The sequence below is a fragment of the Pseudonocardia ailaonensis genome, assembly GCF_039531635.1.
GTDB lineage: Bacteria > Actinomycetota > Actinomycetes > Mycobacteriales > Pseudonocardiaceae > Pseudonocardia > Pseudonocardia ailaonensis.
On record NZ_BAAAQK010000025.1, the window covers coordinates 112989 to 224262 of the forward strand.

115 protein-coding genes and 1 tRNA gene (2 of these 116 only partly in view) are annotated in these 111274 nt (G+C 72.9%); 56 read left to right on the forward strand and 60 right to left on the reverse strand.

All coding sequences use genetic code 11. From position 1 onward, the window contains the following. The 7 genes from ABD324_RS29710 to ABD324_RS29740 all read right to left on the reverse strand — a co-directional run. A protein-coding gene (locus ABD324_RS29710; RefSeq protein ID WP_344424531.1) for a replication initiator crosses the window boundary here: on the reverse strand, positions 1-1131 show its 5' portion. 561 nt of this gene lie to the left of the window's left edge; the window shows 1131 of its 1692 coding nt (coding positions 1-1131); it begins with the start codon at positions 1129-1131; its stop codon lies beyond the left edge, outside the window. Beyond that, positions 1128-1436 (reverse strand): hypothetical protein, encoded by a 309-nt coding sequence (locus ABD324_RS29715; protein WP_344424533.1) that lies wholly within the window; start codon positions 1434-1436, stop codon positions 1128-1130. The genes ABD324_RS29710 and ABD324_RS29715 overlap by 4 nt, the downstream gene beginning before the upstream one ends. Beyond that, complete coding sequence (locus ABD324_RS29720; RefSeq protein WP_344424536.1) at positions 1433-2899, reverse strand: FtsK/SpoIIIE domain-containing protein; 1467 nt, start codon at positions 2897-2899, stop codon at positions 1433-1435. The genes ABD324_RS29715 and ABD324_RS29720 overlap by 4 nt, the downstream gene beginning before the upstream one ends. Then, positions 2896-3072: a hypothetical protein gene (locus ABD324_RS29725; protein WP_344424539.1), complete on the reverse strand. Its 177-nt coding sequence runs from the start codon at positions 3070-3072 to the stop codon at positions 2896-2898. Before ABD324_RS29725 ends, ABD324_RS29720 begins: the two co-directional genes overlap by 4 nt. After that, positions 3069-3347, reverse strand: a complete 279-nt coding sequence (locus ABD324_RS29730) for a WhiB family transcriptional regulator (protein ID WP_344424542.1) — start codon at positions 3345-3347, stop codon at positions 3069-3071. The genes ABD324_RS29725 and ABD324_RS29730 overlap by 4 nt, the downstream gene beginning before the upstream one ends. After that, on the reverse strand, positions 3347-3754 hold the full coding sequence (locus tag ABD324_RS29735) for a hypothetical protein (protein WP_344424544.1): 408 nt from the start codon (positions 3752-3754) through the stop codon (positions 3347-3349). The genes ABD324_RS29730 and ABD324_RS29735 overlap by 1 nt, the downstream gene beginning before the upstream one ends. Before the next feature lie 115 nt (positions 3755-3869). Continuing rightward, entirely contained in the window at positions 3870-4301 is a 432-nt protein-coding gene (locus ABD324_RS29740) for a plasmid replication, integration and excision activator (protein WP_344424546.1), read from the reverse strand. A gap of 173 nt (positions 4302-4474) precedes the next feature. Here ABD324_RS29740 and ABD324_RS29745 point away from each other — a divergent pair, with 173 nt between their 5' ends. From ABD324_RS29745 to ABD324_RS29755, 3 genes are all read left to right on the forward strand, one after another. Then, a complete protein-coding gene (locus tag ABD324_RS29745; RefSeq protein WP_344425506.1) occupies positions 4475-5236 on the forward strand; it encodes a GntR family transcriptional regulator in 762 nt (253 codons plus the stop codon). A 12-nt stretch (positions 5237-5248) separates the two neighbouring features. After that, positions 5249-5914, forward strand: a complete 666-nt coding sequence (locus ABD324_RS29750; RefSeq protein ID WP_344424549.1) for a YdcF family protein — start codon at positions 5249-5251, stop codon at positions 5912-5914. Positions 5915-6092: 178 nt separating this feature from the next. Then, positions 6093-6572 (forward strand): hypothetical protein, encoded by a 480-nt coding sequence (locus tag ABD324_RS29755; RefSeq protein ID WP_344424552.1) that lies wholly within the window; start codon positions 6093-6095, stop codon positions 6570-6572. A 577-nt stretch (positions 6573-7149) separates the two neighbouring features. Here the strand turns inward: ABD324_RS29755 and ABD324_RS29760 are convergent. Next, positions 7150-7680 (reverse strand): hypothetical protein, encoded by a 531-nt coding sequence (locus ABD324_RS29760; protein ID WP_344424554.1) that lies wholly within the window; start codon positions 7678-7680, stop codon positions 7150-7152. Next, a complete protein-coding gene (locus tag ABD324_RS29765) occupies positions 7677-7991 on the reverse strand; it encodes a hypothetical protein (protein ID WP_344424557.1) in 315 nt (104 codons plus the stop codon). The genes ABD324_RS29760 and ABD324_RS29765 overlap by 4 nt, the downstream gene beginning before the upstream one ends. A gap of 1223 nt (positions 7992-9214) precedes the next feature. Between ABD324_RS29765 and ABD324_RS29770 the strand changes: the two genes are divergently transcribed. Then, a complete protein-coding gene (locus ABD324_RS29770; protein ID WP_344424560.1) occupies positions 9215-9625 on the forward strand; it encodes a TIGR03667 family PPOX class F420-dependent oxidoreductase in 411 nt (136 codons plus the stop codon). A gap of 38 nt (positions 9626-9663) precedes the next feature. On the opposite strand, the gene ABD324_RS29775 is transcribed toward ABD324_RS29770, so the two are convergent. From ABD324_RS29775 to ABD324_RS29785, 3 genes are all read right to left on the reverse strand, one after another. Next, a tRNA-Ser gene (locus ABD324_RS29775) sits at positions 9664-9751 on the reverse strand. 23 nt (positions 9752-9774) lie between these two features. Then, positions 9775-10245, reverse strand: a complete 471-nt coding sequence (locus tag ABD324_RS29780; protein WP_344424563.1) for a nucleoside deaminase — start codon at positions 10243-10245, stop codon at positions 9775-9777. Between the two features lie 154 nt (positions 10246-10399). Continuing rightward, complete coding sequence (locus ABD324_RS29785; protein WP_344424566.1) at positions 10400-10918, reverse strand: tRNA adenosine deaminase-associated protein; 519 nt, start codon at positions 10916-10918, stop codon at positions 10400-10402. Positions 10919-11007: 89 nt separating this feature from the next. Between ABD324_RS29785 and ABD324_RS29790 the strand changes: the two genes are divergently transcribed. Genes ABD324_RS29790 through ABD324_RS29800 form a run of 3 tightly spaced genes read left to right on the forward strand, consistent with a single transcriptional unit; the run spans position 11008 to position 14523 of the window. Next, positions 11008-12225 (forward strand): M20 metallopeptidase family protein, encoded by a 1218-nt coding sequence (locus ABD324_RS29790; RefSeq protein WP_344424569.1) that lies wholly within the window; start codon positions 11008-11010, stop codon positions 12223-12225. Between the two features lie 26 nt (positions 12226-12251). After that, positions 12252-13562, forward strand: coding sequence for an amidase (locus ABD324_RS29795; protein ID WP_344424571.1), 1311 nt, complete (start codon positions 12252-12254; stop codon positions 13560-13562). A 19-nt stretch (positions 13563-13581) separates the two neighbouring features. Then, positions 13582-14523: a prephenate dehydrogenase gene (locus tag ABD324_RS29800; RefSeq protein WP_344424574.1), complete on the forward strand. Its 942-nt coding sequence runs from the start codon at positions 13582-13584 to the stop codon at positions 14521-14523. Here ABD324_RS29800 and ABD324_RS29805 read toward each other — a convergent pair. Continuing rightward, positions 14507-15289 (reverse strand): SDR family NAD(P)-dependent oxidoreductase, encoded by a 783-nt coding sequence (locus ABD324_RS29805; RefSeq protein WP_344424576.1) that lies wholly within the window; start codon positions 15287-15289, stop codon positions 14507-14509. The two genes, ABD324_RS29800 and ABD324_RS29805, sit on opposite strands and share 17 nt — an antisense overlap. Before the next feature lie 65 nt (positions 15290-15354). Between ABD324_RS29805 and ABD324_RS29810 the strand changes: the two genes are divergently transcribed. Next, positions 15355-15933 carry a TetR/AcrR family transcriptional regulator gene (locus tag ABD324_RS29810; protein ID WP_344424579.1) on the forward strand — a complete coding sequence of 193 codons (579 nt, stop codon included), beginning with the start codon at positions 15355-15357 and terminating at the stop codon, positions 15931-15933. A 31-nt stretch (positions 15934-15964) separates the two neighbouring features. Here ABD324_RS29810 and ABD324_RS29815 read toward each other — a convergent pair whose 3' ends face one another. The 3 genes from ABD324_RS29815 to ABD324_RS29825 form a co-directional block, all read right to left on the reverse strand. Continuing rightward, entirely contained in the window at positions 15965-16366 is a 402-nt protein-coding gene (locus ABD324_RS29815; protein WP_344424582.1) for a VOC family protein, read from the reverse strand. A 33-nt stretch (positions 16367-16399) separates the two neighbouring features. Further along, the gene (locus ABD324_RS29820) at positions 16400-17011 is read right to left on the reverse strand and encodes a putative glycolipid-binding domain-containing protein (RefSeq protein ID WP_344424585.1); all 612 of its coding nucleotides are present in this window, start codon (positions 17009-17011) and stop codon (positions 16400-16402) included. Between the two features lie 99 nt (positions 17012-17110). Continuing rightward, positions 17111-18016, reverse strand: a complete 906-nt coding sequence (locus ABD324_RS29825) for an ATP-dependent DNA ligase (protein WP_344424588.1) — start codon at positions 18014-18016, stop codon at positions 17111-17113. Between the two features lie 26 nt (positions 18017-18042). On the opposite strand from ABD324_RS29825, the gene ku reads away from it, so the two are divergent. Next, positions 18043-18978: a non-homologous end joining protein Ku gene (gene ku / locus ABD324_RS29830; protein WP_344424591.1), complete on the forward strand. Its 936-nt coding sequence runs from the start codon at positions 18043-18045 to the stop codon at positions 18976-18978. 50 nt (positions 18979-19028) lie between these two features. Here the strand turns inward: ku and ABD324_RS29835 are convergent, their stop codons facing one another. Both ABD324_RS29835 and ABD324_RS29840 read right to left on the reverse strand, forming a co-directional pair. Next, a complete protein-coding gene (locus ABD324_RS29835; protein ID WP_344424594.1) occupies positions 19029-20057 on the reverse strand; it encodes an LCP family protein in 1029 nt (342 codons plus the stop codon). A 261-nt stretch (positions 20058-20318) separates the two neighbouring features. Continuing rightward, on the reverse strand, positions 20319-20837 hold the full coding sequence (locus ABD324_RS29840) for a VOC family protein (RefSeq protein ID WP_344424597.1): 519 nt from the start codon (positions 20835-20837) through the stop codon (positions 20319-20321). A gap of 61 nt (positions 20838-20898) precedes the next feature. Here ABD324_RS29840 and ABD324_RS29845 point away from each other — a divergent pair, with 61 nt between their 5' ends. Next, the gene (locus tag ABD324_RS29845) at positions 20899-21645 is read left to right on the forward strand and encodes a nucleoside phosphorylase (protein WP_344424599.1); all 747 of its coding nucleotides are present in this window, start codon (positions 20899-20901) and stop codon (positions 21643-21645) included. A 10-nt stretch (positions 21646-21655) separates the two neighbouring features. Further along, positions 21656-22483, forward strand: a complete 828-nt coding sequence (locus ABD324_RS29850; protein WP_344424601.1) for a CBS domain-containing protein — start codon at positions 21656-21658, stop codon at positions 22481-22483. Positions 22484-22496: 13 nt separating this feature from the next. Here the strand turns inward: ABD324_RS29850 and ABD324_RS29855 are convergent, their stop codons facing one another. After that, entirely contained in the window at positions 22497-23486 is a 990-nt protein-coding gene (locus ABD324_RS29855) for a TIGR03617 family F420-dependent LLM class oxidoreductase (protein ID WP_344424604.1), read from the reverse strand. Positions 23487-23557: 71 nt separating this feature from the next. On the opposite strand from ABD324_RS29855, the gene ABD324_RS29860 reads away from it, so the two are divergent. After that, positions 23558-23842 carry a putative quinol monooxygenase gene (locus ABD324_RS29860; RefSeq protein WP_344424607.1) on the forward strand — a complete coding sequence of 95 codons (285 nt, stop codon included), beginning with the start codon at positions 23558-23560 and terminating at the stop codon, positions 23840-23842. A 137-nt stretch (positions 23843-23979) separates the two neighbouring features. Here the strand turns inward: ABD324_RS29860 and ABD324_RS29865 are convergent, their stop codons facing one another. Together ABD324_RS29865 and ABD324_RS29870 are read right to left on the reverse strand one after the other, a co-directional pair. Next, positions 23980-24615: a DUF937 domain-containing protein gene (locus tag ABD324_RS29865; RefSeq protein WP_344424610.1), complete on the reverse strand. Its 636-nt coding sequence runs from the start codon at positions 24613-24615 to the stop codon at positions 23980-23982. Positions 24616-24644: 29 nt separating this feature from the next. Then, a complete protein-coding gene (locus tag ABD324_RS29870) occupies positions 24645-25139 on the reverse strand; it encodes a pyridoxamine 5'-phosphate oxidase family protein (RefSeq protein ID WP_344424612.1) in 495 nt (164 codons plus the stop codon). 49 nt (positions 25140-25188) lie between these two features. Here ABD324_RS29870 and ABD324_RS29875 point away from each other — a divergent pair, with 49 nt between their 5' ends. Continuing rightward, on the forward strand, positions 25189-25626 hold the full coding sequence (locus ABD324_RS29875) for a DnaJ family domain-containing protein (protein ID WP_344424615.1): 438 nt from the start codon (positions 25189-25191) through the stop codon (positions 25624-25626). A 38-nt stretch (positions 25627-25664) separates the two neighbouring features. Here ABD324_RS29875 and ABD324_RS29880 read toward each other — a convergent pair whose 3' ends face one another. Then, positions 25665-26237 (reverse strand): TetR/AcrR family transcriptional regulator, encoded by a 573-nt coding sequence (locus tag ABD324_RS29880; RefSeq protein ID WP_344424618.1) that lies wholly within the window; start codon positions 26235-26237, stop codon positions 25665-25667. A gap of 130 nt (positions 26238-26367) precedes the next feature. Here ABD324_RS29880 and ABD324_RS29885 point away from each other — a divergent pair, with 130 nt between their 5' ends. Next, the gene (locus ABD324_RS29885; protein WP_344424621.1) at positions 26368-27333 is read left to right on the forward strand and encodes an SDR family NAD(P)-dependent oxidoreductase; all 966 of its coding nucleotides are present in this window, start codon (positions 26368-26370) and stop codon (positions 27331-27333) included. Here the strand turns inward: ABD324_RS29885 and ABD324_RS29890 are convergent. Continuing rightward, positions 27323-27997 carry a GntR family transcriptional regulator gene (locus ABD324_RS29890; protein ID WP_344424624.1) on the reverse strand — a complete coding sequence of 225 codons (675 nt, stop codon included), beginning with the start codon at positions 27995-27997 and terminating at the stop codon, positions 27323-27325. The two genes, ABD324_RS29885 and ABD324_RS29890, sit on opposite strands and share 11 nt — an antisense overlap. Positions 27998-28101: 104 nt before the next feature. On the opposite strand from ABD324_RS29890, the gene ABD324_RS29895 reads away from it, so the two are divergent. Both ABD324_RS29895 and ABD324_RS29900 read left to right on the forward strand, forming a co-directional pair. Next, on the forward strand, positions 28102-30129 hold the full coding sequence (locus ABD324_RS29895; RefSeq protein ID WP_344424627.1) for an NAD(+) synthase: 2028 nt from the start codon (positions 28102-28104) through the stop codon (positions 30127-30129). A 135-nt stretch (positions 30130-30264) separates the two neighbouring features. After that, positions 30265-30435: a hypothetical protein gene (locus ABD324_RS29900; RefSeq protein WP_344424629.1), complete on the forward strand. Its 171-nt coding sequence runs from the start codon at positions 30265-30267 to the stop codon at positions 30433-30435. A gap of 203 nt (positions 30436-30638) precedes the next feature. On the opposite strand, the gene ABD324_RS29905 is transcribed toward ABD324_RS29900, so the two are convergent. After that, positions 30639-31301: a TetR/AcrR family transcriptional regulator gene (locus tag ABD324_RS29905; protein WP_344424631.1), complete on the reverse strand. Its 663-nt coding sequence runs from the start codon at positions 31299-31301 to the stop codon at positions 30639-30641. A gap of 94 nt (positions 31302-31395) precedes the next feature. Between ABD324_RS29905 and ABD324_RS29910 the strand changes: the two genes are divergently transcribed. After that, a complete protein-coding gene (locus tag ABD324_RS29910) occupies positions 31396-32307 on the forward strand; it encodes an SDR family oxidoreductase (protein WP_344424633.1) in 912 nt (303 codons plus the stop codon). A 199-nt stretch (positions 32308-32506) separates the two neighbouring features. Here ABD324_RS29910 and ABD324_RS29915 read toward each other — a convergent pair whose 3' ends face one another. Continuing rightward, a complete protein-coding gene (locus tag ABD324_RS29915; protein ID WP_344424635.1) occupies positions 32507-33916 on the reverse strand; it encodes an amidohydrolase family protein in 1410 nt (469 codons plus the stop codon). A gap of 93 nt (positions 33917-34009) precedes the next feature. Here ABD324_RS29915 and ABD324_RS29920 point away from each other — a divergent pair, with 93 nt between their 5' ends. The 5 genes from ABD324_RS29920 to ABD324_RS29940 all read left to right on the forward strand — a co-directional run bounded on the left by ABD324_RS29920 (position 34010) and on the right by ABD324_RS29940 (position 38779). Then, a complete protein-coding gene (locus tag ABD324_RS29920) occupies positions 34010-34813 on the forward strand; it encodes an IclR family transcriptional regulator domain-containing protein (RefSeq protein WP_344424638.1) in 804 nt (267 codons plus the stop codon). A 175-nt stretch (positions 34814-34988) separates the two neighbouring features. Next, positions 34989-36116, forward strand: coding sequence for a CaiB/BaiF CoA transferase family protein (locus tag ABD324_RS29925; protein WP_344424641.1), 1128 nt, complete (start codon positions 34989-34991; stop codon positions 36114-36116). Then, complete coding sequence (locus ABD324_RS29930; RefSeq protein WP_344424643.1) at positions 36113-36874, forward strand: citryl-CoA lyase; 762 nt, start codon at positions 36113-36115, stop codon at positions 36872-36874. The genes ABD324_RS29925 and ABD324_RS29930 overlap by 4 nt, the downstream gene beginning before the upstream one ends. Positions 36875-36884: 10 nt before the next feature. Then, positions 36885-37745 (forward strand): dioxygenase family protein, encoded by an 861-nt coding sequence (locus ABD324_RS29935; RefSeq protein ID WP_344424646.1) that lies wholly within the window; start codon positions 36885-36887, stop codon positions 37743-37745. After that, positions 37745-38779 (forward strand): 5-methyltetrahydropteroyltriglutamate--homocysteine methyltransferase, encoded by a 1035-nt coding sequence (locus ABD324_RS29940; protein WP_344424649.1) that lies wholly within the window; start codon positions 37745-37747, stop codon positions 38777-38779. Before ABD324_RS29935 ends, ABD324_RS29940 begins: the two co-directional genes overlap by 1 nt. A gap of 101 nt (positions 38780-38880) precedes the next feature. On the opposite strand, the gene ABD324_RS29945 is transcribed toward ABD324_RS29940, so the two are convergent. After that, complete coding sequence (locus tag ABD324_RS29945) at positions 38881-39648, reverse strand: LLM class F420-dependent oxidoreductase (protein ID WP_344424652.1); 768 nt, start codon at positions 39646-39648, stop codon at positions 38881-38883. Positions 39649-39842: 194 nt separating this feature from the next. Here ABD324_RS29945 and ABD324_RS29950 point away from each other — a divergent pair, with 194 nt between their 5' ends. Then, positions 39843-40493 carry a hemerythrin domain-containing protein gene (locus ABD324_RS29950; RefSeq protein WP_344424655.1) on the forward strand — a complete coding sequence of 217 codons (651 nt, stop codon included), beginning with the start codon at positions 39843-39845 and terminating at the stop codon, positions 40491-40493. 48 nt (positions 40494-40541) lie between these two features. Here the strand turns inward: ABD324_RS29950 and ABD324_RS29955 are convergent, their stop codons facing one another. Continuing rightward, complete coding sequence (locus tag ABD324_RS29955) at positions 40542-43784, reverse strand: ATP-binding protein (protein WP_344424658.1); 3243 nt, start codon at positions 43782-43784, stop codon at positions 40542-40544. A 93-nt stretch (positions 43785-43877) separates the two neighbouring features. Between ABD324_RS29955 and ABD324_RS29960 the strand changes: the two genes are divergently transcribed. Together ABD324_RS29960 and ABD324_RS29965 are read left to right on the forward strand one after the other, a co-directional pair. Further along, entirely contained in the window at positions 43878-44489 is a 612-nt protein-coding gene (locus ABD324_RS29960) for a TetR/AcrR family transcriptional regulator (protein ID WP_344424661.1), read from the forward strand. Positions 44490-44500: 11 nt separating this feature from the next. Beyond that, complete coding sequence (locus ABD324_RS29965; RefSeq protein ID WP_344424664.1) at positions 44501-45307, forward strand: crotonase/enoyl-CoA hydratase family protein; 807 nt, start codon at positions 44501-44503, stop codon at positions 45305-45307. 12 nt (positions 45308-45319) lie between these two features. On the opposite strand, the gene boxB is transcribed toward ABD324_RS29965, so the two are convergent. The 3 genes from boxB to ABD324_RS29980 are packed head-to-tail and all read right to left on the reverse strand — an operon-like array spanning position 45320 to position 48762. Then, positions 45320-46732 (reverse strand): benzoyl-CoA 2,3-epoxidase subunit BoxB, encoded by a 1413-nt coding sequence (gene boxB / locus ABD324_RS29970; RefSeq protein WP_344424667.1) that lies wholly within the window; start codon positions 46730-46732, stop codon positions 45320-45322. Position 46733: 1 nt separating this feature from the next. Next, positions 46734-48389, reverse strand: a complete 1656-nt coding sequence (gene boxC / locus ABD324_RS29975) for a 2,3-epoxybenzoyl-CoA dihydrolase (RefSeq protein WP_344424670.1) — start codon at positions 48387-48389, stop codon at positions 46734-46736. 16 nt (positions 48390-48405) lie between these two features. After that, on the reverse strand, positions 48406-48762 hold the full coding sequence (locus tag ABD324_RS29980) for a hypothetical protein (RefSeq protein WP_344424673.1): 357 nt from the start codon (positions 48760-48762) through the stop codon (positions 48406-48408). Between the two features lie 78 nt (positions 48763-48840). Here ABD324_RS29980 and ABD324_RS29985 point away from each other — a divergent pair, with 78 nt between their 5' ends. Further along, positions 48841-49845: a helix-turn-helix transcriptional regulator gene (locus tag ABD324_RS29985; protein ID WP_344424676.1), complete on the forward strand. Its 1005-nt coding sequence runs from the start codon at positions 48841-48843 to the stop codon at positions 49843-49845. Between the two features lie 99 nt (positions 49846-49944). Here the strand turns inward: ABD324_RS29985 and ABD324_RS29990 are convergent, their stop codons facing one another. Next, positions 49945-50796, reverse strand: coding sequence for an LLM class flavin-dependent oxidoreductase (locus tag ABD324_RS29990; RefSeq protein ID WP_344424679.1), 852 nt, complete (start codon positions 50794-50796; stop codon positions 49945-49947). A 78-nt stretch (positions 50797-50874) separates the two neighbouring features. On the opposite strand from ABD324_RS29990, the gene ABD324_RS29995 reads away from it, so the two are divergent. Further along, positions 50875-51435 carry a TetR/AcrR family transcriptional regulator gene (locus tag ABD324_RS29995; RefSeq protein ID WP_344424682.1) on the forward strand — a complete coding sequence of 187 codons (561 nt, stop codon included), beginning with the start codon at positions 50875-50877 and terminating at the stop codon, positions 51433-51435. A gap of 60 nt (positions 51436-51495) precedes the next feature. Here the strand turns inward: ABD324_RS29995 and ABD324_RS30000 are convergent, their stop codons facing one another. After that, positions 51496-52359 carry a sigma-70 family RNA polymerase sigma factor gene (locus ABD324_RS30000; RefSeq protein WP_344424685.1) on the reverse strand — a complete coding sequence of 288 codons (864 nt, stop codon included), beginning with the start codon at positions 52357-52359 and terminating at the stop codon, positions 51496-51498. 235 nt (positions 52360-52594) lie between these two features. Here ABD324_RS30000 and ABD324_RS30005 point away from each other — a divergent pair, with 235 nt between their 5' ends. The 3 genes from ABD324_RS30005 to ABD324_RS30015 all read left to right on the forward strand — a co-directional run bounded on the left by ABD324_RS30005 (position 52595) and on the right by ABD324_RS30015 (position 55026). Next, complete coding sequence (locus ABD324_RS30005) at positions 52595-53956, forward strand: ammonium transporter (RefSeq protein ID WP_344424688.1); 1362 nt, start codon at positions 52595-52597, stop codon at positions 53954-53956. Continuing rightward, the gene (locus tag ABD324_RS30010; RefSeq protein WP_344424690.1) at positions 53953-54291 is read left to right on the forward strand and encodes a P-II family nitrogen regulator; all 339 of its coding nucleotides are present in this window, start codon (positions 53953-53955) and stop codon (positions 54289-54291) included. Before ABD324_RS30005 ends, ABD324_RS30010 begins: the two co-directional genes overlap by 4 nt. Positions 54292-54390: 99 nt before the next feature. Next, positions 54391-55026 carry an isochorismatase family protein gene (locus ABD324_RS30015; RefSeq protein ID WP_344424693.1) on the forward strand — a complete coding sequence of 212 codons (636 nt, stop codon included), beginning with the start codon at positions 54391-54393 and terminating at the stop codon, positions 55024-55026. Here the strand turns inward: ABD324_RS30015 and ABD324_RS30020 are convergent. Beyond that, a complete protein-coding gene (locus ABD324_RS30020) occupies positions 55013-55621 on the reverse strand; it encodes a 2'-5' RNA ligase family protein (protein WP_344424695.1) in 609 nt (202 codons plus the stop codon). The two genes, ABD324_RS30015 and ABD324_RS30020, sit on opposite strands and share 14 nt — an antisense overlap. Before the next feature lie 109 nt (positions 55622-55730). On the opposite strand from ABD324_RS30020, the gene ABD324_RS30025 reads away from it, so the two are divergent. The 3 genes from ABD324_RS30025 (at position 55731) to ABD324_RS30035 (ending at position 59067) form a co-directional block, all read left to right on the forward strand. Then, positions 55731-57071, forward strand: a complete 1341-nt coding sequence (locus ABD324_RS30025) for a hypothetical protein (protein ID WP_344424696.1) — start codon at positions 55731-55733, stop codon at positions 57069-57071. 116 nt (positions 57072-57187) lie between these two features. Beyond that, positions 57188-57871, forward strand: coding sequence for a VC0807 family protein (locus tag ABD324_RS30030; RefSeq protein WP_344424697.1), 684 nt, complete (start codon positions 57188-57190; stop codon positions 57869-57871). Then, complete coding sequence (locus ABD324_RS30035) at positions 57871-59067, forward strand: cytochrome P450 (RefSeq protein ID WP_344424699.1); 1197 nt, start codon at positions 57871-57873, stop codon at positions 59065-59067. Before ABD324_RS30030 ends, ABD324_RS30035 begins: the two co-directional genes overlap by 1 nt. Positions 59068-59174: 107 nt before the next feature. On the opposite strand, the gene ABD324_RS30040 is transcribed toward ABD324_RS30035, so the two are convergent. Further along, positions 59175-60023 (reverse strand): sigma-70 family RNA polymerase sigma factor, encoded by an 849-nt coding sequence (locus ABD324_RS30040; RefSeq protein WP_344424702.1) that lies wholly within the window; start codon positions 60021-60023, stop codon positions 59175-59177. Between the two features lie 75 nt (positions 60024-60098). On the opposite strand from ABD324_RS30040, the gene ABD324_RS30045 reads away from it, so the two are divergent. Then, a complete protein-coding gene (locus tag ABD324_RS30045; protein WP_344424705.1) occupies positions 60099-60551 on the forward strand; it encodes a carboxymuconolactone decarboxylase family protein in 453 nt (150 codons plus the stop codon). A 90-nt stretch (positions 60552-60641) separates the two neighbouring features. On the opposite strand, the gene ABD324_RS30050 is transcribed toward ABD324_RS30045, so the two are convergent. Continuing rightward, complete coding sequence (locus tag ABD324_RS30050) at positions 60642-61094, reverse strand: ATP-binding protein (RefSeq protein WP_344424708.1); 453 nt, start codon at positions 61092-61094, stop codon at positions 60642-60644. Positions 61095-61223: 129 nt separating this feature from the next. On the opposite strand from ABD324_RS30050, the gene ABD324_RS30055 reads away from it, so the two are divergent. Next, positions 61224-62426: a cation:proton antiporter domain-containing protein gene (locus ABD324_RS30055; RefSeq protein WP_344424711.1), complete on the forward strand. Its 1203-nt coding sequence runs from the start codon at positions 61224-61226 to the stop codon at positions 62424-62426. On the opposite strand, the gene ABD324_RS30060 is transcribed toward ABD324_RS30055, so the two are convergent. From ABD324_RS30060 to ABD324_RS30085, 6 genes are all read right to left on the reverse strand, one after another. Next, positions 62423-62968, reverse strand: a complete 546-nt coding sequence (locus ABD324_RS30060; protein WP_344424714.1) for a hypothetical protein — start codon at positions 62966-62968, stop codon at positions 62423-62425. The two genes, ABD324_RS30055 and ABD324_RS30060, sit on opposite strands and share 4 nt — an antisense overlap. Then, the gene (locus ABD324_RS30065) at positions 62965-63264 is read right to left on the reverse strand and encodes a hypothetical protein (protein WP_344424717.1); all 300 of its coding nucleotides are present in this window, start codon (positions 63262-63264) and stop codon (positions 62965-62967) included. Before ABD324_RS30065 ends, ABD324_RS30060 begins: the two co-directional genes overlap by 4 nt. Positions 63265-63318: 54 nt before the next feature. Next, positions 63319-66126, reverse strand: a complete 2808-nt coding sequence (locus tag ABD324_RS30070) for a helix-turn-helix transcriptional regulator (protein WP_344424720.1) — start codon at positions 66124-66126, stop codon at positions 63319-63321. Between the two features lie 114 nt (positions 66127-66240). Beyond that, entirely contained in the window at positions 66241-67350 is a 1110-nt protein-coding gene (locus tag ABD324_RS30075; RefSeq protein ID WP_344424723.1) for a winged helix DNA-binding domain-containing protein, read from the reverse strand. A 40-nt stretch (positions 67351-67390) separates the two neighbouring features. Then, positions 67391-68287, reverse strand: a complete 897-nt coding sequence (locus tag ABD324_RS30080; protein WP_344424726.1) for an RNA polymerase sigma-70 factor — start codon at positions 68285-68287, stop codon at positions 67391-67393. Beyond that, positions 68284-69408, reverse strand: a complete 1125-nt coding sequence (locus ABD324_RS30085) for an NAD(P)/FAD-dependent oxidoreductase (RefSeq protein WP_344424729.1) — start codon at positions 69406-69408, stop codon at positions 68284-68286. The genes ABD324_RS30080 and ABD324_RS30085 overlap by 4 nt, the downstream gene beginning before the upstream one ends. 119 nt (positions 69409-69527) lie before the next feature. On the opposite strand from ABD324_RS30085, the gene ABD324_RS30090 reads away from it, so the two are divergent. Genes ABD324_RS30090 through ABD324_RS30110 form a run of 5 tightly spaced genes read left to right on the forward strand, consistent with a single transcriptional unit; the run spans position 69528 to position 73330 of the window. Beyond that, positions 69528-71288 carry a TIGR03767 family metallophosphoesterase gene (locus ABD324_RS30090; protein ID WP_344424731.1) on the forward strand — a complete coding sequence of 587 codons (1761 nt, stop codon included), beginning with the start codon at positions 69528-69530 and terminating at the stop codon, positions 71286-71288. A 29-nt stretch (positions 71289-71317) separates the two neighbouring features. Then, positions 71318-71659, forward strand: a complete 342-nt coding sequence (locus tag ABD324_RS30095) for a hypothetical protein (RefSeq protein WP_344424734.1) — start codon at positions 71318-71320, stop codon at positions 71657-71659. Next, the gene (locus ABD324_RS30100; RefSeq protein ID WP_344424738.1) at positions 71656-72153 is read left to right on the forward strand and encodes a hypothetical protein; all 498 of its coding nucleotides are present in this window, start codon (positions 71656-71658) and stop codon (positions 72151-72153) included. The genes ABD324_RS30095 and ABD324_RS30100 overlap by 4 nt, the downstream gene beginning before the upstream one ends. A gap of 5 nt (positions 72154-72158) precedes the next feature. Beyond that, positions 72159-72530 (forward strand): DUF1801 domain-containing protein, encoded by a 372-nt coding sequence (locus ABD324_RS30105; protein WP_344424741.1) that lies wholly within the window; start codon positions 72159-72161, stop codon positions 72528-72530. A gap of 2 nt (positions 72531-72532) precedes the next feature. After that, on the forward strand, positions 72533-73330 hold the full coding sequence (locus ABD324_RS30110) for an MOSC domain-containing protein (RefSeq protein ID WP_344424743.1): 798 nt from the start codon (positions 72533-72535) through the stop codon (positions 73328-73330). On the opposite strand, the gene ABD324_RS30115 is transcribed toward ABD324_RS30110, so the two are convergent. Beyond that, positions 73320-74180 (reverse strand): NmrA family NAD(P)-binding protein, encoded by an 861-nt coding sequence (locus ABD324_RS30115; RefSeq protein ID WP_344424745.1) that lies wholly within the window; start codon positions 74178-74180, stop codon positions 73320-73322. The genes ABD324_RS30110 and ABD324_RS30115 overlap by 11 nt on opposite strands. Positions 74181-74252: 72 nt before the next feature. Between ABD324_RS30115 and ABD324_RS30120 the strand changes: the two genes are divergently transcribed. The 4 genes from ABD324_RS30120 (at position 74253) to ABD324_RS30135 (ending at position 78679) form a co-directional block, all read left to right on the forward strand. Beyond that, positions 74253-74921, forward strand: coding sequence for a TetR/AcrR family transcriptional regulator (locus ABD324_RS30120; RefSeq protein ID WP_344424748.1), 669 nt, complete (start codon positions 74253-74255; stop codon positions 74919-74921). 173 nt (positions 74922-75094) lie between these two features. After that, on the forward strand, positions 75095-77233 hold the full coding sequence (locus ABD324_RS30125) for a molybdopterin-containing oxidoreductase family protein (protein ID WP_344424750.1): 2139 nt from the start codon (positions 75095-75097) through the stop codon (positions 77231-77233). Between the two features lie 11 nt (positions 77234-77244). Then, positions 77245-77655: a CBS domain-containing protein gene (locus ABD324_RS30130; protein ID WP_344424752.1), complete on the forward strand. Its 411-nt coding sequence runs from the start codon at positions 77245-77247 to the stop codon at positions 77653-77655. Between the two features lie 22 nt (positions 77656-77677). Further along, on the forward strand, positions 77678-78679 hold the full coding sequence (locus ABD324_RS30135) for an AraC-like ligand-binding domain-containing protein (RefSeq protein WP_344424755.1): 1002 nt from the start codon (positions 77678-77680) through the stop codon (positions 78677-78679). Here the strand turns inward: ABD324_RS30135 and ABD324_RS30140 are convergent. The 5 genes from ABD324_RS30140 to ABD324_RS30160 form a co-directional block, all read right to left on the reverse strand. Further along, complete coding sequence (locus tag ABD324_RS30140; RefSeq protein ID WP_344424757.1) at positions 78607-79065, reverse strand: GyrI-like domain-containing protein; 459 nt, start codon at positions 79063-79065, stop codon at positions 78607-78609. The two genes, ABD324_RS30135 and ABD324_RS30140, sit on opposite strands and share 73 nt — an antisense overlap. Before the next feature lie 31 nt (positions 79066-79096). Next, entirely contained in the window at positions 79097-79609 is a 513-nt protein-coding gene (locus ABD324_RS30145; protein ID WP_344424760.1) for a nuclear transport factor 2 family protein, read from the reverse strand. After that, positions 79609-81963, reverse strand: coding sequence for a xanthine dehydrogenase family protein molybdopterin-binding subunit (locus ABD324_RS30150; protein WP_344424763.1), 2355 nt, complete (start codon positions 81961-81963; stop codon positions 79609-79611). The genes ABD324_RS30145 and ABD324_RS30150 overlap by 1 nt, the downstream gene beginning before the upstream one ends. A gap of 70 nt (positions 81964-82033) precedes the next feature. After that, complete coding sequence (locus ABD324_RS30155; RefSeq protein ID WP_344424766.1) at positions 82034-82525, reverse strand: (2Fe-2S)-binding protein; 492 nt, start codon at positions 82523-82525, stop codon at positions 82034-82036. Then, entirely contained in the window at positions 82522-83400 is an 879-nt protein-coding gene (locus ABD324_RS30160) for an FAD binding domain-containing protein (protein ID WP_344424771.1), read from the reverse strand. Before ABD324_RS30160 ends, ABD324_RS30155 begins: the two co-directional genes overlap by 4 nt. A 201-nt stretch (positions 83401-83601) precedes the next feature. Here ABD324_RS30160 and ABD324_RS30165 point away from each other — a divergent pair, with 201 nt between their 5' ends. From ABD324_RS30165 to ABD324_RS30180, 4 genes are all read left to right on the forward strand, one after another. Then, entirely contained in the window at positions 83602-86265 is a 2664-nt protein-coding gene (locus ABD324_RS30165; RefSeq protein ID WP_344424774.1) for a winged helix-turn-helix domain-containing protein, read from the forward strand. Between the two features lie 151 nt (positions 86266-86416). After that, positions 86417-86641, forward strand: coding sequence for a hypothetical protein (locus tag ABD324_RS30170; protein WP_344424776.1), 225 nt, complete (start codon positions 86417-86419; stop codon positions 86639-86641). Next, positions 86638-87354, forward strand: coding sequence for a DUF4386 domain-containing protein (locus ABD324_RS30175; RefSeq protein WP_344424779.1), 717 nt, complete (start codon positions 86638-86640; stop codon positions 87352-87354). Before ABD324_RS30170 ends, ABD324_RS30175 begins: the two co-directional genes overlap by 4 nt. Positions 87355-87392: 38 nt before the next feature. Further along, complete coding sequence (locus ABD324_RS30180; RefSeq protein ID WP_344424781.1) at positions 87393-88871, forward strand: AMP-binding protein; 1479 nt, start codon at positions 87393-87395, stop codon at positions 88869-88871. A 52-nt stretch (positions 88872-88923) separates the two neighbouring features. Here ABD324_RS30180 and ABD324_RS30185 read toward each other — a convergent pair whose 3' ends face one another. After that, positions 88924-89973: a zinc-binding dehydrogenase gene (locus ABD324_RS30185; RefSeq protein WP_344424784.1), complete on the reverse strand. Its 1050-nt coding sequence runs from the start codon at positions 89971-89973 to the stop codon at positions 88924-88926. Further along, positions 89973-91034: an alpha/beta fold hydrolase gene (locus ABD324_RS30190; RefSeq protein ID WP_344424786.1), complete on the reverse strand. Its 1062-nt coding sequence runs from the start codon at positions 91032-91034 to the stop codon at positions 89973-89975. The genes ABD324_RS30185 and ABD324_RS30190 overlap by 1 nt, the downstream gene beginning before the upstream one ends. 128 nt (positions 91035-91162) lie before the next feature. Here ABD324_RS30190 and ABD324_RS30195 point away from each other — a divergent pair, with 128 nt between their 5' ends. Both ABD324_RS30195 and ABD324_RS30200 read left to right on the forward strand, forming a co-directional pair. Then, complete coding sequence (locus ABD324_RS30195; protein WP_344424788.1) at positions 91163-92890, forward strand: sigma-54-dependent Fis family transcriptional regulator; 1728 nt, start codon at positions 91163-91165, stop codon at positions 92888-92890. Positions 92891-92969: 79 nt separating this feature from the next. After that, a complete protein-coding gene (locus tag ABD324_RS30200) occupies positions 92970-94583 on the forward strand; it encodes a flavin-containing monooxygenase (RefSeq protein WP_344424791.1) in 1614 nt (537 codons plus the stop codon). 39 nt (positions 94584-94622) lie between these two features. Here the strand turns inward: ABD324_RS30200 and ABD324_RS30205 are convergent, their stop codons facing one another. After that, the gene (locus ABD324_RS30205; RefSeq protein ID WP_344424794.1) at positions 94623-95555 is read right to left on the reverse strand and encodes an endonuclease/exonuclease/phosphatase family protein; all 933 of its coding nucleotides are present in this window, start codon (positions 95553-95555) and stop codon (positions 94623-94625) included. 87 nt (positions 95556-95642) lie between these two features. On the opposite strand from ABD324_RS30205, the gene ABD324_RS30210 reads away from it, so the two are divergent. From ABD324_RS30210 to ABD324_RS30220, 3 genes are all read left to right on the forward strand, one after another. Then, positions 95643-96302 carry a response regulator transcription factor gene (locus tag ABD324_RS30210; RefSeq protein ID WP_344424796.1) on the forward strand — a complete coding sequence of 220 codons (660 nt, stop codon included), beginning with the start codon at positions 95643-95645 and terminating at the stop codon, positions 96300-96302. Then, positions 96299-97390, forward strand: coding sequence for a sensor histidine kinase (locus tag ABD324_RS30215; RefSeq protein ID WP_344424799.1), 1092 nt, complete (start codon positions 96299-96301; stop codon positions 97388-97390). Before ABD324_RS30210 ends, ABD324_RS30215 begins: the two co-directional genes overlap by 4 nt. A gap of 74 nt (positions 97391-97464) precedes the next feature. Beyond that, positions 97465-98382 (forward strand): class I SAM-dependent methyltransferase, encoded by a 918-nt coding sequence (locus tag ABD324_RS30220; RefSeq protein WP_344424802.1) that lies wholly within the window; start codon positions 97465-97467, stop codon positions 98380-98382. Between the two features lie 19 nt (positions 98383-98401). Here the strand turns inward: ABD324_RS30220 and ABD324_RS30225 are convergent, their stop codons facing one another. The 3 genes from ABD324_RS30225 to ABD324_RS30235 form a co-directional block, all read right to left on the reverse strand. Next, complete coding sequence (locus tag ABD324_RS30225) at positions 98402-99796, reverse strand: M14 family zinc carboxypeptidase (RefSeq protein WP_344424805.1); 1395 nt, start codon at positions 99794-99796, stop codon at positions 98402-98404. 119 nt (positions 99797-99915) lie between these two features. Next, positions 99916-101493, reverse strand: a complete 1578-nt coding sequence (locus ABD324_RS30230) for a Na+/H+ antiporter (protein WP_344424808.1) — start codon at positions 101491-101493, stop codon at positions 99916-99918. A gap of 45 nt (positions 101494-101538) precedes the next feature. Then, positions 101539-101997 carry a MarR family winged helix-turn-helix transcriptional regulator gene (locus ABD324_RS30235; RefSeq protein WP_344424810.1) on the reverse strand — a complete coding sequence of 153 codons (459 nt, stop codon included), beginning with the start codon at positions 101995-101997 and terminating at the stop codon, positions 101539-101541. Between the two features lie 61 nt (positions 101998-102058). Here ABD324_RS30235 and ABD324_RS30240 point away from each other — a divergent pair, with 61 nt between their 5' ends. After that, the gene (locus ABD324_RS30240; protein WP_344424813.1) at positions 102059-102427 is read left to right on the forward strand and encodes a VOC family protein; all 369 of its coding nucleotides are present in this window, start codon (positions 102059-102061) and stop codon (positions 102425-102427) included. Between the two features lie 82 nt (positions 102428-102509). Continuing rightward, the gene (locus tag ABD324_RS30245) at positions 102510-103322 is read left to right on the forward strand and encodes an alpha/beta fold hydrolase (protein WP_344424816.1); all 813 of its coding nucleotides are present in this window, start codon (positions 102510-102512) and stop codon (positions 103320-103322) included. Positions 103323-103348: 26 nt separating this feature from the next. On the opposite strand, the gene ABD324_RS30250 is transcribed toward ABD324_RS30245, so the two are convergent. From ABD324_RS30250 to ABD324_RS30265, 4 genes are all read right to left on the reverse strand, one after another. Beyond that, positions 103349-104317, reverse strand: coding sequence for an LLM class flavin-dependent oxidoreductase (locus ABD324_RS30250; RefSeq protein WP_344424819.1), 969 nt, complete (start codon positions 104315-104317; stop codon positions 103349-103351). An 11-nt stretch (positions 104318-104328) separates the two neighbouring features. Next, on the reverse strand, positions 104329-105066 hold the full coding sequence (locus tag ABD324_RS30255; protein WP_344424822.1) for a hypothetical protein: 738 nt from the start codon (positions 105064-105066) through the stop codon (positions 104329-104331). A 351-nt stretch (positions 105067-105417) separates the two neighbouring features. Then, on the reverse strand, positions 105418-106068 hold the full coding sequence (locus ABD324_RS30260; RefSeq protein WP_344424825.1) for an RraA family protein: 651 nt from the start codon (positions 106066-106068) through the stop codon (positions 105418-105420). A gap of 17 nt (positions 106069-106085) precedes the next feature. Further along, complete coding sequence (locus ABD324_RS30265) at positions 106086-107072, reverse strand: hydroxyacid dehydrogenase (RefSeq protein ID WP_344424828.1); 987 nt, start codon at positions 107070-107072, stop codon at positions 106086-106088. 330 nt (positions 107073-107402) lie between these two features. On the opposite strand from ABD324_RS30265, the gene ABD324_RS30270 reads away from it, so the two are divergent. Continuing rightward, entirely contained in the window at positions 107403-108959 is a 1557-nt protein-coding gene (locus ABD324_RS30270) for an IclR family transcriptional regulator (RefSeq protein ID WP_344424830.1), read from the forward strand. Positions 108960-108995: 36 nt separating this feature from the next. On the opposite strand, the gene ABD324_RS30275 is transcribed toward ABD324_RS30270, so the two are convergent. The 3 genes from ABD324_RS30275 to ABD324_RS30285 form a co-directional block, all read right to left on the reverse strand. Further along, positions 108996-109811, reverse strand: a complete 816-nt coding sequence (locus ABD324_RS30275; protein WP_344424833.1) for an SDR family oxidoreductase — start codon at positions 109809-109811, stop codon at positions 108996-108998. Next, positions 109802-110902: a substrate-binding domain-containing protein gene (locus ABD324_RS30280; protein WP_344424836.1), complete on the reverse strand. Its 1101-nt coding sequence runs from the start codon at positions 110900-110902 to the stop codon at positions 109802-109804. Before ABD324_RS30280 ends, ABD324_RS30275 begins: the two co-directional genes overlap by 10 nt. Positions 110903-111043: 141 nt before the next feature. Beyond that, positions 111044-111274, reverse strand: the 3' end of a protein-coding gene (locus tag ABD324_RS30285) for an SDR family NAD(P)-dependent oxidoreductase (protein ID WP_344424839.1). It continues 555 nt past the right edge of the window; the window shows 231 of its 786 coding nt (coding positions 556-786); its start codon lies off the right edge, out of view; it ends in the stop codon at positions 111044-111046.

Below are 111274 nucleotides of genomic sequence, written 5' to 3' on the forward strand. Positions count from 1 at the left end.
TTCCTCGGTGCCGCCGAGGATCCCCTTCACGTGGACCTGCGCGCCGAAGGTCACGACGTGCGTGGGCTCGGTCAGGACGTCGGGGTCGGTGGCCTCGTCGAAGGTGGGCAGCGGCTCGCGGGTGGTGGGGTCCACGAAGCCCTTGTGTCGGTCGTCCCAGCGCGGGAGCTGGTCCCCGCTGTGGGTGATCTCGTCGTGGGCGGGCCAGAACACCTGGTGGTACGTGGCGGCGGCGATGGCCCGGAGTTCGGCGCGGGGGATGGCGCCGCGGATGGCGGCGTGGAAGTGCGGGGCGCCGCGCTTCTGCGGCTCGACGGTGCCGAAGTACTGGACCTCCCACCCGACACATCGCCGCGTGTTCTGCCAGAACCGATCCAGCAGCCGCGGGAAGTGGATCGCGTCCCGAGCCGCCCGGCGGTAGTCATAGGTGTCGGGGTCGAGCGCGGCCCCGTGCTTGTCCACCCGCCCGTAGGTGTCGAGGGTGAGCGTGAGGAAGGTCGACGGCCGGTACTTCCCGCCGAACACCTCCCCCAGCGTGCGGTTCTCCACCGGGCGTCGGGGGAGGTCGGGGGCGTCCTGGCGGCGCCGGGTGGAGCGCTTCACCAGCTTCGGGGCGGGATCGAGCGGCGCCAGCCGGCCGCGGACACCAGCCGCGCGGATCTCGGCGTCCAGCTCGGCGACGATCTCGCGGATCTCCTCGCACTCGTAGTCAAGGCCGTCGGTGCGGGCGCAGGTGTAGGCGGCGTGCAGATCCGACCGCATCGCCAGGAGCCGCTTCTGGTGCTCGTTCGGAGTGGCCGGTTTCTCGAACGGTTCGTGCTCGAGGTGCCATCCCTCGCGGGCCTGGACCATCCGTTCGCGGCGTGCCTTCTCCGCGCAGGGCCGGCACTTGTCCTCCTGGGTCGACTTGCACGGCACAGGCACGACGTCGACGCGGCCGGTGCTCATGTCGATGCGACGCATGGCCATCGGGCGGACGCAGACGCCGTTGTCCTCGGCGAGCTGGCGGGCAACGTCATCGGAGAGCGCGAGGAGCGCCTTCTGCGCCCGGGTGAGCGTGTCCTGGTCCACCCGCCCGGCCGGATCGGTCGGGACACCCGCAGCGGTCTGGGAGCCGGTGTCGGTACTCATGCGGCGTCCTCCCACACCTGAGCGTCGGGACCGCGTCGGCGGGTCTGCGCCGTACCAGGGACAGGCTCGTTGCGGATGGCGGCGAGGCGGCGGCGGATCCGCAGCTCCCGGCGGACGAGCTTCACGGCGAGGGTGAGCACGCCGGCGGCGATGAGGGTGCCGATCGCGGCGCCGTACCAGTCCTCGAATCCGGGGACGATGGCCGTGGCGGCGGCGCCGAGGGTGAGCACGGTCATCGCGAGGTGGATCAGGCCGGTGTCACGGCTGCGACCGAACTCGATGCGTCCGCTGGTGGGGGTGTTCACGCGGCCACCTCCGGTCGGGCGGGGACGGGCAGGACGCGAGGGCCGGCGCCGCTCTGGGCGTAGGCGTCGAGCTGGGCGAGGTGGGCGTCGTCGGTGTGGAAGGCGCGGACCCGGTCGATCTGGCGCCGGCCGTCGGTGATCGTCCACGCGACACCCGGTGTGGTCTCCGGGATCTCGTGCGCGGTCGCGCCCCGGGCTCGCGCGCCGTCACCGAAGGCGAGGTCGACCTGGTCGGCCTCGTCCAGCCGGAGCGCGATCTTGGTGGGGAACAGGTGGCGGAAGTCCAGGACCGACTTGCGCGGGTCCTGCACCTGTCCGAGGACCGCGACGCCGGGAGCGCGGCCCTGCGAGCAGATGGTCTGCAGGGCGGCGTTCGCGCGCATCTTCAGGTTCCGGTCGGTTTGGTAGGCGACGACGTCGGCGAGCTCGTCGACAACCAGCAGCAGGAACGGCATCCCGGACTCGGGTGTCCAGGCCTTGGCGTTGGCGTCGCGCAGCATCGCGGCGCGCTGGCGGGTGAGCGCGGCGACGTGCTCCAGGAGGTCGACGGCGTCGGGGCCGTTGTCGTTGACGAGGCGAGTGAACAGGTGCGGTGCGCGCCCGAGTTCCATGCCGCCCTTGGGATCCACCCCGAACACCTGCACGTTCCCGTCGCGGATCGCGGGGGCGAGCGCCCAGAGCAGCGACCACATAACCGACGACTTCCCGGCTCCGGTGGAGCCGACGACGAGGATGTGGTTGCCGAGCAGCCGCAGCACGAACTCCCGCCCGGTCTCCACCATCCCGACGACGAGCCGGCGCAGATCCACGGCCGCCGCAGCGAGGGCCGGCGGTGCGATGGGGGTCGCGAGGGTGTCGCGGTGGATGAGGTCGAGCCAGATCCGGCGGGGGCCGGCGACCCGGACGCGGCAGGAGGTGGCGCCGAAGGAGTGCGCGAGCGCGCCGGCGTGGGCCTCGAACGCGGCCGGGTCCTGGCCGTGGAGCAGCCCGACCAACACGCGGTCACGCCAGCCGTCAGCCCGGACCCGGCGGACGCGGGGGTAGTGCCAGGTGCGGCCGACGCGGTGGGCGATCCCGGCGATGCGCATGGTGCGCCGCCACACGAGCGCGTAGATCCGCAGCCGGCGCCACTCCGAACGCACCTGCCGATCAGCGATGCGGCCGAACGACTCTCGCCAGCGCCACCACCACACGCCGGCCCCAGCGGCGAGGGTCAGGGCGGCGGCGAGGGACCACCACCAGCCAGCCCAGAACCCGACACCGGTGAGGGTGGCGGTGGTGGTGATCGTGACGGGGTAGCGGTAGCAGCGGCGCACCATCTGGTTGACCGACACGGCGAGCAGCCAGGCGGCGATGATCGGGGAGACGACCCAGAGGACCTTGCGGGGCAACATCGTCCACCAGGGCAGACGCGGGCGCTCGATCTCCAACGGTGCGGGTGCGGTCCAGTCCTTGCGGCTCATCGACGGGGCTCCTTGCGGGCGCGGCGGCCGGGGACCGCCGTGAGCGGGAACAGCACGGCCTGGGCGAGGTGATCGGCGCAGCGCCGCCGGCGGCGATCGGGCCGGTCGGCGGAGTCGGGCAGCGGGAAGCGGCAGACCTCGCAGCGGTCGCGGGGGTCGGGCTTGGCGCTCATGCCGCCCGCCCGATCTCCGGAGAGACGGCCGGGGTGGCGAGGTGGTCGCGTTCCTCGGCGGTGGTGCCCCCGATGACGCCCCAGCGCCGGCCGGGCTGCTCGCGGCCCAGGACGTCGGCCAGGCACTCGGCACGGACCGGGCAGGCCGCACAGACCCGCTTGGCCGCGGCGACCCGGACCGGGTAGGTGAGGGCGGTGTCGTCGGGGAAGAACAGCTCCGGATCAGTCCCCGGGCGGGCGCACAACGCGTCGGCGTGCCAGCCGGTGATGCGCATCAGGCCACCCCCAGCTCAGCCCAGTTCGACAGCGCGCCGGCCGCGTCCGAGGTCGGGCGCTGCTCGGCACGGGCACGCCAATCCGACGCGGTCTCCCGCCAGAACCGGGCCTGCTCGCGCTGGTCATCCGCCGCACGACCCGCAGCACGGACGTAGAGAAACGGGACCGCGGACGAGGTGTGGCGGTAGAGGACCTCCCACCACCGAGCGGCCCGGTCGTGGAGAACGGCAAGCCGATCGGCCCGGGCAGCGCGATCGAGCGGGGCGACGGGAGGCCAGTCGCGGGCGGCGTTGAGCTGCACGCGCAGCCGGTAGAACGCCGCGTCCACGATCGCCGGAACCGAACCGGGAACCGCGCGGGGATCGGGAACGAACGGGCGGGGCGGGGTGGTGCGGGTGAGAGTCATCTAGCCTCGGTGTCCTTCCAAGTCTCTGTGTGGCCTGCTCAGGGCGTCATGAGGTGAGGGAGAACGGAGGGGAGTCCGCCGGAATCGGGCTCCCCTCCACCCCGAGAAACGCGGGTCAGGCCGCCTCCGAGTTCTGCCCGGACCGCGGGGACGGCTTCGCACCCACCGCCGGGGCACGCATCCCCGAGGCCCGGAAGCTGTAGGCCACGCGGGGCCGGCCACCGTTCTCCATCACGTACGGGGTCACGGTCAGCCCGTCGAACTCCACCGGGCGGAACGGCATCCCCGCCAGGGTCTCCGGCGGCACCGGCTGATGCGTGGCGGCGATCTTCACGACCACTGTCTTGTCCTGCCGACGCGCGTCGGGGTCCGCGTCGAGGACCGACACCGACCACACCGGCAGCCCCGACTCCTTGTCCAGCTGCTGCACCGGACGACCCGGCGCGGACTTGTCGAAGTCCCGCACCGCCTCGACCTCCGACACCACGTAGGCGCCGTGCGGGAAGACGTCTCCCATCGACACCGCGAACTTGTTCTTGATCGCCACAGTGGGCTCCTCTGCGCTCGGTCCCCGCTGGAAGCCAGCGGTGTTAGAACCAGCTCTATTGGAGCAAGCGCGAAGCGTGCTGTCAATAGAGGGGGTTCTATCGACGCGGCGGGGGAAGATCGCGTGGTACAGCTACCGTTATCAGAGACGACCAGGGAGGACCATTGAGCACCGTGGGGTACCGCGAGCTGGCTGCGATCCTGCGGGACGCGATCCAGCAGGGCGCCTACGCGCCCGGCGACACCCTCCCCAAGCAGGACGAGCTGGCCGAGCAGCACGGCGTCAACGTCAAGACCGTCCGCAACGCTGTCGCCATGCTCGAAGCCGAGGGCCTCGTTACCCCGATCCGGCGTCGAGGGACCGTCGTTCGCACCCCGCCGCCGATGCGTCGCCTGGGCGTGGAGCGCTACAGCAAGAAGAAATGGAAGTACGGCGACGTGGTTGCGTTCGCCGCAGACCGCGAGGCCTCAGGCCGCGAGTGGAAGCCCAGCGACCAGACCCAGACCGTCTCTCTCGTCGACGCCGACGCCGAGATCGCGCAGGCCTACAACATCGACCCCGGCGCACCGGTCTACGCGCGAGCGCGGCTCGTGAAGGACGGCGAGCAGCCCACCCACACGCTCACGAGCTTCTACCTGCCCGCCCACGTCGAAGGCACCCCGCTCGTCGACCCGACACCTGGCCCGGCCGGGCGCGGGGGAGGGTTCGCCGTCCTCACCATGCAGGGCCTCGAACCCGACCACATGACCGAGTCGTTCTACGCGCGAATGCCCACCCCGAACGAGGTCGACCAGCTCGACCTCCCCGCCGGCGAGCCCGTGATGATCCTCAACCGCCGCACCTACACCGCCGACGGCACACTCGTCGAAGTCGCACGAGGCGTCCACGCAGCCTCACGCTTCTCCTGGACCTACTCCTTCGACATCCCCGAGTAGAAGGACCCAGCGATGCCGAACACCACCATCCCCGCCGAGCTCCGCGCCGACGTGGAGACCCTGTGGGAGTTCAACCAGATGCACCACGAACTACGCCCCGTCGACCTCGGCATCGGACTCGGCAGCCACGACCTCGGCGTCGCCACCTACACCGCCGACCTGTACCACCAGGGCTACTTCCCCCGCATCGTCTTCACCGGCGCCAACGCACCCACCACCATCGAACGCTTCCCCCGCGGCGAAGCCGTCCACTACCGCGAACACGCCCTCACCCTCGGCGTCCCCGACGAAGCCATCCTCGTCGAACCCAACGCCACCAACACCGGCGAAAACATCGACTTCACCCGTGGCCTGGTCGAGGAAGACGACCCACCAGTTCGCTCGGTCATGCTGATCTCACGGCCATATCAGCAGCGCCGCGCCTTCGCTATTTGCCGCCTACGCTGGCCGAGCGTAAATATTCTTTGCGCCTCGGAGCCCGTTGATATTGATGCATACATGATTGAGATTGGCGACACCAACCGAGTGATTAATATGCTGGTCGGCGATACTCAACGCCTCTGGCTCTACGCAGCCAAGGGTTGGGCGATTGAACAGAACATCCCGAATTCGGTCAATTTCGCTTGCCGGCGACTAGTCGAGCGCGGCTTCACAAGCCGAGCTATATCTTCACCCTAGAAGCGCATGTGACCACGTGGACATTCGTCGATACGCCGACTCCCGAAGCTAGCCCCGACGCAGCCCTCCTGAAATGCCAGGATTGAAAGCCCATAGCCACGGCATTCAGTGGCCGCCAGGGCCGATCCAGACTAGGGCTGCACACCCGGCGCCACACGGGACGCGCTATACTTTTGTAATGAACGAACAGGTCGAAGTGCATATTCGGCGAGGAGTCCCCGGCCTGTCACTTCCGGATCTGCCGCCGGGGTCGCATCCGTATCCTGACACTGCAGTTGACTTCGCCAAGATCGCGCGCGAGGCTGGCTTGACCGTTACTTTTCAGGATGCAGATCGAAAAGACCGAGTCTATCTGACGCACAACGCTGCCGACTGCTGGCTACCTTCGATTGTAATCGGAGCAGAGTCCTTAATTGCGATCGGGAGCGGTCTTGCAACGCATCTAGTAATTCAATACCTGCGAGGTATTTCAGATCGCCAGGTCTTCCTGCATCTCGAATGTACAGTTACTCACGCTGACGGCTCAACGGAGACTACCCTCCTAGAAGGACCGCGCGAGACAGTCCTAGAATCCTTACGAGAGTTCGAGGTGCGAAACATTGAGCAGGCGCGGGGCGGATCTGCTGAAGCAGGGCATCCGGACGAACAATCAGGTTGAAACAATCGTCGCTATCGAGGGCCCCACCCGGGAGGCCGGAGCGAAGTTGCGCCGAAATATGCAAACACTTCGATCGGCCATGAACCACCTCGAGGACACCGCCACATTTGAGGACGCGCATACGGAACTTGATCGGGCAGGCCGCTTAGCTCGACAGAAATTCGCGGAAGGATGTCACCTAGACCTGGACGAGGACCTTACTTACCATCAGTCGTGCCCAGTCGCTCTGGCGCACAACCGAGTTGGACTGAGCCCAGGCATGATTGTCCGCGAATCGCAGTGCTCCATATGCGAATCCGATCCCGAGGATTGCATCCATATTACAGGCCGCACATACGACGGAGAACGCTGTGTCCGGATTATCAAGGAAGCTGACATACTAGAGGTCTCATTCGTTGCTCGTCCAAACCAACCTGATGCGCGGATAAATCGCGTCAGCGTCGACATCGGGCGTCTTAAAAGAGGTCTCGGATCAGACTTCCACCCAGGCGTGCCCGTGCTATGCGACAATTGTCTGACGCCCTGCGGTGGCGTCTACGATGGTTTCAACAAGTACGCCAACCTGTGACCGACACCCCTAATTGATCCCAGTGCTTCGGGCGGCTTGGATCTTCTTAAGAAGTGCTGCCGCCTCGGTCTTCGCAGGCGCGACGCTCTGCCGCTCGTACTCGTCGCCATGGACAATCGCGTTACGCACTTTAAAGATTCGATCCAGGCGCTTAACATCGTCGGAATCGAGTATGCCGGTATCGATGAGATCGCGACGAATACTGAAGAGTCCGCGACTCTCCCGTCTCTGAGATCCAAGTCTCTCGGTCAGAACAGTGTTTGCTGCACCTTCAATGTCGGCAATCATGCGGACTAATTCGAAGTCATCACCTCGCCTCGCCGTCACGATTCCAATGATTTCATTAACGGTTGCTTCAACATCGTCGCGGCGGCCATCTACTGACACTTCGATCCGAATTCCAGACTGCGGATCGCGGACAGACATCTCAACCTTCCGGCTACGCCTAGCAGATATCGCTGCGATAGCAATAGCCGTCGCGGCGCCAATGAGAGCCGGAATTGCCCCCAGGAGGACCGTCCAGAGGCTGAAGTCGATCACAGCAGCCTCCGCTTCAAGAGAAGAACGATCGTGAAGACAAACGCCGCCATGGAAAGTGCGAAGCACGCCACCACTAGGGGCGACGTCAAGTAGCTGCCCAGGACGCCGGTTGACGCACCCAAGATGGGTGACGCGCCTAGAAGAACGCGGTCCAGCGTGCCGACCTTTGTGCGCGTGCCATACCGCTCTCCGACCTGCTTCGCCCTCACAACGGACCCTGCGGTGATCTCCAGATGCGTCGCGCCATCGGGGCGCGCGTCGATCTCCTGACGCTGACTCTCCTGCGCGAGAAAGTTGGCGTAAGCCTGCACAGCGTCAGCGAACTCAGCTCTCGCGGCAGGTGTCGCGTCATGGAGAGTCACCGTGACACTCGCCGAGACATCCGGCGACGCTCCCGGGCCAGGCCCCGGGGCGGGACCGGGTAGTGACATGCCAACTCCGTTGATCTCGGCGAGCGGCAAGTCTAGCGATCCTTGCCGAATCCACCTCTAGGGGATCAAGGCGCCGCCTCCGGCGGCGCGGGCCGGCCACGCCGGCCCCGCTCGGCTCGCTCGCTCCTGCCTCCGGCCCGCTCGCGGCCGGCGGAGCCAACTACCCGGCCCTCGACAGCCAGGCTCGGCGCACTGAGACACGCCGACGGCGGTCACCCGAACTGCGCTCGGAACCGAATAGCGTCTACGCCAGCGCTTCGGGCAGATCTATCCCGAAGTCGCGATGCGTCCTGCCCGGGGACGTGATGACAAGGAACGGAGCCAGCTTGGACACCCCCAACAGCGACAAGGAACCGGAGCCTGACGGCCCGCGCTACATGAGGCGAGTCCGCCAGGCTGTCCCGTTCGTTCAGATCACCGCTGCTGTCGTGAGCATCATCCTGAACGTACTTCCACTGCTGCACCTGTAGGAGGCGATACTCGCAGGTGGGGGTGTTCCCGCATCCCCGCCTGCGACCTCTTATAGGTACGGTTTCACGGTACAGGCACGGTGTTTACAACCCTAGATTTTCAGTGCCGTGGCGTGTCGCACAGGCGCTACGCGCTACACCCATGCGGGCTCCGCCCACACCCGACACCGCTCAGAGACCAGGGGAGCGTGCCGGCCTCCTCACGGCGCGCCGAGACGGCTACCGGACCGAGGGGCGGGGCACAAGGCGGGACAGCGTGCCTTGCACCCCACCCCTCGCCCCGGCAGGGTGGGACCCGCGCCGCGAGGAGACCAGCACGAGGGCACCTGTGACGTGGAAGAACCACGTCGCAGTGGATCACCCGGGCAGTCTCAGTTTCAGTCTCATTCGCCCGCGTCCGGCTCGGTCCGCCAGGTGCAGCGAGCGGCGCCGGCCCGCTGGTCACGATCTCCACGACCGGCCCTGAACAGTCGTCCACAGACTTGGAAAGCGTGTTGGGAGCAATCCCTCAGGGGTTCGAATCCCCTATCCTCCGCGCTCACGAGCAGCGACAACGCCGGGCGGCCCTCACGGGTCGGCCCGGCGTTGTGGCGTTCGGGGAATGACCTCCGGGCGACGCACGTTCTCCGCCCCATGAGTACCCCCACCCTGGCCCCGGGGCAGGCCCAGCGGCTCGCGGACGAGACCATCGCCTGGCTCACCACGGTCAACGCCGAGGGCGCGCCGGCACCGACCCCCGTCTGGTTCCTGTGGACGGGCGCCGAGTTCCTTGTGTTCAGCAAGCCGCGCACCGCGAAGCTCGCGGGCATCGGGCGGAACCCCCTCGTGGCGCTCCACCTCAACTCCGACGCGCACGGCGGCGACGTCCTGGTCGTCACCGGCACCGCGCGGGTGGACGAGGCGGGGGTGAGCGAGCAGGAGTGGGGCTCCTACGCGGAGAAGTACGGCAGGGGTTTCCGGAGCCTGGGCGTGACGCCTGAGGCCTTCGCGGACGACTACTCGGTGCTGCTGCGCATCACGCCGGAGAGGGTGCGCGGCTGGTGAGACGCCGAACGCCGGGTCCGATCCGGACCCGGCGTTCGTGGCGGTAGCGGTGGGATTTGAACCCACGGATGCTTGCACATCACGCGCTTTCGAGGCGCGCTCCTTCGGCCGCTCGGACACGCTACCGCCGACAAGGTTACAAGCCGGGGTCACGGCCGGTGCAGGCCCCCTGCGAAGAACTCCTTCAGCAGGTCAGCCGCCTCGTCGGCGCGCACGCCGCCCAGCACCTCGGGACGGTGCGTGAGCCTGCGGTCACGCAGGACGTCCCACAGCGAGCCGGCCGCACCCGTCTTCGGCTCCCACGCCCCGAACACCACACGCGAGACGCGGGCCAGCCCGATCGCGCCGGCGCACATGGTGCAGGGCTCGACCGTGACGGCGAGCGTGCAGCCCTCCAGCCGCCACTCGCCGCGCACCGCAGCCGCCGCGCGCAGGGCCAGGACCTCGGCGTGCGCGGTCGGGTCCCCGAGGGCCTCGCGGGCGTTCGCCGCCGCGGCCAGCTCCCGGCCGTCGGGATCGACGACGACGGCGCCGATCGGGACGTCACCCGTGGTCAGGGCCTCGGCCGCGATCTCCAGGGCGCGGCCCAGTAGCGCGTGGTCGGCGGGAGTGGGCAGCATCGGGCCATCATGCCGGGCGTCGCGGATGTGTGTTTCGGCCTACCGGCTCCGCCCGATGGCGGGCTGACGCCCGACGGGCCGACTCGCGGGTAGTGACAGCCCGACTCGCGCGGCGCCACACCCCGACTCGCGGGGTTGGGGGGACTCGCGGGGCTCAGTCGTCGACGGCCTCGGCGAGCTCGTCGGCGAAGCCGCAGCGGCGGCCGATCGCGGCGAGCTGCTCGTCCGGGTACAGCTCCACCTCGCCCGCGAGGACGTTCAGCTCCTCGGCGGGCAGGCCCAGGTCGGCGAGGATCCCCAGGTCCCCCTCGGGCCACGGGTCGTCGTCGAGGGCGTCCTCGTCCGGGGGCAGCTCGACGCGGAGCAGGTCCAGGACGTCCGCCGCGACGTCGTAGTCCAGGGCCGCGGCGGCGTCGGACACCATCAGGGCCACCCCGCCCGGGGTGGGGCGCAGGAGGACGAAGAACTCGTCGTCCACATCGAGGAGGCCGACCACCGCGCCCGTGGAACGCAGCGCCCGCAGTTCGGTGATCGCGGCGCTGAGGTCGACCAGGGCGTCCGGCGCGAGGCGCACGCAGCGCCAGCGGCCCTCCTCCCGGATGGCCGCGATGGCGAACCCGGGCAGGGAAGAACCCTTGACCTCGGTCGGAGCCACCACCGCATGCGTCGGCATGGACCCACGGTAGGCCGATTCGGACTGTGGTACAAACCACAATCCGGTGGACATCCGCGGAACGGCCTCCGCGATGCCAGGATCGGTGTGTGACCGATCTCGTCCCTGGCCTCGCCACCGGCACCGCCGCGTTGCTGGGGGCGGCCCGGTCGCTCCAGCCGCGGACCGTCGCGCTGCGCCGGGCGCTGCACCGCGCGCCCGAGATCGGGCTGGCCACCCCGGCCACCCGCGACGCCGTCCTGGCCGAGCTCGCCGATCTCCCGCTGCGCGTCCATCAGGGCCGTGACCTGGGGTCCGTCGTCGCCGTGCTCGACGGCGGACGCCCCGGGAAGACCGTGCTGCTGCGCGCGGACATGGATGCCCTGCCCCTCAACGAGCCGGACGACGCGCCGCACCGATCGCAGACCCCGGGGGTGATGCACGCCTGCGGCCACGATCTCCACGTCGCGATGCTGTGCTCGGCCGCGCGCCTGCTGTGCCAGCGCCGGGACCAGGTGCCCGGACGGGTGATCTTCGCCTTCCAGCCCGGCGAGGAGGGCTTCCACGGCGCCCGGCACATGATCGACGAGGGGCTGCTCGACCGGCACGGCCCCGGGGGACGGCCCGATGTGGCGTTCGCCCTGCACGTCAGCGCGACGATGCCCAGCGGCGAGCTGCACACCCGCCCGGGCCCGATCATGGCGGCCGCCGACGTCCTGCGGGTGACGGTCACCGGCCGCGGCGGGCACGCGTCCGCCCCGCACCACGCGCTGGATCCCGTGCCGGCGGCCGCGGCGATGGTCGGCGCGCTGCAGACGATGCTCACCCGCCGCGTCGACACGCACGACCCGACGGTGCTCACCGTCAGCCGGATCACCGCCGGGACCACCGACAACGTCATCCCCGAGACGGCCGAGCTCGAGGGCACCCTGCGCACGATGTCGGAGGCCGTGCGCCGCGCCGTCCACACCGAGATCGAGCGCGTCTGCACCCACACCGCACTCGCCCACGGCTGCACCGCGACGGTCCGGATCGAGTCCGGCTACCCCGTCACGATCAACGACCCGGCGGCGGCCGGCCGGCTCACCGACCTGGGCCGACGGCTGCTCGGCGACGCCCGGAGCAGCCGGATGGCCGCGCCGATCATGGGCGCCGAGGACTTCGCCTACGTGCTGGCGCGGGTTCCGGGCGCGCTCGGGTTCCTGGGCGCCTGCCCGCCCGGCGTCTCCCCCGCGCAGGCGGCCCCGAACCACTCGAACCGGGTCCGGTTCGACGAGGGCGTCCTGCCCGCGGGAGCCGCGCTGTACGCCGCCCTCGCCCTGCTCTGAGGGGCCTCTGTAAAGCTGGGCGCGTGATGAGGTTGCGCGATCTGTCCCTGGCCCTGCGGTCCGGCGAGCTCTCCCCCGTCGAGCACGTCCGCGAGGTCCTGGAGAACCTGCGTGGCGACGACCTGAACGCCGTCGTGGAGATCGACGAGCGGGCGATCGCCGTCGCGGAGGAGCGGGCCGCCGAGCTGGCCCGCCACGAGTGGCGCGGCCCCCTGCACGGGGTGGCGGTCGGCGTGAAGGACCTGTTCGACGTCGAGGGCCTGCCCACCCGCGCCGGCTCCGCACTGCTCGCCGACGCCCCGCCCGCCGGCACGGACTCGCCGGTCGTGGCGCGGTTGCGCGAGGCCGGCGCGGTGATCGTCGGCAAGCTGGCGACGCACGAGTTCGCCTACGGCCCCACCGGCGACGTCTCGGCGACCGGCCCCGCGCGCAACCCGCACGACCGGGAGCGGATCACGGGAGGCTCGTCGTCCGGCTCGGCGGCGGCCGTCGCCGCCGGGTACCTGCCGCTCGCGCTCGGCACGGACACCGGCGCCAGCGTCCGGACGCCGGCCGCGCTGTGCGGGATCGTCGGGCTCAAGCCGGAGTTCGGCACCCTGTCTACGGACGGCGTGTTCCCGCTGGCCGAGACGCTGGACACGGTGGGGATCCTGGCCGCGGACGCGCACTCGGCGTCCGTCGCGTGGGACGTGGTGTCGCGCCCGGACGGGACCGGCGGCGGCATCCAGCCGCCCGGGATCTCCGGCGCGCACGTCGGCGTGCTGGTCGACGACTACTGGCAGGCCGCCGATCCGGTGCTCGCCGAGGGCGTGCGCGAGGCCGTCCGGATGCTGGAGAAGGCGGGCGCGGAGATCTTCGAGATCCGCACCCCGTTCACCGGCGAGATGGCGGAGACCTACGGCGAGATCGTCGGCGGCGAGGCGTACGCCACCCACCGGGAGTGGCTCGCGACGCGCCGCGGCGAGTACCAGCCCGAGACGGCCGAGCGGCTCGGCGCCGTGGCCGACCGTCCGGCGCACGCGTACGTCGACGCACAGCGCGCCCGGCGGCGGCTGACGGCCGAGTTCGCCGCCGCGACCGCCGACATGGACGTCCTGATATGCGCCACGACCCGGCTGCGGGCGACCCCGATCGGCGAGCGCACCACGCCCGACGGGCACCCCGTCCGGACGTCGATGCTGGCCCTGACCAGCCCGTTCAATCTCACCCGCTGGCCCGCCGTGTCCGTCCCGGCACCCCTGGCCGAGGGGGAGCTGCCCGGCGGGGTGCAGCTGATCGGCCGCCGGTTGGAGGAGCGCGGGATCCTGCGGGTGGCGGGCGTCCTGGCCCGGGACTGACCTCGTACCCTGCTCCGTCATGCGGGCGCTGTGCGTGGTCGGGACCGGGCTGATCGGCGGGTCGCTGCTGCGCGCCGCCACGACCGCGGGGCGGGAGTGCTGGGGCGTGGCCGGGTCCGACCCGACCGCGGCCGCCGCGCGGGCCGACGGGTTCGACGTCACCACCGACCTCGATGCCGCCCTCCACCACGCCGCCGAGGCGGACGCGCTCGTGGTGGTCGCCGTGCCGCTGCCGGCCGTCGAGGGTGTGCTCACCCGGGTCGACGCGGTGGCGCCCACCGTCCGGCTGACGGATGCGGTGAGCGTGAAGGTGGCCGTCCAGGACCTGGTGACGACGTACGCGCCGCACGCGCGGTACGTCGGCGGGCACCCGATGGCGGGCACCGCCGAGTCCGGCTGGGCGGCCGGCGACGGCGAGCTCTTCCGCGGCGCCGCCTGGGTGGTCGTCGCCGACGACGGCGTGGACCTCGCGGTCTGGCGCGACGTCGCCGAGCTGGCCTGGGCCTGCGGTTCCCGGGTCGTGCCCGCCGCGAGCGACGAGCACGACCTCGCCGTCGCGCGGATCTCGCACCTGCCCCACCTGCTGGCCGCGGTGCTGGCCACCGTCGGCGCCGGCGCGCCGGACGACGACCTGGCCCTCGCCCTGTCCGCGAGTTCCTTCGCGGACGGCACCCGGGTCGCGGGCACCCGCCCGGAGCTGACCCTGGCGATGTGCGAGGGCAACCGCCCGGCCCTGCTCGCCGCGGTCGACGAGGCACTCGGCCGGCTCGGTGTGATGCGCGGCGCGCTCGCCTCCACCGGCGGGCTGAAGGCGACCGTGGAGTCCGGCTACCTCGCCCGGCAGCGCTGGGCCTCGACCCGCGAGCCGCTGGGCCTGCAGGTCTCCCTCGAGGGCCCGGACGTCCTCGCCGAGCTGCGCGAGCTCGGCCGCCGGGGCGACGTCGTCAGCGGCTGGAAGTAGCCCGGGCCGTCAGCTCGACCGTGGTGCGGCGCGGCAGCAACCGGTTCAGGCCGGAAGTCAGCCGGTTCATCCCGCCGGACACCACGCTCGGCGGCCCGTCGCGGCGGTCGAGCGCCTTGAGCGCGGTCGCGACCACCTGCTCGACCGTCTGCTTCCGACCCGACGTGCCCGCCCCCGCCCCGGCCACGTCGAAGAACTCGGTGCCGGTCATTCCCGGCGACAGGCAGAGCACCCGCAGCCGGGTGCCCTTGCTCTCGTACCAGAGCGCCTCGGTGAAGCTCAGGACGAAGGCCTTGGTCGCGGCGTAGACGGCGAGATCGGGGATCGGCTGGTAGGCCGCCAGGCTGGCGACGTTGAGGAGGTACCCGTCGCCCTCCCGCAGCGCCGGCAGCAGCCCCCGACTCAGCCCGACCAGCGCCCCGACGTTGACCGCGACGATCTCCTGCAGCCGGGCCGGGTCCTGGTCGTGGACGCGCCCGTGGTCCCCGAAACCGGCGTTGTTCACCAGGCTCGTGACCCGCACCCCACGCCGCTCGATCTCGCCGGTCACCTCCTCGGCGGCACCCGGCAGGGCCAGGTCGGCCGGCACCACCTCGACCGTGGTGCCGTGGGCGGCGGTCAGCTCCGCGGCCAGAGCCTCGAGCCGCTCGGCGCGCCGGGCGACGAGCACGAGGTCCGAGCCGCGACGGGCGACCTCGCGGGCGAAGGCGGCGCCGATGCCGGAGCTGGCCCCGGTGACGAGAACGGTCTGTGCGCTGTGGTCCATGCTCTGCACCGTATGCCAGTCTGGCACTGAGTGCCACACTGGCACGCTGAGATACACTCCACACCGTGGAGCAGCCTCTCTGGGAACGCACGCGCCGGACCGTCCGCGACGACATCGCGGCCGCCGCCATGGCGCTGTTCGAGGAGCAGGGCTTCGAGAGCACGACGATGGACGAGATCGCCGCACGGGCGGGCGTATCGCGCCGATCGCTGTTCCGCTACTTCGGCACCAAGGAGGACATCGTCCTGCGCAGCCTGACCGCGACGGGCGAGATCGTCGCCGAGCTGCTGCGGGCCCGGCCAGCGGCGGAGGGGCCCTGGGAGGCGCTCCAGGCCGTGGCCGACGAGATGGTCGCCGAGGACACGTGGAGCGACGAGCGGGAGCTCGCGGTCGGCCGGACCTGCCTGTCCACGCCCTCGCTGCGGGCGCGCCGCAGCGAGAAGCACCAGAGCTGGTCGGAGCTGCTGGTGCCGCTGCTCGCCCGGCGCCCCGCGAGTGCCCCGGTGGGCGAGGTGGCCGCGACCGCGATCCTCGCGGCGGGCATGGCCTGCCTCGACATCGCCACCGACCGCTGGGTGGACGGCGGCGCCACGACACCGCTCCCGGAGCTGTTCGCCGAGGCGGTCGCCGCGGTGCGGGGATGAGCGGAGAGCGCGGCCGGCGTGGAGGGCCGGACTAGCGCGGAGGGTCCGGCGAGAACGTGTGGTGCACCGCCTCGACGTTGTTCCCCTCCGGGTCGCGCAGGAACACCGCGTAGTAGCCCGGGTGGTACTCGGGCCACAGCCGCGGCTCGTGCAACACGGCGGCACCCTCCTTGCTGGCGGCGGCGTGCACCGCGTCGACCGCCTCCCGCGACGGCGCGGTCAACGCGAGGTGGACCGGCCGGTTCTCCCCGCCCTCCACCAGCGGCCCGAGCCAGAGGTGGGGGAAGCCGTCCGCCCCGGAGAGGCCCACGACGAGGCCCTCCTCCCGGGGGAACCGCATGGCCTCCTTCAGCCCGGCGGGCCCGAAGACCCGCAGGTAGAAGGCCAACGACGCCTCGACGTCCGCACACTGCAGCGAGAGATGGTCCAGCACGGCCCGAACGCTAGCGTGCGGGTCCGACAGAAATCAGGTCCGCGCCGCGGGTTCCGCCCGCTCGCTGGACACCAGCCGCGCCGAACCCGGCGAGGAGATGACGAACCCGTCGGCATCGATCTCCAGCTCGCGGGTCGCGCCGTCCGTGGTGAACTCGACCACCGCCGGCGAGTCCCCCTCCGCGACGCGCACCGTGCGGTACGCCGTCGACTCGACCGCGACCTGCAGGTCCGGCAGGGACACCCGCACCACCGACAGCTCGACCGCCACGGCCTCGCGATGCGCCCGGAGCCGGCGCACCGGCAGCGAGTGGAACAGCGGGCTGGAGGCCAGGTCGATGTCCACGGCGCCGTCGAACTCGCGGCGCTCGCTGCCCGATCCGTTGTCGAGCAGCCAGAAGCCGTCCTCGGTCCGGCTCATCGTCAGGTGCTTCTCGAAGGCCGTGGTCGCGGCGCTGACCGAGAGGCGGGACAGCGTGCCGTCGTCGCGCACGACCAGGCTGTAGGACGCGGTGAGGTCGCCGTCGGGATCCGGTCGCACGATCCGGCCGAGGGCACGGAACCCGGAAGGGCCCGCGCCGAAGTGCACGCGCGTCCCCTCCAGGCCCGGCCGGCCGTCGGCCTGCCAGGTGAGCATGGTCGTCATCGACACCACCGTAGGGAGCGGGTCCGGGCCACCGGTAGGAGGCCCGGGTCCGGTTCATCCAACACCTCCGGCGGGCCCGATTCCACCCGCCGCCCGCGATCAGGGCTCACGGCGCACCTCGGCGGGGTCGACGTCCGCACGCACCCCGCGCACCGCCGGTCGGCGGAGCCGGCCGGCCGCGGACCAGCCCGTGTGGGCGACCTCGACGGCGACCACCGGCTCGCACCACGCCACCCCGGCGGCGTCCGTGCGCGACGGCCGTTCGGCGAAGGGCGGGGTGTCCCGGCCCAGGTCACCGAGCATCTCGCCGAGCACGCGCTGCACCGGGGCACCTTCCAGGCCGGCCTCCACCCGTCCGACGTAGGCGAGCCCGCGACCGTCCGGGACCCCGAGGAGCAGAGCACCGATCCGGCCGCCGCGGCCCTCGGCGCGGACCCCGCCGACCAGGCAGGTCTGGGTCTGCCGGGGGCTCACCTTCACCCAGCCGGAGCTGCGCACCCCGTCCAGGTAGGGCCCCTCCCGACGTTTGGCGACGATCCCCTCCATCCCCCGCCGCACCGTCGCGTCGAGCAGCGCGCGGCCGTCCGTGTAGAGCGGGGAGAGCTGCAGGGCCGGGACGCCACCGGTCTCCAGGCGCTCGAGGGTGGCGCGCCGTTCGCGCAGCGGCCGTTCCAGCAGGGGCACCCCGTAGAGGCGCAGGACGTCGAACACCATGAACGTGACGGGGGTACGCGGGCGGGCGACGGGCCGGTGCAGCCGCTCGGCCAGGGCCCCGAAGCTCGGCACCCCGTCCTGCAGCAGGACCACCTCGCCGTCGAGCACCACGTCCGGCGCGATCGTGGGCAGCCCGGCCAGCTCGGGGAAGGTGGCGGTGACGTCCCGACCGCCCCGCGTCCGCAGCCGCAGCTCACCCTCGGTGACCTCCGCGAGCAGCCGCATGCCGTCCCACAGCACCTCGTAGACCCATTCCGGCCCGGTCGGGAGGGGGCCGGGAGTGGCGAGCATGGGCTGCACCCCGTCATGCTGTCACCATGCGTGCGATGTGGAGCGGTGCCGTGTCCTTCGGGCTGGTCAGCGTGCCCGTCAAGTTGTACACGGCGACCACGAACCACGATGTCCGCTTCCACCAGGTCCACGGCGCCGACGGCGGGCGGATCCGCATGAAGCGGACCTGCACGGTGTGCGGCGAGATCGTGGAGTACGCGGACATCGTGAAGGGCTACGAGACCGAGGACGGCGAGCTGATCACGCTCGACGACTCCGACCTCGACTCGCTGCCGGTCGTGAGCGGCCACGAGATCGACGTCGTCGAGTTCGTGCCGTCGGACCAGATCGATCCGCTGCTGTTCGACAAGAGCTACTACCTCGAGCCGGAGACAAAGGCCGCCAAGCCTTACGCCCTGCTGCGCGAGGCACTGGCCGAGACCGACCGGATGGCCGTCGTCCGGTTCGCGCTGCGGCAGCGGGAGAGCCTGGCCCTGCTCCGCGTGCGGGACAAGACGATCGTGCTGCAGACGATGCTGTGGCCGGACGAGGTGCGCGAGCCCGCCTTCGACGTCCTCGACCAGGACATCGAGCTGCGGCCGCAGGAGAAGCAGATGGCGGCCTCGCTCGTGGAGAGCATGGGTGCGGACTTCGATCCCGCGGACTTCCACGACGAGTACCGGGACGCCGTCCTCGAGCTCATCGAGTCGAAGAAGGAGCACGGCGACGCCAAGCCCGCCCCCGTCGAGGCCAGGAAGGAGGACGAGGGCGACTCCATGACCGACCTGCTCTCGGCCCTGCAGGCCAGCGTGGAGGCGGCGAAGGGCCGTTCCGGGGCCGCGAAGAAGGACGAGCCGGAGCCGGAACCCGAGCCCGAGAAGAAGCCGGCCCCCCGCAAGCGCACCACCACCCGCGCCAAGAAGGACGACGACGGCGAGGACGCGGAGAAGAAGCCCGCGACCCGGAAGCGCAAGACCGCGTGACCCGTGAGTGGCGATAGTCGTCAGGGCGACCATCGCCACTCACGAGGGGATCAGGGGCCCAGGGCCGACTTCGGCGGGGTCTGGTCCTTCTGGAGCGCGGAGAACAGCACGCCGGCCCGCTCCTTGTCCCAGCGGACCACGGACTGCCCGCCGATCGTCGGTGTGCCCCCCACCGGGGTGGTGGTGGCGATGCCGCCGCCCGACACGCCCTTCATCGCGAGGCCGAGCTGGGCGATGTTCCAGATGTGGTCGCCGTCGTCGACGGTGATCAGCCCGGTCACGGCGTCGGCCAGCGGGATCACCCGGAACGGGTTGACCAGCGTGCCCACGCTCGTCGACTTGGCGATCAGCGCGGACAGGAACTCCCGCTGTCGCTGTACCCGGTCGAAGTCCGAGCCGGCCGTGGCCCGGGTCCGGACGTAGCCCAGCGCGGTGGCGCCGTCGAGCTGCTGGCAGCCGGCCTTGATGTCCAGCGCGGCCTTCGGGTCCTTGATCGCCTGCGGCACGCAGAGGTCGACCCCGCCCACCGCGTCGACCGCGCCCACGAACCCGCCGAAGCCGATCTCGGCGTAGTGGTCGACGTGCAGGCCGGTCGCGTTCTCCACGGTCTGGATCAGCAGCGGCGCCCCGCCGAACGCGTACGCCGCGTTCAGCTTGTTGGTGCCCTTGCCGGGGATCGGCACGTACGAGTCGCGCGGCAGGCTGACCAGTACGGATCCGGAGCTGCCGGAGTGCAGCAGCATGATCGTGTCCGTGCGCTGGCCCGCCGCGTCCCCGGTGCCGAGCCGCTCCTCGTCCTCCGCGGAGAGGTCCGCCCGGCTGTCCGAGCCGACGATCAGCCAGTTCGTGCCGGAGGACTCCGCGGTCGAGCTCGCGGGCAGCGCGGCCACCCGGTTGAGGTTCTGGTCCAGGTACACGCCGAAGCCGATGAGCGCGATGAGGATCAGCGCGAGGGTGACCAGGATCCGGCGGCGCCAGCGGCCGCGACGCCGGACCTTCGGCGCCCGGGTCTCCACCGGGGGCCGGTAGACCTCGCGCTCCGGCCGCTCGCGGCCCTGCGGCGCACCGGTGGGCAGCACGCGAGTGACCTGCGGCGGCGGGCCGGGGGGCGGACCCTGGGGACGGCGGGGCGGGGGCTGCTGCGCCCAGCCCGGACCGCCACCGCGGCGCGGCGGGGGCGGCGGACCGCCCCGGCCCGGAGGGCCCACGGGCCCGCGTCGGTCAGCGTTCATGGCTCAGCGCACCGTCCTGTCGTGGATGTACCGGTCCCTCATCCTCCAGGACGCCCGATCGCCCCGGAGGTTGCGTCGACGGTCCGGACCCGCGCCCGCCGGTAGTGATCAGCCGAGCAGCGGCTCGCCCTCGAACCTGCCGAGCTCCTCCCGGTACAACTCCAAACCCACCCCGTTGGGATCCCGGACGTACAGACTGTTGTCCACCCCACGGTCCGGCCCCAGGTACTCGACGCCCGCCTCGTCGAAACGCCGTCTGGCCCGGTCGAACTCCTCCGGCGAGGTGGAGAGCGCGATGTGCTGCACCGCGCCGATGGTCTCGTGGAAGTCCGGGTGGTCGTGGCCGGGGAAGTCGAAGAAGCCCAGCAGGTTGCCGTTGCCGATGTCGAAGAAGAAGTGGCTGGAGCCGCGGTAGTCCCGGTTCTCCACCAGCTCGACGAGCGGGAAGCCCATCAGGTCCTGGTAGAACCGGATCGTCTCCTCGACGTCCTTGCAGATCAGCGCGGCGTGGTGCACCCCCTGCACCGTCGTGCGCGGCCGCTCCCCGGGCGCCTTCAGGTACTTCTCGCGCAGGTCCGTGCGGCGCGCGCGGACCGCCTCCAGCTCGGCTCCCTCGGGCTGCGGCATGGGGCTCCCCTTCCGTCCGGTGTCCTCGTCGACGGTAGCGGCGCCGGGCATGATCGGCGGCGTGGATCTGCCGCTTCTCGAGGACGACCTGGACCAGCCCGCGCTGCTGAACCCCGACCGGGTGGTGCCGCGCAGGGAGCTCCCCGAACGCGCGGTCCTCTGCTTCTTCCCCGAGGTCGTCGCCGCCCTGGAGCCGGTGGAGACGGTCCGGCTGTCCTCCGAGCTCGGACCGTGGCCGGTGCACGTCGTCGAACGCGGAGGCGAGCGGCTGGCGGTCATCCAGCCCGGCGTCGGCGCACCGCTGTCGGTGATCTTCTTCGAGGAGCTCATCGCGCTCGGGGTACGGGCCGCGGTGGCGGTCGGCGGCGCGGGCTCGCTGGTCCCGGAGCTCACCCTGGGGCACGCGATCGTGGTCGGCAGTGCCCTGCGCGACGAGGGCACCTCCTTCCACTACCTGCCCGCCGGCCGGGTCGTCGACGCCGATGCGGCCGGCGTCGCCGCGCTCACCGGGGTGCTCGACGCGGCCGGGGTCCCCCACGTCACCACCCGGGTGTGGACGACCGATGCGGTCTTCCGCGAGACCCGCAGCCGGGTGGACCGCCGGGTCGCCGAGGGCTGCGCGGCGGTGGACATGGAGGCGTCCGCGCTGATCGCGGTGGCCCGCCACCGCGGCGTCCGCCTCGCGCACCTCCTGCTCGCGGGCGACTCCCTGGCCGGCGACGAGTGGGAACACCGCGGCTGGACGACGGCGCGCGAGGCCCGGGCGGGGTTGTTCGAACTGGCGGCGGACGCGGCCCTGGCCCTCTAAGGTCATCCGAATGCCCGTGCGCGCCCGTGACGTCATGACCCGCCGGCTCGCCACCGTGCAGGCCGAGGACACCGTCGACGCCGCCGCCCAGCGGATGCTGCGCACCGGGTTCAGCGCGCTGCCCGTGGTCCGCGGGGTGGACCGGCTGGTCGGGATCGTCAGCCTGGTCGACGTGCTGCGCCACCGCGAGGACGGCGGCCCGGGCGAGGCCGCGGTCGGCACGATCATGACCACGGACGTCCTCACCATGTCCCCCGCCACCGGCGCCGCGGTCGTCGCGCACCGGCTGCGGACCTACGGCGAGCTCCGGGTGATGCCGATCGTGGAGCGCGGGATGCTCGTCGGCGTGGTCACGCGCAGTGACCTGCTCCGCGGCCCGCGCGAGCGCCCCGGGCTGCTCACCCGGCTGCTGGGCCGCGCCCCGCTGCCCGACCCCACCCCGCCCCGCCGACCCCGGGAGCGCCCGGCCGGCGCGACCACCGTCGGCGAGGTGATGACGCGCGGGGACCTCGTCACCGCCCGCGCGGACACCCCGTGCTCCGAGGCCGTGAAGCTCCTGCTGGACCACCGGTTCAGCCTGCTCCCCGTGGTCGACGCGGCCGGGGCCCTGATCGGCGTCGTGAGCGAGGCGGACCTGCTCCGCGACCCGCTCGCCGGCGACCGCTCCGCGCCCCCGACCACGCTCCGCGCCGCCATGACCCGCTCCCCCACCACGGTCCGCCCGGACACCCCGCTCGACGAGGCCCGCCGCCTGGTGACCGAACGCGGCTTCCGGGTCCTGCCGGTCACCGAGGGGACCCGGCTCGTCGGCGTCCTCAGCCGCAGCGACCTGGTCTGAGCATCTCCCCGGCTCAGCCCAGGGACCGGAGGGCCTCCACGAGGCCGGCGAAGCGTCCGGGGCCGGCCGTGTCGCCGGGCCGGTTGAACCTGATCCGGTGCGCGAGCTGCCCGTAGCGGCGGTGCAGGTCCGCCGCGACCTCCTGCTCCGTGCCCACAGAGCACATGGCGTGCAGGACCTCGTCGGTGACCAGCGGGACCATCTCGTCCCACCGGCCCCGCTTCGACAGCGTGTTCAGGTCGGCCTGCAGGTCGCCCCAGCCGTGCAGGTCCAGCACCGGCTTGTACGCGGGCGTGGACCCGTAGAACGAGATCTGCCTGCGGACGGCCTCGACGTCCGGCTCGTCGAGGGCCACGAACGCCGACAGCGCGATCTCCAGCGGCGCCGCTCCCGCGGGCCGGTGCGCCGCGACCTCCGGCACGATCACCTCGCGCAGGTACCGCTCGGTGCAGAAGGGGTGCGTGAACAGCCCGTCGGCGACCTCGGCCGTAGTGCGCAGCATGTGCGGCCCGACGGCGGCGAGGTACACCGTGGGCGGCCCGTACGGGTTCTCCGGCGGGGCGAAGTTCGGCGTCATGAGCGTGTGCTCGTAGAACTCGCTGCGGTGGTGCAGCCGCTCGCCGGTCTCCCAGGCCGCCCAGATCGCGCGCAGCGCCGCGACGAAGTCCTTCATCCGCGCGGCCGGCTTCGACCAGGGCATCGAGAACCGGCGCGTGATGTGCGGGCGGATCTGGCTGCCCAGCCCCAGCACGAACCGGCCGTGGGAGTACCGCGCGAGGTCGATCGCCTGGTAGGCCACGGTCATCGGGCTGCGGGAGAAGGCGATCGCGACGGACGAGCCCACCTGCAGCCGCTGTGTGTGCTCGGCGGCGAGGGTGATCGGCAGGAAGCCGTCCGCCTTGTTCTCGCTGTTCCAGGCGCCGTCGTAGCCGATCTCCTCGCAGATCCGCGCGTCCTCGGCGACGTGCTCCAGCCCGTCCCGCAACCGGCCGTCGATCAACACCCGGCCGATGCTGCCCGCACGGGCGGCCCGGGTCAACGATGAGTCCCGGCGCCGGGCCCGGTCTACCCGGCATGCTGATCGTCGCCGGACACCTGTTGGTCGACCCCTCCGCCCGGGATGCCTACGTGGCCGAGTGCCGTGCCGTCGTCGAGTCCGCCCGCGCGGCCGCGGGCTGCCTCGACTTCACCATCACCGCGGACACCGCCGACCCGGCCCGCGTGAACGTCTACGAGCGCTGGGAGGCCGAGGAGCCCCTCCTCGCCTTCCGCGGCAGCGGCCCGAGCCAGGACCAGGAGACGGCGATCCTCGACGCCGACGTCCGCCGCTACGAGATCGCCTCCGAGGGCCCCGCCTGAGAAACCACGGAGAAAACCCGCGAGTCGGCACTTTCGGTAGGCCGAAACACACATCCACGACGTCGTGGGAGTGCGTTTCGGCCTCCCGGCTCTGCTCGACGGCGGGCTCCGCCCGCGCACCGACTCGCGGGAACGGGTTACTTGCGGCCGCCGCCGAGCAGGCCACCCAACAGGTCGCCCAGGCCGCCGCCCAGCACTCCCCCGCCCGCGCCGCTCTGCCCGCCCGCGCCCCCGCCGAGGATCCCGCCGAGCAGGTCGCCGAGGCCGCCGCCCGCGCCGGGCGCGGCACCCGGGAGCGAGCCGCTGCCCGCGCCGCCGCCGCTCATCTTCTTGGCCAGGTAGGACATGACGATCGGGGCCAGCAGCGGCAGCAGCTTCCCGATCAGGCCGGAGCCGCCGAGCCCGCCCAGGGCTCCCTGCGCACCCACCGGCGCGTCCCCGGCGGGTGCCCCGCCGAGCGGGCCGATCCCCCCGAGCTGGTTGACGACCAGGTCCCGCTGGTCGCCGAACACGTGCCCGACGATCTTGTCGCCGTCCGCGGTGTCGACCTGGCCGAGGTCCACGCCGCCGTCGATCAGCCCGCCGTCGTGCTGCTGGACGGCCTGGGCGAAGGACGCAGCGCGGGCCGGGTCCTCGGCGTTGGCCTGGATCCCGCCGAGCAGCGCCGGCAGGGCCTGGCGGGCGGCGTGCTCCGCGGTGGCCTCGTCCACGCCCAGCTGGGCCGCGAGGGCGCCGAGCGGCACCTGGGAGAGGATCTCGTCGACAGGGCTCATGGCCGGACAGTAGCGCTGACCCGGGGCTTTCAGAAGGAGTAGCGGGTCTGCCCGTACCGCCCCTTGGCGAAGGCGAACGCCGTCTCCGGCGCGACCGCGTAGACCAGGGCGGGACCGCCGTCCCCGGCGAACGTGCCGTCCGGCGACACGTCGAAGTGCCACTCCTCGCCGTACTTCGCCACGTAGGCGTCGGCGACCTCCTGGAGCCGGGCGGGATCGGTGACGCGCTGCGCGGTCCCCTCGACGACGACGTCGAGGCCCTCGCGCAGGGCGTTCGTCCCGGTCGTCACCACGCAGCCGGGGTTGCCGGCGAGGTTGCGGGCCTTCCGCTCGCCCGCGCCCGTGCAGAAGTGCAGGGCGCCGGCGTGCCACACCGCGATCAGGGGCGTGACGTGCGGGCGGCGGTCCGGGCGGACCGTCGAGACCCAGTAGAGCGGGGCCGCGGCCAGCCGCTCGCGGGCGGTGTCCCACGGCGTCGCCGCGGCCGTCGGATCGCTGTAGCGGCCGTCCAGTTCGGTCTGCATACCCCTCTGACCGGCGGCGCGCGCGGGACTCATCGCCTACCGTCGGGGTATGCCCTGGGAGTCGGCGGTGGAGAAGGCCATCCGGGAGGCCACCGAGCGCGGCGAGTTCGACGACCTGCCCGGCAAGGGCAAGCCGTTGCCGCGGTTCGAGGGCGGCGAGGACTGGTGGGTGCGCCGGTACGTCGAGCGCGAGGGTCTGCCTGCGGACGCCCTGCTGCCCGTCGCCGTCCAGCTGCGGAAGGAGACCGAGCGGCTGCCCGAGACCGTGCGCGACCTGCCGACCGAGGAGTCGGTCCGCCGGGTCGTCGCGGACCTCAACGCCCGGATCGCCGAGCACATCCGCAATCCCGAAGGCCCCCGGCTGCCGCTGCGGAAGGTGGAGCCCGGTCCCGTGATCGAGGCCTGGCGTACCCGGCGCGCGGAGCGCGGCGAGGCGCTGCGGCAGGCCCGGGCGCAGGAGGCTCCGAGGAGGAGGCGGCGCCGGTGAGTCAGCGCCGGTGAGTCACCGGAGCGGGTGCTCCCCGATCAGCGCGCCCGCAGCCCGTCCATGATCAGGTCGAGCAGCCGCCCCGCCTGGTCGCGCTGCTCGGGCCCACCCGCCGAGAGCGTCACGCCGACGAGCGCCGCGATCACGTCCTGCGGATCGACGTCGCCACGAAGGGTGCCGGCCTCGGCGCCCGCGGAGACCAGCGAGCCCGCCGCCTCGCGCATCCGCGCCTTCGTCTCGGCGAACGGGTTGCCGCCGGAGGCGACGATCGCGCGCAGCGTGTCCGCCATCCCGCGCTTGGCCGTCATGTAGTCCACGAAGCGGTCCATCCAGATCCGCATCGCCTTGTCCGGCGCGTAGCTCTCCAACAGGCCCGGCACGGCGTCGCACAGCCGGGCGACCTCGGAGCGGTACGCGGCCTCGACCAGCGCCTCGCGGGTGGGGAAGTGCCGGTAGAGGGTGCCGATGCCGACGCCGGCCGCCTTCGCGATCGCCTCGAGCGTCACGTCGCCGTCCGGACGCGAGAAGGCCTCGACGGCCACCTCGACCAGCCGGTCGCGGTTGCGGCGGGCGTCCGCCCGCAGCCGCTTCTCCTCGATCACCGGTTCCACCTCCTGATAGTGACGCGCGTCACTATCTCTCCGCAAGCGGAACAGCCTCCGCTTACCGCGGGTTCGAACGGAGGCAGCTCCGGTTGCACTCTACGCGCGATTCTCGCGTCACGACCGTGAAGGAGACCTCGTGACCACCCTCCTCACCACCCCCACGCTCTCCCTGTCCCGCCGTTTCACCAGCCCCTTCGGGGCCGACACCACCGCCACCGAGGTCGTCGCCGGCCTGGACCTCACCGGCCGCCGCGCGGTCGTCACCGGCGCCGCCTCGGGCATCGGCATCGAGACCGCCCGCGCGCTGGCCGCGGCCGGCGCCTGCGTCACGCTCGCCGTCCGCGACCTGGACGCGGGCGCCGCGACGGCCGCCGCGATCACGGAGTCCACCGGCAACGACTTCGTCTCGGTGGCCCGCCTCGACCTGGCCGACCGGACGTCCATCCGGGCGTTCGTCGCCAACTGGGACGGCCCGCTGCACATGCTGGTGAACAACGCCGGCGTGATGGCCACCCCGCTCACCAGGACGCCCGAGCACTGGGAGCTGCAGTTCGCCACCAACCACCTCGGCCACTTCGCGCTGGCCACGGGCCTGTTCCCGGCCCTGGTCGCCGCGGACGGCGCCCGCGTCGTCTCCGTGTCGTCGGGCGCGCACCTGCGCGCGCCGGTGACGTTCGACGACATCCATTTCCACGGCCGCCCGTACGACCCGTGGCTGGCCTACGGGCAGTCGAAGACGGCGAACGTGCTGTTCGCCGTCGAGGCCAACCGCCGGTGGGCGGGCGACGGCATCCACGTCAACGCCGTCATGCCGGGCGGGATCCGCAGCGGCCTGCAGCGCCACCTCGACCGCGCCGCGCTCGACGCGATGGAGGAGCGGGCCGGCGCGGTCGGCTGGAAGACCCCGGAGCAGGGGGCGGCCACGAGCGTCCTGCTGGCGGCGTCGCCGCTGGTGGAGGGCATCGGCGGGCGCTACTTCGAGGACTGCGCCGAAGCCCTGCCCGCGACCGGCGCCTACGGCCGCGGCGTGGCCCCCTACGCGCTGGACCCGGAGGCCGCCGAGCGGCTCTGGGACCTGTCGGTCGCCACGCTCAGGAGCTGAACACCCCCACGCGCTCCAGGTGGGCGCGCAGCAGCTCCCCGATGTGCAGCATGTGGTCGCGCATGGCCGTCCGCGCCCTGTCGGGGTCGCGGGCGGCCAGCGCGGCCAGCACCGGGACGTGGTCGGTGACGGAGGCCTCGACCCAGCCCCCGACCTGCGCGTAGTGCCCGCGCGGGACGTACCGCAGCGACAGGGCGAGCTGCGTCTGCAGCCGGGCGGACAGGCCCGGCCGGTTGATCGCGGCGTGGATGTCGTGGTTGATCCGCAGCACCTCGTCGGGATCCCCGGCCGCGGCCGCGGCGGCGAGCTCCTCCTGACGGCGGTGCAGCGCACCGACGGCGGGATCGTCGAGCAGCGCGACCGCCCGGGCCGCCAGCTCGCCCTCGATGAAGGCCGCCACGGCGAACATGTCCGTGACGTCCCGGCCGGTCAGCGGCACCACCCGGAACCCGCGCCGGGGCTCCCAGCGCACCGCACCCTCGCTGTGCAGCACCATCAGCGCCTCACGGACCGGCGTCGCGCTCACCCCGAGCCGTTCGGCCAGCTGTTCCGTGCGCAGGTAGTCCGCCCCGCGCAGCTCCCCGGACATGATCGCCTCGCGCACCTCGGCCGCGACGTGCTCCGAGAGCTGGCGCCGTTCCGGCACGCCGGCGGGGAGGGACACGCGCCGAGGGTAACCACCCCGTGAGTGGCGATCGTCGCCAGAGCAAGGATCGCCACTCACGACCGGTCGGGCGCGGCGGGGACCGGACCAGGCAGGATGGCCCCGTGGAGCAGTTCTTCTCGGCCTACCGGCACGGTTTCCTGCGCGTCGCGGCCTGCACGATCCGCACGACGATCGCGGAGCCCGCGGCCAACGCCGCAGCGGTCCTCGAGACCGCGCGCGCCCTGCACGCGGACGGCGTGGGCCTCGCGATCTTCCCCGAGCTCACCCTCTCCGGGTACTCGCTGGAGGACATCCTCCTGCAGGACACCCTGCTCGACGCCGTGGAGCAGGCCCTCGACGAGGTCGTCGCCGGCTCCGCCGACCTGCTGCCGGTGCTCGTCGTCGGCGCACCGCTTCGGTACCGGCACCGCATCCACAACTGCGCCGTGGTCGTCCACAAGGGGCGGATCCTCGGGGTCGCGCCCAAGTCCTACCTGCCCACCTACCGCGAGTTCTACGAGCGCCGCCAGGTCGCGCCCGGCGACGACGCGCGCGGCACCATCCGGGTCGGCGGCGCGGACGTCCCCTTCGGACCCGACCTGCTGTTCGAGGCGACGGACGTCCCCGGCTTCGTGCTCCACGCCGAGGTCTGCGAGGACATGTGGGTGCCGATCCCGCCGTCCGCGGAGGCGGCGCTGGCGGGCGCCACGGTGCTCGCGAACCTCTCGGGCAGCCCGATCACCGTCGGCCGCGCCGAGGACCGGAAGCTGTTGTGCCGCAGCGCTTCCTCGCGCTGCCTCGCCGCCTACGCCTACGCCGCGGCGGGCGAGGGCGAGTCGTCCACGGACCTGTCCTGGGACGGCCAGACGATGATCTACGAGAACGGCGCGCTGCTGGCCGAGACCGAGCGCTTCCCCCAGGGCCCGCGTCAGTCGGTGGCCGACGTCGATCTCGACCTGCTGCGTGCCGAGCGGCTGCGGATGGGCACGTTCGACGACAACCGGCGCCACCACGAGCCCGTCACCCGCACGATCGAGTTCCGCCTCGACCCGCCCCGCACGGACCTGGGCCTGAAGCGCGAGATCGAGCGCTTCCCGTTCGTCCCCGCGGACGAGACGCGCCTCGAGCTGGACTGCTACGAGGCCTACAACATCCAGGTCAGCGGCCTGGAGCAGCGCCTGCGCGCGATCGGCCAACCCAAGGTCGTCATCGGCGTGTCCGGCGGGCTCGACTCCACGCACGCCCTGATCGTGGCGGCCCGCGCGATGGACCGCGCCGGCCGCCCGCGCACGGACATCCTCGGCTTCACGCTGCCCGGCTTCGCCACGGGCGATCGCACCAAGGGCAACGCGTGGCGGCTCGCCGAGGCCCTCGGCATCACGTTCGAGGAGCTCGACATCACCGAGACGGCGCGGCTCATGCTGCGCAACCTCGGGCACCCGTTCTCCTCGGGCGAACCCGTCTACGACGTCACGTTCGAGAACGTCCAGGCCGGACTCCGCACCGACTACCTGTTCCGCGCGGCCAACCAGCGCAACGGGATCGTGCTCGGCACCGGCGACCTCTCCGAGCTCGCGCTCGGCTGGTCCACCTACGGTGTCGGCGACCAGATGTCGCACTACAACGTCAACGGCGGCGTGCCCAAGACCCTGATCCAGCACCTGATCCGCTGGGTCGCCTCCTCCAAGCAGTTCGACGACGAGGTGGGCGCGGTGCTCACGGACGTCCTGGACACCGAGATCACCCCCGAGCTGGTGCCCGGCGACCAGGTCCAGAGCTCCGAGGCCAAGGTCGGCCCCTACCCGTTGCAGGACTTCACGTTGTTCCACTACCTGCGCTGGGGCATGCGCCCGTCGAAGATCGCCTTCCTGGCCCACCACGCCTGGGGCGACGTCGACCGGGGCGACTGGCCCGTCGGCTTCCCGCCCGAGAAGCGCGGCGTGTTCACGATGGCGGACATCCGGAAGTGGTCGGAGGTGTTCGCGCAGCGCTACTTCTCCTTCAGCCAGTTCAAGCGCAGCGCGCTCCCGAACGGCCCGAAGGTCTCCGCGGGCGGATCGCTCTCGCCCCGCGGCGACTGGCGCGCGCCGAGCGACATGTCCGCCCGGATCTGGATCGACGAGATCCGTCGCGAGGTCCCCGAATCCTGACGCTCCGCGACCACCCTCACCCGACCGGCGTCATCAATTTTGCGTATCCCCCACCCCGGTTGGGCCATCCGTCGTAACGAGACTCACTGCTCGTGACGATCTCCCCCGCGAAGGCCCGAACGGGAGGGGAACGCGATGACCGGCGACGCCACGGACGACGGCCGCACGGGAGGCGTCACCGGCTGGGGCTGGAACGCACGCGAGCCCTACGCCGCGCCGCGCTACCTCGCGCGCACCCACCGCCCGGCCGAACCGCGTCCCGGCCTGTTCGCGCTGCTCAGGAGCCTGTTCACCCGGCACCGATGAGCTCCTGACACCCGAGGAACCCTGCCCCGCCGTCCGGCGTCAGCAGCCGCGCCCCCACCCCACCCACCCGCGAGTCGGCACTTTCGGTAGTCCGAAACACACATCTGCGACGCCGGCGGGGTACCGATCCGGAGCTCCCCGCCACGACGCGTCCCGCGCGACGACGACCCGAGCCGGCGGGACACTCCACGGCCGGTCGGAGCTCACCCCCGCACCAGGAACCCCCGCAACAGCACGGCGAGCAGGCCCTGCAGCGTCGTCACGAAGTCCAGCCGCATCGCCGCCAGCTCCGGATCCGCCGCGTACGCCTCCAGCATCGCGGCGGACGGCCGACAGTGCCCCCACAGCGCCCCCGCCGAGATCGTCGCCGCCCCCGCGAACTCGAACGCCGACTGCTCCGACAGCTCCGGGATGCACCCCCGCACGAGCCCGGCGAACTCCATCACCTCGACGACGACCGTCCGCTTGAACCGGGCCGCCACCTCGGCCGACACGTTCCGCTCCAGCACCGACGCCTGCGCGCCGGCGAGATCGCACAACACCGGACGGGCGTGGAGGCTCTCGGCGAGCACCGCGGCGACCTGCTCGCACCGCTCCTCGACGGCGCCTCGGGGGCCCGCGGCGAGCGCCGCGCCGGCGTCGACCCGCCAGGCCGCCCACTCCGCCGTCAGCAACTCGAGCAGGACGGCCTCACGGGAGTCGAAGTAGCGCAACACGTTCGACTTCGCGAGCCCCACCCGCCGGGATAGCTCGTTGAGCGACAGCTCCGCCACCGGCATCTCGCGCAGCATCGCCGCGGCGGTGTCGAGGATCGACCGCCGCCGCTCCTCCCGTTGCTCCGGGCTGCGCGCCCGCTGGAAACCCACGCCCCGATATTACAGACCGCCGGTCCCTTGATAAAGGACCATCGGTCCGTTACCGTCGTCAATAACAGACCACCGGTCCGATGGGAGTCAGACAATGAACGACCAGAGCGGTAGGCGCATCGTCGTCACCGGCGCGAACAGCGGTACCGGCAAGGAGGCCACGAAGCGCCTCGCGGCCGCGGGCGCCCACGTGATCATGGGCGTCCGCACACCGGAGAAGGGCGAGGCCGCGAAGGCCGAGATCCTGGCCGCCCATCCCGGCGCGAGCCTGGAGATCCGCCGGATCGACCTGGCCGATCTCGCGTCCGTGCAGGAGTTCGCCGAGGGCCTGATCGCCGACGACGTGCCGCTCGACGTCCTCGTCAACAACGCCGGCGTGATGGCCCCGCCACAGCGCCTCACCACCGCGGACGGCTTCGAGCTGCAGTTCGGCTCGAACCACCTCGGCCCGTTCGCGCTGACCCTGCGCCTGCTCCCGCTCGTCCTGCGGGCGGCCGAACCGCGCATCGTCACCATGAGCAGCGGCGTGGCGAGCTTCGGGCGCATCCGGTTCGACGACCTGCAGTGGGAGCGCCGCTACTCGCCGATGTTCGCCTACGCCCAGTCCAAGCTCGCGAACATGCTCATGACGCAGCGCCTCGCCGCGATCGCCCGCGAGCGCGCCTGGACGCTGCGCAGCATCGGCGCCCACCCCGGCTACACCCACACCAACCTGCAGACGGCCGGGGCGAACCTCGGCGGTGGCAAGCGCGGGTCGCTGCTGAGCAACGCACCGAGCTTCGTCCCGTCCCAGGAGGTCGAGCAGGGCACCGAGCCGTTGCTCGTCGCGATCACCGATCCCACGGCCGCGAACGGCGCCTACTTCGGCCCCACCGGCCGTTTCGGCATGGTGGGCCCGGCGGGCCAGGTCAGGCTCCCGCGCCAGGGCCGCAACACCGCCGTCGCCGACCGCCTGTGGACTGCATCCGAGCAGCTCACGGGCGTCCGCCTCCCCGCCCTGGTCTGAGATGGCCCCGAACCTCCGCGAGTCGGCACTTCTCGGAGGCCGTGTCACACGCTGACGACGCGCAGACGTCCCCGTCGGCGTCGACGCATGCCGACCCGCGAAGAGGAGGCCGGCTCGCGCTCCCGAACTGACGACGCGCGAACGTCACATTCGGCCTCCCGAAAGTGCCGACTCGCGGGGGGAGAGAGATGCGAGGCGGTCAGCCGCCGTGGGTGCCGGCGCTGCGGTAGTCCGTGTAGGTGTACGGGTTGTCGAGCAGCTTGGTCTCCGGGACCTCCGGGTTCATGCCGGCGACCCACGCCTGTTCGCCGATCTCCGCGCGCAGGTGCTCCACCGTCCGCTCGACGGCCACCTGCGCCGCCGCGAGGTCGACGTCCACGAGCCGGCTGTCCCGCTTCACGATCCGGCCGTCCACCAGCACCGTGTGGACGTCGCCGCGCTGGGCCTGGAACGCGACGTGGCCGTAGGGGTTGAGCAGCGGGAACATCACCGGCGAGTGGTCGTTCTTGATCAGTACGACGTCGGCCTTCCGGCCCACCTCGAGGCGGCCCAGGTCGTCGCGGCCGAGCGCGTGGGCGCCGCCGCGGGTCGCCCACTCGACCACGTGCTCCGCCCGCAGCGCCGCGTGGGTCACGGTGTCGGTGCGGGCGTGCGCCTCCAGGTGCTCGCGCGAGCGGTCCGCGCCCAGCGTCGACCGCATCGCCGAGAACAGGTCCCCGCTCCACCACACCGACGTGTCCATCGACAGCGACACGGGGATCCCGTGCTTGCGCAGCGCCCAGGTGGGCGGATAGCCCTGCCCGGCGCTCTGCTCGCTCTCCGTCGACACCGACACGGACCCGCCGGTGGCGGCGATGCGCTGGTACGAGTCCGCGGACAGCGTCGCGGCGTGGACGTAGACCGTCTCGGGCGTCATGAAGCCGTGGTCGTGCATGAGCCGGATGCCGTCGTCGTTCGTCGCGCCCCACACCCCGGCGTGCGTCGACACCGGCAGCCCCAGCTCGCGGGCCACCTCGAACGCCGGCTTCTCGGGGAACGCCGGATCCCCGGTGACGTCGAAGGCCAGCTGGATCCGCTCGAGGTCCCCCGCCCGGCGGGTGAGGAAGTCCCGGAACTCCGGCGCGGCGGTCCAGGTCGCGGGCGCGTCCTGGATGTTGCCGTAGGCCAGGACGAACCGGCCGGGAACCGCGGCCAGGGCGTCGACGGCGGCGTCCGCGTGGTCGACCGTCCGCAGCCCGTGCGACCAGTCCACGGTGGTCGTCACGCCCGCGTCGAGCGCCTCCAGCGCCGCGACCAGGTTGCCCGCGTACACGTCCTCGGGCCGGAACCTCCGCCCGTGCTCCAGGTAGTACCAGACGAAGTACTGCGTCAGGGTCCAGTCGGCGCCGTAGCCGCGCATCGCCGTCTGCCACATGTGCCGGTGGGTGTCGATCATGCCGGGCATGACGATGCCGCCGGTGGCATCGATCTCCTCGGTCCCGTCGGGCACGGGGAGGCGCTCGCCGATCGCGGCGATCCGGTCGTCCGTGACGAGCACGTCGTGGCCGGTGAGCACCCGGCTGCGGTCGTCGATCGTGAGCACCGTGCCATTGCGCAGGACCACCGACATCTTCTCGCCCCTTCGCGATACGGACCCTCGTCCGCCAGACGGTCGGGCGCTACTGTCGTGCAGTCACGTCGGACGTGTCAACGGGGGAACTGCATGCCGCGCGAGGGCACCGGCCCGGACTTCATCGAGGCGCTGGCCCGCGGCCTCGAGGTGATCACGGTGTTCCGTCCCGGCCGGCCGGTGATGACCCTGGCCGAGGTGGCGACGGCCGCGGGGCTGGCCAGGCCGACCGCGCGCCGGATCCTGCTGACCCTGCGGGAGCTGGGCTACGTCCGGGTCGAGGAGCGCGGCGGGTACGCGCTGACGCCGCGGGTGCTCGATCTCGGCGTCGCCTACGTGCGCTCGGCCGGGCTCTGGGAGGTGGCCCGCCCGCACCTCGAGCGGCTGTCCGAGCGGACGAACGAGTCCTGCTCGATCGCCCAGCTCGACGGCTCGGACATCGTCTACGTGGCCCGGGTGTCCGTGCCGAAGATCGTGTCGCTGGCCGTGCAGATCGGCACCCGGTTCCCCGCGCTGCAGACCTCGCTCGGGAAGGTGCAGCTCGCGGCCCTGCCCCTGGACGAGCTGGACCGCGTGCTCGCCGAGCCCACCCGCTCCGGGCTCGTCCCCCGCTGGCAGCCGGACCGCACCGAACGGGACGCCGCGCTGCGCGAGGTGCGCGCCCGCGGCTGGGCACTGACCGACGAGCAGCTCACCCTCGGCATCCGCTCGGTCGCGGCACCCCTGCGGGACGGGTCCGGCCGGGTGATCGCCGGCGTCAACGTCAACACCCACGCCGCCGAGACGACGGTCGAGCACCTCCTGGAGCACCACCTCCCGCTCCTGCTGCACACCGCGGGCGAGATCAGCGCGGACTTCGCCCGCCTGCAGACGGTCCCCCACATCTCCACCGCCTGACCGCGTTATGGATCCATGACGCGGTCAGAGGCGGCCGAGAATCGCGCTATGGATCCATAACGCGAACTCGACGGCCGTCCACGCGCGTCGTGGATGCAGGACGCGGCTTGACCGCGGAGGCCACCGAGGGCAGGCTCGGGTTCGGACGAATGTCCGGTGGGCGGACGGAGTGTGCATGCCGAGTACGGAGGGGCCCCTCGCCGGGCTGCTGGTCGCCGACTTCTCCCGCATCCTCGCCGGCCCGTACGCCACGATGCTGCTCGCCGACATGGGCGCGGACGTCGTCAAGGTCGAGGGGCCCGGCGGCGACGACACCCGCACCTGGAGCCCACCGCACCGCGACGGCGTGTCCACCTACTACCTGGGCATCAACCGCGGGAAGCGCTCGATCGCACTGGATCTGGGCGAGGAGGCCGACCGGGAGGTCGCCCGCGAGCTCGCCCGCCGCGCGGACGTCCTCATCGAGAACCTCAAGCCCGGTGGCATGGCCAAGTACGGCCTGGACTTCGACACCGTGCGCGCGACGAACGAGAAGATCGTCTACGCGTCCATCAGCGGGTTCGGCTCCGGGGCGGGCGCGCACGTCCCCGGCTACGACCTGATGGTGCAGGCCATGTCCGGCCTGATGAGTCTCACCGGCGACCCCGCGGGCGAGCCCTTCCGCGCCGGCATCTCCGTGTTCGACGTGATGGCCGGCAACCACGCCACCATCGGCATCCTCGCCGCGCTGCGCCACCGGGACCGCACCGGGGAGGGCCAGCACGTCGAGGTCAACCTGCTCTCCTCGGCGCTGACCGGGCTGGTCAACCACAGTTCGGCGTGGGTCGCGAGCGGCACCGTGCCCTTCCGGATGGGCAACGCGCACCCGAGCGTCTTCCCCTACGAAGCGCTCCCCACGGCCGACGACGACCTGATCGTCGCCGCCGCGAACGACCGCCAGTTCCGCGCGCTCTGCGAGGTCCTGGACATTCCGGAGATCGCGGAACGCTTCCCCCGCAACGAGATCCGCACCGAGCGCCGCGAGGAGCTCCGGCCCATCCTGGTCGAGGCACTGGCCCGCCGGGGCGCGGTGGAGTGGTTCGAGCTGCTCACCGCGGCCGGCGTGCCCAGCGGCCCGATCCAGACGATCGACAAGGGGTTCGCGATGGCCGAGCGCTTCGGGCTGGATCCCGTCGTGGACGTCGGGGGGATCCCCACCACCCGGCACCCGATCCGCTTCTCCGCCACCCCGGCCGTCCACAGGCTGCCCCCGCCCGGGCTCGACGAGCACGGCACCGAGCTCAGGGACTGGCTGTCACGATGACCGAGTACCCCACCGCCCTGGGCGCGGCCTCCCGCGAGCGGATCACGTTGCTGGGCACCGACCTTGCCGACGACGTCATGGGCACGGTCGGGTTCGGGGAGCTCGCCTTCTGGCTCGCCACCCAGCGGCGCCCCACCCCCGGCGAGACGCGGCTGTTCGAGGCCGTCCTCGCCGCCCTGGCCGATCACGGCTTCACCCCCACCGCGATCGTCACCCGGCTCACCTACCTGTCGGCGCCGGACTCCGTGCAGGGCGCGCTCGCGGCCGGCCTGCTCGGCGGCGGCTCGCGGTTCCTCGGCGTCACGGAGGACTGCGGTCGCTTCCTGCACGAGAACCTGGGCGACGGGCCGGTGGACGAGATCGCCCTGGAGGTCGTCCGCCGCGAGAAGGCGGCAGGCCGGTTCGTGCCCGGCCTCGGCCACCACGTCCACAAGGACGGGGACCCCCGCACCCCGCGGCTCTACGCGATCGCCGAGGAGGAGGGGCTCGTCGGCCCGCACCTGGAGCTGTTCGCCGCGATCGGCCGCGTGCACCCCCAGGTGCTGGGGAAGACGTTGCCGCTCAACGGCGCCGGGACCTGCGGCGCCGTGCTCGCCGATCTCGGGCTGCCGCTGGAGCTGTTGCGCGGCTTCGCCCTCCTCGCCCGCACCGCCGGGCTGATCGGCCAGCTCGCCGAGGAGCTGCGCAATCCCGTGGCGAACGAGATCTTCCTGTCCGTCGATCTGAACAACAAGCCGGTTCCGCCGCAGCCGAACTGAGGAGACAGCAGTGCAGCTGGTCACCGAGGACACGATCACCGACCTCGCCGCGGCGCGGTGGGGCACCGCGAAGGACCCGCGGACCGCGGAGCTGCTCACCGCGCTCGTCCGGCACCTGCACGCCTTCGCCCGCGACGTGCGGCTCACCGAGGCCGAGTGGATGGCCGCGATCGGCTGGCTCACGAGGACCGGCCAGATCAGCGACGACAAGCGCGAGGAGTTCATCCTCGCCTCCGACGTGCTGGGCCTGTCGATGCTCGTGGTCCAGATGAACCACCCGTTCGCGCCCGAGGCCACCCCGGCCACGGTGCTGGGCCCCTTCCACATCGACGGCTCACCCGAGCTCGACTTCGGCGGCGACATGTCGGACGGCGTGCCGGGCACCCCGCTCTACGTATGCGGCACCGTGCGGGGCCTCGACGGCGAGCCGTTCGCAGGCGCCCTGCTCGACGTCTGGCAGGCGGACGCCGCGGGCGACTACGAAGCCCAGCTCGACGTCGACGAGGCACGGCTGCGCGCCAAGTACCTCAGTCGCGAAGACGGTAGCTACTGCGTGCGGACCATCGCCCCGAAGGGCTATGCGATCCCCATGGACGGGCCCGTCGGGGAGCTGATCGCGCGCACCGAGATCAGCCACTTCCGGCCCGCCCACGTCCACTTCCTCCTGACGGCCACGGGGTATGAACCGCTGATCACCCACCTGTTCCGGGAGGGCGCGCAGTACCTCGACTCGGACGTCGTGTTCGGCACGAAGGAGGCGCTGGTGGTGGCGTTCGAACCCCGCGATCCGGGCCCGACGCCCGATGGCGGGCACAGCGACGTGCCCTGGCTCGAGGCCCGCTACGACTTCGTCCTCCAGGAGACCTCCTGATGGTCCTCCCGCCCCTGCCGACCTCGCTCGTCGGCAGCTACGCCCAGCCCGAGTGGCTCATCGACCGCGCCAGGCTCGCCGGCCGCTTCCCGCCGCGCGTCCGGGCCCGCGAGCTGTGGCGGATCCCGCCGGAGCAGCTGGCCGAGGCCCAGGACGACGCGACCCTGCTCGCGATCCGCGCCCAGGAGGAGGCGGGCCTGGACATCCTCACCGACGGCGAGATCCGCCGGGAGAGCTACTCCAACCACTTCGCGACGGCCCTCGACGGCGTCGACATCGACAACCCCGGCACCGCGCTGGACCGCAGCGGACACCCGAACCCGGTGCCGCGCATCGCCGGACCCGTCACGCGCCCGCGGCCGGTCCAGGTCGACGACCTGCGCTTCCTCCGCGCCCACACGGACCGGACCATCAAGATCACCGTGCCCGGCCCGTTCACCATGACCCAACAGGCGCAGAACGACCACTACCCGGACACCGAGGCCGCGGCCCTCGCGTACGCGGCGGCGGTGAACGCCGAGATCAAGGACCTGTTCGCGGCCGGCGCCGACATCGTCCAGATCGACGAGCCGTACCTGCAGGCCCGCCCGGACGCCGCCCGCGCCTACGGCCTCACGGCGCTCGACGCCGCGCTCGACGGGGTCACCGGCACCACCGCCGTCCACCTCTGCTTCGGCTACGCCGCGATCATCCACGAGCGCCCGGAGGGCTACTCGTTCCTGCCGGAGCTGGCGGGCTGCGCAGCCGACCAGATCTCCATCGAGACGGCCCAGTCCGGCCTGGACCTGGGCGTCCTCGCCGACCTGACCGACAAGACGATCATCCTGGGCGTGATCGACCTGTCCGATCCGGAGGTCGAGTCCGCGGAGACGGTCGCCGCCCGGGTCCGCCGCGCCTTCGAGTACCTGCCGCCGGAGCAGGTCGTGATCGCCACCGACTGCGGCATGAAGTACCTCCCGAGGGCCTCCGCCTTCGGGAAGATGCAGGCGATGGCGGGCGCTGCGGCCCTGCTCCGCGGCGAGCTCGGCCCGTGACCCGCACGACCTGAGCCCCCGACTCGCGCACCCCTCGGGCCCCGACCCGCGGGAGAGCCCGCGAGTCGGGGCCCGGCTCCGCGCGAGTCGGGACCGGGAGGTCAGCCCTGGGCGTCCCGCCAGGAGATCCACTCCTGGAGCAGGGCCAGGTCGTGGTCCGGTCCACCCACCCCGACGGTGAACAGCGAGACCCCCGCGTCGAGCAGACCCTGGGCCTGCTCCGACGGCTTCCCGTTCACGGCCGCCGAGCGGACGATCTCCTTGGGGTCCCGGCCGATCGTGGCGCAGTGGCCGTCGAGCACCGCGCACTTGTGCGCGATGGTCTCCGCGTCGCCGAAGCCGTGCCAGATGCCGGCGTACTCGGCGGTGTAGCGCAGGGTCTTCTTCTCCCCGCCGCCGCCGATCAGGATCGGGATGTCGCGGGTCGGGGCCGGGTTGAGCTTGGTCCAGCGGTCCCGGATCCGCGGCAGCGCGGCGCCCAGGTCGTCGAGGCGACGCCCGGCCGTCTTGAAGTCGTAGCCGTACTCGTCGTAGTCCTTCTCGAACCAGCCCGAGCCGATGCCCAGGATGAGCCGGCCCTTGGAGATGTGGTCCACCGTGCGGGCCATGTCGGCCAGGAGCTCGGGGTTGCGGTACGAGTTGCAGGTGACGAGCGCGCCGATCTCGACGCGGCTCGTGCTCTCCGCCCAGGCCCCGAGCATGGTCCAGCACTCGAAGTGCTTGCCGTCGGGATCGCCGGAGAGCGGGAAGAAGTGGTCCCAGTTGAAGACGACGTCGGCGCCGGCATCCTCGGCAGCGCGCAGGGTGTCGCGGATTCGGTCGTAGTCGGCGTGCTGGGGCTGCAGTTGCAGTCCGATACGAATGCTCACCCCTCCAGCATGCTCCTGAACCGGTGCAGCGCATCTCGGGTGGTCGCCTCCGCGGCGTCGACCACCCCGTGGAGGGCCGCGTCGCGGTGGATCATGCCGGCCCCGCGCCGGGCCGCGCGCCGCCTTAAGTCCCGCCGAAGCCGTCCTTAAGCGGGTCCGCCCAGTCTGGTGTCACACCGACGGAAGGAACCGAGATGACCGCCTCCACCGCCACCCCGAACCTGCTCGGCATGCGCTTCGCCCACCGGATGATGCTGCGCGACCTGCACCGCCTCACCGAGGTCGCGCAGAAGATCGCCGGCGGGGACGCCTGCGACGCCCGGCGGGCCGCCGCGATCGCCACCTGGGTGCGCCACCTGTGCCACGAGATCCACCACCACCACACCGTGGAGGACGAGCTCACCTGGCCGTTGATCGAGCGCAGCGCCGGCAGCGAGGTGGACCTGGCCGTGCTCAGCGAGGACCACGCCGCCCTCGACCCGCTGCTCGACGAGATCCGCTGGGCCGTCGACGCCGTCGAGGCCCGTCCCGGGATCGCCACCGCCGAGCGGCTCGCCGCGGCCCTCGCCCGGGTCCGCGACGAGCTCGACGAGCACATCGCCGAGGAGGAGCGCGCGCTCTTCCCGGTGATCGAGCGCTACGTGGCGGTGAAGGACTGGGAGGCGATGGAGAAGGAGATCCGCAAGGGCGGCGCCCCGCTGACCTTCGTCCTCCCCCGCTTCGAGGGCGTCGTCCGCCCCGAGGAGCGCGACGAGGTCCGCAGGCTCGCCGGCCCCGTGATGGGCCTCCTGATGGCCCTGGTCCGCCCCGCCTACCGCCGCCGCGAGAAGCTCGTCTTCGCCTGAAAACGCACTATGGAACCATAATGCACATTTCGACCCCCGAAACGTGCCTTATGGCTCCATAGTGCCGAGGGAGTGGCGGGCTCTCGAGATCCAGTGCGGGGCGCCGGCGGTCTCGGCGATCTGCAGGGCCCGCCGGTAGTACGGGTCCGCGGGGCGGCCCAGGAGGGTGGCCAGGTCGCCGAGGTGCTGGGCGACGGGGCCGAGGCTGACGGTGCCGCTGCCCAGGCCCGCGGCGGAGTCGGCCCAGGGCTCCAGCTCGGCGAAGCACGCTGCGGCCACCTCCGTGTCGCCCAGGGCGACGGCGACCTCGCAGCGCAGGGCCATGAACAGCAGCCAGTAGTAGGTCCGCGGCGGGTGCTGCTCCGGCCGCCAGACGGCGCGGGCCTCGTCCGGGCGCCCGGCCGCGATCAGGGACAGGGCGATCGGGTCACTGACGGTGTCCGGGATCCGGCCGTTGATCGCCAGGAAGCCCTCGGCGAGCTCGCCGAGCCGGCCCTGGGCGTACCGCACGCCGAGCAGGGTGAAGAGCCGGAACGCCTCGACGTTCACCGCGCCCGCGGCGGCCATCGCGTCGTTGACGGCCGTGTAGCCGGCCTCCGCCGCGTCGAGCTCCCCCGCCACCAGAGCGCGCAGCGAGGCGAAGATCGCGGCCCACATCAGGGTCTGCCCGAGCTGCCCGCTGGAGGCCGCGGCGATCGCGGCGTCCGCGTGCCCCTGGGCGAGGTCGAGCCGGAAGCGCTCGCACTCGATCATGAACAGCAGGTGGTGCCCCTCGGCGACGTACCCGGTCAGGCCGGCGCGCCGCGCCGTCTCCAGCAGCTCGACGCCGACGCCCTCGAGCTCGTGGCGCAGGTCCGGGCCCAGGGCGGCGAAGGACCGGGCGTTGAGCACCGCGCAGCGGACGAGCGGATCGTCCAGGCCGGCCGAGAGCGCCATCGCCTCCGCGGTGACCGCCTGCACCCGGACGTCGTCCTGGGACTCCAGCTCGAACGCCAGCGCCACGATCAGCCGGCACCGGACGGCCGGGTCGAGGTCCGGCCGGGCGAGCTCGGCGTCGATCAACCCGACGAGGTCCGCGTCGACCGTGACGTCCTGCCGGATGGTCCACGAGATCGGGGCATCGAAGCTGGTCAGGGCCGCGACGATCCACTCCGTGCCGCGGGCGGCGTCCACGGCCGCCCGCCGCGCGGCCACCGCCGGCCCGATCTGCCCGGAGTGCGCCAGCGCCGAGACGAGCGCGCACCGCGCCGCGATCTCGTCCTCCCGCCCGACCCCCGCCGCGAGCTCGAGCGCGGACCCCCACAGCCGGGCCGCCTCGCGGTGCGAGCCGTCGGCGACCGCCTCGCGCGCGCCCGCCGTCAGGTGGGCCCACGCGGTCGCGGGCGCGACCGCCGGGCCCGCGGCCAGGGCGTGCCGGGCGAGCGCGGCACGGTCCGGCGCCGGGCCCGCCTCCAGCGCGGTGAGCGCCGCCGCGTGCAGACGCGTGCGGCGCAGCCGGGGCAGGTCGGCGTCGAGGGTGTCCCTGACCAGGGCGTGGGCGAACCGCACGCGGCCCGGCGCGGGCTCGCTGAGCAGCCCGGCGAGCACCCCGAGCTCCAGCGCGTCGAGCACCGCGTCCTCCGGGGTACCGGCCGCGAGCCGGAGCAGGGTCTCGATGTCGACCTCGCGGCCGAGCACCGCGGCCTGCCCGAGGACCGTCCGGGCGGGCGCGGGCAGGCGACCCACCCGCCGTCGCAACACGTCCCTGACACCGGCGGGCACGGCGTCCGCCGCCGCCCCGGTGCCCTCGACCGCGATCAGTCGCGCGGTCTCGCGGACGAACAGCGGATTGCCGTCCGTGCGCTCCGCGACGAGCGCGACCGTGGCCTCGTCCGGCGCGGCCACACCGTGCTCGGCCAGCAACGCCCGGACGTCCGGCCCGGCCAGCCCGGCGAGGGTGATCCGGTCCGCGACCGGGCCGGCGAGGGCGGCCAGCGCCGCCCTCAGCTCCTGCCCGATCTCGGCCGGCCGCACCGTGGCGACCACCAGCACCGGGCTCCCCGCCAACCCCCCGACCACCGCCCTGAGCAGCTGCAAGGTCTCGTCCTCGGCACGGTGCAGGTCGTCGAGCACCAGGAGGACGGGAGTGCGCGCGGCCACCCCCGCCACCAGCTCGACGACGGCGCGGGACAGCCAGAACGTATCCCCCTCGCCGGTCGCCCGCGGTCCGGCCGCCCGCAGCGGCGCGAGCCGCTCCGCCAGACCGGCCTGCGCGCCGGGCACCAGGACCCGCTCCACGATCTCGGTCCACGCCCAGCCGGGCGGGGCGCCGTCGACCTCGGGGCAGCGGCCGGTGGCGGTGGTCCAGCCGGCCCCGGCCAGCTCGGTGCGGAAGGCCTCGACCAGCGTGGACTTGCCGCCGCCCGCGTCCGCCTCCACCAGCGCGACGGCCACGCTCCCGGCCCGGACCCGCTCGGCCACCGCCCGCAGCCGGCCCAGCTCGGCCGCGCGGCCGAAGATCCGCTCCGTGCGCGGGGCCGGCGGCGCGGGGGCGGTGGGCCCGGCGGCGTGGGTGAGCACGTCCCGCTCGACGGCCCGCAGCTCCGGACCCGGGTCGACGCCGAGCTCCTCGGCCAGCTGCTCGCGGGCCCGCGAGAGGACGGCGAGGGAGTCCGCCTGCCGGCCCGTGCGGTAGAGCGCCAGCGCGAGCAGCCGCACCGCGCCCTCGCGCAGCGGATGGTCGCGCAGCAGCAGCTCCAGATCGGGCACGGCGTCGGCCGGGCGGCCCCGGTCGATCCGCGCCCCGGCCAGCCGCTCGACGGCGACGAGCCGCAGCTCGGAGAGCCGGGCCGCCTCGGCCGACGCCCACCGCTCGTCCGCGAACTCGGCGAGGGCGGGCCCGGACCACAGTCCGAGCGCCTCGACGAGCAGCTCCTCGCCCCGGTCCGCCGGTGCGGCCGCGGCGGCGTCGAGCAGCGCGGCGAACCGGCGGGTGTCCAGGCCGTCCGGAGGCAGCCGCAACGCGTACCCGGGCGGCTCGCTGACCAGCACCGATGCCGGGGTCCGCGGCGCGCGCCCGGGTTCGAGGACCCGCCGCAGGTGCGAGACGTGCACCTGCAGCGCACCCAGCGCACGGGGCGGCGGCTCGCCGCGCCACAGGTCGTCGACCAGCAGGTCGGTGGACACGACCTCACCACCGGCCACCGCGAGCCGGGCGAGCACGGCACGCTGCCGCGGCCCGCCGAGATCGGCGGCCGCGCCTGCGACCTCCGCACGCAGTGGCCCGAGCAGGCTCACTCGGACCCGATCCATGCCCCACAGTGAACCGGATGGCCGATTCGTGCGCCGTCCCCGCGGTTCGGAACACAGTTCGGGGTACCGGGAGGCGGGCTAGGCTGGTAAGCGATGGCAGCCCCGGATACCCCCGCCCGACGCACCCAGGGCGAGCGGCGTGCGAGCAGCCACGCGCTCATCCTGGACGCGGCGGTCTCCGCGCTGGTCGAGCACGGTTACGCGCACACCACCACGGTCACGATCCAGGCCCGCGCCGGCGTCTCGCGCGGCCGGATGCTGCACCACTTCCCGTCCCGGGCCACGCTGCTGGTCGCGGCCGCGCAGCACCTCGCCGCCGAGTGGATCGCGGACATGGAGACCTGGCCGCACACCAGCATGTCCGGGCCCGAGCGGATCGACCAGGCCGTCGAGATCATGTGGGCGGTGTTCCGGCAGCCCTCGTTCTGGGCCTCGATCGAGCTGTGGACGGCGTCGCGCACCGATCCGGCGCTGCGGACCGAGGTGCTGCCCGAGGAGCGCCGGCTCGGCCTCGCCCTGCAGCACCTCGCGGTCACCGTGTTCGGGCCCGTGCACAGCGGCCATCCGGCCTTCGAGGACACCCGCGAGCTGCTGTTCACGAGCATGCGCGGGGTGGCCATGACCTACGCGATCGACCCGCGCGACCCGACGACCGACCCCCATCTGCGACTGTGGAAGCGCACCGCCCGCGCCATGCTCACGTAAGGACCGGCCCGATGGAGTACACCGCACTCACGATCGAGACGAAGGACGGCGTCGCCCGCCTGCGCCTCGACCGCCCGAAGCAGGCCAACGCGCTGGACCGCACGCTGTGGACCGAGCTGCGCGCGGCCCTCGACGAGCTCGACGCCGATCCGGCCGTCCGCGTGGTGGTGCTGTCCGGCAACGGCCGGCACTTCTGCGCGGGCATCGACCTCGGCATGCTCGCGACGCTGGGCCCGTCGGACCCCGATCCCGCCCGCGCGAGCGAGCAGCTGCGGCGCACGATCCTCGACCTGCAGGACGTGATCACCAGCGCCGAGCGCTGCCGGGTGCCGGTGATCGCGGCCGTGCACGGCGCGTGCGTCGGCGCCGGGATCGACCTCGCGACGGCGTGCGACCTGCGCTACGCGACGGCGGACGCGTCGTTCGTCGTCAAGGAGATCGACATGGCCGTGGTGGCGGACGTCGGCACCCTGCAGCGGCTGCCGAAGATCGTCGGAGAGGGCGTCACCCGCGAGCTGGCCTACACCGGCCGGGCGGTGTCCGGCACCGAGGCGCACGCGTTGCGCCTGGTCAACGGGGTGTTCGACGACGTCGACGCGCTCACCGCGGGCGTCGACGAGGTGGCTGCCCAGCTCGCCGCGAAGTCCCCGCTGGCCCTGCGCGGCACCAAGCACGCGATCACCTACGCCCGCGACCACACCGTGGCCGACGCGCTGGACCAGGTCGCCACCTGGAACGCCGGCACCCTCGCCTCGGCGGACCTGCAGGAGGCCGTCGCCGCGGCCACGGAGCGTCGCGCCGCGGTGTACCGGGACTGACCCGGGCCGGGCTCAGGCGAGGTGGACGTACTCGTACTCGAAGGGCTTGCCGTTGATGCCGTTCGTGGGCGGGGCGATCCAGCCGGCGATCTTGCCGGGCTCGTAGACGGGGCGCATCAGGCTGCGGATGTGGGTCTTGTCCGCCTCGGACGGGAGCCAGCCGTCCTCCTTGGCCTTCCAGGCGTCCTCGGCCACCAGCTCCCCGCGCGGGGTGACCCGGTGCTCGGAGAACAGGCCGACCTGCCGGTTGAAGCCGACGTGCGGGAGGTACAGCGACTCGTCGTAGCCGTGCTTGCCCAGGATGCGGTTCCAGCGCTTGAGGCCGGACTGGCAGTCCTTCACGTACTCGTTGCGCAGGTCGAGGTTCAGGGCCAGCAGCGCGGACACCTCGTCCGTGGTGAGCTGCCCGTCCTTGACGGTGTCGATCGTGAAGGCGTCCTCGGTGAGGGTGTGGTCGTCCTTGCGGCGCTCCTCCTGCCAGCGGCCCTTGAGACCGGCGGTGAAGTAGTTGGCCGCGTTGGTCGAGCGCTCCGAACCGAACAGGTCGAGCGACACCGAGTAGTGGAAGTTGATGTACTTCTGGATCACGTCCAGCGGGATGCCGCCGTGCGGGGCGATGTCCGCGGTGTCGTGCTCGCGCATCAGCTCACAGGTCCGCGTGACCACCCGGTCGATCCCGGTGGTGCCCACGAACATGTGGTGCGCCTCCTCCTTCAACATGAACTCGCACGTGCGCGAGAGCGGGTCGAAGGCGGACTCCTTCAGCGTGCCGAGCTGGTACTTGCCGTCCCGGTCGGTGAAGTACGTGAACATGTAGAAGCTCAGCCAGTCCGGCGTCTCCTCGTTGAACGCACCCAGGATCCGCGGGCTGTCGAGGTCGCCGGAGTTGCGCTGCAGCAACGCCTCCGCCTCCTCGCGCCCGTTGCGGCCGAAGTAGGCGTGCAGCAGGTACACCATCGCCCAGAGGTGCCGGCCCTCCTCCACGTTGACCTGGAACAGGTTCCGCAGGTCGTACAGCGAGGGTGCGGTCTCGCCGAGGCGCCGCTGCTGCTCCACCGACGCCGGCTCGGTGTCGCCCTGGATCACGATGAGCCGCTGCAGGTCCGCCCGGTACTCACCCGGAACCTGCTGCCAGACCGGCTGCCCCTTCTGCTCCCCGAAGGCGATCCGCCGGTCGTCGCCGCGCTCGGCGAGGAACACGCCCCACCGGTACTCCTCCATGGCGACGTGGCCGAACTGCGCCCACCCCTCCTTGCCGACGTCCACGGCCGTCCGCAGGTACACGTCCTGCGTGGGGACGGCGGGGCCCATCGTCCTCCACCAGCTCAGGAAGTTGGGCTGCCAGGACTCCAGGGCGCGCTGGAGCTTCCGGTCGCCCGCGAGATCGACGTTGTTGGGGATCTTCTCGCTGTAGTCGATCGACATGTCAGACCCGCTTCCTGTCGAACTCGGCCTTGCGTCCCGTGCCGTACCTGCGCAACGCGCCCTCCTCGCCGGAGGCGTTGGGGCGCACGAAGATCCAGTTCTGCCAGGCGGTGAGCCGGGAGAAGATCCGCGACTCCATCGTCTCGGGACCGACGAACCGGTGGTTGGCTTCCATGCCCGTCAACGCGTCCGGCGACAGCGAGGCCCGCTCCTCCAGCATGATCCGGATCTCGTCCTCCCAGTCGATGTCGTCCGGGGCGTCGGTCACCAGGCCCAGCTCGACGGCCTCGCGGGCCTCGATCCGCCGGTCGGTCTCCTGACGGAGCTTCGCGACGTGGTCCTCGTCGCCGTAGAACCGCGACTCCAGCCGGGACAGCCCGTTGGACATCGGGAAGGTGCCGAAGTTGCTGGCGGACAGCATGATCTGGGCCTCGTCGCCCTGCTCGTCCCCTTCGATCGTGCCGTCGAGCATGTACTGCCGGTCGCACGCCAGGGCGAGCTCCAGCAGTGCCCCGGCGAAGCAGGACCCGGGCTCGATCAGCGCGATCAGCGACCGGGAGGTCACGTCGAGACGCTTGAGGACCCGCTTGAAGTAGTGGCGGATCTCGTTGACCAGCCAGTCGTCCTTCGAGTGCTGCTCGATGACGCGCTCGAACGCCAGCGCGTCCTCCACCTGCCCGCGGGTGCGGATGATCCACGTGCCCAGCTCGAGCTCGTTGGCCCGCAGCCGCAGGATCAGGTCGTCGAGCTCCCGGGTCATGGCCAGCGGCCAGAACTCGTCGCCCAGCTCGTGGACGCGCTCGAGGGACTCGGGCACCCCGCCCTCGGGGCCGAGGACGGTGATCTCCACGAGCCCGCGCTCGCGGTCGAGCTCGGCCTTGACGTGCCGGTACCGGTAGCCGTCCGGTTCCAGGGCCTTCAGGGTGATCCCGGTGCCGTCGGGGCGGGACGACGCGGCGGCCGCCTGCGCCGCGCGCTCGGCGACCGTGTCCGCCCAGACTCGTTTGGGCACAGCCTCGTCGACCAGCTTCCACTCCACGGCCTGCTTGCCCTGGATCCCCTCGGGCCTGGTGGCGAAGACGTCCGCCCGGTCCTTGCGCACCCGGCGCTTGTCGATCACGCGGGTGAGCCCGCCGGTACCCGGCAGCACGCCGAGCAACGGGACCTCGGGCAACGAGACCGCGGAGGAGCGGTCGTCGATCAGCAGGATCGTCTCGCAGGCCAGGGCCAGCTCGTACCCGCCGCCGGCCGCGGTGCCGTTCACGGCCGCGATCCAGGTCTGGCCCGAGTTCGCGGTCGCGTCCTCGATGCCGTTGCGGGTCTCGTTGGTGAACTTGCAGAAGTTCACCTTCCACGGGTGCGAGCTCTGCGCCAGCATCCGGATGTTCGCCCCCGCGCAGAAGTTCTTGTCCTTGCCGCTGGTCACCACCACCGCGCGGACGCCGGGGTGCTCGAACCGCAACCGCTGGGTGGCGTCGTAGAGCTCGATGTCCACACCCAGGTCGTAGCTGTTCATCTTCAGCTCGTAGCCCGGGACGATGCCGCCGGCCTCGTCGATGTCGAGGGTCAGCGTGGCCACCGGCCCGTCGACCGCCAGCCGCCAGTGCCTGTAGGCCTGCGGGGAGGTCCCGAAGGAGACCTCGGGCTCGTCGGTCATCGACACCCTCCTGTCGTCACCGGGGCGGGTACCACGCGGCTCGGGTGCCTGACACTCTACATGTGCGATGATTCGCGTCAAACTTTCGTAGACTGTCCACCGGGACGAGGACGTCGGCGCGCGGTGCCCCGGCGAGTGCCGGCGAGCTGGCCGGATCCGCCCACACCCGGGTGCGGAGGAACTCGCGGAACGCGGTCGCCGCCGCCACGGAGTCGAAGTCCAGCTCGACGACGACGGCGCACGGATCGTCGACGGGCCGGCTCACGCGCTGGGCGCGGACGCCGGCCCGGGCCCGGGCGTCGGCGAAACCCGCGAAGGCGCGACGCCAGGTGTCGAGGTCGGTCACGGCGTGCTGGATCAGGAGGGTTGCCATGGCGGCGACGCTAGGAGCGCGCCGACCCCTCGAACCATCCCGGCTTTCGGGGGTGTACAGCCCCGATAACCTGGCCGGATGCGCCTCGGGGCCGCTCAGGAACGCATCACCGCGGCCTGCGCGCACCCCGGCCACGAGCGCGCCCTGCGGGAGGCGGTGCTCGCCGAGATCGGCCGGGTCGTGCCGTTCGACTTCCACGCCTGGCTGCTCACCGACCCGGAGACCGAGGTGGGTACGGCGCCACTCGCGAGCGTCCCCGAGCTCGGCGCGCTACCCACCCTGATCCGGCTGAAGTACCTCACCCCGGTCCACCGCTGGACCACGCTCGACGGCGTCGCCGCGTTGGGCGCCGCCCCCGAGCGCAGCCTGCTGTGGCGCGAGCTGCTGGCCGGCTACGGCGTCCGCGACATCGCGTCGACGGCGTTCCGGGACCGCTTCGGCTGCTGGGGATTCCTCGACCTCTGGCGGGTCGGCGGCGCGTTCACCCCCGCCGAGCTGCGCTTCCTCGCCTCGGTCCGGGCCCCGGTGGTGGCCGGGCTGCGGGCGGCGCTCCTCGACAGCTTCGCCACCGCCCCACCCCCGCCCGGCGAGCCCGTGGTTCTCCTCCTCGACGATTCGCTGCACCCGATCGCCCGCACCCCCGGCACGGACGCGCACCTGCGCGCCCTGCTGCCCACCCCGCCGGACCGGTCGCCGGTGCCCGCCGCCGCGTTCAACGTCGCCGCGCAGCTGCTCGCCGTCGAGGCGGGGATCGACGACCATCCACCCTCGGCCCGCGCCCATCTGACCGGCGGGCGCTGGACGACGTTGCGCGCCGCGCGCCTCTGCGCCGGCGAGGCCGCCGTCGCGGTGACCCTGGAGAGCGCGTCGCCCGCCGAACGCCTGGCCGTCTACGGCCGGGCCGCCGGGCTGACGCCGCGGGAGCGGGACCTGCTGGTCCGGCTCGCGTCGGGCGACGACACCCGCGGGGCCGCCCGCGCCCTCGGGATCGCGGAGAGCACGGTGACGGACCACCTCAAGTCGATCTTCACCAAGACCGGGGCACACGGGCGGCGGGAGCTGCTGGCGCGGGCGTGCGGCTGAGCCGGGAGCGGGACGCGGCACCCCGGGGACGATCGCGGCGCGGGACCAGGCGGGCGCAGCGCGCGGCGTGGACCCGACGCACACGGGCCGGCACGGCGCTCAGCCGATCACCTCGTCCGCCACCCACCGGGCCACCCCGACCGGGAACGGAGCAGGAAGCCCCAGCACGACGTGGGAGAACCCGGCCCCGACGGCGTCGGCGATCGCCTGCCGCGTGTCCTCCGGGCGGTCGTAGGACACCCCGAGGTGGATCGAGCGGACGATCTCGCCGGGATCGCGGCCGATGTCGGCGCAGAGGCGGTCGAGGATCGCGCTGCGCTCCACGACGTCCGCGAGGTCGCCGCCAGGGATGTTCCAGACGTCCGCGTGCTCGGCGACGATCCGCAGCGTCGCGAGCGCCCGGCCCCCGACGACGATCGGCGGGTGCGGCTTCTGCACCGGCTTCGGACTGCCGAAGGCGCCGGTCAGCCGCACCTGCGAGCCCTCGAAGTCGAACGGCGCGTCCTCCGTCCACAGGCGCTTGATCACGGTGCAGGCCTCGGCGAGCCCGGCCACCGCGTCGGCGGTCTCGACGAACGGCAGCCCGTGGGCCGCGTACTCGCGGCGGGCGAGCGGATGGCCCGGCCGCGAGCCCACCCCGATCCCGAAGTCCAGCCGGCCGCCGGACACGACGTCGACCGTCGTGGCGATCTTCGCGAGCAGCGCGGGCGGCCGGAACCGGTTGCTGGTCACGAGCAGGCCCAGCCGCAGCCGGCGGGTGCGGGCGGCGAGCGCGGACAGCAGGGTCCAGCCCTCGAGGATCGGGCCGTCCGGGTCGCCGCCGATGGGCATGAGGTGGTCGAAGAGCCACGCGTGCTCGATCTCCGGGATGCCGTCCGCCTCCTCCCAGACACGCAGCACGTCCTCGTACTCGACCTGTTGTGGCGCGGTCGCGATGCCGACGCTCGTCATCGTCGTCCCCTATCCTGGATCCGGAACCTCGTTCCGCTCACGATATGGAACACGGTTCCGTTTGTCGAAGGGAGGCGCATGCCCGCACCCAGGCGTGCCGACGCGCGCCGCAACGCCCAGGCGCTGCTCGACGCCGCGGCGGCGGAGTTCGTGGCCTCCGGGGTCGAGGCGCCGGTGCGGGACATCGCGGCCCGGGCCGGGGTGGGCGTCGGCACGGTCTACCGGCACTTCCCCACGCGCGCGGAGCTGGTCGTGGCCGTCTACCGGCACCAGGTGGAGGCCTGCGCGGAGGCGGGCGAGCCGCTGCTCGCGGAGACCGGTTCCGGCCTCGGGGCCCTGGCCCGGTGGATCGACCTCTTCGTCGACTTCCTCGTGACCAAGCACGGCCTGGCCGGTGCGCTGCGCCCGGACGACGACCGTTTCGAGGCGCTCCACACCTACTTCCTCGACCGCCTGGTCCCGGTGTGCGCGCGGCTGCTCGACGCGGCGCGGGAGGCGGGCGAGGTCCGCACCGACCTCGACGCCCTGTCGCTGATGCGGGGCGTGGGCAATCTCTGCGTGGGCGCCGACACCGACCCCCGCTACGACGCCCGCGCCCTTGCCGCCCACCTCGTCGCGGGCCTCCGCCGGACGGGCTGATCGCCGGGTGCGGCGCGGTGCGGCCGGGATGCGCCGCGCCGGACCATCACCGCCCGGCGGTCAGAGGTACTCGAACTCCAGGGCGGCCAGGGTGTCGGGGTCGGAGAGCAGCTCGACCGCGGAGACCAGGCCGTCGTCGACCGTGAACAGGAAGACGACCTTGGGCGCCCCGCCCATGGACCACACCGCGCCCGGGATGCCGTCGACCAGCGCGAACCGGGCACCCTTCGCCCGCCCGGAGAAGGTCTGCGCCACGGCGGCCGCGCCGCGGACGATCTCTTCGGCCCCCATCGCGACCGCGGCCCCGTCGGCCCGGATCACGGCCTCGGGATCGAGGAGGTCGAGCAGGCCCTGGAAGTCGCCCTCGCGGGAGGCGGCGAGGAAGGCGTCGACGACGGCGCGGCGCCGGGCCTCCCCGGGATCGTCCACCCCGCCGCTGCCGCGGACCCGCCGGCGCGCCCGCGAGGCGAGCTGACGGGCGGCCGCGGGGCTGCGCCCGACGATCGCGGCGACCTCCTCGAACGGGACGGCGAACAGGTCGTGCAGCACGAAGGCCAGCCGCTCGGCGGGCTGCAGGGTTTCCAGAACCACGAGCAGCGCGGGACCGACCGCGTCGGCGAGCTCGGCCTCCCGCGCCGGATCGGCGGAGTCGACCGGCTCGTGGGCGGGGTTCGTGTCGCCCAGCGGCTGCTCCCGCCGGGACCCCCGGGAGCGCAACATGTCCAGGCACACGCGGGAGACGACCGTCGTCAGCCAGCCGTCGAGGTTGTCGATCGCGTCCGGGTCCGCGCGGGTCAGCCGCAGCCAGGCCTCCTGCACGGCGTCGTCCGCCTCGGCCGTGGAGCCGAGCATCCGGTACGCCACCGCGCCGAGCCGGGTGCGGCTCGCCTCGAACCGCCGCGCGAGCAGCTCGTCGTCCGTCATGGATCCATCCTTCCGTCGCCTCGGAAGGGAGACGAACGGCACCCCGGGGTTGTGACCGGACCGCCTCGTGATCCACTGTTCTCGCGACTCATCCGGAATCGGCGTTTCGTTCCGCGCGATTTCTCCGGAATATGCCGAACGTGAATTCCGGTCACCACCCGGAAACGCTCCGCACACCTCGTATGAAACAGATCACATCGAGCATTCCCGGCCGGGACACGCCAGGGAGGTCGGAGTGGTCAACGCGGGAGACACCGCCTGGGTACTGGCGAGCGCGGCACTGGTCATGCTGATGACGCCGGGGCTCGCCTTCTTCTACGGCGGCATGGTGCGCAGCAAGAGCGTGCTCAACATGCTGATGATGAACTTCGTCTGCCTCGCCGTGGTCGGCGTGCTGTGGGCGCTGTTCGGGTACAGCTGGGCATTCGGCAACGACAAGTTCGGCGGACTGGTGGGCAGCGGCGAGTTCGCCGGGCTGGCCAGCACCATCGGGCATTTCGTCGGCGTCGGGTCGGCCTCCGCGCCCTGGCCGGGCTCGGACGCGCTGCCGGCGACCGCGTTCGTCATGTTCCAGCTGATGTTCGCCGTGATCACCCCGGCGCTGATCTCCGGCTCGATCGCGGACCGCACGAAGTTCTGGGCCTGGACGGCGTTCGTCGCCGGCTGGGTGACCCTGTGCTATTTCCCGGTGGCGCACTGGGTGTTCGCCTTCGACGGCTTCACCGGCGCGGACAACATCGGCGGCTGGATCGCGAACACCCTCAAGGCCGAGGACTTCGCCGGCGGCACGGCGGTGCACATCAACGCCGGCGCCGCGGGCCTCGCGCTGGCGATCGTGCTCGGGCGCCGCAAGGGCTGGCCGCGCGAGCGGATGCGCCCCCACAACCTGCCGTTCGTGCTGCTCGGCGCGAGCCTGCTGTGGTTCGGCTGGTACGGCTTCAACGCCGGATCCGCGCTCGGCGCGGGCGACCTCGCCGGCCTCGCCTTCACCAACACCACCCTCGCCACCTGCACCGCGGTGATCGGCTGGCTGCTCGTCGAGCAGTTCCGCGACGGCAAACCGACCACGCTGGGCGCGGCGTCCGGGGCGGTGGCCGGGCTCGTCGCGATCACCCCGGCCTGCGGGTACGTGGCACCGATGGGGGCGCTGGCGATCGGGATCATCGCCGGGGCGCTGTGTGCGCTGGCCGTGGGGCTCAAGTACCGCTTCGGCTTCGACGACTCGCTCGACGTCGTCGGCGTCCACCTGGTCGGCGGGATCGTCGGCACGCTGCTGATCGGCTTCTTCGGCGACAACGACGTCAACTCGGCGGCCCTGGGCGACAACGGCTTGTTCTACGGCGGCGGCATCGTGCAGCTCGGCCGGCAGGCGGCCGCCGCGGGCTCCGTGCTGGTGTACTCCTTCGTCGTCGCGACGATCCTGGGCCTGGTCATCAAGGCCACCATCGGGTTCCGCGTCGACGAGGAGGACGAGGTCACGGGCGTCGACGAGACCGAGCACGCCGAGACCGCCTACGACTACTCGTCGCTCACCACCGGCAGTGGATCGGGCGGCGTCGGGATCCCGAGCACCGCCACCCGGGTCGAGTCCCCGTGAAGCTGGTGACCGCCGTCGTCCAGCCGTACGTGCTGGGCGAGGTCCGCGACGCGCTGGAACGGCTCGCCGTCCTCGGCATGACGATCACCGAGGCCCAGGGCTACGGGCGGCAGAAGGGGCACACCGAGATCTACCGCGGCGCGGAGTACGACGTCGACCTGGTCCCGAAGGTCAAGGTCGAGGTCGTGTGCGCGGACGAGCTCGCGGACAAGGTCCTGGAGTCTGTCGCCGCCGCGGCCCGCACCGGCCGGATCGGCGACGGCAAGGTGTGGATGACGAACGTCGAGCACATCGTCCGGGTCCGCACCGGCGAGCGCGGCGCGGACGCCGTCTGACCCGGCGTTATGGAGCCACAACTGTCGTTTCGGGGCCTCGGAACGACAGTTGTGGCTCCATAGTGCGCGGGGGTGCGTGGGCCGGGGGACCATGGGGGGATGGGAGTTCACGGGGGCGGGACGGACCGGCTCTACGACGCGGCGGGGTTCGGTGGCGCGGTGCGGCGCGGGAGCCGGCCCGCGATCGTCGTGGTGGACCTGACCAGGGGGTTCACCGAGACCTCCTACCCGACGGGGGCCGATCTCACGCCGGTGGTCGACGCGACCGCACGGCTCGTCGAGGCGGGCCGCGCGGCCGGGGCACCGATCGTCTGGACGACGATCGGCTACACCCCGGCGGAGATGGCGACGGTCCGCTGGGTGCACAAGGTGCCCGCGCTGCGGGCCCTCGCGGCGGACTCGGCGGCGGTCGAGGTGGATCCGCGGCTGCCGGTCACCGAGGCCGATCACGTGATCATGAAGAAGGGCGCGTCGGGGTTCTTCGGGACCGGCCTGGAGTCCGTGCTGACGGCCGTGGGTGCGGACACCGTGATCGTCTGCGGGGCCACGACCAGCGGCTGCGTACGGGCCACGGTGGTCGACGCCCTGCAGTACGGCTACCCGACGCTGGTGCCGCGGGAGTGCGTGGGCGACCGGGCCGAGGGGCCGCACGAGGCGGCGCTGTTCGACATCCAGGCCAAGTACGGGGACGTGATCGCCCTCGACGACGCGCTCGCGGCGCTCAAGGGCCGCTGAAGCGGTACTCCGCCAACGGTTCCCACGGCCCGCCGAGGTAGCGCCAGAGGGCGAGACCGGTGGCCGTGACCGTCTCCGGGACGAAGGCCGCGGAGAGCTCGGCGTGCAGGGCCCGGGCCCGTTCCGGGGTGACCTTGTTCTGGACGGTCACGTGCAGCTCGCGCTTGCCGCGGTCCTGCGCGGTGAGGTCGCGGTCCCGGGCGAGATCGGCCCGCAGGGCGAGGAGCTCGGGCGCCTCGAGGCGGTAGGCGACGCCGCGGCCGAGCAGGCGGAGCCCGGTGACGCGCACGGGGATCGGTGGTCGGCGGGCCGCAGCGGCGAGGGCCTGCCGGAGGGGGCGGGCGGGCGGCCCGGGCGTCGCGGCGGTGGCCGGGGCGGTCGTCGGAGCCGGCCCCGGGCCGGGCGTCTCGGCGGTGGTCGGGGTGGGCGTGGCGGCGGCCGTCCGGGCGGCGGCGCACGGCTCGTCGGGGAGGGCGTGGAAGAGCGTGAGGTGCGCGGCCAGGAAGTTCCGGTCCGACGGGAAGTGCCTGCGCCGCAACGCGTCGAAGCGCTCCTGGGTGGGTGCGTCCAGGGTGGCGGTGACGATCAGCGGCACGGGACCACCCTCCCCCACCGCGGACGGGCCCGCGAGGTGGGTAACGCTGCGCCGCGCCGGGCGAGCAACCCATGATCCCCCGCGCTCCCCCGCATCGGAGATTCCCGACATGCCCCTGCCGGACGGCTTCCTCGACGGCCGCCACGTGGTCACCGTGACCCGCGAGGAACACCATCGCGCGGTCCTCGCCCGCCATCCGCTCGGCCGCGCGACCGCCGAGCTCGGGTTCACGGTGGTCTCCGACGGCCGGTACCGCGGGGCACGGGCGATCGAGGTGCGGCTGGGCGGGGCGCGGGTCGGCGAGCTGACCTTCCGCATGTCGGAGCGGTACGCGGGGCTGGTCGAGGCGGTCCTCGCCGAGGGCGGCACACCCCGCTGCGCGGCGACGATCTCGGACGGCGAGCGGGGCCGTCAGGTGGAGCTCCTCCTGCCCGCCCCCGACCGGATCCCGGACGCGGAGCGCACTGCGGCACCGGCACCCGCGGTCGCGGAGCCGGGAACCGGGGCCGGGGCCGGGGCCGGGGCCGGGGCCGGGGCCGGGGCCGGGGCGAGAATCGTCGAGCGGATCGGACGGCGCGCGGCGCCGGCCCGGGTGGGCGGGCACGGCGGGGACCCGTTCCCGGGCGTCGAGCCCGCCACGGTGCCCTTCCCGCGGGTGGGCGGGCCGGCCCCGGCACCGATGATCCCGATCCAGCGCCGCGGCAGCGAGCCCGGTGCACACCGGGGTGGGGCCGTGATCATTCCCGAGCCGCGCACCTCGCCGGACGCGGTTGCGCCGCCTGCCGGAACCGCGGTGCTGCCGCGCCCGGCTCTCCCGCAGCCCGGCTCCGCAGGAGCGCGGGCGGAGGGCGCCGCGATGGTCGCGCTGCCCGGACGCGCCGTGGCGTCGCGGCGGTCCCGGCGGCCGTGGGTCGTCGCGGGCGGGGTCGCGTTGCTGGTCGCGGGGATCGTCGGCGTCGCGAACCGGGGTGGGCCGGGGTCGACCGCGACCTCGCTCGCCGGGGCGACCACGAGCCGGCCCGGCACGAGCGCCACGGCGGCGAGCCCGACCACCACCCCCGCCGGCACCGGACCGGCGAGCCCGGCGGCCCAGCCCGGTGGCGCGGCGGTCTCGGGTGGCGCGGCGGTCTCGGGTGGCGCGGCGGTCTCGGGTGGCGCGGGGTCGGCCGCCGGTGGGAGCACGACGGCCGGCGGCGCGCCCCGGAGTACCGCGGTGGGCGCGGCTGGCTCCACCGGCCGCGCCGCGGCGGCCGCTCCCGCGCCGGCCCTGGCCGCACCCACCACCACGGCCCGCTCGGCCGCCGGATGCCATCCGAGCTACTCGCCGTGCGTCCCGGTCGCCGCGGACCTGAACTGCAAGCAGATCGGGCACAAGGTCAAGGTCGTCGGGCCGGACGCGTACGGCCTCGACGGCGACGGCAACGGCGTGGGCTGCGAGAGCTACCCCTGACCTCCACCTCGGGGTGGACAACCCATGACCCAACTCCGGGTTGACGATCCGCGGCGCCCGCCTTCGTAGCGTCGTGTCCCGTAGCCGGCACCCGCCGGCAGGGACGGGGGACGATCATGACGACGACCACCACCACGACCACGGGGGCGGCCCGGACCGGCGCACCACCGGTCGACGAGGGCCCCGGCCCGCGGGGGTTCCTGCTCCAGCCCGACATCCTGCTGGGCGTCCTCGCGCCACTGGCGACCTACGTCGTCCTCACGAACGTCGTCGCCACCTCCGATCTGGCGGCGCTGGCCTGGGGCGCGGTGTTCCCGTTCGCCGGCATGGTGATCGGCATCGTCCGGGCCCGCCGGGTCGACGCGATCACCGCGATCTCGCTGTTCTCGCTCACCGCGGGGCTCGTGGGATCGCTTTTCCTGCACGACGCCGCGTTCCTGCTGCTCAAGGACTCCCTGGTGACCGGGTCGATCGGCGCCGGCTTCCTGCTGTCGCTCCTGGCGGGCCGCCCGCTGATCCACACGATCGCGAAGGCCCGGATGCCACAGCGCGTCCCGGTGCTGGAGCAGCTGTGGGAGCAGCGGCCCGAGTTCCGCGCTGCGATGCGCGCGATGACCGTCGTGTGGGGGTGTGCCCTGATCCTGGAGGCGGGGCTGCGCATTCCCCTGGTGCTCCTGCTGCCGACCGGTGTCATGGTGTGGGTGTCGCCGCTGCTGATGGTGGCGGTGATCGGCCCGACCGTCGCCTGGACGGTCCGGCGCCGGCGCGCGATCCGGACCGCGAACGAGGGAGACCGCTGATGAGCGCCCCGCAGCTGCCCTTCGCCCGCGCCGGGATCCTCGAGGTCGCCCCGCTCTACGCGGAGCTGCGCGAGCGGGCCCCGGTGACCGCGGTACGCACCTCGACCGGGGACCCGGCCTGGCTCGTGACCGGGTACGCGCAGTGCCGCGCCCTGTTCTCCGACACCCGGCTCGGCCGCTCGCACCCCGATCCCGAGCACGCGTCCCGCATCTCCGGGTCCGCGCTGCTCGGGGGCCCGATGGGCGATCCGGAGACCGAGGCCGCCGGGCACGCCCGGATGCGGAAGATGCTCGCCCCCGCCTTCTCCGCCAAGCGGATGAACCTGCTGCGGGAGCACGTCGCCGCGCTGGTCACCGAGGCCCTCGACGCGATGGAGGCGCACGGCTCGCCCGCCGACCTGCACGAGCTGGTCGCCCTGCCGATCCCGGTGCTGGTGATCTGCGAGCTGCTCGGCGTGCCGTACGCCGACCGGGACGAGTTCCGGGCCTGGTCGGAGGGCGCCTCGCGGCTCGACGACCGGGAGGCCGCGCAGGAGTCGCTGTACGCGCTGGTCCGCTACATCCGCGGGCTGATGGAGCGCAAGCGCGACGAGCCCGGCGAGGACGTCCTCACCGATCTCGCGGCGCTGGGCGCGGAGTACGACGTCCACACCGCCGGCCTGGGCGCGGCGCTGCTGTTCGCCGGGCACGAGACGACGGTGACCCGCATCGACGTCGGGACGGTCCTGCTGCTCGACCGGCCCGAGCGCTATGCCGCACTCGTCGACGATCCCGGGTCGGTGCCCGCGGCCGTCGAGGAGATCCTGCGGCTGGCGGCCCCCGGCGGTGGCGGGCTGCCCCGCTACGCCAACGCGGACATCGAGATCGCGGGGGTGCACATCCGGCGCGGCGACGCCGTGATCCTCACCCCGACGGCCGCGAACCGGGACCCGGGCGTGTTCCCGGATCCCGAGCGCTTCGACCCGGGCCGGACCGAGAGGGGCCACCTGGCCTTCGGGTACGGCGGGCACTACTGCATCGGCGCCTCGCTCGCCCGCGTCGAGCTGCAGTCCGTGTTCACCGCCCTGCCCGTGCGCTTCCCGACCCTCGCGCTCGACGTACCCGCCGACCGCCTGGAGCTGCGCGCGGACGTGCTGACGGGCGGCCTGACCGCACTCCCGGTGCGCTGGGGTCCTGATGATCAACCCTCGCGGTGATCATCAGGACCCCAGCGCGAATTTTCCATGATCGGAAAGCACTGACGTCCTGGTGATCACCACGGAGGCGGGCGGGGGGACTGGGCGGGGGGGCTCGGGGGGCGGGGTCAGGTGTAGAGGGTGGGGTCGAGAGCCGCTAGGCGGGTGGGGTCGGCGAGGATGTCGATCTCGGTGATCCGCCCGTCCCGCACGGTGAAGGCCAGCAGGGCGACCGGGCGCCCGTCGACCACGCCCAGGCTGCCGGGGGCCCCGTTGACCAGCACCGGGTACCGCACCTGGCCCTCGGCGCGGTAGGCCGCCGCCTGGCCCGCGACCGCCTCGGCGCCGCGCGTCTCGTGGATCCCGTCGCCGGCGTCCACCCGCAGCAGCGCGTCCGGGTCGAGGACCTCGACGAGCCGGCGGATGTCCCCGCCCCGGGCCGCGGTCAGGAAGGCCTCCGCCACCTCGCGGCGGGTGGCGGGCGAGTCCGGGCCGGGCTCGGCGCCCTGCACCCGGCGCCGCGCCCGGCTCGCGAGCTGGCGGGTGGCGGCGGGCGAGCGCTCCACCAGCGGCGCGATCTCGTCGAAGGGCATCGCGAACATGTCGTGGAGCACGAAGGCGAGCCGCTCGTCCGGGCTCAGCGTCTCCAGCACGACGAGCAGCGCCAGGCCCACGGAGTCGGCGAGCTCCGCGCGGGGCTCGGGATCATCGGCACGGCGGACGACCGGCTCGGGCAGCTGCTCGGGCAGCTCCTGCTCCCGGCGGGTCCGCCGGGACCGCAGCTGGTTCAGCGCGATCCGGCCGACGACCGTCGTCAGCCAGGCCCGCAGGTTGTCGACGTCGGCGGTGTCCGTGCGCTGCAACCGGAGCCAGGCCTCCTGCACGGCGTCCTCGGCCTCGCTCACCGAGCCGAGCACCCGGTACGCCACCCCTCGCAGGTGTGCGCGGTTCGCCTCGAAACCCTCGACCAGATCCACCTGTCACATCCTTCCGCTGCCGCGTGTCTCCCCCCATGACCCACCGGAAGCACCCACTGTGACAGGAGATCCACCATGGACCCCCGGATGAAGAACCCCGCCCTCGCCGTCCCCGGCGCGCTCGACGCCCTGCTCGCCCTCGCCGGCGCCGTCGCGGCCACCGGCATCTCCCGCACCACCCTGGAGCTGGTGAACCTGCGGGCCAGCCAGATCAACGGCTGCGGCGTGTGCCTGCACATGCACGCCCGCGACCTGCGGAAGGCGGGCGAGAGCGACGAGCGCATCGACACCGTGGCGGGCTGGCGGGACTCGCCGTGGTTCACCGACGAGGAGCGGGCCGCCCTGGCGCTGACCGAGGAGCTGACCCGTGCCGCGGACCGCGGGAACCCCGTGTCCGACGAGGTCTTCGAGGAAGCCGCCGCGCACTACGACGAGCAGCAGCTCGGCGCGTTGTTCCTCGGGATCGCGCAGATCAACGTGTGGAACCGGCTCAACGCCGGGACCCACCAGGTCGCGGGCGCGTTCTAGCGGAAGCGGGCCGCCGCGGCCGCGCCTTCGGGTCCTCGGCCGGGCCGGCCGAGGACCGCCCGGATCACCGGGGCCGGGCGGTCGAGCACATCACTCGGCGCCGACCGCCCGGGGCTCGGCCGCCTCGCCCACGAGCGGGACGGGCACGCTGGTCAGGGTGACCACCGTGCCGTCCGGCTCGCGGCGGATGGTGACCTTCTCCATGCACGCCTTCATCGTCGTCAACCCGAAGCCGCCGTCGTGGCTGTCGGGGCGGGGTTCGGGGCGCCAGGCGCCCCAGTCGCGCACCCGCACCGCCACCCGCCGCTCGCCCGGTCCGAGGACCAGCCGCGCCACCACGTCCACGTCACCGGGGGCGCCGCCGCGGTAGGCGTGCTTGACCGCGTTGGTGCACGCCTCGCTCACCGCGAGGATCACGTCCACGCGCTCGTCCTCCGGCCACTGCAGCGCCTGCAGCCAACGGTCCAGGCCGCTGCGGAAGAACGCGAGCTGCACCGGGTCCGCTCCGAACCGGATGGTGTAGAAGCCCGTTTCCACCGTCACCCCCAGAGCATGGCCGCCCGCGGCGGGCTCCGCGACCGCTGGCCGGGTCACCGCAGGTGACCGCCGAGGTGATCATTCCGGTGCGACCTGGAAGACTCCGCGGGCAACCGCGTGGGTGAGGAGTTCCCGGTGCTCGCGATCGTCGTCATCACGCTCATCCTGCTCGCCTGGGCGCTGGTGTCCGGCCGGCTGGCGCGGCTGAGCGTGACGATGCCGCTGGTGATGCTCGCGGCCGGGATCGTCCTGACGGCCGGGGCGAGCCCCGTGTTCATCTTCGACATCGAGTTCGAGTCGGCGGAGCACATCGTCGAGGCGATCCTCGCGATCCTGCTCTTCGTCGACGCCACCGAGGTGCCGGGCGGGGTCTTCGGCCGGGAGCGCCCGCTGGTCCTGCGGCTGCTGCTGATCGCGCTGCCGCTGTCGCTGGTACTGGCCTGGGTGTTCGGGCTGGCGCTGTTCGGCGGGGCCGGGCTGTGGCTGCTCGCGGTGCTCGCCACGGTCGTCATGCCCGTGGATCTCGCGCCCGCGGTCGCGTTCGTGCGCAGCAGGCGGGTGCCGGAGCGGCTGCGGAACCTGGTCAACGTCGAGAGCGGGCTCAACGACGGCATCGTCGCCCCGATCTTCCTGATCGCCCTGGCCGGGGCCACGGCGGCGGGCGGGGAGTCCCTGCGCGACGCCGCGGTCGACGCCGTCCCGTCGCTGCTGGTGGCCGTCGTGGTGGGGGCCGTGGTCGGCCTCGTCGCGCGGTGGCTGCTCGGCAAGGCGGTCGACGCCGGCTGGGCCGGCGCCTCGGCGCTGCGGATCGGGGTGCTGGCGCTGCCCCTGCTCGCCTACGCCGGCGCGGTGGCCGCCCACGGCAACGGGTTCGTGGCCGCCTTCGTTGCCGGGGTGTTCTTCGAGCCCGCGGCCCGCAAGCTGCCGAAGGGCACGCTGCACCTGGCCGAGGACGTCGGCGAGCTGCTGTCGCTGGCGCTGTGGTTCATCTTCGGTGCGCTGGTGAACCAGACGCTGGCTCGCGGCGCGATCACCTGGCAGGTCGTGGTCTACGCGGTGCTCACGCTGACGGTGGCCCGGGTACTGCCGGTGGTGCTCGCCCTGCACCGCACGGACATCGCGCTGCGGGACCGGTTCGTCGTGGGCTGGGTGGGGCCCCGCGGGATCGCCACCCTGGTCTTCGGCCTGCTCGCACTCGTCGAGCTGCACGGGCCGGAGGCCGATCTCGCCCTGGCCGTGACCGTGGTGACGGTGGTGCTGAGCATCGTGGTGCACGGGTTGTCGACCGGGTGGGTGATCAGGCGCTACCCCGCCCCGGTCGACGACCCGCCGGCCTAGGCCGGCACGGGCTCCCGCCGCAGCGCCGGTGAGGTCAGCGCCGCGACGCCGATCAGCGTCCACAGTGCCTCCCAGACGAGAACGGCCACGAGCCCGGCCGGGGCTGGCGGCCCGCCCGACACGATGAGCAGCGGCGTCATCACGACGAAGACGACGATCCCGAGCGCGAGGACGACGAACCGGCGCCAGCCGCTCCACACGCCCGCGCGGATCACCGCGACGCCGACCAGGATCAGGCCGATCCCGACCAGGTTCGGCGCGATCGAGAACAGCAGGTCGCTCGGCCCGGGCGCGGCGTTCGTGAGCACCTCCGCCACCGCCATGCCGACGAGCCCCAGCCCGGCGAGCCCGGCGCCGATGCGCGCGAGCACCCCACGGCCCGCTGCACCGCTGCCGACCACGCCGAGGAGCACGGCCAGCTCGGCGAGGTGGATCAGGCCACGGGCCGCGTACGCCCAGCCCGGATCCTGCATCCCGACCAGAAGCGCCACGACGTAGACGGTGGCGAGGCCGGTGAGGGCCGTACCGACTCGGGTGATCATCGCACCGCTCCCGCGGTGAGGTCCTCGAACGCCGTGACCTCGGTGGTCGCCCCGGCCGGCACCGCGGCCCGCTCGAACGCCGGGAAGAGGCGCTCGGCGGCGAACCGGTCGGCGTCGGCGCGGGACTCCCACTCGTCGACGGTCACCAGGACGCCGTCGATGATCCCGACCCGGCTGCTCACGTGCCCCGCGAGCGGCTCCGGGCCGAGTTCCCGCTGAACCCGCTCGTACTGCTCCAGCCCGACGCCGGGGCTGCGGGTGATCTGGACGTAGGTCATGGTGTCCCCCTCGTTCATGGCTCTGACGAGGGCAAACGTTAGGGACGGCGACCGCGCGCGACGACGGGCGAACTACTCATCTCCCCTACTCATCACCCAGACCGCGACCTGGCTGCGCTTGCTCATGCCGAGCTTCGTCAGGATGTGCTGGACGTGGTTGCCGACGGTCCGCTCGGACAGCACCAGCCGCGCGGCGATCTCGCGGTTGGTGAGGCCCTGGGCGACCAGCCCGGCGACCTCGCGCTCCCGGGCGGTCAGGGGACCGGCGTCGCGGCCGAGCAGGGTGTCGATCGTGTTGTCGATCCGGCGGAGCCACGGCGTCATGCCGAGGCGCTCCGCGGCCGGGCGGGCACGGACGAGCAGGAGCCGCGCCTCGTCGGGACGCTGCTGGCGCTGCCGGACGTCGGCCAGCTCCACCGCCGCCTCGACGGCGAACCCGGCGGCCCCGATCCGCTCGCAGGTCGCCAGCGCGGCGGCCAGGTGCTCCGCCGCCGCGTCGAGATCGTCGAACGCGGCGCAGCGGCCCAGCACCAGGTCCACCGGGCCGAGATACGAGGCGGCCCCGGCCCCACCCACGACGTGCCCGCGCGCCTGGTCGACGAGGGCCGTGCGGAACCAGGCGGCGTCCTCGCGCAGGCCGAGCAGCACCGCGATCGAGGCGCCCACGGCGTACGCGAGCACCGTGAAGTACGGCGGGACGTCCCACTCCCTCGGTGGGCCGGTGAGCCGGTAGAGGTGCCCGGCCTCCTCGGGCATCCCGCTCTCCGCGAGCGCGACGGCGGGGCCGAGGCGGGCGAAGAGCGCGGCCCGGACCTCGCCGCCGTCGAGGTCCGGGGTGGGCTCGGGTGGCGCATGACCGAGATGGTGTCCGACGGCACCCAGCAGGGAGAGCCGGGCCCCGACGGCCGCGGTGTGCCCCAGGCCCGCGACCAGCCGGTACGCCTCGTCGGCGAGGGCGAGCGCGGTCGCGAGCTCCCCCCGGGCCTGCGCGAGGGCGGCCCGGCAGACCAGGAGGTGCCAGGCGGCGAGCGGGCTGCGCTGCTGCTCGACGCACCACCGCAGCCGGGTCAGCTCCGCCTCGATCCCGGTGAGATCACCCCGCTCCCACAGCACGTCGACCATCCACAGGCGACCCCACATCTCCACGTCGGGCCGGTGGGAGCGCTCACCCAGCGCGGTCATCCGGGCGGCGAGATCGGTGCGCTCCGCGGTGTGCTCGGGGCCGCTGCAGGTGAGCTGGCGGGCGCGCAGGGCCGCGACCAGGGCGTCCTCGTCCCCCTCGGTCTGCGCGAGGGCCAGGGCCTCCGCGGCGGGGTCGGCGGAGGCGGCCACGTCGCCGTCGTAGAACAGGGTCTCGGCGAGGCGGGCGAGGAGCCGGGCGCGCAGGATCCGGTCGGCGCCGCCCGACGGTCCGCCGGCCTCCGGCCCTCCGGGTAGGGCGGTGCCGCGCAGGGTCGGGTCGGGCAGGGTCGGGTCCGGCAGGGTCGGGTCCGGCAGGGTCGGGTCCGGCAGGGTCGGGTCCGGCAGGGTCGGGTCCGGCAGGGTGGCGAGTGCGCGGCGGCACCAGCCCGCCACGGTGCGGTCCCAGGCCCGGTCGCCGACGGCGTCGAGGGTCAGGGCGGCGCGGGCCACCGCGTCCTCGTCCGCCGCCACTGCCTCCCGGCACGCCTCGAGCGCCTGCGGGAACCGGCCGGTGGCGGCCTCCGCGGCGGCGAGCGCGAGCAGGAGATCGGCCCGTTCCGCAGCCGGTAGAGCGGGCCCGCCGCAGGTCAGGGCGGAGGTGTAGAGCCGGGCCGCCTCCTCGTGGGCGAACACGCGGGAGGCGTCCTCGGCGGCCCGCCGCGCCCAGGCGACCGCCTGTTCCCGATCCCCGACGACGGCAACCGCGGCCCGGTGCCGCGCGATGTCCGCGGACACCCGGGAGAGCCCGTCCCGGTGCAGGTCCTCCAGTGCCTCGGCGGCCCGCAGGTGCAGGACGACGGCCTCCTGCAGCGGCGTCTGCGCCTCCAGGACAGTCCGGACCAGGCCGTGGGCGAAGCGGAAGCGGCCCCCGCCGGCGTCCGTGAGCAGGCCGGCGGCGAGGGCGTCGGTCACCGCGGGCAGGCAGGTGACGGTGGGCTCGTCGAGCAGCCGGGCGGCGACGGTCAGCTCGAAGTCCTCGGCGAGCAGCGAGGCCGCGCGCAGCAGGCGCTGGGCCGCGGGGCCGAGCCGGCGCACCCGCGCGGTGATGACCTCCCCGACGCTCCCCCAGGCCGACCCGGGACCGAGCCGGGCGAGCTCGCGCAGGAACAGCGGGTTCCCGCCGCCCGCGGCGACCGCCCGTCCCACCTGGTCCGCGGCGAGGCCGGCGGCCTGCAGCAGCTCCCCGGCGGCCTCCTCGGCGAGCCCGCCGAGCACGATCCGCTCCACGTCCGGGCCCGCGAGCAGGTCCGGCCCGACCCGGTCCCATCCCGCCGTCGACTCGCCGGTGCGCCGGGTCGCGCAGCACACCAGGCCGCGGGAGCCGCCGTCGCGCAGCAGGAGCCGCAGCGCGAGCAGCGAGGCCTCGTCCGCCCACTGGATGTCGTCGACCACCAGGAGGCAGCCCGCGTCGGCCGCGAGCACGTCCCGGATCGCGGCGAAGAAGGCGAAGCGCTCGTCCGGCAGGACCTCGGGGGTCAGCTGGCGCCAGAGCCAGAAGGGCGGCCCGCCCTCCTCGGCGCCCTGGGCCCACCGGACCCGCGCCGCGAGCCCCTCGGCCAGCTCGGCGACGAGGCTGGTCTTGCCGATCCCGGCCTCGCCCTCGACCACCACCAGCCGGGGACCACCGACACGGGCGGGATCGACCAGCGCCCGCAGCGCGGCCGACTCGGCCCCACGCCCGAACAGCGCCCCCGACACCGCCGCAGCCTAGCGCCGCCCCACCAGCCGCATTATGGAGCCACAACGGCGTCCAGGGCCCCCTCAGAAGGCGTTATGGCTCCATAACGCGAATTCTGGGGGCTGAGGGTGACGTCATGGCTCCATAACGCGGCTCGGGAGGTGGGAGGAGCTCGCCACCCGGGCGCGGGTGTGGGTGCACTCGGAGAGGAAGGACGCCACCGCGCGAGCCTCCTCGGCCACCTCGGTGCGCTCGGCGCGGGTGAAGCGGCGGAGCGGGGTGACCTCGACGGCGCCGTCGCGATCCGTCCACAGTGCAGCGACCCGGCCGTCGACCAGGACGGCACGTTCGCCGGCCACGGAGAGGCCGCGGTGGGCGTCGTCGACGATCCGGGTGCGGTCGTCGTAGCCGAGGATCGCGTTGTCGAAGGCGGGCAGGAAGCGGACCGGGGCGGGGGTGTCGGGGTCCGGGCGCGGGGCGTCCGGGAGGTCGAGCAGCTCGCGGCCGCGCTCGTCGCGGAACGACACCAGCTCCTCGCGGACGGCGGCCACCGCGGCGGGCAGCCCGGCGAGCCCGCACCAGGCCCGCAGGTCCGCGCTCGCGGCCGGACCGTAGGCCGCGAGGTACCGCCGGACCAGCGCCTTCCCGACCGGGTCGCCGTCGGTCTCCGGATCGGGATCGCGGCCGAGCCAGGCGTCGTAGGGCAGGTGGCGGGCCCCGGCCGTCTCCCGCCAGAGGCCGCGGGGCGGCAGCTGCACGGTCGGGACGAGGGCGGCGACGACCGCCTCCCCCAGCACCCGCGGACCGGCCTCCGGCCAGCGCTCCGCGAGCGCGCGCCCGACCTCGCCCATGGTGAGCGGGCCGCCGGCGAACAGGGCGCGACCGGCCTCGGCGAGCTCGTCGAGATCGACGCCGGCCAGCTCCGCGCGGTACACCCCGAGCAGCCGCTGGCGCAGCAGGGCGGCGTGCCGGGTGCGCCAGGCGAGGGCGTCGGCCGCCGTCACCAGGTGGATCGTCCGTCGCATGAGGACGGTGCGGACGACCTCGCGATCGGTGAGCAGCCGCGAGAGCTCGTGCGGGTCGAAGTCCCGCAGCCGCGACCAGATGCCCACGAACGGCTCCTGCGGCTCCTGGGCCTGCACTCCACCGAGGTGCACGACGGCGTCGAGCACCGGCACGTCCACCCGTTCCAGCAGGAACTGGCGGGCGAGCGAGGCTCGGTTCAGGGCGCGCCGGGTGAGCATGCTGCCCACCCTGCCCGACCCTGCGGTCACTTTCCGGCCGCTATCGGCCGATCTCCCGGGTGACACCGAGCGCGGCGAGCTTGTCCGGGTTGCGGACCGCGTAGAGGTGCGTGATCAGGCCGTCCGTGATCTCGATCAGGAAGATCCCCTCCAGCTCGTCCCCGTTGCGGACGACGACCGACGGCGCGCCGTTGGCCGTGACCAGCTCGAACCGCGCGGCGGGCATGTCCGCCGCGAAGCGGAACATCCCGAGCAGGACCTTGACCACGCGCTCCGCGCCCACGACAGGCCGCCGCGCCGCGCTCCGCTTCCCGCCGCCGTCGGCCGTCCAGGTGACGGTCGGGGCGAGGACGGCCAGCAGCCCGTCGACGTCGCCGGTGGCCGAGGCCTCCATGAACCGGCGGGTGACCTCGGCGGTCTCGGCGACCGGCGCGTAGCGCTTCCGGCGGGCGTGGACGTGCTCGCGGGCGCGGTGGGCCACCTGCCGGACGGTAGCGACGGGCCGCCCGACGGCGCCGGCGATCTCGTCGTAGCCGAAGCCGAAGACCTCGCGCAGCACGAACACCGCGCGCTCGTCCGGGCTCAGCGTCTCCAGCACCACGAGCATCGCCATCGACACGGACTCGGCGAGCACGGTGTCCGAGGACGCGTCCCGCTCGTCGAGGAGCAGCGGCTCGGGCAGCCACGGGCCGACGTACTCCTCGCGGCGCCGCGACGTGGCCCGCAGCGCGTTCAGCGCCTGCCGGGTCACCACCTGGGCGAGGTAGGACTTGTTGTCCCGCACCGTGTCCAGGTCGACCTCGGCCCAGCGCAGGTAGGCGTCCTGGAGGACGTCGTCGGCCTCCGTGGCCGAGCCGAGGATCTCGTAGGCGATCGTGAACAGCAGCGGCCGCAGCGGGGTGAACCGGTCGGCGTGATCGTCCGGGTGCTCGCTCACGGGACCATCGTGGCAGGCCGGTCCACCTTCGCCCCGCCCTTGAGCCACGGCGTGGCGCCCGGCTTGCGGGCCTCCCGCTTCAGCCCGAACACGGTGCCCTTGCACACGAACTCCTTGATCGCCGCCGCCGCCCTGCCCGTGACGATCACGTCCCGCGGGCTGTCGTCCTTGCGCGCGACCTGGATCACGGCGGCGCCGCGGCCGAGGCTCACGCACGACCCGACGAACGCCTGGTCCAGCGCGGCGGGCTCGGTGCCGGCGATCCGGCTGACGACGGTGTTCGCGGCCTGCATGGCGAGCGGGCCCGCGGCCTGGCAGCTCATCCGCAGCGGTGTGCCCGACGGCGCCGCGGCGTCCCCGGCGGCGACGATCCGGTCGTCGTCGACGCTGGTGAGCGTCTCGTCGGTGAGCAGGCGGCCCGCGGCGTCGGTGCGCAGGCCGCTGCGGGCGGCGAGGTCCGGGATGCCGAAGCCCGCGGTCCAGATCGTGACGGCGCTGGGGCGCTCGCCCCCGTCGAGGACCACGGCGTCCGGGGTCACCGCGCGGACCTTCTCGTCGAGCACCGTGACGCCGAGGCGGGCCAGGGTGCGGGCGATCGCCCGGCGGCCGCGCTCCGAGAGGCTCGGGGCGAGGGTCCCGCCCGTCACCAGCGCGACGGTGCGGCCCTGCTCGGCGAGCTCCGACGCCATCTCGATGCCGGTCAGGCCGCCACCGACCACGGTGACCGGGGCGTCGGCGGGCAGCGCGTCGAGGGCGGCGCGCAGCCGGCCCGCGTGCTCGAGCTCGGCCACCGAGTAGGCGTGCTCCGGGGCGCGGCCGGTGCTGCCCACGGCGTAGACGAGGTAGTCGTAGTCGAGGGTGTCGCCGCTGGTCAGGTGCACGCGGCGGGCCCCGGCGTCGATGCGCTCGGCCCCGGCGACGACCAGGCGGACACCCTCGCCCAGCAGCCCGGCGAACTCCCGGGTGGCCGCGCCGGTCCCGGCGACCAGCTGGTGCAGCCGGATCCGCTCGACGAACTCGGGGCGCGGGTTCACCAGCGTGACCTCCGCGTGCGGGGCGAGGCGGTCGGCGGCGGTGACGCCTGCGTAGCCGCCACCGAGGACAACGATTCGTGTGGTCATGCCCTCGGGACACCGCGGCGCACGATGGCGTGACATCGCGTGACGCAGGTCACTTCGGTAACGCATTCTCTCGATCGACGAACCTTCCGGAAGATCGTCGTCCTTTGAGGAGCCGCCTGGTGTCCGGTCTGTCGCGCCGTGGCTTCCTGGCGTCCGTCTCCGCGCTGGCCGCCGCCTGGCAGCTGAGCCCCGCGGCCCTCGGCACCGCACTCGCCCAGCCCCTCGCGCCGGGCCAGGCGCTGTCGACCCTGCAGCGCACGATCCTGCAGGGCCCGGTCGCGCAGGGCAGCTACCGCACGCTGGTCACCGGCCCGGGCGAGCCGTACATCCCGCGCCTCGACGTGCTCGGCCGCACCGCGAACCCGGACCGCGCCCGCTCCCGGCGCTCGCTGCTCTACCTGGGCCACCTGTCGGACATGCACGTGATCGACTCGCAGTCGCCGGGCCGGATCGAGCCGATGATCGTGCAGGACCACTCGGCGTGGGCCTCGGCGTTCCACCCCCAGGACCCGATGACGGTCCACGTCCTCGCCGCGATGGTGAAGGCGCTGTCCGACCTGCGCACCAGCCCGCTGACCGGCGCCCCGATGGCGGCCGCGATGGTCACGGGCGACAGCGCGGACATGCACTCCGACCTGGAGCTGCGCTGGTACATCGACACCCTCGACGGCGTGCCGGTCACCCCGAACAGCGGGCTGGCGGACGTCTACGAGGGGATCCAGTCCTGGGCGGACGCCACCTGGGCCTACCGCCCCGAGGATCCGGCCGGCGGCGACTTCGGCGACTACGGGTTCCCGCGCATGCCGGGCCTGCTGGAACGGGCGATCCGCGGCCCCGTGGAGTCGCCCGGCCTGCCCGCGCCCTGGTACGCGGTCTACGGCAACCACGACACGCTGCTGCTCGGCACGTTCGGGATCTCCTCCCAGTTCCGCACGATGGCGGTGGGCGACCGCAAGGCCCTGGCCTGGCAGGCGCTCGCCGGGGACGTCCTCGGCGGCTACGCGGCCACCGCGAGCCCGATCCAACGGCTGGTCGACGCCCTGGACCAGCGGTTCGGCCTCTCGCCCGGCTACCGCACGGTCACCCCGGACGCCCGCCGGCGGATCTTCGAGCAGCGCGAGTTCATGGCCGCGCACTTCGTCACGCCGATCAATCCCGGGCCCGTGGGGCACGGGTTCACCCAGGCCAACCTGGACTCCGGCGAGACGTGGTGGCAGGCGGACCTGACGCCGCAGGTGCGGGTGTTCGGCCTGGACACCTGCAACCAGGTGGCCGGCCCGGACGGCGCGGTGCCGGACGAGCAGTTCCGGTGGCTGCGCACCCAGCTGGAGCAGTCGAGGGACAAGCTCTGCCTGGTCCTGAGCCACCACAACAGCCTGACGCTGGAGAACCAGGCGCTGCGGCCCGGCGCGACCACCGTCCTGCACGGTGCCGAGGAGTTCGTCGACCTGCTGCTCGACTTCCCGAACGTCGTGGCCTGGCTCAACGGGCACACGCACCTCAACCAGATCCTCGCCCACTCCCGTGGGAAGGCGGGATTCTGGGAGATCACCACGGCCTCCTGCATCGACTTCCCGCAGCAGCAGCAGGTCGTGGAGCTGGTGGACAACCGGGACGGCACGATGTCGATCTTCACGACGGTCGTCGACCACGCCTCGCCGATCGCCGCGAGCACGGGGACCTCCTACACCGACCTGGCCGGGACGAGCCGCGAGCTGGCCGCCAACGACTGGATCGAGAACCCCTTCATGCGCCGGGGCTCGCCGCTGGACCGCAACACCGAGCTGCTGCTCCCGGCGCCCTTCGATCTCTCGACGATCAGCGATGCGGCCCTCGAGGCCCAGCAGAACGCCGCCCGGGCGCGGGTGCTGGCCCGATGAGCGAGCACGCAACCCGCCACCCTGTGCGCGTGCAACGCGCACGGAGGGCGTTGGTGCTGGTGGCCGGCCTGATGCTGCTGGCGGGGTGCTCGCAGGCCGCGGCGATCGCGCCGGTGAGCGGTGGGCGGGAGGCGCTCGTCCGGTTCGCGGGGAACGACGTCCTGGTGGCACAGCAGGTGGCGGTGCTCGAGGCGCCGGTGTGCGCGCAGGCGGGCGAGGTCGTGACCTGCAGCGGGAGCACGGTGGACGGGCAGGAGATCAAGGTCGCCGCGCCGGCCGGGGATCCCGCGACCATGACCGTCACCGTGGGGTCCCGGACGCTGTACGACGGGCCGGTCCAGGCCGTCGTCGACAAGGCGGGGCGGCCGTGAAGGGCGGAGTGAGGCGCTTCGCCTCGGTCGCGGGCGTGGTGCTCCTCCACGCCGCGGTCCAGATGCTGCTCGTGATCGGGGACCCCTCGCCCGGCGCGACCCTCTGGTTCGTGCTCGCCGCCATCGCGTCGGTGGTGGCGCTGGTGCTCGCCGTGTGGGCGGTCGCACGCCTGGTGGGCGGGCGGGCAGTGGCCGGTGGAGTGGGGCTCGGCCGGGTGGTCGTGGTCGGCGTCCTCGCCGTGGCGGCCAGCCTGCTCAGCCCGCTCGCGCTGCCCGTGGTCCTCGTCCTGGGCACGCCGTGGTTGGTGGGGGCGCGACCGTCCGGGCGGGCCGTGCTGCTGCTGGTCGGGGGCCTGGTGCTGGCCGCGCTGAGCTGGGTGATCGCGATGGTCCTGGGCTTCTTCGTCGGCGGGCTGGTGGCCGCGTTCCTCACCTGGGTGTGGTTCGGGGCGGTCGCGGCACTGCTCCTGAGAGGCTTCGCGCGCCTACGCTGACCGGCATGAGCGACGCCTCGGCCGAGATCGACACCCTCATCGCCACGCACGACGACTGGCGCGGCGCCCTGCTCGCCGAGTGCCGGCGGATCATCCTGGACGTCGATCCCGGCATCGTCGAGGAGTGGAAGTACATGGGCGCCCCGGTGTGGTCGCTCGGCGGCACCCTGATCGTCGGCAACATCTTCGCGAAGAAGGTCAAGCTCGGGTTCCTGTGGGGCGCCTCCCTCCACGACCCGGAGGGGCTGTTCAACGGCGAGCTGGGCGGCAAGCAGCGGCGCTCGTACGAGTTCGCGGAGGGCGACACGGTGAACGAGGCGGGGCTCGCGGGGCTGGTGCGCGAGGCGATCGCCCACAACCAGGCCAAGAAGAGGTAGCCGTGCAGGTCACGACGGTGTGGCGGTACCCGGTGAAGTCCATGCTCGGGGAGCGGGTCACCGAGACGGAGGTCGACGCGGGCGGCATGCGCCGGGACCGCGGCGTCGCCCTGATCGACGGCGAGACCGGCAGGGTCGCGACCGCGAAGCACCCGCGGCTGTGGCGGGCGCTGCTGCAGTACCGCGCGGCCGTCGACGACGACCACGTCGTGATCACCTCGCCCGCCGGCTGGACGCTCGACGCCCTCGACGCGGGCGCGCGGCTCTCCGAGGAGCTCGGCCGGGTGGTGCGGGTGACCACCGAACGCCCGCCGGGCGCAGAGGTCGAGCGGCCGGATCCCGAGGACGTGCTGGCCGAGGGGGTGGAGGCGACCGTGGCCGCACCGACCCTTCAGATCGCGCAGGGCACCACGGGCGACACGTTCGTCGACTACGCGCCGCTGCACCTGATCACGAGCGCGACGCTCGACGAGATCGGCGTGGAACACGTCCGCTACCGGCCCAACCTCGTGCTGCAGACGCGGCCGGGCACCCCCGCGTTCGTGGAGAACTCGTGGATGGGCCGCGAGCTGCGGATCGGCAGCGTGGTGCTGCGGATCGTGCTGCCGACCCCGCGCTGCTCGGTCCCGACGCTCGAACACGGCGACCTCCCGCGGTCCCCGGACGCCGTCCGCACCCCGATGCGGGCCAACCGGGTCGACGTCCCCGGCTTCGGCGTCCTGCCCTGCGCCGGCTGCTACGCCGAGGTGGTCGAGGGCGGGACGATCCGGGTCGGCGACGCCGCCGAGCTCAGCCCCTGAGCAGGCCCTCCAGCACGGTCCGGACCGGCACCGCGGGGTGGCCGAGGACGGTCTCCAGGGCGGGATCGGTCGCGGCGAACTCGCCCCGGCGGGCGGCCCGGAACATGCCGAGGGTGAAGTCGGCGGCGAAGGGCGGCATGCCGTTCGCCACCGCGGTGGCCTTCCACTCCTCGTCGCCCACCACGATCCGCTCCACCGGCCGGTCGAGGATCTCCGCGGCGAGGGCCGCGACGTCCGCGAGATCGAGGGCGACCGGTGCGGTCAGGGGCGGGGTGATCCCCTCGAACGTCCCCGGCTCCGCGAGGGCGACAGCCGCGATCTCGGCCAGGTCCGCGTGGTCCGTCCAGGACACCGGCCCGTCCTCCGGGGCGACCAGCCGGCCCGTCTCCGCGACACCGCCCAGGTACATCCCCAGCGTGCTGGCGTAGAAGCCGTTGCGCAGCGCCGTGAACGGCACCCCCTGCGCCAGCAGGTGCGCCTCGGTCGCGGCGTGGGTGAGCTGCGGGGCGAACAGGGAGTCGGGCGCGGCGGCCTGGTGGCTCGTGTAGAGGATCCGCGACGCCCCGGCCGCGCGGGCCGCGTCGATGGCCGCGAGGTTGGCCGCGACCGCCCCCTCCCCGCGGATCGCCGCCGACACCACGAGCACCCGCTCGGCCCCCTCGAAGGCGTGGACCAGCGAGGACGGGTCCGTGAAGTCTCCCCGCCGGACCCGGACGCCCCGGGCGGCGAGCCCCGACGCGGCGGCGGGATCGCGCACGCTCACCCCGATCTCCCCCGCGGGCACCCGCTCCAGCAGCCGTTCGACGATCCGGGACCCCAGGCGCCCCGTGGCACCGGTCACGACGAGCATGTTTCCTCCGCTAACACGATCGAGCTATCTCTGATGTTTCCAGTGATACCACGATTCGGATAGCATCGGTTCATGACGGAGGACCCGCGTTCCGCGATCGTCGTCGCCGCCGCGCGGCTGCTCCGCGAGCAGGGCGTGCGCGCGGTGACGACCCGCGCGGTGGCGCAGGAGGCTGGCGTGCAGGCGCCCACGATCTACCGACTCTTCGGCGACAAGGACGGCCTGATCGACGCCGTGGCCGAGCACGTCATGGCGACCTACGTCTCGACCAAGGCCGGCGCCCCCCATGCCGACGACCCGGTGGCGGACCTGCGCGCCGGATGGCGCTCCCACGTGGAGTTCGGACTGGCCAACCGCGAGCTCTACGCGCTGCTCAGCACCCCCGGCCGGCGCAGCCCGGCGACCGCCGCGGGGGTGGCCGTGCTCCGGGCCAAGGTCCGGCGGCTCGCCGAGGCCGGCCTGCTCCGCGTCGACGAGGAGCGGGCCGTCGCGATGATCCACGCGGCCGGCGCCGGTGCCGTGCTGGCGCTCGCGGACGCCCCCGATCCCGGCCTGGCGGACGCGATGTTCGCGGCCGTGTCGGCGGCGGTCCTCGCCGACACCCCGGCGACCCCCGACGACGGGCTCGGCACCCTGCTCGTGACCCTCGCCGCGCTCGTCCCCACCCTGCCCGCGCTCAGCGCCGCGGAGCGGGGCCTCCTGACGGAGTGGATCGCGCGGATCCGCGGATCGGGCGCCTGACCCCGCACCCCCTCCGCAGCCGCCGGAGAACGAGCCCGAAGTCTCCGCAGAAACCGGATTCGCGCTGGTCAGGCACTGTGTAGCGAGCGGCAAGGGCTGTGCACCACAGGACAAGCGGTGCGGGGCCCGGGCGCCGCAGGCTGGGCGGCACCACCACGTGCCGGAGGACCCGCATGACCGCGACGATCGAGAACACGGGCGCGGTGCGCGCCGCCTGCCCGCAGGACTGCCCGGACACCTGCGCCATGCTCGTCACCGTCGAGGACGGGAAGGCGACCGCGGTCCGCGGGGATCCCGACCACCCGTACACCGCGGGCGGGCTGTGCGTGAAGGTGAACAACTACCTCGACCGCGTGTACGACCCGGGCCGGGTCCTGTTCCCGCTGCGCCGCACCGGCCCCAAGGGCAGCGGCCGGTTCGAGCGGATCACCTGGGACGAGGCGGTCGACGAGATCGCCACCCGGTTCCGCGCGATCGCGGACGAGCACGGCCCCGAGGCGATCATGCCCGTGAGCTACCTCGGCACCCAGGGCATCCTGAACGGCCTCAACGTCGGCGACCCGTTCTTCGCGAAGCTCGGCGCCACCGTCGCCGAGCGCACCTACTGCGACTCGGGCTCCTGCACCGCCTACGCCATGACGATCGGCGACACGGCCGGCGTCGACCCGGAGAGCCTGGTCCACTCCAGGTTCATCCTCATCTGGGCCTGCAACGTGATGAGCACGAACCTGCACCTCTGGCCGTACATCACCGAGGCCCGCAAGCGCGGGGCCAAGGTGGTCGTCGTCGACCCGGTCCGCACCCGGACGGCGGCGGCAGCGGACCAGCACATCGCCCTGCGCCCCGGCACGGACGGCGCGCTCGCGCTGGCCATGGCCCATGTGATCATCGCCGAGGGCCTCACCGACCAGGCCTACGTGGACAACTACACGGCCGGCTTCCCCGAGTTCGCGGAGCGGGTGGAGCAGTACACCCCGGAGTGGGCAGAGGGCGAGACCGGCGTGCCGGCCGACGTCATCCGCACCCTGGCCCGGGAGTACGCGGGTGCGCAGCCGTCCGTGATCCGGATCGGGGTCGCGATCGAGCGGCACGCCGGGGGTGGCCAGACCGTCCGGGCCCTGTCCTGCCTGCCCGGTCTCGTCGGTGCCTGGCGGAAGCCCGGCGGCGGCATCCTGCAGCTGCCGCTGTGGGCGTTCCCGGTGAACTGGGGCGCCTTCATGCATCCCGAGCTGCTCACCCCGGGCACCCGCGTGGTGAACCAGTACCTGCTCGGCGGCGCGCTCGCCGGGGACCTGCCCGCCGGTCCGCCGATCAAGGGCCTCATGGTCTACAACTCGAACCCCCTGGTCACGTGCCCGGACCAGGAGCGGCTCGTCGAGGGGCTGCGCCGGGAGGACCTGTTCACCGTCGTGAGCGAGCAGTTCATGACGGACACGGCGGAGTACGCGGACATCGTCCTGCCGGCCACGACCCAGCTGGAACAGGACGACATCATGTTCTCCTGGGGCCACCTGTACGTGACCTACAACCACCAGGCCATCGAGCCCCTCGGCGAGGCCGTCCCGAACACGGAGATGTTCCGCAGGCTGGCGGCGCGGATGGGCTTCGACAATCCGCTCTTCCGCCGCACGGACGCCGAGATGATCGCGGAGGCCTTCGACTGGTCCCATCCGCACATGGAAGGCATCACCGTCGAGTCGCTGAAGGAGCAGGGCTGGCAGCGGCTGAACGTCCCGTCGCCGGACGAGTACGCGCCGCACGCCGAGGGCGGTTTCCCGACGGCCTCGGGCAAGGTCGAGCTGCTCTCCTCGGCCGCCGCGGGCGGCAACTTCGTGGTCCCGCTGTTCCGGCAGGGCTCCAACGACCACCAGCCCGGCCAGCCGGTGGACCCGCTGCCGCACTACATCCCGCCGCGCGAGTCCGCCGCCGCCGATCCCGAGCTCTTCGCCCGCTACCCGCTCAACCTGCTCACCCCGAAGTCGCACGCGTACCTCAACTCGAGCTTCGCGAACCACGACTTCCACCGCCGGGTGGGCCGCGAGCAGGCGGCCCGGCTGCACCCGGACGACGCCGCCGCCCGCGGCATCTCCCCCGGTGACCCGGTGCGGGTGTTCAACGACCGCGGAGAGTTCACCGTCGTCGCCGAGACCGACGACGCGGTGCCCCGCGGGGTCGTGGTGTCGTCCATGGGCGGCTGGCGCAAGCACTCGAAGGCCGGGGCCACCCTGGCTGCGGTGAACCCCACAGTCTTCGGGGATCTCGGCAATGCGCCCACGTTCTCGGACACACTGGTCGAGGTCGAGATCGTCTGAGGGGGTACGCGGTGTCCGTCCGCACGGCGACCGTCGGGGATGCGATGGTCCGGTTCCCGAAGCTCTGCGGGCCCGACACAACCGTGGCCGACGCCCACGGGTTCTTCGCCGACGACCACGTGCACGCCCTGCTCGTGGTCGAGGCCGGCCGCCTGCTCGCCGTGGTCGAGCGGGCGGACCTGCCCGGTCTCGCCGGCCCGGCCCGCGACTGGGGAGGGCTGACGAGGGCCGTCGATCCCGGCGCGGACCTCGAGGAGACGCGGCGGTGGATGACCGAGCGCGGCCGTCGCCGGCTCGCGGTGATCGGTCCGGACCACGAGCTGCTGGGGCTGCTGTGCCTGAAGCGCACCGGTGCCGGTTTCTGCAGCGACGACGGGATCCGTTCCCGCCGGGAAGGCGGCGCGACGTTCATGCGCCCGTGACGGGAGCGTGCCACCATGCCCTATGGCCATCGTCACCATCGACACGTCGGGGGTCGGTGAGCCGGACCGGCTCGACTTCTGGCGGTCGACCGTGTGCGACCAGTTCGTGGACCTCGACGTCACGCCCACCGCGGGCCGGCTCGTCGACGGCCGGATCTCCGCCGCCGACATCGGCGGCACCCACATCCGCCGGATCGCGTCCGGCCCGCACACCTTCACCCGCACGTCGCGGCAGGTCCGCGCCGCCGACGAGGACTACCTGCAGATCGCACTGGCCCGTCGCGGCCGCACCCTGATCGTCCAGGACGGGCGGGAGGCCGTGATCCGGCCCGGCGAGTTCGTCCTCTACGACAGCAGCCGCCCCTTCACGTTCGCGACGACGGACGACTTCGAGTACTCGGTCTGCCTGCACCCCAAGCGGAGCCTGGGGCTCACCGAGACCGAGATCGCGGCGGTCACCGCCATCCGGTTCGACGGGCGACGCGGCGTGGGCGCGATGGTGCCGCCGATGCTGTCCGCGCTGCACCGGACCGTCGACGAGGGGATGACGCCGGCGACCGTCGAGGCCCTGGAACGGACCGTCGGCGACCTGTTCGGGGTGCTGGTGCGCAGCCACGTCCCGGCCCGGTCGCCGGCCGGTGTGCACCTCGACCGCGCCCGGGCCTTCCTCCGCGAGCACCTCGCCGACCGGGAGCTGAACCCGGCCGCGGTCGCCCACGGCTGCGCGATCTCGGTCAGCTACCTGCACCGGCTGTTCGCCGAGGCCGGCACGTCGGTCGGTGCCACGATCCGGGAGGAACGGCTGCTCCGCTGCCGCGCCGACCTGGTGCGGCCGGAACTCGCGCACGTCGCCGTCGGCGCGATCGGCGCCCGCTGGGGACTGCCCGATCCGGCCCGGTTCAGCCGCGCCTTCCGGGCCCGGTTCGGCTGCTCACCCAGCGGCTACCGGGCTCAGGCGACCGGCCAGTTGAGCTCCGTGCGCAGGTCGGCGGGATCCATGTCCGGCGACGGCTCGGTGACGTAGACCTCCCAGAACTCCCCGCCGGGCGTGAGCCCCTGCTCCGCGATCCACGCGCCGAGCGCCTGCCAGGCCTCACCCAGGCCGTCGAAGGACCCGGCGTGGACCAGCCGCGCGACCCGGCCGGCGGGCAGCTCTCCCGCCACCACGTCGCCCTCGGGCGTCACGGGGCGGTCGGTCGGGAAGCCCGCCGCCAGGTCCACGGTCTCCCCCGGCATGCCGAAATAGTGGCCGAAGGCGGGGCCCGTGATCGCCACGCCCTGGCCCGCGACGGTCGTCGGCAGCACGGAGAACGCGCGGTCGTAGAAGGGCGCCAGCTCGCTCATCGCCACGACCTCCCGCACGACGGCCGTCGGCGTGGCGGTGGTGGTGATCAGTTCCGGGGTGCTCATGCGGGCTCCTCAGGTGTCGGGAGTGACGAACCTAGGACCCGCCGAGCCCCCGGAACTCATCGGCGTACGAGGGATCCGCCGGCGCCTGCGCACCCCGGGCGAAGGTGTCCAGACCGGGCCACTCGTCGTCGCTGGTGGCGTACACGCTCCAGTCGTGCACGACGGTCCGGTGCGCGATCCGCCATGCCCCGTCCCGCCTGGTCAGCCGGTCGAGGTAGCGACCGCCGAAGCGGCCCACCTGCGGCGGCGAGCCCGGCCGCCGGTGGACAGCCACGAAGTAGGTCTCGGCCCGCGCCTCGGAACCGGAGACCTCGACGAGCGAGTTCGTGAGGTGGTGCTGGGTGACCAGGTCCCCGCGGCCCGGCTGCCCGATCAGCCACTCCGCGAACTCGTGGGCGTTGCCGCTGAAGATGCCGTGGTCATCCGTCGCGTCCGGGTGGTAGACCGACTTCAGCAGCGGCAGGTCGCCGCGGTCGACCGCCCGGCAGTAGCGCGCGAGGACATCGCCGATCTCCTCGCGCGCCACCAGCTCGGCCAGGTCCATCAGTCCTTCTCGATCACGCCGAGTGCCTCCAGGACCCGGGTCGGGGTCAACGGCGTCTGGGTGATCCGCGTGCCGCCGACCTGGGCGAACGCGTCGTCGACGGCGTTGAGCAGTGCAGCCGGGGCGAGCACCGTGCCCCCCTCGCCGACCCCGCGGGAGCCGACCATGGTGGCCGTCTCGAACTCCATGTGGACGATCTCGATCTCCGGCACCTCGGGGGCGCTCGGCATGAGGTAGTCCATGAAGGTGCCGGCGAGGTACTGCCCGTCGTCGCCGTACGCGGAGTGCTCCAGCAGCATCCCGCCGAGTCCCATCGCGACGCCGCCGATCACCTGGCCGTCGACCACGTCCGGGTTGATGATCTTCCCGCAGTCCTCCACGACGAGGTAGCGCGGAATGCTGATCTTGCCGGTCTCCTGGTCGATCTCGACCCAGCAGGCGTGGCTGCCCTGGCCCCAGCCGCCGTTCTCGCCGTCGTAGATCGCGGTGGCCTCGAGGTTGAGGTCCAGGCCCTGCGGCATCATCCCGGGCGCCATGTAGCAGCCCATCGCGAGCTGGGCGAGCGGCACCTGCGAGGCCGGCGCGCCCTTCACCGAGATCACCGAGTCCTTGATCTCCAGGTCGTCCGGGTTCGCCTCCAGCATCGCCGCGGCGATCGTGATGACCCGCTCCTTGACCTCCCGCGCGGCGACCATGGCCCCGCCCGTTGCCATCATCCCGGCCTTGGAGCCGCCGGTGCCGATCATGGTGAAGACCGTGGCGTCCGTGTCGCCGAAGACAATCCGGACGTCCTCGTACGCGACCCCCATCTCCTCCGCGACGACCTGCGCGAGCGTGGTCTCGTGCCCCTGACCGTGGGGGATCTGTGTGGTGAACGCCGTGACGTGCCCGTCCGGCTCGATCCGCAGCCGCACCGGCTCGGCGCCGAACGGGAAGCCGATCTTGCCCCAGAACTCGGGGGTCCCCGGCGCGGGCTCGTAGAAGGTGCCGACGCCCAGGCCCAACAGCCGGCCCTCGGCGAGCGCGGCCTTCTGCTCGGCCCGGAACGCGTCGAAGTCGATCATCGAGACGAGCTTCTCGAAGGTCTCCGCGGCGGTGACGCCCTCCATCGTGAAACCGCCGCCCGAGATGATCGGCTGCTCCGTGACCGGCACCAGGTTGCGCTGCCGCACCTCGACCGGCGAGATCCCCACCTTCTTCGCGATGAGGTCCATCATCCGCTCGCGGACGAGCGTCTCCACCGCCCACGGCCCGCGCAGCGAGATGTAGGACGCCTTGTTGGTCGCCACCGCCGTCGCCTTGAAGCGGTAGGCGGGCACCCGGTACGGCCCGGGCAGCATGTACCCGGCGATGTTGGTGACGACCGGGGCCGGCGGCATGATCGGGTACGCGCCGGAGTTCATGACCATGTCGGCCTTGAGCCCCAGGATCGTGCCGTCGGCCCTGACCGCCGCCTCGATCGTCACGGTCTCGTCCCGGGCCGCGCCCCCGGCGGTCAGGTTCTCGTTGCGGTCCTCGACCCACTTCAGCGAGGCCCCGAGGTGCTTCGCGGCCGCACAGAGCGCCACGTCCTCGCGGTAGATCGAGAACTTCAGCCCGAAGCTGCCGCCGATGTCGCTGGTGATCACGCGCATCAGGTGGATGGGCTGGTTGATGAAGCCGGACACCAACAGCCGCAGCAGGTGCGACGTCTGGGTGGAGGCCTCGTAGGTCAGCTGCCCGGTCGAGCGGTCGTAGGTCGCCACGCCGCCGCGGCCCTCCATCGGCGCGCAGCCCCAGCGGTGCTGGTCGATGTGGTCGACGAGGACATGGTCGGCCTCGGCGAACGCCTTCTCGACGTCGCCCTCCTCGAACCCGCCGCGGTAGACGACGTTGCCGGGGACCTCCTCGAACAGCTGCACCGCGCCCTCGGCGAGCGCGTCGGTGCTGCTCACGACCGGATCGAGGATGTCGTAGTCGATCTCGATCAGGCCCGCCGCGTCCTCGGCGACGTACCGGTCCGAGGCGACGACGAGGGCGACCGGCTCCCCGACGTAGCGCACGGTGTCCACGGCCAGCGCCGGATACGTGGCGCTGTTGAGGCCGGGGATCGGGGCACCCAGCGCAAGCGGGTTGGTGAAGGCCGCCATGTCCGGGCCGGTGATCACCGCGACGACGCCCTCCAGCTCGCGCGCCGCGTCGACGTTCAGCTCCGTGATCCGGCCGTGCGGCACGGTGCTGCGCACGAAGTGGGCGGTGAGGGTGGAGCGGTCGCCGGCGTCGTCGATGTAGCGGCCGGTGCCGGTCAGGATGCGGACGTCCTCGCGGCGCTTGATCTTCGCCCCGACGATGCCGCCGACGACACTGGAACTCATCGCACTCCCTCGCTTCGCCCGGTCGGCGCTGCGCTCGAGCGCTGTGCCGATGATTCGCTCGCAAGCTCGCTCATCGGTCCCCCTCCCCGGCCAGCACGGCCTCGGCGCCGTCGATGATCTTCTGGTAGCCGGAGCAGCGGCAGATGTTGCCGGAGAGCTCCTCGCGGATCTCGGCGCGGCTGCGCGGGCAGGGCAGGCCGGCGGCCCGCTCCTGCTCCATGCCGTAGATCGCCATCACGAACCCGGGCGTGCAGAACCCGCACTGGAACGCGCCGCTCTCCCACAGCGCCTTCTGCACGGCGTGCATCTCCCCCGGCGGGGCGACGCCCTCCACGGTGGTCACCTCGTGCCCGTCGGCGTGGACCGCCAGGGCGAGGCAGGAGCGCACCGTCTCGCCGTCGAGCAGGACCGTGCACGCGCCGCAGACGCCGTGCTCGCAGCCCAGGTGGGTGGCGGTGAGCCCGAGGTCGTGGCGGAGGAAGTCCGCCAGGGTGCGGCGGGGCTCGACCCGCGCCGTCTTGACCAGGCCGTTGATGGTGATGGTGATCTCGCGGTCGGTCACTGCGACTCCCTCGCTCGGTCGGTGGCCGTGGCCAGGGCGCGCCGGACGAGGACGCCGGCGACGTGTGTGCGGTAGGCGCCGGACGCGTGCAGGTCCGAGGCCGGATCGAGGGCGGCGGAGGTGGCGGCGGCCGCGGCGGCGAAGGCCTCGTCGCCGGGGGTGGCACCGCGCAGCGCGGCCTCGGCGTCGGCGGCCCGGACCGGGGTCAGCGCGACGCCCGAGACGGCGATGCGCGCCTCGGCGATCGTGTCGCCGGAGAGCCGGACGTGGACGGCGACCCCGGCCATCGCGAAGTCCCCGTGCCGGCGCGCGACCTCGGCGAACGCCGATCCGCAGCCGGGCCCGTCGACGGGGAACCGGACGGCGGTGAGGATCTCCTGCTCGCCGAGCGCGGTGGAGAGGAAGCCGTCGAAGAAGTCCGCCGCGGCGATCCGCCGCTCCCCGCCCGGCCCCTGCGCGACCAGCTCGGCGTCGAGGCAGAGCGCGACCGTCGGCAGCTCGGCGGCCGGGTCGGCGTGCGCGATGCTGCCGCCGACGGTCCCGCGGTTGCGGATCGCGGGATGCCCCACGTTGGTCAGCGCCTCGACGACCAGCGGCACGGCCGCGGCGACGTCCTCCGATCGCTCGGCGGTCCGCTGCCGGCACATGGCGCCGACGACCAGCGTGTCGCGCTCGCGGTAGACCTCGGAGATCCCGGTGACGGCGTTGAGGTCCACGATGTGCGCGGGCTGGCTGAGCCGCAGGTTCAGCAGCGGCATCAGGCTCTGGCCGCCGGCCATCACCTTGGCGTCGCCCGGATCGTCCAGACCGGACAGGATCTTGACCGCCTCGTCGACCGACGTGGGGGCCCAGTGTTCGAACGGTGCAGGCTTCATCGCTCCACTTCCCGTGCGGCTACGGAGTGACCCCCGTCACGGCATTAGACGTTAGGACAGTAACGTCGGCTCGTCGGACCCCACAACCGTCGCGAGTGATTTCCCGGCGCACCGGGTCTCGGACCGCTGCTAGGTCCCTCGCGACTAGCCCGTCGGTGCTGTGGCTGTCAGGATTCGTCCGCCCGGCGCGAGGAGGTCCCGGTGGGCCCCCTCGTGACCACCAAGCTGCACGTCCCCCGGCGGCGGCGCGGCCAGGTGCCCCGACCCCGGCTGACCCGGGTGCTCGACGCGGGCGAGTCGGCGTTGACGCTGGTCTCGGCCCCGGCCGGGTTCGGCAAGACGACCGTGCTCGCCGACTGGCTCGCCGGACGGACGGGCCGCACCGCGTGGCTCTCGCTCGACGCGCGCGACGACGATCCCGCGACCTTCTGGGCCTACGTCCACGCCGCGCTGCGCGCTGTCGTCCCCGCGCTGGGAGCGGTGGTCCCCGGGCCGGCGGAGGCGGACCTCGCGACGCTGGTCAACGACCTCGCCGCGGTCGACGACGGGCTCGTCCTGGTGCTCGACGACTTCCACCTCGTCGGCTCGCCGGCCGTGCAGGAGGGCGTCGGGTTCCTCGTGGAACACCTGCCCCCGCAGGTCCGGCTGGTGCTCGCCACCCGCGCCGATCCGGCGCTGCCGCTCGCGCGCTGGCGAAGCCGCGGCGACCTCGTCGAGCTGCGGGCCGCGGACCTGCGGTTCACCGGCGAGGAGGCCGCGGAGTACCTCATCGGCGCCATGGGCCTCACGGTGTCCGCCGACGACGTCGCCGTGCTCGAGGAGCGGACCGAGGGCTGGATCGCCGCCCTGCAGCTCGCGGCACTGTCGCTCCGCGACCGCGACGACGTGCGGGGGTTCCTCGGCGAGTTCGCCGGCGACGACCGCTACATCGTCGACTACCTGGTGGAGGAGGTGCTGGCGCGGCTGCCGGCCTCGCAGCGGGAGTTCCTGCTCCGGACCTCCGTGCTGGGCCGGATGACCGCCGAGCTGTGCGACGCCGTGACGGGCCGCTCCGACGGTCGTGCCGTCCTGGACGCGCTCGACCGCGCCAACCTCTTCCTGGTCCCGCTGGACCGGCGTCGCCGCTGGTACCGCTACCACCATCTGTTCGCCGACGTCCTGCGCGTCCATCTGCGCGCGGAGCTCCCCGCGGCCGAGCCGGGCCTGCACGCCCGCGCCTGCGAGTGGTTCGAGCAGGCCGGCGAGCGCGCCGAGGCGGTGTCCCACGCCCTGGCCGGCGGGGACATGGTCCGGGCCGCCGAGCTGATCGAGCCGACCCTCCCGGCCCTGCGCCGCGACCGCCGGGAACTGACCATGCGCCGCTGGCTGGAGGCCCTCCCGGACGATGTCCTCCGGTCCCGCCCGGTCCTCGCCGTGGGCCGCGCCGCCGCCCTCATGGCCCTCGGCCGCCCGGCCGAGGCGGAGTCCTGGCTCGCCACCGCCGAACAGGCCCTCACCTCCACCCCCGCGAGCCCAGCGCCCCCCACCCCCGCGAGTCGGCACTTTCGGGAGGCCGAAACACACATCTGCGACGTCCGACCGCAGGATTTCGTCGGCCAGATGGTCGTCGTCGACGAGGAGGCCTACCGCTCACTCCCCAGCGCCATCGCCCTCTACCGCGCCGCGATCGCCCTGCTCGCCGGGGACCTCCCCGGCGCCGCCGCCCAGGCCCGGCGGGCGATCGAGGCGGCGGGCGACGATCCGCTCGGCCGCGGCAGCGCCTCGGGGATCCTCGGCCTCGCGCTGTGGGCCGAGGGCGATCTCGACGGCGGCCACCACTGGTACGCCGAGGCCGCGCGATCGTTGGAGGCAGCCGGGCACAGATCGGACGTCGCGGGCTGCACGATCGCGCTCGTCGACATCCGGCTCGCCCAGGGCCGGCTCGACGAGGCGCTGGCCGAGCTCGGGCAGGCGTTCCGCGTGGTCGCCCCCGAGGGCGAGCCGCCGCTGCGCGGGGCCGCGGACCTGCACGTCGCACTGGGCACGGTCCTCCTGGAGCGCGACGAGATCGACCAGGCCCGCGCGCATCTCGCCACCGCCGAGGAGCTCGGCGACCGCGGCGGGCTCCCCCAGAACCCCTACCGCCGCCGGGTCCTCGCCGCCCGCCTGTCCGAGATCGACGGCGATCCCGAGGGCGCGCTGCGCCTGCTCGACGAGGCCCAGCGCCACTACGTCGGCGACTACTTCCCCGACGTCACGCCGATCCAGGCACGCCGGGCGCTGGTCGAGGCCCGCCGCGGCCGCGGGACGGCAGGGGAACCGGCCGAGCTCACCTACCTGCGGGAGTTCGAGCACCTCGCGCTGGCCCGCGCGCTGGTCGCCCGCGGCGAGCACCCGTCCGAGCTGCTCGACGGCCTCGCCGCGCAGGCCGAGCGGGGCGGCCGGACGGGAACCCTGATCGCCGTCCTGGTGACCCGGGCCCTCGCCGAGCAGGCCCGGGGGAAGCAGGCCGCGGCGACCGAGGCCCTCCGCCGGGCGCTGGACCTCGCGGCCCCGCACGGACACCTCCGCGCCTTCCTCGACGAGGGCCCGCTCCTCGTGTCGCTGCTCGAGGCGTCGGGGTCGGAGTACGCCGGCACCGTGCTGGGCCGCCTATCGGGCCGCCACCCACGAGCGACCGGCCCTGCCCCGCTGAGCGCCCGGGAGCTCGACGTCCTGCGGCTGCTCGGCACCGACCTCGACGGCCCGGACATCGCCCGGCGGCTGTTCGTCTCCGTCAACACCGTGCGGACCCACACCAAGAACATCTACGCGAAGCTCGGGGTGACCAGCCGCCGCGCGGCGGTCCGCCGGGCCGCGGAGCTGGACCTCCTGCCCCGCCGCTAGGTCCGGCACCCGGACCGGCCCGGCACCGCCGAGGTCGGCGCCGCTCCACGGCCGGCGCCCACCCCTCGAATCACCAAGCAGGGTGAGCCGCACTCACCACCCCGCTCCCTACCTTTCGGCTGTCCACGACGGGACCGACGGGAGGGCACGCATGGAGCGCTACGAGATCCACCTCGAGGGCCGGCTCGACGCCCGCTGGGCCGACTGGTTCGACGGCATGGCCCTCACCACCACGGCCCGCGGCACCACGCTCCGCGGCCCGGTCGCCGACCAGGCGGCACTGCACGGCCTGCTCCGCCGCATCCACGACCTCGGCCTACCCCTGCTCACCGTCACCCGCCTCGACGTTCCACCGAACCGGAGGACCTCCCCATGACGACCACCGCCCCACCCCGCCCGACGACCGCCGATCCGCTGCGCCGCAGGGCGTTCGCCGCCGGCGTGTTCTACCTCGTCACCTTCGTGTCGATCCCCACCCTGGCGCTCTACGGCCCGCTCGGCGACCCGGCCGCCTTCCTCCTCGGGTCCGGCAGCGGCACTGCGGTGCTGTGGGGAGCGCTGTCCGAGGTCGTCGTCGCGATCGCCTGCGTCGGCACCGCGGTGGTGCTGTTCCCGGTCACGAGGCGCCACGGCGAGACCGCGGCCCTCGGCTTCGTAGCCTCCCGGACCGTCGAGGCCACGCTGATCCTCGCCGGGGTCGCGATCGTCCTGACGATGGTGGGCCTGCGCGGCGATCCCGCGGCCGCCGCCCTCGGGCCCGTGCTCTCGACCGGCTACGACAAGGTCTTCCTGCTCTCCCAGAGCCTCGCGCCGGTGTTCAACGCCCTGTGCCTCGGCACCGTGCTGTACCGCTCCGGCCTGGTCCCGCGGGTCCTGCCGCTGCTCGGGCTGATCGGCGCCCCGCTGCTGCTGGCGTCCGACGTCGCCGTCCTGTTCGGGCTCTACGACCGCAACGCCCCGCTCGCCGCGCTGCTCGCCCTGCCGATCGCCGCCTGGGAGCTCGGGCTGGGGATCTACCTGGTGGCCAAGGGCTTCCGGGGAGGGGCTAACGCCCCGCGGGCCACGGCCGGGGTAACGCGCCCGGCGTAGCCATGAGCGTGACCCTGCCGCGAGTCGAGGGAGCCCGGATGCCGATCGTGACCTACAGCCGCCGGTTCGGCGATCTCGCGACCGCAGACCCCGACGCGCCCGCGGTGACCTGCGGCGAGGAGACGATCAGCCGGGCCGAGCTCGTGCGCCGGGCCGACGTGCTGGCCGCCGATCTCGCCGCCCGCGGGCTGCGCCACGGCGACATGCTGACGATCGCGCTCCCCAACTCGGTCGAGTGGCTGGTCGCGGTCCTGGCCGCCTGGCGGGTCGGCGCGATCCCGCAGCCGGTCTCGGCCCGCCTGCCCGCCCGCGAGCTGGCCGCGATCGTCGAGCTGGCGAACGCCCCGGTCGTGCTCGGGATCGATCCCGGCCTGTTCGAGGGCCGGACCTCGCTGCCGGCCGGCCACCGGCCGTCGGGCACCGACGAGGCGATCGCGGCCCTCCCCGACGTCGACGACACCGCCACGGCCTCGCCGGCCTGGAAGGCCCCGACCTCGGGCGGCTCGACCGGCCGCCCGAAGATCATCGTGGCCGGCGAGCCGGCCCTGATGGACACCGACGCCGAGCTGCGCTTCTTCATCCAGCGCGACGGCTGCATGGTGATCCCCGGGCCGCTCTACCACAACGGCCCGTTCGTCTGGGCGATCCTGGCGCTGCTCGAGGGCAACCACGTGGTGGTGCTGCCCCGGTTCGACGCCGAGGCCACCCTGGCCGCGATCGACACCCACGGCGGCCAGGTGACGATCGTGGTGCCGACCATGATGAAGCGCATCCTCCGGCTGCCCGAGGAGGTGCGCGCCCGTTACGACCTGAGCAGCCTCGTCGCCCTCTGGCACACCGCGGAACCCTGTCCGGCCTGGCTCAAGCGGCAGTGGATCGACTGGATCGGCCCGGAGCGCGTGTGGGAGGCCTTCGCCGGCACGGAGGGGCAGACCGCGACCCGGATCAGCGGGGCCGAGTGGCTCGCCCACGAGGGCTCGGTCGGGCGCCCGGTCGAGGGCGCCGTCCGCATCCTCGACGTCGACGGGCACGAGCTCCCCGCCGGCGAGATGGGCGAGATCTGGATGCGCAACCTCGGCGACAAGCCGACCTACCACTACCTCGGGGGCGAGTCCCGCGTCCGCGACGGCGACTGGGAGTCCCTCGGCGACCTGGGCCGGGTGGACGAGGACGGCTACCTCTACCTGGGCGACCGCACCGGCGACCTGATCATCTCGGGGGGCGTCAACATCTACCCGGCGGAGGTCGAGGCGGCGATCCAGGAGCATCCGCGGGTGCGCTCGGTCGCGGTGATCGGCCTGCCCGACGACGACCGCGGCGCCCGGGTCCACGCCATCGTCGAGGCCGACCCCGGTCTCGACGCCGACGGGCTGCGGGCCTTCCTGGCCGACCGCCTGGTGATCTACAAGCAGCCGTGGACCTACGAGTTCGTCACCACCTCGCTGCGCGACGACGCCGGCAAGGTCCGCCGCGGCGCGCTGCGGGCCGAGCGGGTGGCGACGCCGGCAGCGAGCTAGACCGGCGAACTGGGCCGGCCGGGCCCGTCGGCCCGGCCGGCTGCGCAGGCGGTCAGTACGTGATGAGGGGCTTGATCACGCCGTCCCGCTTGTCCCGCATGACCGCGAAGGCCTCCTCCGCGTCGGCGATGCCGAAGCGGTGGGTGGTCATCGGGGTCGGGTCGACCTTGCCCGTGGCGAGCAGCCGCATGAGCCGTTCCATGCGGTCGCGACCGCCCGGGCACAGGTCGGTGGTGATCGTCTTCCCGGCCATGCCCAGCCCGAACGCGTCGAGCGGGATGGTCAGCGTCGGTCCACCCTCGCCGTGGTAGCCGAGGTTGGAGATCGTGCCGCCGGCGCGGGTTGCGCGCAGGCAGCCCTCGAAGGTGACCTGCGAGCCGAGGGCCTCGATGGCGGAGTCGACGCCGTCGCCGGTGATCTCGACGATCTGCTCGGCGGCGTCGCCCTTCGAGGGGTCGACCACGAGGTCCGCGCCGAACTGCTTGGCCAGCGCCGCCCGGTCCGGGCGGCCCTCCACCGCGATGATCAGCCCGGCGCCGAGCAGCCGCGCGCCCAGGGTGGCGGAGAGCCCGACCGCGCCCTGCGCGAACACGGCCACCGTGCCGCCCAGCGGGATGTGCGCGTTCTCGGCGCCGACGAAGCCGGTCGAGAGCATGTCGCAGGCATAGACCGCGACCTCGTCCGCGAGCCCCTCCGGGATCGGGGCGAGGTTGTAGTCGGCGTCGTTGACGTGGAAGTACTCGGCGAGGTTGCCGTCCTTCTGCGCCGTGTAGCGGTAGCCGCCCAGCGCCCCGCCGCACTGCGACGTGAAGCCGCGCTGGCAGTAGTCGCAGGTGCCGTCCGGGGTGACGGCGTTGACCGCCACCCGGTCCCCGACCTGCACGGACGTCACGCCGTCGCCGATCTCGTGGACCACGCCGACGCTCTCGTGGCCGAGCATCCGCCCTGCCGGAACCGGGAGCACCCCGGCGACGGTGTGCACGTCGGACGTGCAGATCAGGGACGCGGTGGTGCGGACGACCGCCTCGCCCGGCCCGGCCGTCGGGATCTCCCGCTCGACGAGCCCGATGGTCCCGTCGCCGAGGAAGGCCAGCCCGCGCATCACGCCGGACCGTCCAGGAGCTCGCCGAGGTGCGCGTCGATCTGCGGCATGTAGGTGGGGGCGACGGCGAACAGCCCGAGGTGGCCCAGGACGTCGTCGACCACCCGGAACTCGGAGTTCTTGATCCGCTCCTGTTCGGCCCGGCAGTCCCGCGGCGGGAAGAACATGTCCTCGCTGATCGGCATCACGAAGGTGCGCGCGGTGATCCGGCCGAGCGCCGCGTCGAGGTCGCCGCCGGTGTGGCGGGCGACGTCGCCGCGCTGCCACTTCCACGCCATGCAGATCAGGTCGTTGGGGTCCATCACGGTGAAGTACGGCTGCAGGAAGCCCTCGAGGAAGGCCTCCTTGGAGTCGAACTCCAGCGCCCGCCACACCTCCTGCTTCCAGAACTCCGTGGAGAAGCCCATCACCGCCCAGATCCGGGCGTGCCGCTCCAGACCGGCGACGACCTCGGCGTTCGAGGTGTACTCGCCGCCGGCGAAGCCGGGATCGGAGGTGATCGCCTCGACCAGGGACCGCGAGAAGAGGACGTCGTGCGGGGTGACCTGGGCGGTCCCGGCGATCGGGGCGGCGCGCTTCACCTTCTCGGGGAAGCGGACGGCCCACTCGTAGGTCTGCTGAGCGCCCATCGAGCCACCGACGACGGCGTGCAGCGTCTCGATGCCGAGGTGCTCGCGCAGCAGCCGTTCCTGCGCGACGACGTCGTCACCGATCCTGACGTGCGGGAACTTCGACATCGAGATCGCGGCGTTGTCCCCGGATGCGTTGTGGGGGGACGTCGAGAGCCCGGAGCCGATCTGGTCGACCACCACGACGAAGTACTTCGCGGGGTCCAGCGCGTGGCCGTCGCCGATGTACTGGTCCCGCCAGATCTGGTGGGTGCCGGAGAACCAGGTGGTGACGAGGACGGCGTTGTCGCGCGCCTCGTTCAGGGTGCCGAAGGTGGTGTAGGCCAGCCGGCAGTCCGGGATCGAGCCACCCTCCTCGAGATCGAGCCGGCCGATGGACACGAGCTCGTAGTCACCGTGGAACTCGTGCGAGTAGTAGGGGTTGTCGATCATGCGAACTCCTCGTCGTCGTCGACGAGTCACTGTCGGCTGTGTCCTGGGCCACCGCGTGTCCGGAAATGGGACACGCCGCGCCCTTGACCCGTGACGGACGATGGACGGCGGGACACGAGGAGGTGCCCGTGTCGTTCGACGGTCCTGATCGCCGCCTGCTGTTGGTGAGCGCCCGCGCGGAGCTGCTCGACGGCGGGCTCGCCGGCAGCACCGTCGACGGGGTCCCGGACCACGTCGCGGCCTCCTGGCGGCGCAGCGTGGCCGGCGGGGTGCCGCCGGACACGGTGGAGAGCCCGTACACGACCGAGCTGGACTTCCAGTCCCGCCTGGTCAAGTGCGCGCGGCCGGTGATCGACCAGCTCGCCGAGCAGCTCTCCGACGTCCCCATGTGCGTCGCGCTCACGGACAGCCGCGCGCGCATCCTGGCCCGCAAGGACAGCAGCCACTGGATCGGGCGGGTGCTCGACCGCGTCCAGTTCGCGCAGGGCTTCGGCTACGCGGAGGGCCTGGTCGGCACCAACGGCGTCGGCACGGTGATCGAGTTCGGCGAGTCCGTGCACATCGTCGGCGCGGAGCACTTCGTCGACTCGCTGCAGGCCTTCGCCTGCGCCGGGGCGCCGGTCCGCGACCCCTTCACCGGGCGCATCGAGGGCGTGCTGGACATCAGCTGCCTCGCCGACCAGTCCACGCCGATCATGCACTCGCTCGTGCGCAACGCGGCCCGGCTGATCGAGCACAACCTCGTCCAGGACCGTGACCAGGCACAACAGGCCCTGTTCGACGTCTACTCCCGGGTCGACGCCCGCACCCGGGACGCCGTGGTCGCGGTCGGGCCCCGCGTCGTCGTGGCCAACACGGCGATGCAGACCCTGCTCGACGCCCACGACCAGGACACGCTGCACGACCACGTCCGTTTCCTCGCGCCCCGGCACACGACCGTCGACCAGCGCGTCGACCTGCCGTCCGGTGCGCGCGTGCGGCTGCGGGGGTCCACCGTCGCGATCGGGGACGACATCGCCGGGATGATCGGCGTCGTCACCCTGCTCGACGAGGTGGAGGGGGCGGTGGGCGCGCCGGCACTCGCGCCGCTGCACAGCTCGTCCCCCGGGCTGGGCGCCGCGGCCGGATCCGCCCGGACGGAGCTGCGGGCCGGGCGTCCGGTGCTGGTGCTCGGCGAACCGGGCTCCGGGCGCTTCCGGCTGCTCGAGGAGCTGTACCGGCTCGACGAGCCGGCGGGCCGCCTGGTCAGGCACCCCGCCGCGACCGTCGAGCAGGATCCCCGCGGGTGTGCGCGGGCCCTCACCCGACCGCTGCCGGGGGTGCTGCACGTGCTGTGCGACATCGACCGGTTGTCCGCCTCGGCCGGTGCGCAGCTGCTCGACGAGCTGGCCGACCCACCGCTGTTCGTGGCCACGGCGGAGACGCAGCCGGCGCTGCTGGCACTCTTCCGCGGCTGCGTGACTGTGCCACCGCTGCGCCACCGCACCGCCGACCTCGCCGAGCTGGTCAGGGCGCTGCTGGCCGAGCTCGCCCCGCACCGCGAGGTACGGCTGTCCGTCGAGGCCACCCGGATGCTGGCCCGCTACCGCTGGCCGGGCAACGTCCGGGAGCTGCGCGAGGTCCTCGCCTGCGCACTGACGACCCGACCGGTCGGCGTGATCGAGGTCCACGACCTGCCCGCGCGGTGCCAGAGCACCCCGCGCAGCGTGCTGCGCCCGGTCGACGAGCTCGAGCGGGACGCCATCGTCACCGCCCTGCGCGAGGCGGCCGGCAACCGCAAGGCCGCCGCCACCGCGCTCGGCCTGGCCCGCTCCACCCTCTACCGCAAGCTCCGGCAGTACGGGATCTCCGATTGATCATGTCCCTTGTTGGGACACCTCCGGGGTGTGGGACACGGCTCACGCTGGTCCTGAACACACGGGAGGTGGGACGACGATGTCAGCACAGTCCACGACACTCGAGCTGGACGCGGTGGTGCTCGGCGCCGGGGTGGCCGGGCTCTACCAGCTGCACCAGCTGCGGGAGCAGGGCCTCAACGTCCGCGCGTACGACGCGGCAGGGGATGTCGGCGGGACCTGGTGGTGGAACCGCTACCCGGGCGCGCGCTTCGACAGCGAGGGCTACATCTACCAGTACCTGTTCGACGAGAAGCTCTACAAGGGCTGGTCCTGGAGCGAGAAGTTCCCCGGTCAGCCCGAGATCGAGCGGTGGCTGCACTACGTCACCGAGCGCCTCGACCTGCGCCGCGACATCCGGTTCTCCACCCGGATCACCTCGGCGGACTACGACGAGGAGCGCGGCCGCTGGACGGTCCGCACCGACAAGGGCGACGTGATCGACACCCAGTTCTTCGTCAGCTGCGCGGGCATGCTCTCCGCCCCGCTGACGAACCAGTTCGAGGACCAGGACTCGTTCCGCGGGCAGATCGTCTACACGTCGTCGTACCCCGAAGGGGGTGTCGACGTCGCGGGCAAGCGGGTCGGGGTCGTCGGCATCGGCGCCACCGGGATCCAGGTGATCCAGAGCATCGCGCACGAGGTCGGCCACCTCACCGTGTTCGCCCGGACCCCGCAGTACGTGCTGCCGATGAAGAACCCGAAGTACGGGCAGGCCGAGCACGACTGGTACCACGGCCGCTACGAGGAGCTGCGCAAGACGATCCCGCACACCTTCACGGGGTTCGAGTACGACTTCGTGCACGTCTGGGCGGAGAAGACCCCCGAGGAACGGCAGCAGATCCTCGAGGAGATCTACCAGGACGGATCGCTCAAGCTCTGGCTCGCCGGCTTCGGGGAGATGTTCTTCTTCGAGGAGGTCAGCGAGGCCGTCTCGGAGTTCGTGCGGGACAAGATGCGGGCGCGGCTGAAGGACCAGCACCTGATCGACGTCCTGGTCCCGACCGACTACGGCTTCGGCACCCACCGGGTCCCGCTGGAGAACGGCTACCTCGAGGTCTACCGGCAGCCGCACGTCGATCTGGTCGATGTGAAGGACAACCCGATCGCCCGGTTCCGGCCGGAGGGCATCGAGCTGACGGACGGCACCGTCGTGGAGCTCGACGTGGTCGTCCTCGCCACCGGCTTCGACGCCGGCACCGGCGCGCTGACCCGCATCGACATCCGCGGGCGGGACGGCCGGTCGCTGGCCGAGGAGTGGGGCCGCGACATCCGCACCACGATGGGCCTGGCCAAGCACGGCTACCCCAACCTGCTGACGACGGCGGTCCCGCTCGCCCCGTCCGCGGCGCTCTGCAACATGACCACCTGCCTGCAGCAGCAGACGGAGTGGATCAGCGGCGCGATCCGGGACCTGCGGCAGTCCGGGAAGGCCGTCATCGAGCCGACCGCCGAGGGCGAGGAGGCCTGGGTGGCCCACCACGAGGAGGTCGCGAGCGCCACGCTCGTGCCGAGGACGAACTCCTGGTACCTGGGCTCCAACGTCCCCGGCAAACCGCGGCGGCTGCTGTCCTACATCGGCGGGGTGGGGACCTACCGGCAGAAGTGCGACGAGGAGGCGGCCGCGGGCTATCCGTCCTTCGAGCGCCGCTGACCTCCCGGCCCCGACCGCGCCGCGCGGTCGGGGCCGGTGTCACCACCGGATCTCGGCCCCCACCGGCCGGTGGTCGCTCCCCGTCGCCGGCAGCACCCAGGAGTCCGGCGGCTCGCCGCCGCGGACCAGGATCTGGTCGGAACGCACGACCGGGAAGGTCGCGGGCCAGGTGAAGCCGAAGCCCTGCCCGGCCGGGGTGAGCTGCGCCGTGAGCGGGGCGAACGCGCGGTCGTCCAGGGTGCCGTTGAGGTCGCCGAGCAGCAGGACGTTCCTGGTCGGTTCCGCGGCGAGAGCCCTGCTCAGCGCCTGGATGCCTCCGTCGCGGCTCTCCGTCCAGAAGCCGTTGCGGGGAAAGATCCGAACCGATCCCAGGTGGGCGACGTACACCGCGAGCGGCCCCCGGTCCGTCGCCACGGTGGCGCGGAGGGCGCGGGTGGTGTCCAGGGCGACGTCGACCGGGCGGACGTCCGTCAGTGGGTACCGGCTCCACAGCCCGACCGAGCCCTGCACCGTGTGGAACGGGTAGGCCGCGAGCTCCCGCTCGTAGACGGTCCGGGCCTGCGGGGTGATCTCCTCCAGGGCCAGCAGGTCCGCGCCGGAGGCGAGGAGGTCGCGGGCGGTGCCGGTGGGATCGGGGTTGTCGGCGCCGACATTGTGCGTCACCACCTTCAGGCCGCCGCCCGGGTGGGACCGGTCGACCAGGAGCCCGCCGAACATGCTGAGCCACACGGTGATCGGCAGCAGCAGCGCGACACCCGCGGCGGCAGACCGCCGGGCCAGGGCGACGATCGCCAGCACCGGGACGAACAGCCCGAGCCACGGCAGGAACGTCTCCACCAGGCTGCCGAGGTTGCCCACCCGGTTCGGGATCCACCGGTGCAGCAACAGGACCAGGCCCAGCAGGATCGCGAGCGCCGCCGGGACCCGGCCGCGCCTCCACAGTCCGGGCGGGGTGCGGGTGAGGGTGGACATGGCGGTAGTCCACCCGGCGCCGCGTTGCCGGGGCGTATCCGTTTTCCGATACGTCCGCGATAGGCGCGCGTCGGTACCCTCGGGAGGGTGCGGGTGCTGATCGTCGAGGACGAGCTCTACCTGGCGGAAGCCATCCGCGACGGCCTCCGGCTCGACGCGATCGCGGCGGACATCGCCGGCCACGGCGATGCGGCGCTGGAACTGTTGGGCGTCAACACCTACGACATCGCCGTGCTCGACCGCGACATCCCGGGCCCGTCCGGGGACGAGATCGCCACGCACATCGTCGAGTCCGGCAGCGGGATGCCCATCCTCATGCTCACCGCCGCGGACCGGTTGGACGACAAGGCCTCGGGGTTCGGGCTCGGCGCCGACGACTACCTCACCAAGCCCTTCGACCTGCGTGAGCTGGTGCTCCGGCTCCGCGCGCTCGACCGCCGGCGCGCGCACGCCCGGCCGCCGGTGCGGGAGCTCGCCGGTCTGCGCGTCGACCCGTTCCGGCGCGAGGTCCACCGGGACGGCCGGTACGTGGCGCTCACCCGCAAGCAGTTCGCGGTGCTGGAGGTGCTGGTCGCGGCCGAGGGGGGCGTCGTCAGCGCCGAGGACCTCCTGGAACGGGCGTGGGACGAGCACGCCGACCCGCTCACCAACGCCGTGCGGATCACCGTGTCGTCGCTGCGCAAGCGGCTCGGCGAGCCCTGGCTGATCGCCACGGTGCCCGGCGTCGGCTACCGGATCGACGCATGAGCGTCCGGCTCAAGCTGACCCTCAGCTATGCCGGCTTCCTCATGCTGGCCGGGTTCCTGCTGCTCGCGGCCGTGTGGGTGTTCCTGCTCCGCTACGTGCCGGACGAGTGGCCGGCCCTGCTCGGGATCGCCCCCAACCGCCAGCTCCTGGTGCACGCCTTCACCCCGGCCGCGGCGATCGTCCTGCTGGTCCTGCTGGTGCTCGGGCTCCTCGGGGGCTGGGTGCTGGCCGGCCGGATGCTCGCCCCGCTGGCCCGCATCACCGACGCCACCCGGCTCGCCGCGAACGGCTCGCTCGCCCACCGGATCCGCCTCGGCGGGCCGCCGGACGAGTTCCGCGAGCTCGCCGACGCCTTCGACACCATGCTCTCCCGACTCGACGCCCACGTCGCCGAGCAGCAGCGCTTCGCCGCCAACGCCTCCCACGAGCTGCGCACCCCGCTCGCGATCACGAAGACGCTGCTCGACGTGGCCCGCTCCTCCCCGTCGCCGCCCGATCGCGAGCTGCTCGACCGGCTCCACGCCGTCAACGTCCGGGCGATCGACCTCACCGAGGCCCTGCTCGTCATGAGCCGCGCGGGGCGGCGGACCTTCGAAAGGGAACCCGTCGACCTGTCGCTGCTCGCGGAGGAGGCCACCGAGACGCTGCTGCCCCTGGCCGAGAAGCACGGCGTGACCGTCGAGACCCGTGGCGACGTGGCGGCGACGTCGGGCTCGCCCGCGCTCCTGCTGCAGCTGACCACCAACCTGGTGCACAACGCGATCGTCCACAACCTGCCCGGACGGGGCGGGGTGTGGGTCGCTACCCGCACCAGGCCGGACGGCGTGGTGCTCGAGGTGGAGAACACCGGCGAGCGGCTCGCCCCGGAGCTCGCCGCGCGGCTCACCGAACCGTTCGCGCGGGGCACGTCCCGGATCAGCGCCGACCATGCCGGCGTGGGCCTCGGGCTGGCCATCGCCCGCACCATCACCGAGGCGCACGACGGCACGCTCACCCTGACGCCGTACCCCGCGGGCGGGATCCGCGTCACCGTGGAGCTGCCCCTCGACCGGTCGAGCGGGATCCGGCGCGCGGCGGCGCCCGCCTGATCCGTTCTTCACAGCGCGGCTTCAGGCGGGCTCTGGCACCGTCGGTCGGGTTCGGACAACCCAGGAGCCCGTCGATGCCCTCACTGATCCGCCGGTTCCGCAGACAGCTGCGGAACTCCAGCCTCACCCCGGAGCAGGTCACCCGGCCTGCCGTTCCGGGTGCCCCGCAGCACGCCGGGGATCGGCTGGTGCCGCGGGTCGTCGCCGGGCCCGCCGGCACCGTCGCACGATGCGCCCGCACCGTCGCGCGGACCGCCGACGTGGCCAGCAGCGGCCGCGTCGCCCGCCTCACCCTCCAGGCGGCGCTGGGGATGCAGAGCCTGCGAGCCGACCCCACCCACGTCGTCCCGGTGCGCCTGCGCGAGGGGAGCACGGTGTGGCTGCGGCCCCGCTCCCACGACGTGTCGGCGCTCGAGTTCGTCTTCGAGGACCATCACCTGCCGCCGGCGGACCTGACCGGGCCCGTACGCCGGATCGCGGTCCTCGGCGCCAACATCGGCCTGCTCCTCGCCGACCTGGGCGACCGCTACCCGGACGCCCGCCTGCTCGCCGTCGAACCGGACCCCGGCAACGCGGCCGTGGCGCGACGCAACCTGCAGCGCTTCGCCGGCCGGGCCGAGGTGGTCGAGGCCGCCGCCGCCATCGACGACGGCACCCTGACCCTGAGCTGGGGCCACGACGCCTGGGGGCTGCTCCAGAACGCCGACGACGAGGCCGCGCCGGCCGAGAGCATCACCGTCCCGGCCCGCGACACCGCCGCCCTGCTGCGCCGGTTCGCCGACGACGAGCCCGTTGACTACGTGCTGGTCAACATCGAGGACGCCTGGTACGACCTCCTCGCCGACCGGGACTGGACCCGCAACGTCCGCGCGATCACCATCGAGATCCAGGACCACTACGACGAGGCGGTGCCGCTGCTCGAGTCCCACGGCTTCCGGGCCCGCCTCGAGCCGCTGGAATGGGGCGCCTTCCTCATCGGCGTACGCCCCTGACGGGCCGCTGCCCCTGACGCTAGTCGAGGCCGTCGAGCAGGCTCTGCGACAGCTCGACGATCCGCTCCAGTGCCTCCCGCTGCGTCGCCGTGGTCGGCCCGTCGAGCTCGGGAGCGACCTGGAACTGGCCCACCCGGCGCAGCAGCTCGTGCAGTCGGGGATCCGGCGGCCGGACGAACACCGGGCGTCCGTTCACCCAGACCCAGCCCGGGGTGCCGTCGATGATCCCGCTGAGGATGCGGAAGTCCTGCCGGAAGTCGGTCGGCTCGTCGACCCCGACGAACACGACGGGCCGGCGCGCGTGCAGGCACAGCGCGACCATGCCCGCACTGACGTCGGCCAGGATCAGCTCCATCTCCTCCACCGGAGGCTGCGCCGTGCCGGTGAGGCCGAACTCGATCGCGAGGCCGAACACCGAGGACCTGTCGGGATCGACGAACTGGCGGGAGTACGCGTAGTCGATGCTGGTCCCGGACATCGGGGAGTGGTCGCCCGCACCCGGCGTCTTCCGGTCGAAGGCCTGGATGCGCTGGTAGTCCTCGCCGCGGACGTCGCGTACCGCGTCGGCGACGACCTCGACCGCCTTCTCCATCGCCGCCCGGTGCGCCGGGTCGAGGTACTCGGAGTACCGGTCCGCGTCGGCGGTGCCGCGCATGCCGTCGTAGGCCGCGTTGAAGAAGGTCATGCCGGGCCGGTCGGACTGGTTCGGCGCGTCGCCCCAGCTGTGCATGACCTGGCCGCCGTTGCAGTGGATGTCGAGCAGCCACGTGATCTGCGGGAACTCGTCGAGCAGCCAGGCGACGTTCAGGGTCTCGGCCTCGCGGCCCGCCTCCCGGCCCCGGTAGTGGTCGCTGCCGGGCGCGAGGCTGCCCATCGTCGGCGCGTGGAGCACGGACGGGTCGAACGCCTTCTCGATGTCCCAGAGGAAGTCGAAGTTGCGGTTGAGGTCGGTGCCGATCCGGGGGTCGGTGTCCGACGGCCGGCTGCGGTTCTTCCGCCAGTTCCGCTGGTCCTCGTCCGCGCCGGGCTGCTGGCTGTAGGCGCGGCCGTCGGGGTTGATGCAGGGGACGACGAAGACGTCGACGGTGTCGATGATCGAGGCGATCTCTCTGGCCCCGAACGTCTTCCGCCGCTCGCCGTAGACGAGATCGGTTCCCGCGACGTGGGTGTCCAGCAGGTCGGCGGCGAACCTCAGCGCGATGTCCGCGCCACCCCATTCCATCGCGTGCAGGCCGGCCAGGAACAGGACCCCGGCGCGCACGCCGCCGTCGTCCGGCTTGCCGATGCGCAGCGCGGTGGCGGTCCGACCCTCGAACGTCGGGTACTTCAGCGGGACCAGGCGGCACAGCGTGGGATGCCGCTCCCTGAGCTCCACCAGGCCGGACTCGATCTCCTCGACGGTGAGGTAGTGCACCCGGATCCCCGCTTCCTCGCCGCGGCGAGCCGCGCCCGGCCCGCCGTCCGGAGGATCTCGCCCGGGCCGACGACCGCGTTATCGCGGGGCTCCCGCGCCGGACCGGCACCGTCGCCGGATCAGTCGTCGAGATCCGCCCGGGAGAACCGGACCTCCTCGACGTCCAGCACGGACTGCACCTGGCGCAGCACGATGTCGTCGATCCGCTGCTCGTCGCGCAGCTCGAGGAGGGCCTCGCGCTTGCGGGCGATCAGGGCGAGCCACAGGCCGGCGTACTGGTCGTCGTGCCGGACCGCCTGCTCGTCGTGGTCGCCGTCGGCCGCCAGCACCGTGCGCCGCTTCTCGAACTCGGTGCGCACCCGCTCGACGACCCGCTCGTCCGTGCCCAGCTCGGCCGCGGTGGCCTCGATCGAGCCGATCGCGGCGTCGGTGATGTACACCTCGGCGAACTGCCGCTCCTCGGCGACGGAGTTGTCGACCGGGAGCCGGGCGAACCGCACCACCCGGGGCAGCAGCAGCGCCTGCAGGAGGGTCAGCACGATGACCCCCGAGGTGATGACGACGATGAGGTCCCGATCGGGGAAGGGCGCGCCGGAGTCCAGGGTCTGCGGGACGGCGAGGACCGCGGCCAACGAGACCGCGCCGCGGAACCCCGCCACGGCGCTGACCGAGCGCTGCCGGGCCCCGAGCCTGCGCAGCCGCTGCACGGGCCGCCGGTCGAGCGCGCGGATGATGTAGGGCGTCGTGTAGAGCCACGCCAGGCGAACCCCGACCACGACGGCCGTGACCAGCAGGATGTCGACCAGCGCCCGGACGAGCGAGACGCTGGACAGACCGCGGACCGCGATGTGCGCCTGCAGCCCGACGAGCACGAACAGCGCGCTGCTGAGCACCGTCGTCGACACGTTCCAGAAGGGGACCGACGTCCGCCGGGTGGCCGCATTGGTGATGCGCGGCGACACCTGGCTGATGAACAGCCCGCACACGACGACCGCCAGCACCCCGGACGCGTCGACCGACTCCGCCAGCAGGAACGCCGCGAACGGCGTCACCAGCATCGCGATGTTCTCCAGCATCGGGTCGTCCATCCGGCGCCGCAGCTGCCAGCTCAGCAGGCCGACCACCGCTCCGGCGAGCACCCCGCCGCCGTAGGCCAGCAGCAGCAGACCGCTCACGTGCAGCGGCGTCAGTGTGTCCTCGCCGACGGTGGCGCCGACCGCGAGGCCGTAGATCACCAGGGCCGTGCCGTCGTTGACCAGGCTCTCCGCGCGCAGTGTGGTCACGGTCCGGCGCGGCAGCCGCCGGGCCAGGACCCCGACCGCGGTCGCGTCGGTCGGGGCGAGGGCCGCGCCCAGCACCCAGGCCGGGCCCCAGGCCAGGCCGATCGCGTGCGCCACGGCCGCCACGGCCGCGGCGGTGGCGAAGACCAGCAACGTGCTGGTCAGGACCACGACGCGCAGGTTGTTGCGGATCTCCCGCAGGGAGGTCGTCAGGCTCTCCCAGTAGAGCAGCACCGGCAGGAACACCAGCAGCACGACCTCGGGCGGCAGCTGGGCCTCGCGCAGGTGCGGCGCGAACCCGACGAGCACCCCCACCAGCACCAGCAGGATCGCCGGCGCGATCGGGTAGCGCCGCGCCAGCGCACCGCACACCACCAGGGCGACGCCGAGGACGACCGCCATCTCCAGTCCGAGCACGCCCCCATCGTGGCGTGTCCGCGCGCAACCGTCGGCAGGGACCGTTCAGGGTTCCGTGACCCGAGGGCCGTCGCGCAGCGAACGGATCATGCCCCGCAGGATGCGGAGCGCGGCCGCCTGCTCGGACCCGGTCAGCCCGGACAGCATCCTGACCTCGACGGACCGGACCGCGGCGGACGCCTGCTCCAGGCTCCGCCGACCCCGGGGCGTCAGCCGTGTGGGAAGGACCTTCCCGACCGGGGCCTCCGCCGGCCTGATCACGAGGCCCTCCCGCTCCAGGGCCTGCAGCAGCACGTTCATCGACTGCCGGGTCACGAACGCGCCGCGCGCGAGCTCGGAGTTCGACAGGCCCGGCCGCTGGGCCAGCAGCTCCAGGCAGGAGTAGCGGGTCACGGTCATCCCGAGCGGGCGCAGCACCTCCTCCATGGCCAGACGGAGGGCACTCGACGCCTCCTTGAGGAGGTAGCCCAGCGACGTCTCCAGGTCGACCCCGTCTTGACTCATGTCAGGATTCTGACATAGATTGGCCCGTGTCAGAAACCTGACACGACTCGAGGAGCATCCCATGCCCGCCACCGGCCCCGACTTCGTCTCCCTGCAGGCCCGCGATCTCGCCGCGTCCCAGGCGTTCTACGAGCGGTACCTGGGCCTCGTCCGCTCGCCGGCCGGGCCGCCGCACGCCGTCGTCTTCGACACGAAGCCGATCGCCTTCGCGCTGCGCGACGTCGTCCCCGGCACCGACCTCGACTCCGGGGACCGGCCCGGCATCGGCGCGGCGATCTGGCTGCACGCCACGGACGTCCAGGACATCCACGACGCACTCGCCGCCGCGGGCCACACCATCGTCGCCGCGCCCGTCGACGGGCCCTTCGGCCGGACCTTCACCTTCGCCGACCCGGACGGCTACCAGGTCACCCTGCACGACCGGGCCTGAGCACCGCCGATCCGTCGATGAGTTCCGCCGGACCCGGCGGTCTCCCCTGGCAACGGACCCCGACTCCCCCAGGAGCAGTGCCATGACCACCACCGCGACCGGCCGCCACGTCGACGTCAACGGGATCAGCCTCTACGTCGAGACCCACGGATCGGGGCGGCCGCTGGTCCTGCTGCACGGCGGGATGATGTCCGGCGAGCAGTTCGCCCCGATCCTGCCCGTGCTGACGCCGACCCGACAGGTGATCACGGTCGACCTGCAGGGCCACGGGCGCACCGCCGACATCGACCGGCCGCTCGCCCTGGACACGATGGCCGGCGACGTCGCCGCGCTGATCGAGCACCTGGGGCTGGACCGGCCGGACCTGGTCGGGTACTCCCTCGGCGGCGGGGTGGCGCTGCACGTCGCGGCGACGCGCCCCGAGCTGATCGGGCGGCTCGTGCTGACCTCGGTCTACCTCCGCTCCGACGCGCTCGACCCCGCGATCGCGGCCCAGCAGTCCCAGGTGGGCGCCGCCGCGGCGGAGTTCATGGTCGGGACACCCCCGTACGAGCTCTACCAGCGGGTCGCGCCGCGCCCCGAGGACTTCCCGCGCCTGCTGGACAGGCTGGGCGAGTGGATGACCCACGACTTCGACTACTCCGAGCTGGTCCGGGGCCTCCGGATGCCGACGCTGATCATGGCCGCGGACGCCGACATGGCACCGGTCCGCCACTTCGCCGACGCGTTCGCCCTGCTCGACGGCGGGCTGCGCGACGGCGGCTGGGACGGCAGCGGCCGCCCCACCGGCGGGCACGCCCTGGCGATCCTGCCCGGACGTACGCACTACGACATCACGGACTCGCCGTTGTTCGCGCCGTCTGTGCTCGACTTCCTCACCGTGGTGGCCGGCTGACCCAGGTCGTGCCGGGCACGGTCGCGTCAGGTTCCCGCCAGCCTCGCGACGACCGGCGCGAACTCCACGGCGTCGGGCACCTGGAAGCTCGAGATCCCGTAGCGTTCCCGGACCGCCAGGAGGTGCTCGACGATGCGGTCCACCGAGCCGACCGCCATGAACGGGCTGCTGTAGACGTGCTCCGCGGTGATGCCGTGGGCGGACACCAGGTGGTCGACGTACTCGTCGGGCCTGTCGGTCACGACCCCGCCGGTCGGGAGGCGCAGCTCGAGCTCGTCGAACCGGTCGCCGGCGCCGTCCCGGATCCACTCGATCTTCTTCTCGAGGTGCGGGACGCTCGCCGTCGCCTTCATGCCCACCGGGTCGATCTTCGGGGGGAAGGGCCCTGGGCCGCCGGGCGAGATCTCCACCGCCTCCGCGAGCCGGCCGGCCAGCCCGAGCACCTTCCGACCGTGCCCCCCGATGACGACCGGCGGCCCGGGCTGCTGCCGCGGCGGCGGCACGAGCTCGATCTCGTCGATGCGGTAGAACTCGCCCTCGAAGGCGAACCGGCCACGCCACAGTCCCTTGAGGATCTCGACGTACTCCGCGAGCCGGCGGATGCGCGTACCGGGGGTTTCCGGCGGCAACCCACCGGCCACGAAGTCGCGCTCCATCGACCCGGCGCCCACACCGACCTCGACCCGGCCTCCGGAGAACTGGTCCATCGTGGCGTACTGCTGGGCGAGGACGAACGGGTGGTGGAAGCTGACCGGGGTGAAGCCCGTGCCGACCCGCAGCCTCGTGGTCGCGTCGAGCACGGCCATCAGCGCGGGCACCGGCGCCCACTGCCAGCCGTCGGCACCGGGATACGCGTAGTGCTCCCGGACGTGGAAGGTCGTGTACCCGAGATCGTCGACCATTCGGGCGTACTCCCGATAGTCCCGAACGCGGTCCTCGACGTCGGTCCCGACGAACGTGCGAGCGGTGCGGAAGGCGAAGGGCCGAAGCGTCACACGGAGCAGTATCACCCGACGGGGCCGTCATTCGGGAACAGCGGCACGGAGCTCCGCGCGCGCCGACGCAGGGCACGCCGCAGGACCGACCGCGTGACGGCGGCGTTCGCCGACCCGGCCGCCACCCCGACCAGCAGCGCCACCCACCACGGCACCGAGCCCGTCGCCAGCACCGCGAGGCCGGTGGCCGCGCCGAGAAGGCAGCCGCCGACGGTGACCAGGAGGATCCACACCATATAGCCGCCACTGTGCTGCGACGCCGCGTAGGGCGTCGGCCAGTCGTCGTGAATGCTGTCGGAGAGATACCGCTCGAGGTGCGGCGCCCGGGAGACGAACAGATTCCGCAGCCGCGACTGCACCTGCTCCGCCTCGGTCTGCGCGAGTCGGCAGCGAAGATCCCGGGCGAGGATCACCGACACCAGCGCCCAACCGCCGGCTGCCAGTGCCGCGGAGCCGATCCGGAGCGCGCCCGGATCAGCGGTCCACAGGCCGGCCAGCAAGGCTGTTGCGGCCGAGCCCAGGATCGCCAGGCCCGCGCCGAGGAGCGCGAGCGACTGGTCGATCCTCGTGAGGGCGCTCTGCACCATCACCGTCCGCCGCTGGTATTCCGCCAACGCCACCTGTAGCCCCACCGCCTCGGCGACCGGATCACGAAGGGCATCCCGTTCGCGCGTCAGCCGCGCGATCGTCTCGGTCCGGCGGAGAAGCTCGGCCTCCAGCGCCTGATGATCCGGCTGACCGCACGTCATCTCGCCCGCTCACCCCACCAGAACGTCGACTACTCGGGTCTCGCCGCCAGCTCGGAGGCTGTTACTCCTCTGTGCACCCGAGCCGTACACCCGCGGCGCCGTCGCGGCGCCGTCGCACTGTGGCGCAACCGCTTCGTGGTCGGATGTCGACGGTCCCAGACGGTCGACGTCCCGCTGATCCACATCTGTCCGAGGAGATCCGCGAGCTCGACCACGACCCGCAACCCCTCGGACAGACCGCGCCGCTCAGCTGCTGGCCTGGGTGGGGGACGGTCCGCGGCATACGCTCTCACGAGTTCGGACGGATGCCGTGACCTCAGGGAAGTCGGACCGTGGGGATCGCGGACAGGCTCAGGTCTCACCCTCGGCGGACATCGTGATCCGCCGGCGCAGCTCTGCTTCCCTGCCGAGCACGATCTCCATCTGGGCCACCGCCCACGCCGACCGCTCCAGGGGCACCACCGCGACCCCGTCGGAATCCGCGACGACCACGTCTCCGGGACCCACCACCACTCCGCCCGCCGCGACCGGTCGACCGACCCACCCGGGGCCGGTCTTGAACGGCCCGGCCGGGGTCGTCCCTCTCGCGAACACCGCGAGGCCGTTCGCGTCGAGGACGTCCACGTCGCGCACCGCTCCGTCGACGACGGCGCCCGGGACCCCCCGCACCATCATGATCTCACCGATCAGGTCGCCGATCAGGGCCCGGCTCAGATCCCCGGCCCCGTTGACCACGAGCACGTCACCGGGCTCGGCCTCGTCGAGCGCCCGGTGGATCGCCAGGTTGTCCCCGGCCCGCACGACGACCGGGAGGGCGAACCCGACCATCCGGGTTGCCGTGCTGGTCATGCACCGAATTCCGGCGTCCATGACCAGCATCCGCCCCAGCGCGTCGCCGACCACCGCTGCGGGCGCCGTGGCGAACAGCTCGCGGAGATGTGGGTCCGGCCGCTGCCAACGCCCGGCAACCGAGATCGACGACGCGTCCTCACCGATGAACATTCGACTCCTCGTCCGTCCTATGCCGACATCGTGCGACCGGGCGCCACGACGACACCGTCCGGCACATCGCCGTTCAACGCCTGCCAGATCGATGCCACCGCAGCCCGACCCACTCGCAACATCGACTCGGCCGTCTGCGCGCCGATGTGGGGGGTGACCAGGACGTTGTCCAACGGAGCGCCCAGCAGCTCACCCGCGCCGAGGCCGCCCCCGGAGTCCGGCTCGTGCTCGACGACGTCGAGCGCCGCACCCGCCAGTGGACCGTTGCGCAGACACTCCACCAGCGCGGCCTCGTCGACGAGTTCTCCCCGGGCGGTGTTGACCAGGAACGAGCCAGGTCGCATCGACCTCAGCTCCTCACGCCCCATGATCTTCCTCGTGCTGTCGACCAGCGGCAGGTGGAGACTGACGATGTCGGATCCGCCGAGGAGCTCGTCGAGCCCCACACAACGCCCACCCAGTCCCTCGATCACGCCTCGCTCCACGAAGGGATCGTGCACCAGGACCGGCATACCGAAGCCGCCACGGGCGATCTCCAGCACCGCCTGGCCGATCCTCCCGAACCCGATCAGTCCGAGAACCCTGCCGGAGATCTCGACACCCGTCAGGCCACCCCTCAGCTCGTCCCAGCTCCGCGACCGCGCGAACGCCGTCGCCGACGAGACGTTCCGCACCAGACTCAGCGTGAGGGCGAACACCAACTCCGCCACCGCTCGGCTGTTGGCTCCCGGGGTGACGGTCACCCAGATGCCGTGGTCCGCGGCCGCCCGGAGATCGACGTTGTCCGTCCCCACGCCGTGCCGAGCGATGATCTTCAATCGTGGGGACGCGACGATCATCTCGGCGGTGAAGGCCTCACCCCGGAGCAGTACTGCGTCGACGTAGGACCGGACGTCCACGTAGTCGACCGCGTCCGCGCCATAGCCCAGGAACACCCGGGCCCAGGCCTCCAGCCCACGCAGCACGTCGACATGGACGGGATCCGACACGTACACGGCCGGCATGCTCACAACGGCATCGCTCGAATCAGTGGTCACTCGGGAGCCTCCGCTACAACGATCGTCGGCAAGGTGGGAAGGCCCCGACCACGGCGTCCGGCACGTGCGCCTCGCAGCCGGCCGCCGGGAGCGCTCGAGACCCTCACGCCGAGGCCGAACGTGGCTGTTCCACCGCTCCACAACCTGTAATAAAATCGGGACAGTGTCACGTTCTATCTAGTGTGAGGAAGCGCCGCATATGATGTCAAGTGCAGCTGTGCAGGTTCCGGTGCGCCCGCCGGTCGGCACGCACTGTCTTCCCCGTGCCTGCCGAGATCGACGTGAGGACCGGTTGTCGTGACGACGGACACCAGCACACCTGTGACGATCGCCGGCAACGACCGCATCATCCAGGTGCTCGACGCACTCGTCCGGCGCGGCTCCCAGGGATGGGGCGTCCGGGAGCTCTCGACCGCACTCGACGCGAGCCGCACCACGGTCCACCGCGCGCTCCTCGGCCTCGCCGACTCGGAGTTGGCGGCCGCCGACCCCGCCGGGAACTACTCGATCGGACCACGGGCACGGGTTCACGCCGCACTCCTGCACAGGCGCCATCCACTGTTGGTCCACGCTCCGTCGATCCTCGAGACGCTGAGCCGGACCGCCGACGCGACGGCACTGGTCGGAGTCCTCGGCCCCGACGACGACCAGGCCTTCGTCGCCGCGATCCGCGAGCGGGAGGGGCCGATGCGATACCAGTTCCACGCCGGCGCGCCTCTCCCGCTGCACGCAGGCGCGGTCGGGCGCGCCATCCTGTCGGTGACCGGCGTGGGTGTCCTCCCCGAAGAGCTGCCGCAGTACACGGAGCGGACGGTCACCGACCACGCGGTCCTGCGCCGCGAGATCGAGGAGATCACCGTCCGCGGTTTCGCCCTCAGCGAGGGGCAACACATACCCCTGGCGACGGGGATCGCGGTGCCCGTTCGAATGCCCGACGGCCTGGTGGCAGCCGTGTCCGCATCCCGCCCGCGCTCAGAGGTGCAGGAGGCGATGATCCCCGACCTGGTCGAGTGCGTGCGGGCGGCAGCCCGAGATCTCCACGAGGCGGTGGCCGCGTCGAGCCCACACCCGGCTGCCGGCGTCGAACCGCATCCCGCCCGGTCTGCCGTCGAACGCCTCGAGAAGCTGGTCGAGCTGCTCGTCCGCTCGCCCACCCGGATCCCCTCCGGCGCAGCGCTCGGCCGCGTCCTCCGCGTCAGTTCGATCACCTCCTCCCGCCTCCAGTCCTCTGCGGAGGTCGCGGGCCTCGTGCTCCCCCGACCGGACGGCGGCCTCACGTCAGGACCGCTGCTGCTGCGATGGGCCGCGACCTTGGGAGCACGCTTCGACGTCGCCGTGCTGGCACATGAGCACCTGGTAGCACTCGCGTCGACCACCGGCGAGACCGTCGGTATGGCCCTCTACGACGCCCATACCGAGAGCGCGACGATGGCGGCCGTCATCGAGGGGCGGAAACGGATCGGCTACACGATCGCGGAGGGGTCGGAGGTGCCACTTCATGCCGGGGCGGCGGGGAAGGCGATTCTCGCCTTCTGCGACGCCGCCGTGGTGGAGCGGGTCTCCTTGGCGCCACTGACGGCGAACACGACCACCGACGTGCGTCGGTTGCGAGCCGACCTGGCCGACATCACCCGGGCCGGGTCGGCGGTGGCGGGCGGCGAACGGATTCCCGAGGCATTGGGCATCGCCGCCCCGATCTTCGCCGACGGGGTCGTCCGCGGATCGGTGACCATCACCATCCCGCGAGCCCGCGCGGACAGCGGCTCCGTCGAGCAGCTGCTCGACGAGGTACGCCGGACGGCTCGACGCGTCTCGACACTCATCTCGGTGGGCCCGGAGCTCCCGGTCGGCTGATGTGCGGACCGGCAGGCTCGCCATCGGCAGGTCCCCTCACCGCAGCTCACCGATGGACCTCACCACCACCGTGTTGACGTCGACCCCCGCCGGCTGGTCGAAGGCGAAGAGGATCGCGTCGACGACCGACTCCACACCCATGGCAGGCCCCGCAAGCTCCGGGAAGAACGGTGTCGCCGTCCGACCCGGGGCCATCAACGTCACCCCCACTCCGACCGTCGTGGCGTACATCCGCAGGTTCTCCGCGAGGCCGGTGACCGCCCACTTCGTCGCGGAGTAGAGGTTTCCCGGCGATGCCGTGAACCCGCCGACACTGCCCAGGAGGACGATCCGTCCGCGCGAGGACGCCAGGGCCGGGAGTGCCACCTGCGCCAGCAGCGCGGGACCGAGGACGTTCGTGAGCACCATGTCCGCCCACAGCTCCGGCCTGCCACCGCCGCCGAACACGTTGTGGCCGTTCGCGTGGTAGTCGGCCGAGGCGAGACCGGCGGCGGCAAGGATCCCGTCGAGCGACCCGAACACCTCGGTGGCCACCTCCACGGCCCGGCTGACGTCCTCGACCGACGTGGCGTCTCCGGTCACGGCCCGGACAGTCCCCGCGCCGGTCCTCGACACCACGGACGCGAGACGTTCGGCATCGCGGTCGAACACGACCACGTTCCGGCCCGCTGCCGCCACGCGGGCCGCGAACGCGGCGCCGATCCCACTCGCTCCGCCCGAGACGACATACGTCCCCGGGCCCTTCGTACCCGCCTCAGAGACGGGCACGCCGGACGAGACCGGCGCCCTGCACGGCGTCACGTGTGTCCTGCTCGAGTCCGAGTCATTGGCCGACACCACTGCTACGAGCACATCTCCTTGGCCGACCTGCCCCAGATCTTGGCGGCATTGAACTGATCGATGTCGGTCACCGTCAGGAGGGGGATGTAGTTGACCTTGTGCGGCGGGTCCGCCGTGAACGCCGGAGGGTCCGCGGCCACCGGGTACTGGACGTCGCCGGGAACCGTCTTCTGGGTGGCCAGGAACTGCGCTGCCACGACGACCCCCAATTGCCCCTCCGCCTGGGGCGACTGGATCGTGGTCCCCAGGATCTGTCGGTCGGCGAGTGCCGAGACTCCGCCGTTGCAGGCGTCGGCCACCATCCACACGTCCTTGTTCAGCTCGAGCCCGTTCTCACGGAGCGCTTGAGCCACGCCGACGGCCGCATCGGTCGTGTAGGTCTGCAGGAAGTCGATCTGTCCGCGGAAGCGCGCGATCAGCGGGCTCGCTGCCACGTAGGTCGGTTGGGCCGCGGCGTACACACCGGCCTCGGTCGCGAGGATCGTGAACGGTTTGCTCGCCATCGCGTCCATGAAGCCCTTGGTCCGGTCGATCGCCGTCTGCGACGTCGCCGGGCCGAAGATCCGGAGCAGGTTCCCCTGCGGGCTCTTCAGCGCCACCCCCTTCGCCTCGAGATCGGAGCGGGCCTTGGCCAGCAGCGCTTCCGCTGCGGCACCGACCTTCAACGAGTCGCCGGAGACACTGCTGGTCACGTACGGTTCGGTTGCCGGAATGGGCGCCCTCGTCAGCTGGATGACCGGTGCGATCTGCGAGAGCTGCCTGACCGAGTTCACCGAGGCCGCGACGTCGACCGGGAACCACAGGATTGCGGCCGGCTTGTCGCCGGATGCCACGAACTGCCGCACCAGCCCGTCCTGCACCGTCTGGTCGAGCTGCGGTGTGAGGATCGCCCGGTAGGTGAACCCCATCTGTTTGGCCTGCTCCTGCACGGCCTCGTTCTGGAGTCGGTTGTAGGCCACCTGGTCCGTCAGCCCGAAGAACACGATCTCCTTCCCGGCGCCGTCGAGGCTCCCGCTCGGCGATGCCGCCCCACCGGCCGCGGGTGCACCGCCGCATGCGGCGACCAGCACCGCCAACGCGGCGAGACCGCTCGTCAACACCATGTGGTACCACCGTCTGGTCGACGATGGTCGCGCGCTGCTGTTCATGACCGACCTGGTCCTTTCGAAGTTGGTGAGTGAATGGAGCGCTGCTGCCGCGTCCGGGCAACCGCGAGGAAAGACGTCCCGAGGACGGCCGAGCGCTCAGACCGCCACTGTTCCGCCGTCCACGACGAGCTCGGCCCCCGTCATGAACGCCGCCTCCGCCGTGCAGAGGAAGGCGATACTCGCGGCGATCTCGCGCGGCTCTCCCGCTCGCCCCAGCGGGATGTGCCTGTCCATTTTCGCCGGGATGTTCAGGTCGTCCGTCAGCACGGCGAAATCTGGATCGTCCGGAAAGAGCTTCTGCCACAGCGGCGTCACGACGATTCCCGG

Bases quoted from the DNA above. Each gene is read 5' to 3' on its own strand.
- ABD324_RS30125 (WP_344424750.1), top strand. From the start codon at position 75,095: ATGACCGCGACGATCGAGAACACGGGCGCGGTGCGCGCCGCCTGCCCG.
- ABD324_RS29875 (WP_344424615.1), top strand. From the start codon at position 25,189: ATGCCCTGGGAGTCGGCGGTGGAGAAGGCCATCCGGGAGGCCACCGAG.
- ABD324_RS30220 (WP_344424802.1), top strand. From the start codon at position 97,465: ATGCCCTCACTGATCCGCCGGTTCCGCAGACAGCTGCGGAACTCCAGC.
- ABD324_RS29870 (WP_344424612.1), bottom strand. From the start codon at position 25,139: ATGCAGACCGAACTGGACGGCCGCTACAGCGATCCGACGGCCGCGGCG.
- ABD324_RS29750 (WP_344424549.1), top strand. From the start codon at position 5,249: ATGCCGAACACCACCATCCCCGCCGAGCTCCGCGCCGACGTGGAGACC.
- ABD324_RS30265 (WP_344424828.1), bottom strand. From the start codon at position 107,072: ATGCCGGCCGTGTACGTGTCGGATCCCGTCCATGTCGACGTGCTGCGT.
- ABD324_RS29795 (WP_344424571.1), top strand. From the start codon at position 12,252: ATGAGGTTGCGCGATCTGTCCCTGGCCCTGCGGTCCGGCGAGCTCTCC.
- ABD324_RS30215 (WP_344424799.1), top strand. From the start codon at position 96,299: ATGAGCGTCCGGCTCAAGCTGACCCTCAGCTATGCCGGCTTCCTCATG.
- boxB (WP_344424667.1), bottom strand. From the start codon at position 46,732: ATGTCGATCGACTACAGCGAGAAGATCCCCAACAACGTCGATCTCGCG.
- ABD324_RS30205 (WP_344424794.1), bottom strand. From the start codon at position 95,555: ATGTCCACCCTCACCCGCACCCCGCCCGGACTGTGGAGGCGCGGCCGG.
- ABD324_RS30175 (WP_344424779.1), top strand. From the start codon at position 86,638: ATGACGACCACCGCCCCACCCCGCCCGACGACCGCCGATCCGCTGCGC.
- ABD324_RS29780 (WP_344424563.1), bottom strand. From the start codon at position 10,245: ATGCTGCCCACTCCCGCCGACCACGCGCTACTGGGCCGCGCCCTGGAG.
- ABD324_RS29960 (WP_344424661.1), top strand. From the start codon at position 43,878: ATGGCAGCCCCGGATACCCCCGCCCGACGCACCCAGGGCGAGCGGCGT.
- ABD324_RS30075 (WP_344424723.1), bottom strand. From the start codon at position 67,350: ATGCTCACCCGGCGCGCCCTGAACCGAGCCTCGCTCGCCCGCCAGTTC.
- ABD324_RS30045 (WP_344424705.1), top strand. From the start codon at position 60,099: ATGGACCCCCGGATGAAGAACCCCGCCCTCGCCGTCCCCGGCGCGCTC.
- ABD324_RS30150 (WP_344424763.1), bottom strand. From the start codon at position 81,963: ATGAGTTCCAGTGTCGTCGGCGGCATCGTCGGGGCGAAGATCAAGCGC.
- ABD324_RS29840 (WP_344424597.1), bottom strand. From the start codon at position 20,837: ATGCCGCAGCCCGAGGGAGCCGAGCTGGAGGCGGTCCGCGCGCGCCGC.
- ABD324_RS29990 (WP_344424679.1), bottom strand. From the start codon at position 50,796: ATGACGAGCGTCGGCATCGCGACCGCGCCACAACAGGTCGAGTACGAG.
- ABD324_RS29985 (WP_344424676.1), top strand. From the start codon at position 48,841: ATGCGCCTCGGGGCCGCTCAGGAACGCATCACCGCGGCCTGCGCGCAC.
- ABD324_RS29930 (WP_344424643.1), top strand. From the start codon at position 36,113: ATGACCGAGTACCCCACCGCCCTGGGCGCGGCCTCCCGCGAGCGGATC.
- ABD324_RS30180 (WP_344424781.1), top strand. From the start codon at position 87,393: ATGCCGATCGTGACCTACAGCCGCCGGTTCGGCGATCTCGCGACCGCA.
- ABD324_RS30190 (WP_344424786.1), bottom strand. From the start codon at position 91,034: ATGATCGACAACCCCTACTACTCGCACGAGTTCCACGGTGACTACGAG.
- ABD324_RS30115 (WP_344424745.1), bottom strand. From the start codon at position 74,180: ATGCTCGTCGTGACCGGTGCCACGGGGCGCCTGGGGTCCCGGATCGTC.
- ABD324_RS29965 (WP_344424664.1), top strand. From the start codon at position 44,501: ATGGAGTACACCGCACTCACGATCGAGACGAAGGACGGCGTCGCCCGC.
- ABD324_RS30135 (WP_344424755.1), top strand. From the start codon at position 77,678: ATGGCCATCGTCACCATCGACACGTCGGGGGTCGGTGAGCCGGACCGG.
- ABD324_RS29865 (WP_344424610.1), bottom strand. From the start codon at position 24,615: ATGAGCCCTGTCGACGAGATCCTCTCCCAGGTGCCGCTCGGCGCCCTC.
- ABD324_RS29725 (WP_344424539.1), bottom strand. From the start codon at position 3,072: ATGAGCGCCAAGCCCGACCCCCGCGACCGCTGCGAGGTCTGCCGCTTC.
- ABD324_RS29735 (WP_344424544.1), bottom strand. From the start codon at position 3,754: ATGACTCTCACCCGCACCACCCCGCCCCGCCCGTTCGTTCCCGATCCC.
- ABD324_RS29720 (WP_344424536.1), bottom strand. From the start codon at position 2,899: ATGAGCCGCAAGGACTGGACCGCACCCGCACCGTTGGAGATCGAGCGC.
- ABD324_RS30260 (WP_344424825.1), bottom strand. From the start codon at position 106,068: ATGTTCATCGGTGAGGACGCGTCGTCGATCTCGGTTGCCGGGCGTTGG.
- ABD324_RS30060 (WP_344424714.1), bottom strand. From the start codon at position 62,968: ATGATCACCCGAGTCGGTACGGCCCTCACCGGCCTCGCCACCGTCTAC.
- ABD324_RS30170 (WP_344424776.1), top strand. From the start codon at position 86,417: ATGGAGCGCTACGAGATCCACCTCGAGGGCCGGCTCGACGCCCGCTGG.
- ABD324_RS30120 (WP_344424748.1), top strand. From the start codon at position 74,253: ATGACGGAGGACCCGCGTTCCGCGATCGTCGTCGCCGCCGCGCGGCTG.
- ABD324_RS30255 (WP_344424822.1), bottom strand. From the start codon at position 105,066: ATGACGTGCGGTCAGCCGGATCATCAGGCGCTGGAGGCCGAGCTTCTC.
- ABD324_RS29920 (WP_344424638.1), top strand. From the start codon at position 34,010: ATGCCGCGCGAGGGCACCGGCCCGGACTTCATCGAGGCGCTGGCCCGC.
- ABD324_RS29995 (WP_344424682.1), top strand. From the start codon at position 50,875: ATGCCCGCACCCAGGCGTGCCGACGCGCGCCGCAACGCCCAGGCGCTG.
- ABD324_RS30240 (WP_344424813.1), top strand. From the start codon at position 102,059: ATGCCCGCCACCGGCCCCGACTTCGTCTCCCTGCAGGCCCGCGATCTC.
- ABD324_RS29770 (WP_344424560.1), top strand. From the start codon at position 9,215: ATGAGTACCCCCACCCTGGCCCCGGGGCAGGCCCAGCGGCTCGCGGAC.
- ABD324_RS30035 (WP_344424699.1), top strand. From the start codon at position 57,871: ATGAGCGCCCCGCAGCTGCCCTTCGCCCGCGCCGGGATCCTCGAGGTC.
- ABD324_RS29800 (WP_344424574.1), top strand. From the start codon at position 13,582: ATGCGGGCGCTGTGCGTGGTCGGGACCGGGCTGATCGGCGGGTCGCTG.
- ABD324_RS29820 (WP_344424585.1), bottom strand. From the start codon at position 17,011: ATGACGACCATGCTCACCTGGCAGGCCGACGGCCGGCCGGGCCTGGAG.
- ABD324_RS30185 (WP_344424784.1), bottom strand. From the start codon at position 89,973: ATGCGCGGGCTGGCCTTCCTCGGCGACGGGACCATCGGGCTCGTCGAG.
- ABD324_RS29950 (WP_344424655.1), top strand. From the start codon at position 39,843: ATGACCGCCTCCACCGCCACCCCGAACCTGCTCGGCATGCGCTTCGCC.
- ABD324_RS30000 (WP_344424685.1), bottom strand. From the start codon at position 52,359: ATGACGGACGACGAGCTGCTCGCGCGGCGGTTCGAGGCGAGCCGCACC.
- ABD324_RS29940 (WP_344424649.1), top strand. From the start codon at position 37,745: ATGGTCCTCCCGCCCCTGCCGACCTCGCTCGTCGGCAGCTACGCCCAG.
- ABD324_RS29860 (WP_344424607.1), top strand. From the start codon at position 23,558: ATGCTGATCGTCGCCGGACACCTGTTGGTCGACCCCTCCGCCCGGGAT.
- ABD324_RS29850 (WP_344424601.1), top strand. From the start codon at position 21,656: ATGCCCGTGCGCGCCCGTGACGTCATGACCCGCCGGCTCGCCACCGTG.
- ABD324_RS30015 (WP_344424693.1), top strand. From the start codon at position 54,391: ATGGGAGTTCACGGGGGCGGGACGGACCGGCTCTACGACGCGGCGGGG.
- ABD324_RS30085 (WP_344424729.1), bottom strand. From the start codon at position 69,408: ATGACCACACGAATCGTTGTCCTCGGTGGCGGCTACGCAGGCGTCACC.
- ABD324_RS29900 (WP_344424629.1), top strand. From the start codon at position 30,265: ATGACCGGCGACGCCACGGACGACGGCCGCACGGGAGGCGTCACCGGC.
- ABD324_RS29925 (WP_344424641.1), top strand. From the start codon at position 34,989: ATGCCGAGTACGGAGGGGCCCCTCGCCGGGCTGCTGGTCGCCGACTTC.
- ku (WP_344424591.1), top strand. From the start codon at position 18,043: ATGCGTGCGATGTGGAGCGGTGCCGTGTCCTTCGGGCTGGTCAGCGTG.
- boxC (WP_344424670.1), bottom strand. From the start codon at position 48,389: ATGACCGACGAGCCCGAGGTCTCCTTCGGGACCTCCCCGCAGGCCTAC.
- ABD324_RS30105 (WP_344424741.1), top strand. From the start codon at position 72,159: ATGAGCGACGCCTCGGCCGAGATCGACACCCTCATCGCCACGCACGAC.
- ABD324_RS29955 (WP_344424658.1), bottom strand. From the start codon at position 43,784: ATGGATCGGGTCCGAGTGAGCCTGCTCGGGCCACTGCGTGCGGAGGTC.
- ABD324_RS29785 (WP_344424566.1), bottom strand. From the start codon at position 10,918: ATGCCGACGCATGCGGTGGTGGCTCCGACCGAGGTCAAGGGTTCTTCC.
- ABD324_RS29805 (WP_344424576.1), bottom strand. From the start codon at position 15,289: ATGGACCACAGCGCACAGACCGTTCTCGTCACCGGGGCCAGCTCCGGC.
- ABD324_RS30200 (WP_344424791.1), top strand. From the start codon at position 92,970: ATGTCAGCACAGTCCACGACACTCGAGCTGGACGCGGTGGTGCTCGGC.
- ABD324_RS29730 (WP_344424542.1), bottom strand. From the start codon at position 3,347: ATGCGCATCACCGGCTGGCACGCCGACGCGTTGTGCGCCCGCCCGGGG.
- ABD324_RS29910 (WP_344424633.1), top strand. From the start codon at position 31,396: ATGAACGACCAGAGCGGTAGGCGCATCGTCGTCACCGGCGCGAACAGC.
- ABD324_RS30025 (WP_344424696.1), top strand. From the start codon at position 55,731: ATGCCCCTGCCGGACGGCTTCCTCGACGGCCGCCACGTGGTCACCGTG.
- ABD324_RS29755 (WP_344424552.1), top strand. From the start codon at position 6,093: ATGAACGAACAGGTCGAAGTGCATATTCGGCGAGGAGTCCCCGGCCTG.
- ABD324_RS30140 (WP_344424757.1), bottom strand. From the start codon at position 79,065: ATGAGCACCCCGGAACTGATCACCACCACCGCCACGCCGACGGCCGTC.
- ABD324_RS30245 (WP_344424816.1), top strand. From the start codon at position 102,510: ATGACCACCACCGCGACCGGCCGCCACGTCGACGTCAACGGGATCAGC.
- ABD324_RS30065 (WP_344424717.1), bottom strand. From the start codon at position 63,264: ATGAACGAGGGGGACACCATGACCTACGTCCAGATCACCCGCAGCCCC.
- ABD324_RS30160 (WP_344424771.1), bottom strand. From the start codon at position 83,400: ATGAAGCCTGCACCGTTCGAACACTGGGCCCCCACGTCGGTCGACGAG.
- ABD324_RS30145 (WP_344424760.1), bottom strand. From the start codon at position 79,609: ATGGACCTGGCCGAGCTGGTGGCGCGCGAGGAGATCGGCGATGTCCTC.
- ABD324_RS30280 (WP_344424836.1), bottom strand. From the start codon at position 110,902: ATGGTGTTGACGAGCGGTCTCGCCGCGTTGGCGGTGCTGGTCGCCGCA.
- ABD324_RS30030 (WP_344424697.1), top strand. From the start codon at position 57,188: ATGACGACGACCACCACCACGACCACGGGGGCGGCCCGGACCGGCGCA.
- ABD324_RS29825 (WP_344424588.1), bottom strand. From the start codon at position 18,016: ATGCTCGCCACTCCCGGCCCCCTCCCGACCGGGCCGGAATGGGTCTAC.
- ABD324_RS29915 (WP_344424635.1), bottom strand. From the start codon at position 33,916: ATGTCGGTGGTCCTGCGCAATGGCACGGTGCTCACGATCGACGACCGC.
- ABD324_RS29980 (WP_344424673.1), bottom strand. From the start codon at position 48,762: ATGGCAACCCTCCTGATCCAGCACGCCGTGACCGACCTCGACACCTGG.
- ABD324_RS30235 (WP_344424810.1), bottom strand. From the start codon at position 101,997: ATGAGTCAAGACGGGGTCGACCTGGAGACGTCGCTGGGCTACCTCCTC.